This window comes from Bradyrhizobium sp. BRP22 (genome assembly GCF_020194175.1).
In the GTDB taxonomy this organism is placed as follows: Bacteria; Pseudomonadota; Alphaproteobacteria; order Rhizobiales; family Xanthobacteraceae; genus Bradyrhizobium.
The window spans coordinates 1-112,665 of the sequence record NZ_JADYVX010000004.1; the positions used below are offsets into that span (position 1 = coordinate 1).

108 protein-coding genes, 2 tRNA genes and 1 pseudogene (1 of these 111 only partly in view) are annotated in these 112,665 nt (G+C 63.2%); 72 read left to right on the forward strand and 39 right to left on the reverse strand.

The window, feature by feature from the left end:
- Positions 1–40: 40 nt before the first annotated feature.
- Together I6F35_RS06695 and pdeM are read left to right on the forward strand one after the other, a co-directional pair.
- Positions 41–2,425, forward strand: coding sequence for a ligase-associated DNA damage response DEXH box helicase (locus I6F35_RS06695; protein WP_225117182.1), 2,385 nt, complete (start codon positions 41–43; stop codon positions 2,423–2,425).
- Positions 2,426–2,442: 17 nt separating this feature from the next.
- Entirely contained in the window at positions 2,443–3,147 is a 705-nt protein-coding gene (gene pdeM / locus I6F35_RS06700) for a ligase-associated DNA damage response endonuclease PdeM (RefSeq protein WP_225116873.1), read from the forward strand.
- Positions 3,148–4,262: 1,115 nt separating this feature from the next.
- Here pdeM and I6F35_RS06705 read toward each other — a convergent pair.
- Complete coding sequence (locus I6F35_RS06705) at positions 4,263–5,126, reverse strand: LysR substrate-binding domain-containing protein (protein WP_225117183.1); 864 nt, start codon at positions 5,124–5,126, stop codon at positions 4,263–4,265.
- A 97-nt stretch (positions 5,127–5,223) separates the two neighbouring features.
- On the opposite strand from I6F35_RS06705, the gene I6F35_RS06710 reads away from it, so the two are divergent.
- Together I6F35_RS06710 and I6F35_RS06715 are read left to right on the forward strand one after the other, a co-directional pair.
- Positions 5,224–6,144, forward strand: a complete 921-nt coding sequence (locus tag I6F35_RS06710; RefSeq protein ID WP_225116874.1) for a DMT family transporter — start codon at positions 5,224–5,226, stop codon at positions 6,142–6,144.
- 92 nt (positions 6,145–6,236) lie between these two features.
- A complete protein-coding gene (locus I6F35_RS06715) occupies positions 6,237–7,583 on the forward strand; it encodes a divalent metal cation transporter (protein WP_225116875.1) in 1,347 nt (448 codons plus the stop codon).
- Here the strand turns inward: I6F35_RS06715 and I6F35_RS06720 are convergent.
- The 3 genes from I6F35_RS06720 to I6F35_RS06730 form a co-directional block, all read right to left on the reverse strand.
- Positions 7,580–8,419, reverse strand: coding sequence for a sterol desaturase family protein (locus tag I6F35_RS06720; protein WP_225116876.1), 840 nt, complete (start codon positions 8,417–8,419; stop codon positions 7,580–7,582). The two genes, I6F35_RS06715 and I6F35_RS06720, sit on opposite strands and share 4 nt — an antisense overlap.
- A 12-nt stretch (positions 8,420–8,431) precedes the next feature.
- Positions 8,432–8,734, reverse strand: a complete 303-nt coding sequence (locus I6F35_RS06725) for a cysteine rich repeat-containing protein (protein WP_225116877.1) — start codon at positions 8,732–8,734, stop codon at positions 8,432–8,434.
- Between the two features lie 63 nt (positions 8,735–8,797).
- Positions 8,798–9,022 (reverse strand): hypothetical protein, encoded by a 225-nt coding sequence (locus I6F35_RS06730; RefSeq protein ID WP_225116878.1) that lies wholly within the window; start codon positions 9,020–9,022, stop codon positions 8,798–8,800.
- A gap of 186 nt (positions 9,023–9,208) precedes the next feature.
- Here I6F35_RS06730 and I6F35_RS06735 point away from each other — a divergent pair, with 186 nt between their 5' ends.
- Both I6F35_RS06735 and I6F35_RS06740 read left to right on the forward strand, forming a co-directional pair.
- Positions 9,209–9,931: a response regulator transcription factor gene (locus I6F35_RS06735; RefSeq protein ID WP_225116879.1), complete on the forward strand. Its 723-nt coding sequence runs from the start codon at positions 9,209–9,211 to the stop codon at positions 9,929–9,931.
- Positions 9,928–11,286, forward strand: a complete 1,359-nt coding sequence (locus I6F35_RS06740) for an ATP-binding protein (RefSeq protein ID WP_225116880.1) — start codon at positions 9,928–9,930, stop codon at positions 11,284–11,286. The genes I6F35_RS06735 and I6F35_RS06740 overlap by 4 nt, the downstream gene beginning before the upstream one ends.
- Positions 11,287–11,299: 13 nt before the next feature.
- Here the strand turns inward: I6F35_RS06740 and I6F35_RS06745 are convergent, their stop codons facing one another.
- The 5 genes from I6F35_RS06745 to I6F35_RS06765 all read right to left on the reverse strand — a co-directional run bounded on the left by I6F35_RS06745 (position 11,300) and on the right by I6F35_RS06765 (position 18,299).
- Positions 11,300–12,082, reverse strand: coding sequence for a TIGR02186 family protein (locus I6F35_RS06745; protein WP_225116881.1), 783 nt, complete (start codon positions 12,080–12,082; stop codon positions 11,300–11,302).
- Complete coding sequence (locus tag I6F35_RS06750) at positions 12,079–13,008, reverse strand: sulfite exporter TauE/SafE family protein (RefSeq protein WP_225116882.1); 930 nt, start codon at positions 13,006–13,008, stop codon at positions 12,079–12,081. The genes I6F35_RS06745 and I6F35_RS06750 overlap by 4 nt, the downstream gene beginning before the upstream one ends.
- A gap of 232 nt (positions 13,009–13,240) precedes the next feature.
- Positions 13,241–13,870, reverse strand: a complete 630-nt coding sequence (locus I6F35_RS06755) for a hypothetical protein (RefSeq protein ID WP_346283143.1) — start codon at positions 13,868–13,870, stop codon at positions 13,241–13,243.
- 240 nt (positions 13,871–14,110) lie between these two features.
- Positions 14,111–17,494: a tetratricopeptide repeat protein gene (locus I6F35_RS06760; protein WP_225116884.1), complete on the reverse strand. Its 3,384-nt coding sequence runs from the start codon at positions 17,492–17,494 to the stop codon at positions 14,111–14,113.
- A 217-nt stretch (positions 17,495–17,711) separates the two neighbouring features.
- Entirely contained in the window at positions 17,712–18,299 is a 588-nt protein-coding gene (locus tag I6F35_RS06765) for a PadR family transcriptional regulator (protein ID WP_225117184.1), read from the reverse strand.
- Positions 18,300–18,448: 149 nt separating this feature from the next.
- Here I6F35_RS06765 and I6F35_RS06770 point away from each other — a divergent pair, with 149 nt between their 5' ends.
- From I6F35_RS06770 to I6F35_RS06785, 4 genes are all read left to right on the forward strand, one after another.
- A complete protein-coding gene (locus I6F35_RS06770; protein ID WP_225116885.1) occupies positions 18,449–18,862 on the forward strand; it encodes a nuclear transport factor 2 family protein in 414 nt (137 codons plus the stop codon).
- Between the two features lie 126 nt (positions 18,863–18,988).
- Positions 18,989–20,779, forward strand: a complete 1,791-nt coding sequence (locus I6F35_RS06775) for an acyl-CoA dehydrogenase C-terminal domain-containing protein (RefSeq protein ID WP_225116886.1) — start codon at positions 18,989–18,991, stop codon at positions 20,777–20,779.
- 74 nt (positions 20,780–20,853) lie between these two features.
- Positions 20,854–22,062 (forward strand): acetyl-CoA C-acetyltransferase, encoded by a 1,209-nt coding sequence (locus I6F35_RS06780; protein ID WP_225116887.1) that lies wholly within the window; start codon positions 20,854–20,856, stop codon positions 22,060–22,062.
- Positions 22,063–22,080: 18 nt separating this feature from the next.
- Complete coding sequence (locus I6F35_RS06785; RefSeq protein ID WP_225116888.1) at positions 22,081–24,306, forward strand: FAD-dependent oxidoreductase; 2,226 nt, start codon at positions 22,081–22,083, stop codon at positions 24,304–24,306.
- Between the two features lie 146 nt (positions 24,307–24,452).
- Here the strand turns inward: I6F35_RS06785 and gstA are convergent, their stop codons facing one another.
- On the reverse strand, positions 24,453–25,067 hold the full coding sequence (gene gstA / locus I6F35_RS06790) for a glutathione transferase GstA (RefSeq protein WP_225116889.1): 615 nt from the start codon (positions 25,065–25,067) through the stop codon (positions 24,453–24,455).
- Between the two features lie 161 nt (positions 25,068–25,228).
- On the opposite strand from gstA, the gene I6F35_RS06795 reads away from it, so the two are divergent.
- The 3 genes from I6F35_RS06795 to I6F35_RS06805 all read left to right on the forward strand — a co-directional run bounded on the left by I6F35_RS06795 (position 25,229) and on the right by I6F35_RS06805 (position 28,037).
- Positions 25,229–25,717 (forward strand): MarR family winged helix-turn-helix transcriptional regulator, encoded by a 489-nt coding sequence (locus I6F35_RS06795; RefSeq protein WP_225116890.1) that lies wholly within the window; start codon positions 25,229–25,231, stop codon positions 25,715–25,717.
- A gap of 96 nt (positions 25,718–25,813) precedes the next feature.
- The gene (locus I6F35_RS06800) at positions 25,814–27,184 is read left to right on the forward strand and encodes a glutamate--cysteine ligase (RefSeq protein WP_225116891.1); all 1,371 of its coding nucleotides are present in this window, start codon (positions 25,814–25,816) and stop codon (positions 27,182–27,184) included.
- Positions 27,185–27,482: 298 nt separating this feature from the next.
- Positions 27,483–28,037, forward strand: coding sequence for a PAN domain-containing protein (locus tag I6F35_RS06805; RefSeq protein WP_225117185.1), 555 nt, complete (start codon positions 27,483–27,485; stop codon positions 28,035–28,037).
- 84 nt (positions 28,038–28,121) lie between these two features.
- On the opposite strand, the gene I6F35_RS06810 is transcribed toward I6F35_RS06805, so the two are convergent.
- From I6F35_RS06810 to I6F35_RS06830, 5 genes are all read right to left on the reverse strand, one after another.
- On the reverse strand, positions 28,122–28,715 hold the full coding sequence (locus I6F35_RS06810; protein WP_225116892.1) for a nucleotidyltransferase family protein: 594 nt from the start codon (positions 28,713–28,715) through the stop codon (positions 28,122–28,124).
- Positions 28,702–29,040, reverse strand: a complete 339-nt coding sequence (locus I6F35_RS06815) for an MmcQ/YjbR family DNA-binding protein (RefSeq protein WP_225116893.1) — start codon at positions 29,038–29,040, stop codon at positions 28,702–28,704. Before I6F35_RS06815 ends, I6F35_RS06810 begins: the two co-directional genes overlap by 14 nt.
- Positions 29,041–29,175: 135 nt before the next feature.
- Positions 29,176–29,946 (reverse strand): signal peptidase I, encoded by a 771-nt coding sequence (gene lepB, locus I6F35_RS06820; RefSeq protein ID WP_225116894.1) that lies wholly within the window; start codon positions 29,944–29,946, stop codon positions 29,176–29,178.
- Positions 29,946–31,370: a metalloprotease TldD gene (gene tldD / locus I6F35_RS06825; RefSeq protein WP_225116895.1), complete on the reverse strand. Its 1,425-nt coding sequence runs from the start codon at positions 31,368–31,370 to the stop codon at positions 29,946–29,948. Before tldD ends, lepB begins: the two co-directional genes overlap by 1 nt.
- Before the next feature lie 104 nt (positions 31,371–31,474).
- A complete protein-coding gene (locus I6F35_RS06830) occupies positions 31,475–32,011 on the reverse strand; it encodes an invasion associated locus B family protein (RefSeq protein ID WP_225116896.1) in 537 nt (178 codons plus the stop codon).
- A 498-nt stretch (positions 32,012–32,509) separates the two neighbouring features.
- Between I6F35_RS06830 and coxB the strand changes: the two genes are divergently transcribed.
- The 8 genes from coxB (at position 32,510) to I6F35_RS06870 (ending at position 39,064) form a co-directional block, all read left to right on the forward strand.
- Complete coding sequence (gene coxB / locus I6F35_RS06835; RefSeq protein WP_225116897.1) at positions 32,510–33,349, forward strand: cytochrome c oxidase subunit II; 840 nt, start codon at positions 32,510–32,512, stop codon at positions 33,347–33,349.
- Positions 33,350–33,440: 91 nt separating this feature from the next.
- Positions 33,441–35,051, forward strand: coding sequence for a cytochrome c oxidase subunit I (gene ctaD / locus I6F35_RS06840; protein ID WP_225116898.1), 1,611 nt, complete (start codon positions 33,441–33,443; stop codon positions 35,049–35,051).
- A 71-nt stretch (positions 35,052–35,122) separates the two neighbouring features.
- Complete coding sequence (locus tag I6F35_RS06845; RefSeq protein WP_225116899.1) at positions 35,123–36,058, forward strand: heme o synthase; 936 nt, start codon at positions 35,123–35,125, stop codon at positions 36,056–36,058.
- Positions 36,059–36,076: 18 nt separating this feature from the next.
- A complete protein-coding gene (locus tag I6F35_RS06850; protein ID WP_225116900.1) occupies positions 36,077–36,238 on the forward strand; it encodes a CoxF protein in 162 nt (53 codons plus the stop codon).
- 12 nt (positions 36,239–36,250) lie between these two features.
- Positions 36,251–36,892 carry a cytochrome c oxidase assembly protein gene (locus tag I6F35_RS06855; RefSeq protein WP_225116901.1) on the forward strand — a complete coding sequence of 214 codons (642 nt, stop codon included), beginning with the start codon at positions 36,251–36,253 and terminating at the stop codon, positions 36,890–36,892.
- Between the two features lie 49 nt (positions 36,893–36,941).
- On the forward strand, positions 36,942–37,838 hold the full coding sequence (locus I6F35_RS06860) for a cytochrome c oxidase subunit 3 (RefSeq protein ID WP_225116902.1): 897 nt from the start codon (positions 36,942–36,944) through the stop codon (positions 37,836–37,838).
- A 75-nt stretch (positions 37,839–37,913) separates the two neighbouring features.
- Positions 37,914–38,303: a DUF983 domain-containing protein gene (locus tag I6F35_RS06865; RefSeq protein WP_225116903.1), complete on the forward strand. Its 390-nt coding sequence runs from the start codon at positions 37,914–37,916 to the stop codon at positions 38,301–38,303.
- Entirely contained in the window at positions 38,300–39,064 is a 765-nt protein-coding gene (locus tag I6F35_RS06870) for an SURF1 family cytochrome oxidase biogenesis protein (protein ID WP_225116904.1), read from the forward strand. Before I6F35_RS06865 ends, I6F35_RS06870 begins: the two co-directional genes overlap by 4 nt.
- Position 39,065: 1 nt before the next feature.
- Here the strand turns inward: I6F35_RS06870 and I6F35_RS06875 are convergent, their stop codons facing one another.
- Complete coding sequence (locus I6F35_RS06875) at positions 39,066–40,340, reverse strand: histidine kinase (RefSeq protein ID WP_346283148.1); 1,275 nt, start codon at positions 40,338–40,340, stop codon at positions 39,066–39,068.
- Between the two features lie 133 nt (positions 40,341–40,473).
- On the opposite strand from I6F35_RS06875, the gene I6F35_RS06880 reads away from it, so the two are divergent.
- A complete protein-coding gene (locus tag I6F35_RS06880; protein ID WP_225117186.1) occupies positions 40,474–41,118 on the forward strand; it encodes a response regulator transcription factor in 645 nt (214 codons plus the stop codon).
- A 108-nt stretch (positions 41,119–41,226) separates the two neighbouring features.
- On the opposite strand, the gene I6F35_RS06885 is transcribed toward I6F35_RS06880, so the two are convergent.
- Entirely contained in the window at positions 41,227–41,472 is a 246-nt protein-coding gene (locus I6F35_RS06885; RefSeq protein WP_225116906.1) for a hypothetical protein, read from the reverse strand.
- On the opposite strand from I6F35_RS06885, the gene I6F35_RS06890 reads away from it, so the two are divergent.
- From I6F35_RS06890 to I6F35_RS06910, 5 genes are all read left to right on the forward strand, one after another.
- Entirely contained in the window at positions 41,471–41,779 is a 309-nt protein-coding gene (locus I6F35_RS06890; RefSeq protein ID WP_225116907.1) for a hypothetical protein, read from the forward strand. The genes I6F35_RS06885 and I6F35_RS06890 overlap by 2 nt on opposite strands.
- 24 nt (positions 41,780–41,803) lie before the next feature.
- Positions 41,804–43,222 carry a threonine synthase gene (gene thrC, locus I6F35_RS06895; protein ID WP_225116908.1) on the forward strand — a complete coding sequence of 473 codons (1,419 nt, stop codon included), beginning with the start codon at positions 41,804–41,806 and terminating at the stop codon, positions 43,220–43,222.
- Entirely contained in the window at positions 43,219–44,508 is a 1,290-nt protein-coding gene (locus I6F35_RS06900) for a pitrilysin family protein (protein WP_225116909.1), read from the forward strand. The genes thrC and I6F35_RS06900 overlap by 4 nt, the downstream gene beginning before the upstream one ends.
- Before the next feature lie 96 nt (positions 44,509–44,604).
- Entirely contained in the window at positions 44,605–45,192 is a 588-nt protein-coding gene (locus I6F35_RS06905; RefSeq protein WP_225116910.1) for a GNAT family protein, read from the forward strand.
- A gap of 70 nt (positions 45,193–45,262) precedes the next feature.
- A complete protein-coding gene (locus I6F35_RS06910) occupies positions 45,263–45,907 on the forward strand; it encodes a hypothetical protein (RefSeq protein WP_225116911.1) in 645 nt (214 codons plus the stop codon).
- Positions 45,908–46,110: 203 nt separating this feature from the next.
- Here the strand turns inward: I6F35_RS06910 and I6F35_RS06915 are convergent, their stop codons facing one another.
- From I6F35_RS06915 to I6F35_RS06935, 5 genes are all read right to left on the reverse strand, one after another.
- The gene (locus I6F35_RS06915; protein ID WP_225116912.1) at positions 46,111–46,596 is read right to left on the reverse strand and encodes an ATP F0F1 synthase subunit B; all 486 of its coding nucleotides are present in this window, start codon (positions 46,594–46,596) and stop codon (positions 46,111–46,113) included.
- 5 nt (positions 46,597–46,601) lie between these two features.
- On the reverse strand, positions 46,602–47,165 hold the full coding sequence (locus I6F35_RS06920) for a F0F1 ATP synthase subunit B' (protein ID WP_225116913.1): 564 nt from the start codon (positions 47,163–47,165) through the stop codon (positions 46,602–46,604).
- A gap of 57 nt (positions 47,166–47,222) precedes the next feature.
- Entirely contained in the window at positions 47,223–47,453 is a 231-nt protein-coding gene (locus I6F35_RS06925; RefSeq protein ID WP_027537362.1) for a F0F1 ATP synthase subunit C, read from the reverse strand.
- 52 nt (positions 47,454–47,505) lie between these two features.
- Positions 47,506–48,255 (reverse strand): F0F1 ATP synthase subunit A, encoded by a 750-nt coding sequence (locus tag I6F35_RS06930; RefSeq protein WP_225116914.1) that lies wholly within the window; start codon positions 48,253–48,255, stop codon positions 47,506–47,508.
- Between the two features lie 71 nt (positions 48,256–48,326).
- Complete coding sequence (locus I6F35_RS06935) at positions 48,327–48,698, reverse strand: AtpZ/AtpI family protein (protein ID WP_225116915.1); 372 nt, start codon at positions 48,696–48,698, stop codon at positions 48,327–48,329.
- Positions 48,699–48,970: 272 nt separating this feature from the next.
- On the opposite strand from I6F35_RS06935, the gene I6F35_RS06940 reads away from it, so the two are divergent.
- The 3 genes from I6F35_RS06940 to I6F35_RS06950 all read left to right on the forward strand — a co-directional run bounded on the left by I6F35_RS06940 (position 48,971) and on the right by I6F35_RS06950 (position 50,748).
- The gene (locus I6F35_RS06940) at positions 48,971–49,594 is read left to right on the forward strand and encodes a 2-hydroxychromene-2-carboxylate isomerase (protein ID WP_225116916.1); all 624 of its coding nucleotides are present in this window, start codon (positions 48,971–48,973) and stop codon (positions 49,592–49,594) included.
- A gap of 126 nt (positions 49,595–49,720) precedes the next feature.
- The gene (locus I6F35_RS06945; RefSeq protein ID WP_225116917.1) at positions 49,721–50,245 is read left to right on the forward strand and encodes a hypothetical protein; all 525 of its coding nucleotides are present in this window, start codon (positions 49,721–49,723) and stop codon (positions 50,243–50,245) included.
- 29 nt (positions 50,246–50,274) lie between these two features.
- Positions 50,275–50,748 carry a secondary thiamine-phosphate synthase enzyme YjbQ gene (locus I6F35_RS06950; protein ID WP_225116918.1) on the forward strand — a complete coding sequence of 158 codons (474 nt, stop codon included), beginning with the start codon at positions 50,275–50,277 and terminating at the stop codon, positions 50,746–50,748.
- Between the two features lie 143 nt (positions 50,749–50,891).
- On the opposite strand, the gene I6F35_RS06955 is transcribed toward I6F35_RS06950, so the two are convergent.
- On the reverse strand, positions 50,892–52,517 hold the full coding sequence (locus I6F35_RS06955; protein ID WP_225117187.1) for an MFS transporter: 1,626 nt from the start codon (positions 52,515–52,517) through the stop codon (positions 50,892–50,894).
- Positions 52,518–52,870: 353 nt separating this feature from the next.
- On the opposite strand from I6F35_RS06955, the gene I6F35_RS06960 reads away from it, so the two are divergent.
- Positions 52,871–53,545 carry a response regulator transcription factor gene (locus tag I6F35_RS06960; protein WP_225116919.1) on the forward strand — a complete coding sequence of 225 codons (675 nt, stop codon included), beginning with the start codon at positions 52,871–52,873 and terminating at the stop codon, positions 53,543–53,545.
- 302 nt (positions 53,546–53,847) lie between these two features.
- Here I6F35_RS06960 and I6F35_RS06965 read toward each other — a convergent pair whose 3' ends face one another.
- Together I6F35_RS06965 and hemA are read right to left on the reverse strand one after the other, a co-directional pair.
- Positions 53,848–57,357, reverse strand: coding sequence for a PAS domain-containing hybrid sensor histidine kinase/response regulator (locus I6F35_RS06965; protein ID WP_225116920.1), 3,510 nt, complete (start codon positions 57,355–57,357; stop codon positions 53,848–53,850).
- A gap of 116 nt (positions 57,358–57,473) precedes the next feature.
- Positions 57,474–58,703, reverse strand: a complete 1,230-nt coding sequence (gene hemA, locus I6F35_RS06970; RefSeq protein WP_225116921.1) for a 5-aminolevulinate synthase — start codon at positions 58,701–58,703, stop codon at positions 57,474–57,476.
- A gap of 379 nt (positions 58,704–59,082) precedes the next feature.
- Between hemA and aroQ the strand changes: the two genes are divergently transcribed.
- On the forward strand, positions 59,083–59,514 hold the full coding sequence (gene aroQ / locus I6F35_RS06975; protein ID WP_225116922.1) for a type II 3-dehydroquinate dehydratase: 432 nt from the start codon (positions 59,083–59,085) through the stop codon (positions 59,512–59,514).
- A 21-nt stretch (positions 59,515–59,535) separates the two neighbouring features.
- Here the strand turns inward: aroQ and I6F35_RS06980 are convergent, their stop codons facing one another.
- From I6F35_RS06980 to I6F35_RS06995, 4 genes are all read right to left on the reverse strand, one after another.
- Positions 59,536–60,597 (reverse strand): MBL fold metallo-hydrolase, encoded by a 1,062-nt coding sequence (locus I6F35_RS06980; protein WP_225116923.1) that lies wholly within the window; start codon positions 60,595–60,597, stop codon positions 59,536–59,538.
- A 183-nt stretch (positions 60,598–60,780) separates the two neighbouring features.
- The gene (locus I6F35_RS06985; protein WP_225116924.1) at positions 60,781–62,925 is read right to left on the reverse strand and encodes a HAMP domain-containing methyl-accepting chemotaxis protein; all 2,145 of its coding nucleotides are present in this window, start codon (positions 62,923–62,925) and stop codon (positions 60,781–60,783) included.
- A 263-nt stretch (positions 62,926–63,188) separates the two neighbouring features.
- The gene (locus I6F35_RS06990) at positions 63,189–63,929 is read right to left on the reverse strand and encodes an outer membrane beta-barrel protein (protein WP_225116925.1); all 741 of its coding nucleotides are present in this window, start codon (positions 63,927–63,929) and stop codon (positions 63,189–63,191) included.
- A gap of 208 nt (positions 63,930–64,137) precedes the next feature.
- Complete coding sequence (locus I6F35_RS06995) at positions 64,138–64,458, reverse strand: hypothetical protein (RefSeq protein WP_225116926.1); 321 nt, start codon at positions 64,456–64,458, stop codon at positions 64,138–64,140.
- 69 nt (positions 64,459–64,527) lie between these two features.
- Between I6F35_RS06995 and I6F35_RS07000 the strand changes: the two genes are divergently transcribed.
- Positions 64,528–64,785, forward strand: coding sequence for a hypothetical protein (locus I6F35_RS07000; RefSeq protein ID WP_225116927.1), 258 nt, complete (start codon positions 64,528–64,530; stop codon positions 64,783–64,785).
- A gap of 90 nt (positions 64,786–64,875) precedes the next feature.
- Here the strand turns inward: I6F35_RS07000 and I6F35_RS07005 are convergent, their stop codons facing one another.
- Together I6F35_RS07005 and I6F35_RS07010 are read right to left on the reverse strand one after the other, a co-directional pair.
- Entirely contained in the window at positions 64,876–65,487 is a 612-nt protein-coding gene (locus I6F35_RS07005; RefSeq protein ID WP_225116928.1) for an XRE family transcriptional regulator, read from the reverse strand.
- A 124-nt stretch (positions 65,488–65,611) separates the two neighbouring features.
- Positions 65,612–66,835: an ABC transporter substrate-binding protein gene (locus I6F35_RS07010; RefSeq protein ID WP_225116929.1), complete on the reverse strand. Its 1,224-nt coding sequence runs from the start codon at positions 66,833–66,835 to the stop codon at positions 65,612–65,614.
- Between the two features lie 208 nt (positions 66,836–67,043).
- Here I6F35_RS07010 and I6F35_RS07015 point away from each other — a divergent pair, with 208 nt between their 5' ends.
- From I6F35_RS07015 to I6F35_RS07025, 3 genes are all read left to right on the forward strand, one after another.
- Complete coding sequence (locus I6F35_RS07015; RefSeq protein WP_225116930.1) at positions 67,044–68,144, forward strand: Ldh family oxidoreductase; 1,101 nt, start codon at positions 67,044–67,046, stop codon at positions 68,142–68,144.
- Positions 68,145–68,152: 8 nt separating this feature from the next.
- Positions 68,153–68,809, forward strand: coding sequence for a pyridoxamine 5'-phosphate oxidase family protein (locus I6F35_RS07020; RefSeq protein ID WP_225116931.1), 657 nt, complete (start codon positions 68,153–68,155; stop codon positions 68,807–68,809).
- Between the two features lie 414 nt (positions 68,810–69,223).
- On the forward strand, positions 69,224–70,429 hold the full coding sequence (locus tag I6F35_RS07025; RefSeq protein ID WP_225116932.1) for a dienelactone hydrolase: 1,206 nt from the start codon (positions 69,224–69,226) through the stop codon (positions 70,427–70,429).
- A gap of 220 nt (positions 70,430–70,649) precedes the next feature.
- Here the strand turns inward: I6F35_RS07025 and I6F35_RS07030 are convergent, their stop codons facing one another.
- The gene (locus I6F35_RS07030) at positions 70,650–71,147 is read right to left on the reverse strand and encodes a MarR family transcriptional regulator (RefSeq protein WP_225116933.1); all 498 of its coding nucleotides are present in this window, start codon (positions 71,145–71,147) and stop codon (positions 70,650–70,652) included.
- Between the two features lie 356 nt (positions 71,148–71,503).
- Between I6F35_RS07030 and I6F35_RS07035 the strand changes: the two genes are divergently transcribed.
- Entirely contained in the window at positions 71,504–73,099 is a 1,596-nt protein-coding gene (locus I6F35_RS07035; RefSeq protein ID WP_225116934.1) for a porin, read from the forward strand.
- Positions 73,100–73,535: 436 nt separating this feature from the next.
- On the opposite strand, the gene I6F35_RS07040 is transcribed toward I6F35_RS07035, so the two are convergent.
- Together I6F35_RS07040 and I6F35_RS40130 are read right to left on the reverse strand one after the other, a co-directional pair.
- Positions 73,536–74,012, reverse strand: coding sequence for a hypothetical protein (locus I6F35_RS07040; RefSeq protein WP_225116935.1), 477 nt, complete (start codon positions 74,010–74,012; stop codon positions 73,536–73,538).
- The gene (locus I6F35_RS40130; RefSeq protein ID WP_275945442.1) at positions 73,993–75,624 is read right to left on the reverse strand and encodes an acyltransferase family protein; all 1,632 of its coding nucleotides are present in this window, start codon (positions 75,622–75,624) and stop codon (positions 73,993–73,995) included. Before I6F35_RS40130 ends, I6F35_RS07040 begins: the two co-directional genes overlap by 20 nt.
- 578 nt (positions 75,625–76,202) lie before the next feature.
- Here I6F35_RS40130 and I6F35_RS07055 point away from each other — a divergent pair.
- From I6F35_RS07055 to I6F35_RS07085, 7 genes and pseudogenes are all read left to right on the forward strand, one after another.
- A pseudogene (locus I6F35_RS07055) lies at positions 76,203–77,181 on the forward strand (tripartite tricarboxylate transporter substrate-binding protein).
- Between the two features lie 566 nt (positions 77,182–77,747).
- A complete protein-coding gene (locus I6F35_RS07060) occupies positions 77,748–78,137 on the forward strand; it encodes a copper chaperone PCu(A)C (protein ID WP_225116936.1) in 390 nt (129 codons plus the stop codon).
- 108 nt (positions 78,138–78,245) lie between these two features.
- Entirely contained in the window at positions 78,246–80,033 is a 1,788-nt protein-coding gene (locus I6F35_RS07065) for a PQQ-dependent dehydrogenase, methanol/ethanol family (protein ID WP_225116937.1), read from the forward strand.
- A gap of 134 nt (positions 80,034–80,167) precedes the next feature.
- Positions 80,168–80,656: a c-type cytochrome gene (locus tag I6F35_RS07070; protein ID WP_225117189.1), complete on the forward strand. Its 489-nt coding sequence runs from the start codon at positions 80,168–80,170 to the stop codon at positions 80,654–80,656.
- Complete coding sequence (locus tag I6F35_RS07075) at positions 80,653–81,300, forward strand: hypothetical protein (RefSeq protein ID WP_346283144.1); 648 nt, start codon at positions 80,653–80,655, stop codon at positions 81,298–81,300. Before I6F35_RS07070 ends, I6F35_RS07075 begins: the two co-directional genes overlap by 4 nt.
- Positions 81,301–81,576: 276 nt before the next feature.
- Positions 81,577–82,185 carry a hypothetical protein gene (locus tag I6F35_RS07080; protein WP_225116938.1) on the forward strand — a complete coding sequence of 203 codons (609 nt, stop codon included), beginning with the start codon at positions 81,577–81,579 and terminating at the stop codon, positions 82,183–82,185.
- A gap of 688 nt (positions 82,186–82,873) precedes the next feature.
- Entirely contained in the window at positions 82,874–84,361 is a 1,488-nt protein-coding gene (locus tag I6F35_RS07085; protein WP_249792421.1) for a calcium-binding protein, read from the forward strand.
- Positions 84,362–84,698: 337 nt separating this feature from the next.
- Here I6F35_RS07085 and I6F35_RS07090 read toward each other — a convergent pair.
- Positions 84,699–84,773: transfer RNA gene (locus I6F35_RS07090), tRNA-Thr, on the reverse strand.
- A 302-nt stretch (positions 84,774–85,075) separates the two neighbouring features.
- On the opposite strand from I6F35_RS07090, the gene I6F35_RS07095 reads away from it, so the two are divergent.
- The 5 genes from I6F35_RS07095 (at position 85,076) to I6F35_RS07115 (ending at position 89,156) form a co-directional block, all read left to right on the forward strand.
- The gene (locus I6F35_RS07095) at positions 85,076–85,273 is read left to right on the forward strand and encodes a hypothetical protein (RefSeq protein WP_225116940.1); all 198 of its coding nucleotides are present in this window, start codon (positions 85,076–85,078) and stop codon (positions 85,271–85,273) included.
- Positions 85,274–85,360: 87 nt separating this feature from the next.
- A complete protein-coding gene (locus tag I6F35_RS07100; protein ID WP_225117191.1) occupies positions 85,361–87,061 on the forward strand; it encodes a cyclic nucleotide-binding domain-containing thioredoxin-disulfide reductase in 1,701 nt (566 codons plus the stop codon).
- Positions 87,062–87,204: 143 nt separating this feature from the next.
- Entirely contained in the window at positions 87,205–87,513 is a 309-nt protein-coding gene (locus tag I6F35_RS07105) for a UBP-type zinc finger domain-containing protein (protein ID WP_225116941.1), read from the forward strand.
- Between the two features lie 207 nt (positions 87,514–87,720).
- The gene (locus tag I6F35_RS07110; RefSeq protein WP_225116942.1) at positions 87,721–88,233 is read left to right on the forward strand and encodes a hypothetical protein; all 513 of its coding nucleotides are present in this window, start codon (positions 87,721–87,723) and stop codon (positions 88,231–88,233) included.
- A 98-nt stretch (positions 88,234–88,331) separates the two neighbouring features.
- Complete coding sequence (locus I6F35_RS07115; RefSeq protein WP_225116943.1) at positions 88,332–89,156, forward strand: alpha/beta hydrolase; 825 nt, start codon at positions 88,332–88,334, stop codon at positions 89,154–89,156.
- Between the two features lie 53 nt (positions 89,157–89,209).
- Here the strand turns inward: I6F35_RS07115 and I6F35_RS07120 are convergent, their stop codons facing one another.
- Positions 89,210–89,854, reverse strand: coding sequence for a TetR family transcriptional regulator (locus I6F35_RS07120; RefSeq protein ID WP_225116944.1), 645 nt, complete (start codon positions 89,852–89,854; stop codon positions 89,210–89,212).
- A gap of 88 nt (positions 89,855–89,942) precedes the next feature.
- Between I6F35_RS07120 and I6F35_RS07125 the strand changes: the two genes are divergently transcribed.
- The 9 genes from I6F35_RS07125 (at position 89,943) to I6F35_RS07165 (ending at position 96,536) form a co-directional block, all read left to right on the forward strand.
- A complete protein-coding gene (locus tag I6F35_RS07125; RefSeq protein WP_225116945.1) occupies positions 89,943–90,881 on the forward strand; it encodes an SDR family oxidoreductase in 939 nt (312 codons plus the stop codon).
- Between the two features lie 87 nt (positions 90,882–90,968).
- Positions 90,969–92,258, forward strand: a complete 1,290-nt coding sequence (gene murA, locus I6F35_RS07130; RefSeq protein WP_225116946.1) for a UDP-N-acetylglucosamine 1-carboxyvinyltransferase — start codon at positions 90,969–90,971, stop codon at positions 92,256–92,258.
- Positions 92,259–92,301: 43 nt separating this feature from the next.
- The gene (locus tag I6F35_RS07135) at positions 92,302–92,742 is read left to right on the forward strand and encodes a DUF2948 family protein (RefSeq protein ID WP_225116947.1); all 441 of its coding nucleotides are present in this window, start codon (positions 92,302–92,304) and stop codon (positions 92,740–92,742) included.
- A gap of 210 nt (positions 92,743–92,952) precedes the next feature.
- Entirely contained in the window at positions 92,953–94,248 is a 1,296-nt protein-coding gene (gene hisD, locus I6F35_RS07140) for a histidinol dehydrogenase (protein ID WP_225116948.1), read from the forward strand.
- Positions 94,245–94,748, forward strand: a complete 504-nt coding sequence (locus I6F35_RS07145) for a UPF0262 family protein (protein WP_225116949.1) — start codon at positions 94,245–94,247, stop codon at positions 94,746–94,748. The genes hisD and I6F35_RS07145 overlap by 4 nt, the downstream gene beginning before the upstream one ends.
- Before the next feature lie 35 nt (positions 94,749–94,783).
- Entirely contained in the window at positions 94,784–95,248 is a 465-nt protein-coding gene (locus tag I6F35_RS07150) for a low molecular weight phosphatase family protein (RefSeq protein ID WP_225116950.1), read from the forward strand.
- Positions 95,249–95,458: 210 nt separating this feature from the next.
- Entirely contained in the window at positions 95,459–96,091 is a 633-nt protein-coding gene (locus I6F35_RS07155) for a Maf-like protein (RefSeq protein WP_225117192.1), read from the forward strand.
- Positions 96,092–96,298 carry a DNA gyrase inhibitor YacG gene (yacG, locus tag I6F35_RS07160; protein WP_225116951.1) on the forward strand — a complete coding sequence of 69 codons (207 nt, stop codon included), beginning with the start codon at positions 96,092–96,094 and terminating at the stop codon, positions 96,296–96,298. It begins immediately after the preceding gene.
- 162 nt (positions 96,299–96,460) lie between these two features.
- Positions 96,461–96,536: transfer RNA gene (locus I6F35_RS07165), tRNA-Phe, on the forward strand.
- A 341-nt stretch (positions 96,537–96,877) separates the two neighbouring features.
- Here I6F35_RS07165 and I6F35_RS07170 read toward each other — a convergent pair.
- Positions 96,878–97,720 carry a GntR family transcriptional regulator gene (locus I6F35_RS07170; protein WP_225116952.1) on the reverse strand — a complete coding sequence of 281 codons (843 nt, stop codon included), beginning with the start codon at positions 97,718–97,720 and terminating at the stop codon, positions 96,878–96,880.
- Positions 97,721–98,053: 333 nt separating this feature from the next.
- Here I6F35_RS07170 and I6F35_RS07175 point away from each other — a divergent pair, with 333 nt between their 5' ends.
- From I6F35_RS07175 to I6F35_RS07190, 4 genes are all read left to right on the forward strand, one after another.
- On the forward strand, positions 98,054–98,896 hold the full coding sequence (locus I6F35_RS07175) for an ABC transporter ATP-binding protein (protein ID WP_225116953.1): 843 nt from the start codon (positions 98,054–98,056) through the stop codon (positions 98,894–98,896).
- Positions 98,897–98,899: 3 nt separating this feature from the next.
- Complete coding sequence (locus I6F35_RS07180; protein ID WP_225116954.1) at positions 98,900–99,721, forward strand: ABC transporter permease; 822 nt, start codon at positions 98,900–98,902, stop codon at positions 99,719–99,721.
- Between the two features lie 43 nt (positions 99,722–99,764).
- Complete coding sequence (locus I6F35_RS07185) at positions 99,765–100,817, forward strand: ABC transporter substrate-binding protein (RefSeq protein WP_225116955.1); 1,053 nt, start codon at positions 99,765–99,767, stop codon at positions 100,815–100,817.
- Positions 100,818–100,909: 92 nt separating this feature from the next.
- On the forward strand, positions 100,910–102,259 hold the full coding sequence (locus I6F35_RS07190) for an LLM class flavin-dependent oxidoreductase (RefSeq protein WP_225116956.1): 1,350 nt from the start codon (positions 100,910–100,912) through the stop codon (positions 102,257–102,259).
- Here I6F35_RS07190 and I6F35_RS07195 read toward each other — a convergent pair.
- On the reverse strand, positions 102,256–102,498 hold the full coding sequence (locus I6F35_RS07195; protein ID WP_225116957.1) for a hypothetical protein: 243 nt from the start codon (positions 102,496–102,498) through the stop codon (positions 102,256–102,258). The two genes, I6F35_RS07190 and I6F35_RS07195, sit on opposite strands and share 4 nt — an antisense overlap.
- A gap of 39 nt (positions 102,499–102,537) precedes the next feature.
- Here I6F35_RS07195 and I6F35_RS07200 point away from each other — a divergent pair, with 39 nt between their 5' ends.
- Positions 102,538–102,993, forward strand: a complete 456-nt coding sequence (locus I6F35_RS07200; protein WP_225116958.1) for a type II 3-dehydroquinate dehydratase — start codon at positions 102,538–102,540, stop codon at positions 102,991–102,993.
- Entirely contained in the window at positions 102,990–103,919 is a 930-nt protein-coding gene (locus tag I6F35_RS07205) for a glyoxylate/hydroxypyruvate reductase A (protein WP_225116959.1), read from the forward strand. Before I6F35_RS07200 ends, I6F35_RS07205 begins: the two co-directional genes overlap by 4 nt.
- On the opposite strand, the gene I6F35_RS07210 is transcribed toward I6F35_RS07205, so the two are convergent.
- Entirely contained in the window at positions 103,887–104,834 is a 948-nt protein-coding gene (locus I6F35_RS07210; protein ID WP_225116960.1) for a LysR family transcriptional regulator, read from the reverse strand. The genes I6F35_RS07205 and I6F35_RS07210 overlap by 33 nt on opposite strands.
- 92 nt (positions 104,835–104,926) lie before the next feature.
- Between I6F35_RS07210 and I6F35_RS07215 the strand changes: the two genes are divergently transcribed.
- The 8 genes from I6F35_RS07215 to I6F35_RS07250 all read left to right on the forward strand — a co-directional run.
- Positions 104,927–106,381: a 4-hydroxyphenylacetate 3-hydroxylase family protein gene (locus I6F35_RS07215; RefSeq protein WP_225116961.1), complete on the forward strand. Its 1,455-nt coding sequence runs from the start codon at positions 104,927–104,929 to the stop codon at positions 106,379–106,381.
- Positions 106,378–106,884, forward strand: coding sequence for a flavin reductase family protein (locus I6F35_RS07220; protein ID WP_225116962.1), 507 nt, complete (start codon positions 106,378–106,380; stop codon positions 106,882–106,884). The genes I6F35_RS07215 and I6F35_RS07220 overlap by 4 nt, the downstream gene beginning before the upstream one ends.
- 465 nt (positions 106,885–107,349) lie before the next feature.
- Positions 107,350–108,306 carry an ABC transporter substrate-binding protein gene (locus tag I6F35_RS07225; protein ID WP_225116963.1) on the forward strand — a complete coding sequence of 319 codons (957 nt, stop codon included), beginning with the start codon at positions 107,350–107,352 and terminating at the stop codon, positions 108,304–108,306.
- Positions 108,307–108,365: 59 nt separating this feature from the next.
- Positions 108,366–109,220, forward strand: coding sequence for an ABC transporter permease (locus tag I6F35_RS07230; RefSeq protein ID WP_225116964.1), 855 nt, complete (start codon positions 108,366–108,368; stop codon positions 109,218–109,220).
- A complete protein-coding gene (locus I6F35_RS07235; protein ID WP_225116965.1) occupies positions 109,217–110,032 on the forward strand; it encodes an ABC transporter permease in 816 nt (271 codons plus the stop codon). Before I6F35_RS07230 ends, I6F35_RS07235 begins: the two co-directional genes overlap by 4 nt.
- On the forward strand, positions 110,016–111,164 hold the full coding sequence (locus tag I6F35_RS07240; protein WP_225116966.1) for an ABC transporter ATP-binding protein: 1,149 nt from the start codon (positions 110,016–110,018) through the stop codon (positions 111,162–111,164). Before I6F35_RS07235 ends, I6F35_RS07240 begins: the two co-directional genes overlap by 17 nt.
- Positions 111,165–111,340: 176 nt before the next feature.
- The gene (argE, locus tag I6F35_RS07245; protein ID WP_225116967.1) at positions 111,341–112,540 is read left to right on the forward strand and encodes an acetylornithine deacetylase; all 1,200 of its coding nucleotides are present in this window, start codon (positions 111,341–111,343) and stop codon (positions 112,538–112,540) included.
- An 8-nt stretch (positions 112,541–112,548) separates the two neighbouring features.
- On the forward strand, positions 112,549–112,665 hold the 5' portion of the coding sequence (locus tag I6F35_RS07250; RefSeq protein WP_225117193.1) for an NAD(P)H-quinone oxidoreductase. Its footprint extends 846 nt past the window's final position; the window shows 117 of its 963 coding nt (coding positions 1–117); it begins with the start codon at positions 112,549–112,551; its stop codon lies beyond the right edge, outside the window.

Here is a 112,665-nt window from a genome sequence, read left to right on the forward strand (position 1 = left end):
CCCCAACCCTCCCCCTTACAGGGGGAGGGAGCATGACCAGATCGCAAGCGGAGCGAGGGCTACGTCGCGTGCGGCTCGTTCCGACCTCCCGCGCGCCAATCTGATCTCCACCGGCCGTAGCGTGAAGCGCGCCGGCGGACTGCACACCCTCTACATCTCCCCGCTGAAAGCGCTCGCCGTCGACATCGCGCGCAATCTGGAGACGCCCGTCGCCGAGATGGGGCTGCCGATCAAGATCGAGACCCGCACCGGCGATACGCCGGTGTCGCGGCGTCAGCGGCAGCGACGCTATCCGCCCGATATCCTGCTCACCACGCCCGAGCAGCTCGCGCTGCTGCTGTCATCCGACGACGCGCCGTTCCTGTTCTCCTCGCTGAAGCGCATCGTGCTCGACGAATTGCACGCGCTGGTGACCTCCAAGCGCGGCGACCTGTTGTCGCTCGGCCTGGCGCGGCTGTGGCGGCTCGCGCCCGAGCTGCGCGCAATCGGCCTGTCGGCGACCGTTGCCGAGCCGGAGCAGCTCGCACGCTTCCTGGTGCCGCAACATCCCGGCAAACAAGATGCCGCCGATGTCGTCATAGCCGGCGGCGCCGCGCCGCCGATCGTCGAGATGCTCGACACCCGCGAGCGCTTGCCCTGGGCCGGCCACACCGCGCGCCATGCGCTCGGCGAGATCTATGAACTGATCCGGCAGAACAAGACCACGCTGGTCTTCGTCAACACGCGCAGCCAGGCCGAGATGCTGTTCCAGGATCTCTGGCGCATGAACGACGATGGGCTCGCGATCGCTTTGCATCACGGCTCGCTCGACGTCGCGCAGCGCCGCAAGGTCGAGGATGCGATGGCGGCCGGCAGGCTGCGCGGCGTGGTCTGCACCTCCTCGCTCGATCTTGGCGTCGACTGGGGCGATGTCGACCTCGTCATCAATATCGGGGCGCCCAAGGGTTCGTCGCGCTTGATGCAGCGCATCGGCCGCGCCAACCACCGTTTCGACGAAGCATCGCGCGCCGTGCTGGTGCCGGCGAATCGTTTCGAAGTACTGGAGTGCCGCGTCGCGATCGATGCCATCGCCGAGAACGCCCAGGACACGCCGCCGCTGCGATCAGGCGCGCTCGACGTGCTGGCACAGCATGTGCTCGGCTGCGCCTGCGGTGAGCCGTTCCTTGCCGACGAGCTGTATGAGGAGGTGCTGACATCGGCGCCTTACGCCGCGCTGACGCGGGCCGATTTCGACGACATCGTCGATTTCGTCGCGACCGGCGGCTATGCGCTGAAGACCTATGAGCGCTTCGCGCGCATCAAGCAGGACAAGCAGGGCCGCTGGCGCGTCGCCAATCCCCGCGTGCGGCAGAGCTATCGACTGAATGTCGGCACCATCGTCGAGGAAACCATGCTGAAGGTGCGGCTGGTGCGCTCGCGCGCCGGTGGCACCGGCTCGACCGGTGCGCTCGGCCGTGGCGGCCGCGTGCTGGGAGAGATCGAGGAAGTCTTCATCGAAGGCCTCGTGGTTGGCGATACCTTCGTGTTCGGCGGCGAGGTGGTGCGCTACGAGGCGCTGGTCGAGGACCAGGTCTATGTCTCCCGCGCCAACGACAAGGACGCCAAGGTGCCGTCCTATATGGGCGGCAAATTCCCGCTCTCGACCTATCTCGCCGAGCGCGTGCGCAAACTGCTCGATGATCGGCGCGCCTGGAATGCGCTGCCGGATCAGGTCCACGAATGGCTGTCGCTGCAGAAGGATTTCTCCCGGGTGCCGGCGGTGCGCGAGCTCCTGGTCGAAACCTTTCCACGCGGCAACAAGCATTACCTGGTGTGCTATCCCTTCGAGGGACGGCTCGCGCACCAGACGCTCGGCATGCTCCTGACACGGCGGATGGAGCGCGCCCGCACCCGGCCGCTCGGCTTCATCGCCAATGAATATGCGCTCGCGATCTGGGGGCTCGGCGATCTCTCCTTTCTGATCAGGCATGGCCAGTTCGATCTCGACGCGCTGTTCAATCCCGATATGCTCGGCGACGATCTTGAAGCATGGCTCGCCGAATCAGCGTTGATGAAACGCACCTTCCGCAATTGCGCCATCATCTCAGGGCTAATCGCGCGTCGCCATACCGGCGAAGAGAAATCGCGGCGCCAGGTGCTGTTCTCGACCGACCTTGTCTACGACGTCCTGCGCAAGCATCAGGCCGATCATGTCCTGTTGCGCGCGGCGCGTGCCGATGCCGCGACCGGCCTGCTCGATCTGCGCCGGATTGGCGACATGCTGACGCGCATCCAGGGCCGAATCACCCACCGGGAACTGGAGCATGTCTCGCCGCTCGCAGTCCCCGTGATGCTGGAAATCGGCCGCGAGTCAGTTTATGGCGAAGCATCCGACGAGCTCTTGGCGGAAGCCGCCGACGAACTCGTGAAAGAGGCGATGTCGTAAGGCATCGTAGCAAGGGAATGAGTCCGCGGGGCGCTTCTTTTTCTGTCGTCGATACGCAAAGCGCCTTCGAGGTCGCCGGAGTGACAATGCTGGCCGGTCTCTCCGGCGCGCTGTTCTGGGAAGAGCAGCGCCTGCTGGTCGTCTCCGACCTGCACCTGGAGAAGGGATCGAGCTTCGCCACCCGCGGCGTGCTGCTGCCGCCTTACGACACTGCCGCGACCCTGGGCCGGCTCGCCGCGGTCGTCGCACGGCATGACCCTCGCATGGTGATCGCGCTCGGCGACAGTTTTCATGACCGGCGCGCGCATGAGCGGCTCAGCGCGCAGGACCGCGATGCCATCACGGCGCTGCAGGCACGCCGCGACTGGATCTGGATCTCGGGCAATCACGATCCGGCGCTGCCGTCCGATCTCGGCGGCATGGTCGCCACTGAAGTCGCGATCGGCCGGATCAGATTCCGCCATGAGCCGACCGGTGCCATCGGCGAGATCGCGGGCCATCTGCATCCCAAGGCCCGGGTCTCGACCCGCGGCCGCGCGGTCGAACGCCGCTGCTTCGCCAGCGACGGCGAGCGCGCCGTGATGCCTGCCTTCGGCGCCTACGCCGGTGGCCTGAGCATCCGCGACGCCGCCTTCGCAAAACTGTTCGGCACCGCCGCCTTCACCGCCCACCTCCTCGGCGACACCAAGCTTTACACCATCGCCGCCTCGCGCTGTTATTGATCTTCGCTGCAACCGCCGTCCTCATCCCGAGGAGCCGCGCAAGCGGTGTCTCGAAGAATGGGCCGCGGCCGAAGATAGGGCCTCATGGGTTCGAGACGCGCCTTCGGCGCTCCTCACCATGAGGGCTGATAGCGCATGCGCGGCGAGACGAATTAAGCGAGCAATTCCAACGTGATTTGCCCCGTCCAGCCTCGCAGCAAAAAATATTCCGCTTCCGTCGTCGGGCAAATCAGCATTATGACTCCGCGCGTCTCATCCAAATGAGGGGCGGCTCGCGATCGTCACGAACGTTGCGGTGAGATGCGGTGGACGTGATAGGTGTGACTGACGAGCACAGGCATCACGGACGGCGAAGTCGTGTGGTTCTGGCGCCCCGACGCTGGCGCTAAGTTCTATTCGTTGAATAGGGCGACGGTGGCAAGAAAGCCCGGTCACCGAGAAGAGCACGAAGTAAGCCGTAAAACCACTGCGCAGGGAAAGCCGGAGTTGCTTCGGTTGACCTGTGGTCCTACCCCCGTGCTTTTTGTTGCACGGGGCCCACGGGTGCAACCGGCACCCGGCTTTCCCTGCGCCCTCTGTTCGATGAGAGGGTGAAACGAGGCGCAAGACTCGGGTAATCCATGCCGCGAGAACGCGACCTCACATCCACTCCACCGTCATGCCCCGCGCAGGCGGGGCATCCAGTACTCCGCGGCTCCTCGGCATAAGCACAACCGCCTGTGGTTACTGGATCGTCCGGTCAAGCCGGACGATGACAGCGGAGACGCCGTTTGACATTTGAATCAGAACTCTTCCCTGTCATTGCGAGGAGCGAAGCGACGAGCAATCCATGCCTCAGCAAGCGGCGATATGGATTGCTTCGCTCCGCTCGCAATGACGATAGCGGTGACAGCGTGCGACGCGAGTTTACCGGTGCCGGTTGATGGGCCCTGGCCCCTTGTGGGAGCGGGCTACTCCGGCGCCGGCAACGAACTCAATTGGGTGAGGGGTCTCTCTCCACAAGCACCGTTGCCCGCGCAGACAACCCCTCATCCATCGCGCATTTCATGCGCGCCACCTTCTCCCACAAGTCAGAAGGGAAGGACAGCGCTCGCCTCCGCGCACCGATCGCGAAATTACGCCGCCTTCGCCTGCACGTTGTCGCAGAACTCCGCGAGGCGGTCCGCAAGCCGCAGCGTGGCGGGGCTGGCGGCGGGGGAGGCGAGCAGGGCGACTTCGGTCTTGTCGATCGGCGCAAAGCCCTCTTTCGCTGTCAGCACGCGGTGATCGGCCTGGATTGCTATCTCCGACAGGATGCTCAGGCCCATGCCGGCGGCGACCGCGGCCTGGATACCGGACAGGCTCGAGGACGTGTAGGCCATATGCCAGGAGCGCCCCGCGCTCTCCAGCGCATGGATCGCGCCGGCGCGGTAAAGACAGCCGGCGGGAAATCCGATCAGCGGCACCGAACCAATGCGCGTGTCGCGCGGATGTGTCTTGCTGGTGACCCAGTGCACCCGCTCCGGCCAAGCCGCAATCGCGCCCTTCTCGCCGGCGGTGCGCTTGAGCAAAGCCAGATCGAGCTCGCCGCGATTGAGATCGCGCTGCAGGTTCATGCTCTGGTCGGCGCGGACATCGAGCCGGAGCGTTGGATGCGAACGCGAAAAGGCGCCGAGCAATTTGGCGAGCCGATAGGCCGCGAAGTCCTCGGGGATGCCGAGCCGGATCGCGCCCTGATAGGTCGGCCGCGTCACCACATCGCGCGCTTCTTCGGCGAGCGCCAGCAGCCGGCGCGCGTAGGACAGCAGCCGCTCGCCGGCTTCGGTCGGCGTGACGTCCTTGCCGTTGCGGACCAGAAGCGGCTGGCCGACATCCTCTTCCAGGCGCTTGATCTGCTGGCTGACGGTGGATTGCGTGCGGTGGACGCGCTCGCCGGCCCGGGTGAAGCCACCGGCATCGACCACCGAGACGAAACTGCGCAGCAGTTCCAAATCGAACATGGCGGCACCCATTCAAAAATCCACTGGCTGCCAGTCTATCATTTAATTTCCAAATGGGAAGGCCAGGGCCTAGATGGAAGGGGCAAGGAGAATCCCCATGTCGCTCGCGCCCTCCGTCGCGGTTTCCCGTCCCGGCTTCAATCCGCTGCCGTTCCTGATCGCGCTGTTCTGCCTGCTCTGGAGCTATGCCTTCATCGCCGGCAAGATCGGGGTCACCGATTGTCCGCCGCTGATCCTGCTTACCGCGCGGTTTTTACTCGCGGGCATCCTGATCCTTGGGTTTTTGGCCCTGCGCAGCGAGGCATGGCAGCTCTCCTGGCGCGATGTCGCGGTCTATTCGGTGCTCGGCGTTGCCAACAATTCGCTGTATCTCGGGCTTGGCTATACCGGGCTGAAGACGGTCTCGGCCGGCATCGGCGGGCTGATCGTCTCCGCCAATCCGGTGTTCACCGCGGTGCTGGCGGCGCTGTTCCTCGGGGAGGTGCTGACCTGGCGCAAGGTCGCGGGCCTGGTGCTCGGCGTCGTTGGCGTCGCCTTCATCGTCTGGCATCGGATATCCGTCGGCACGGAGCATGTGGAAGGCATTGTGTTCACGCTGGCCTCGCTCGCTTCCATCGTCACCGGCACCATCCTGTTCAAGCTGCTCGCCCCCAAGGGCAGCCTGTGGATCGGCAATGGCATCCAGAATCTCGCCGGCGGGCTCGCGCTCTTGCCGTTCGCCTACAGCCTCTCGAGCGTGTCGGAGATCGTGCCGAGTGCGCGGCTGCTCGGCGCATTCGTCTTCCTGGTGTTCGGCGGATCGATCCTGGCCTACGCGCTGTGGTTTCACCTGCTCAAGGTGTGCGGCGCCACCGCCGCGAGCGCCTACCACTTCGTGATGCCGCCGCTCAGCATGGTGTTCGCGTTCCTCGTGCTCGGCGAGCATGTCGAATCCCGCGACCTGCTCGGCATCATCCCGGTTGCGCTTGGCATCTATCTCGTGACCCGTCCCACCGCCGCGCCCGCATCGCGCGCCTGACGGCCCGTCACGCTTGCGACACAACGACCAGCCAGGTACAGCGCCGGGAACCGAACCACATCAGGTTCGTTGTCGCGGCGATCGGACCGGGTATGGCGCAACACAAGGCATCGACTGGCAATCACACCAAGACCGGCAATAAGCCGGCGGCCGAGGCCAAACCTCAGCAGCCCTTCAGTCTCAAGCGCTTCCTGCAATCGCTCGGGCCGGGCCTGATCACCGGCGCCTCCGACGATGACCCGTCCGGGATCGGCACCTACAGCCAGGCCGGCGCGCAGCTCGGCTACGGCATCGGCTGGACCATGCTGTTCACCTTTCCGCTGATGGTGGCGATCCAGGAGATTTCGGCCCGCGTCGGCCGCGTCACCGGCCATGGCATTTCCGGCAATGTGTGCCGGCATTATCCGCTGTGGCTGCTCAACATCGTGGTCGCACTGTTGTTCATCGCCAACACGATCAACATCGGAGCGGATCTCGGCGCCATGGCGGATGCCACCACGCTCCTGGTCGGCGGGCATCCCATCCTCTACGTGCTGTTGTTCGGCGTGGCCTCGGTGGCGGCCCAGATCATCCTCGATTACAAGCGCTACGTCGCGGTGCTGAAATGGCTGACGCTCAGCCTGTTCGCCTATGTCGCGGCCCTCGCCTTCGCCCGCATCTCCTGGGGCGAGGCGCTCGCCGGCATATTCATTCCAAGGCTTGCCTGGAGCGAGAACTATTACACGACCATCGTCGCGATCTTCGGCACCACGATTTCGCCCTATCTGTTCTTCTGGCAGGCCTCGCAGGAAGCCGAAGACCAGCGCGTCGACAGCAGGAAGCATCCTCTGATCGAGAAGCATTATGGCGCGCAAAAGGAGTTTTCCCGCATCCGCGCCGATACGATTATCGGCATGGCATTCTCCAACCTGATCGCGCTCTCGATCATCGTCACGGTGGCCGCGACTTTGCATGTGGCGGGGAAGACCGACATCCAGAGCTCAGCGCAGGCGGCGGAGGCGCTGCGTCCGATCGCCGGCCCGTTCGCCGAAGCGATCTTCGCGCTCGGCATTGTCGGCACCGGATTGCTCGCCGTTCCCGTGCTCGCGGGCTCGGCCGCCTATGCGGTCGGCGAGGGACGCAAGTGGCCGGTCGGGCTGGCGCGCAAGCCGAAGGAAGCAGCCGCGTTCTACGGCGTGCTGGCGCTGTCGGCCGGCTTCGGCATCGCGCTCAATTTCACCTCGATCAACCCGATCTCGGCGCTGTACTGGAGCGCGGTCATCAATGGCGTGCTCGCCGTTCCCGTGATGGTGCTGCTGATGGTGATGGCGCGCCGCCACGACGTGATGGGCCGCTATGTCATCACCGGCCCGCTCTATTGGCTCGGATGGCTGTCGACTGCGGCGATGCTGCTGAGCGTGCTCGCGATGGGAGTGGGATGGCTCCTCGATGCAGTCTAGGTGCGGGGCGGTCCGAACAAGGCGTGCAGCCTGGCGCCACCGCCCTTCGCGTTGCGCGCGTCGCGCAGCATCGCACTCCACTCGCCGAAGGCGATGCGAAGCGGGTTGTACGATGGTGTGCCGCCGACCAGCCCGTAGCGAAGCGGCTCATGTTCGGGCGCTGCGGCAAAGGTGCCGAACAGGCGATCGAAGATGATCAGCATGCCGCCGAAATTGTTGTCGAGGCACGCCTCGTTCGACGCATGATGAACGCGGTGATGCATCGGCGTGTTCATGAACAGCTCGAGCGGCCCAAGCCGTGGCGCAAGCTCGGTGTGGATCAGGAGCTGGTAGAACAGGTTGACGGCAAGCATCGCCAGGATCGCGAACGGATGGAAGCCGATCCAGGCCAGCGGCAGGAAGAACAGGAAGTTGCCGGAGATGTTGCCGGTCCAGCCCAACCGGATCGCTGCGGTGAGATTGAGCCGGGTCGGCGAATGATGCACGCGGTGGGTCGCCCACATCCAGCGGATCCGGTGTGAGGCTCGGTGTTGCCAGTAATAGAAGAACTCGCTGCCGACGAAGAGCCCGAGCAAGGCCGGTGCGCTGGTCCCGGAAAAATCCATCAGGCGATGCTGGTACGCGAAGGCGAAGGGGATCGCGACGATTCCGGCTTCCAGTCCGCGGATAAGATTCTGGCCGAGCGCAACGCCAAACGACGCGGCGCTCTCGCGCCAGTCGTGAGTCTGCCGATGCGTCAGGCGGCCGAGCGCATATTCCAGCGCCATGAAGCCCAGCGCGGTGGCCAGCATCACCAGCCGAAACTGGCGATTGAGGAAGAACGCGGAGAACTCCATGGCGCGCTCCATCTATTTCGCGGTCGAGCCGGCATCCTTGGATGCCTGCGTGCGGGTGACGGCCTGGGCGCAGCTGGAACTGAGCTCAGTCGCATGGCTCTGCAGGCAGGCGATGATGCGGCCGCCTCCAGGCGACACATTGCTGCAGAAGCGACTGTAATCGCCGCGGCAGGCCTGCATCTGCGACCTCGTCTCGCTGCGCAATTGCGTGGGGACCAGGGTTTCGGCCCTCGCCGTTCTGGCGGTTACTGTTGCAGCAAGCGCCAGCGCGGACAGAATGCGAAGCGGCGCGAAGACGGTGGAAGAAACGGACATGCTGTTCTCCTGATGTCGGGATGTCGTGGAACGACCGTCCGAGGGACCGGGCGGTCGCCGCGCTTACCAGCGCGAGACCGTGGTCTGGCGGACGTAGGTGTTTCCATACGGGCCAGTGCGCACCGCGGTGCGCGAGCAATAGCGATAGCCGCAGCCGCCGCTCACATGCACGGTCGACACCCCGCGCGGGCCATAGTAGGTGCCGTAGCGGGTCCAGGCGCTGGCCTCGGCAATGGTGGCCAACGAGAGCAGGCCGGCGAGCGTGGACATGGCGAGAAGCTTCTTCATGGTCGCGGTCTCCTTGATGGATGGTAGCTGCCGTTGCGGCAGCCATGAGTGGAGAGTGGATGCGGCGTGTCAGCGCGATATTGCTGCCCTGCAACGGCCGGTATCGCTTTGTCGATGCCGTGTAACAGTATGTAACAACGCAGCCCGCAGCCTTGCGCCGTGCACAACCTTGTTCAAAATGCGGCCATGACAGCGCCTCAAGCCTCGCTTCTGATCGTGGAGGACGATCCCGAGATCAGTCGATTGGTTGCCGACTTCCTGCGGCGGGAAGGATTCGAGGTCGAGTGTGCCGATAGCGGCAAGGCGATGGACGCGGTGCTGCAGCGGATGCGTCCGGACCTCGTTGTGCTGGACCTGATGCTGCCGGGAGAGGATGGGCTGTCGATCTGCCGCAGGCTGCGCGCCGACGCCGACATCCCGATCCTGATGCTCACTGCCAAGAGCGACGAGATCGACCGCGTCGTCGGTCTCGAGATGGGCGCCGATGACTACCTGTCGAAGCCGTTTGCGCCGCGCGAATTGCTGGCACGGGTGCGCGCCATTCTTCGCCGCGTCAAGGCGACACCGGCGAAGCTTCCCGCCCGTCGCTACGCATTCGACAGGTTCGTGATCGACCTCGATTCGCGCAGCATTCAGTTCGGCGAGGCGGCCGAAACTTCGCTCTCGCTCACCAGCGCGGAGTTCGATCTGTTGAGCTGCTTCGTGCAACGGCCGCGCCGGGTCCTCACGCGCGACCAGATCCTCGATTGGACCCGCGGCAGGTCCGCCGAACCGTTCGACCGCACCGTCGACATGCTGATCTCGCGGCTGCGCAAGAAGCTCGATACCACAAGCCCCGGCTCGAACCTGATCACCACCGTACGCAACGGCGGTTATTTGTTCACCGCGACCGTCAAGCAGGTGTCATGATGCTGCGCGTGACGCTCGCAACGCGCCTGGCCCTGATCGCGGTCGTCGCGCTCTTCGCCATCAGCCTCTTGATTGCTACCGTCTTCTATCTCACCTCGGTGCGGGAAGGCGAATTTGCGCGGCCGTCTCCGAGCCGGCTCTCCGCGATCGCGGAGCTGATTGAACGATCCGCACCGGATATGCGCCGGCTGATCCTGGACGCTGTCTCGTCACCGCAGTTTGCCGTACGCCTCGATGCCGTCGGGGTGACGCCGGAGCCGCGGCCTGTCTCGCAGGAGATGCACGCGCGGCTGCGCGAGCTCTATGCCGACGCGCTGCCCGGGCGCGAGGTCAGCGTCACGCCGGCGCCGGCTGCGAGCGATGGCCGGCGGTTTCCACGGTTGAGCAGGGCGGTATCAAATGCCGTCGAGCTGAGGATTGCGCTGCATACTGGAGAAACGCTGGTGGTCGATGCCGCGACCCGGCTGCCAGTCACGCGACTGGGCCTGCCGGTCGGGCTCGGAGCGGGGCTGATCGGGACCATCATCGGATTGATCGCCTTGCTGGTCATGCAGCGCGAGACCCGGCCATTGGCACGCCTTGCTGCCGCCGTCGATCGGGTCGACCTCTCCGCCGATCCGCCGCCGCTTCCGGAAGCACGTCGCAGCGCGCCGGAAATCCGCGCGGTGATCGCAGCGTTCAATCGTCTGCAGGCGCGCCTGGGCGAGATGATGCGCGCGCGCATGACGCTGGTCGGCGGCATCGCGCACGATGTCAGGACGTTTGCGACACGGCTCCGCCTGCGCGTCGACAAGATTCCTGATCCCGTCGAGCAGCAGCGCGCGATCGCCGATATCGACGACATGATCCGGCTGCTCGACGACGCGCTATTGTCGAGCCGCGTCGGCGCCGGGCAGCTCTCCCAGGAGATGGTCGAATTCGCTGCCGTCGTCATCGCCGAAGCTGACGACCGACGCGCGCAAGGCGGTCACGTTGATGTTGCGATCGACGAGGCGGCCAGAGGTGCGATCGTGCTTGGGGACCGGCTCGCGCTCCGGCGTATTGTGGCTAACATCGTCGATAACGCGGTGAAATACGGCCACGCCGCGCATGTGCGGATGAAGCTCGAACGAGCCTCCGTCATTCTCACCGTCGATGATGATGGACCGGGCATTCCCTCCGACCGGCGTCAGGCCATGCTCGAGCCGTTCAATCGGCTCGAAGCCTCACGCAACCGCACCACCGGAGGCGCGGGGCTGGGGCTTGCGGTGGTGCGCAGTCTGGTGGAAGCCCATGATGGCACGATCGAGATGAGCGACGCCCCGGGCGGCGGCGTGCGCGTGCGGATCGCTCTCCCGCTGTTCCGGCCGACCTGATCGCCTCGTGACGTCAATCGCGCCGGAACACGATCGAGGCCATCCAGCCGGTCATCAGTGCCATGGCGGCGGTGACGAGGCCATAGGCGAGGCCGTTCTGCCGCGCGGTAGTGGCGACGAACTGCTCGAAACCGACCTTGACGATCTCGAAGGCGGTGTCGGCCTTGGTCACCAGTGCGCCGTCGGTGAACAATTTGATCTCGACATTGTAGGTGCCGATCGGCACCTCGGCCGGCAGCGGAATGGTGGTGCGGAACAGGGTCGGAGTCAGGAACGTCACCGCCGAGGTCGCCTCGCGATAGAGCCCGCGCTCGGAGCGCAGTCGCACGAAAGCGCTGCGGAAGGCATCGTCGGGCACGACGTCGGCATAGTCGGGACCGACGCGCTGCATCAGCAGCACGTTGTTGAGCCCGAGCTGCTGGCGCCGCTGCACCTCGGGCGAAGCGATCTGGTCGAACGGGCGGTTGGAGAACAGCGCGAGATAGGTCGGCACCTGAAGGAACTGGCGGTAGTCGCTGTTGATCCAGATGCCGAATCTGCGCTCCTTGCGCCGCGTCACCATGTCGGCGCGCGGGCCGACCACCGTCACCACGAGGTCGTAATTGTTGCGGCCGGGAGGCGTATCGGCATCCCTTTCGACCGAGCCGAACAGCACCAGTTCCTCGCCGGAATAGTTCGGCGTCACCGTGACGCGGTGGTTCGAGACCGAGACGATCAGCCGCTCGGCGCAGGCCGGGCGTGCGGCGAGGATCGCACCCAGCAGGCCGGCGACAACGAGGAGTGCGCGGGCGGTCATGGCTGCCCCCCGCCGGTTTCGCGGATCGTGAAGAGATCGGTGGGGCGGATCACGAGCTCGACCGCAAAGCGGATGCCGACCGCGAGCACCAGCAGTCCGAGCAACAGCCGCAGATGCTCGCCGCGGATCTTCTGCCCTGCGCGCGCGCCGAACTGCGCCCCGGTGACGCCGCCGACCATCAGGATCAGAGCCAGCACGGCATCGACCAGGTGATTGGTCACCGCGTGCAGCATGGTCGCGAAGATCATCGTCACCAGCGTCAGCACCATCGAAGTGCCGATCACGGTCGAAGTTGGCACCCGCAGCAGATAGATCATCAGCGGCACCAGGATGAAGCCGCCGCCGATGCCCATGACGGCGCCGATGAAGCCGATCACGAGACCGACGAAGATGACGGGAATGATGGAGAGATAGATCTTGGAGCGCTTGAAGCGCATCTTCAGCGGCAGCCCGTGGATCCAGATGTGGTCGCCGGGACGGCGCAACGTAACGGCGCCGCCGCCGCGGACCCGCAGCATCGCGCGCAGGCCCTCATAGGCCATCGCCGCGCCGACGGAGGTAAGCAGCACGACATAGGACAGCCCGATCATGAGGTCGAGCTGGCCGAGCGAGCGCAGATAGGTGAAGGTCCACACTCCGAGCGCGGTGCCGATGGTGCCGCCGCTTAACAGGATTAGCGCCAGTGTCGGATCGATGGCGCGGCGCCGCCAATAGGAGATCGCGCCGGAGAAGGAGGACGCCGCGATGTGGCTCGCGACCGAGGCAACCGCGACAGCCGGCGCGATGCCGATGAAGATCAGGAGCGGCGTCATCAGGAAGCCGCCGCCGATGCCGAACATGCCGGAAACGAAACCGACCGCCGCGCCCATCGCCAGCACGAGGAAGATATTGACGGGAATATCGGCGATCGGAAGGTACAGCTGCACGCGCGGTCGCTTCTTATAATGCCGCGAGGCTGGCGCACGGCCATTCCACGGCGCGGTTTTCTGATCGGGCTTGCGGACAGCGGAATCCGACGCGGAAGCAGGCGCGGATCGGTTGCCGCGTCCTTGCATAACCGAAATCGCCGCGACGAGGGACTATTGAATCCGCCAAGGCGGACTTTTTTGTCGCACCTGCGCCGGCCGTCGCCTCACAGCCGGCCGATGGGATCGGTGATCAGGTTTCCCTGCTGCCCAGCCAACGGATGTCCCTGGTTTGTGACATCGCCTCGATCACGCTGGAGGATACGCCCATCTTGGTCATGTAGTGCAGGACGGCGCCGGTGATGCGCTGGGTGTCGGCGACGGGGTCGGCAACCGGCGCAGTGGTGACGAACCGGTGCACCCCCAGCATCGAGCCCTCGATGCCGTAGCGGGTCGTGCCGCCGGCATAGGCGAGGACGCAGGCGCTGGCGCAATAGGCCGGCCGGACCCGGCCCGAGGCATCGGCGACGCCGACGGCGGTCGTCAGCCCGCGGGACCTGATGATTTCGCCCATGATGAGCGCCTGATTGAGGTCGCCGCCCGGAGACGACAGAAGCACGAGATCGCCGGGCGCGAGATGAGCCTCGTCCAGCCTGTCGCGGAACCAGTTCGCGGCGGCCGGCCCGATCCGTCCACTGATGGCCAAAGCGGGCCGCGAGCCGGCCGGCCCGCCGAGATCGACCTTGGTGATGAGCCGCGAACTCAGGCTCGGCGAAAGATACTGGTCTTTCCAATACGCCCAGGCTGCGGGCTCCGACAGGTCCCGATAGGCGCGGATGCCGACGCTCGAGATCAGGAGGACGAATATGACAATCGACCACATCGACCACCTCCAGGCTGGCCGGTGTGGCGGCCGCGCTTTCCGCTGATCGATCGGCTGGCGTGGTGGTGCCACGCGGGGCCCGGTCGGCGAGCTTCGGTAGCGACCTTCCTGGTCCTGGACTGACAAATCGGTTCTCTCGGCGCTGGCAGCACCCCGCGCGGGCGCGGCCTTTCTACACAGCTTCAGCGCAGAGATACATATGGCGACGCCGTGCCACGGCGTCGTCACCCTGTCATAATTTTAATGCGCGATCGACGCGGTCCGCTTCGCCGTCGCCGCCGCTTTGGCAGCGGGCTTGGCCGCGTTGGGCTGCACGGTCGCCGAGTCCCAGCCGCCCGGCGGGGTCGCGGCGTTGACGGCGTCGTCGGGCTGCGGCTCGGCAGTGAAGGTCTGGATCGCGAGCTTGGCCGCCGCTAGCGATTGCGCGTCGAGGCGTTTGGCCACGTCGTCACGCTTGTGGCCGGCGTCGGCGTCGCCCTGGGCTGCGGCGAGGCTGAACCATTTGAAGGACTCGGCCAGGTTCTGTTCGACACCAATTCCGCGGGCGTAGAGAATACCGAGATTGAACTGGCTGTCGGCGACACCGCGGTCCGCGGCCTTGCGGAACCACAGCGCCGCACTGTTGTAGTTGGCCCCCTTGCCGCCGCCATCGGCGTCGAGCACCGCGAGATTGTGCATGGCCTTGGCGTTGCCGCGCTCGGCGGCCTGCACGTAGTAGCGCCGCGCGGTGTCGACATCCTTCTTCACGCTGAGTCCCTTCTCATAGAAGGTCCCGAGCCGGAAGATCGCGGGCACCACGCCGGCCTGCGCGGCGCGGTCGTACCACTTGGCGGCCTCGTCGTAATTGGTCGGAACGCCCTTGCCTTCAGCGAAGCGCACGCCGACCTCATAGGCCGCGGCAGGATCGCCCCGCAGCGCTGCAGCGCGCAGCACCGGGCCGCCGATGGCGTCAGGCAGCCGCTCGCTGGGCGGCACCTGCACCATCGTGAGCCTGCCCCCTGTTGGAGCCGCCGATGGCGTGGGGATCGTGCCGGTGACGTCGTTGTTCGCAACGGGAGATGGGGACGGCGCGGGCGCCGGTGGGATCGCCACCTGCGAGCCGTCGAGCATGTTCGGCGCGGTGCTGTTGTTGGATTGCCGGCCAAGCGGGGTCGGCGAGGTCATCGATGGCGCCGCCGGAGCCGGAGCCGGCGCGGGCGCCGGTGCGACGGCGGCATTGTCGGCCGGTTGTGCCGCGGCGGGGGCATCGCTCGACCTCTCCATCGGAGGCATCTGTGACGCGGTGTCGCCATCGAGCAGGATCATCGCCATCTTGAAGGCGCCGAGCACGATGACCACGACGCTGGCGCCGACCAGCAGCGAGCGGATCTTCGACGTGATGCTTGAGGGCTCCTTGCCCTCCGACTGGCCCTGCGCCTTGGTCTTGTCGACCGGCTTGGCCTTGGCCGCAGCCTTGGCTCCGCCGCGTCCGCCCTTCTCGTTGGCAGCCTGGGCGGCCGCAGCCTGGGCGGCGCGGCGGGCGGCGGCGATGAAGCTCGATGTGGAGACCGGCTCTTTCTTGCCTGTCGAAATCTCGCTGATCGCGCTCTCCGACGCGGCGATCCGCTCGGTGGGCGACACCCGTCCGGTCGGGCGCGTGCCCGGCTCGAGCGGATGATCCGGCGGCAGGTCCGGCTCGAGCGCGGCGCGGACCGCGGCGTGCGGCTCCAGGATCTCGCTGATCGCGCGCGGCGGCAGCGGCGGTGGCATCGGTGCAGTGTCGGTCGGCGTGGCCGCGTGGAAGTCGCGCGGCGCCGCGGCGAAGTGTTCCTCCGCCGTGAAGCGCTGCTGCGCCGCCGGATTCGGCAGTTCGGGCTGCGCCTGCGGCACGATGGTCTGCGGCATGGCGGCGCGCGGCGGTTCGGGCGGCGCCGGCGCAGCAGGCACGGAGCGCACCCCGCGCAGATCGTTCTCGATCATCGCGAGGCGATCGACCACATGGCCGAGCGTGTTGTGCACCGTCTCGAGCGAATCCTGGGTGCGGCGGTCGGTCTCCGACTGGCTGTAGCGGATATCGGACAATTCGCGCTTGACCATGTCGACGAGGCCGGGGTCGAGCGGCTGCGGTGCCGGCGGGCCGACGCTGCGGTTTGCCTCGGCCAGCGACACCAGATTGGCGTGCTGGCGTTCGAGATGGCGCAGGATATCCTGCAGCCCTTCCTCGACACGGCCGAAATTGCCGGACTGAGGATTGGAAGAGGCTTCCAGGCGCTCGAGCAGATAGGAGACCCGCTGCTCGAGATGAGCGAATGCTGAGGCGCTGTCGTTACCAACCTGCATGCGGTCGATGCGCTCCGATAGCGCACGCACGGCATCCTCGAGATGTTGCGAATGCTCGGTTGGCGCCGGGCGGTCGCGGCTTTCCAGGGTCGAGGCCAGGGCCGCGATCCGCTGTTCGAGGATCGCGAAGGAATCGCTCTGGCTGTTGGCGTGCGAGAGCTGGTCGACCTTGGACGACAGCGTCTGCACGTCCTCGGTAAGCCGCGCCAGTGCGTCGTTGGATGCGATGTTGGAGACGATTGCCCGCAGCGCGGCGATCGCGCTCTCGAGCTGGTTCACCGTCGAGGGATCGTCGTTGGCGCGCAGGATCAGATCGAGTTTGGCGCCGAGATTGCGGATCGCCTCGTCATAGCCCGCGAGCTGCTCGGCGGGGGTGAGCGAGCGCAGCACCTCGCGGATCTCCGACAGCGCGCGCTCGATGCCGGCGAGCGCCTGGCTGTCGGCCCCGTTCTGCCGGTTGTCGTCGATGCGGCGCGCCAGCGAGCGGATATCGCTTTCGAGCGATTCGATCGCGCGGCGCGGCATCGCCTCGGTGATCGCGGCGCGGATTTCGGCAAGCTCGCTGCGGAACGCGGCGATCGATTGCTCGATATGATCGGGCCGTTGCAGCGCTTCGATCTGGCTCGTGATCTTGATCAGATAACGCTCCAGCGAGGAGAAATCCGGGCCCGCCGGTGCCGGCGCGGGAGATGCCTGTGCAATGGGCGGCGCATGCGCGGCCATCGGCGGAGCGCTTGGGCCCATTGGCTCGGCATAGCGCGGCGGCATCTGCCGTGGCGGCGGACCGTCGAGTTCGTTCTGGCGTGCGGCGATCTCCGCGATTGCGGAATCGAAGGAGGCGGGACTTAGCGGCGGCGACGGACGGTAGACCTTCGCGGCGGCACGCTCCACGGCTTCCGCCTGGCGTTGCCGGTCCGGCATCTGGGGCTGGCGCGCCGCGGCCGGATTTGAGATCTGCGACAGCCGCGCATCGAGCCGCGAGATCGCGTCGTTGAGCTGGCGCGCAACGTTGGATTGACCGCGCGCGGTGTTGCTGCGCGGTGCGTCATTGCGCGGCGCGGGCTGCGAGAGCCGATCAATCTGCTGGGTGATGGCGTCGAGCCGCTGATGAATGTCTGCGACGCTTGCCTGGCTCGACATCGCCGGCCGCGATGGAGCCGTGCGGACATCCGCCGGCGCCGGCTCGCCGATGGTGGAATTGAGCCAGTCGTTCAGCGACATGCCCGCGCGGCGGGCCGCAGCCTCGGCCCTTTCGCGGACGGATGGATCGATGCCGTCAACACTCCACGATACGCGTGAATTCATGATTCCGTCCGGTCCCGACTAAGGCGTCCACACCCACGCCTGCAGCCTCCCCGTACGTCCCGATTGAACAGACAATCGAATTCCGCGCGGGGCGTCTGCCTCAGACGTCGACTTTTTCGCGTTAGGGTAAAGAACGGGTTAAGGAATGGCGCCGCCGGGCTCTAAAGTTACCTTTGCGCGGAACCCGCATCGGACGACGCGGAGTTGAGGTGGTTCCTTATGCTTTGTCGTCGCCTTGGCTCGCCTTGAGCGGCTGAACGCCCGCCCGGTTGGACAGAGCGGAGAGCGCCTCGATCGCCTCTTCGCACCATTCCGCCACGACGCGTTCATGGCGAAGGCCGATGCGAAGGCCGAGCAACTTGCCCATATCGGCGGGCGAGGCCACACCTTGCGGGAAGCGCTTGTTGAGCAGGCGCTCGTAGCGCTCGTAGCGGTCGCGGTGGTGTTCCAATCGCGCCATCAGGTCGGTGCGCAGCGGTTCGATATCGACGCTGTCGAGCGCGTAGAGTCGTACCAGGAGATCGTCCTTGATCGACGCCGGCACGCTTGGCCGCGCCGCCCAGTGCCGCAGCGCGGCCTTGCCTTCAGGGGTCAGCGTGTAGACCAGCTTGTTGGGCTTGCCCGACTGGACGACCTCGCGGGCCTGGACATGGCCACGGTCGCGCAGCTTGGAAAGCTCGCGATAGATCTGCTGATGGTCGGCCTTCCAGAAGAAGCCGATGGAGGCGTCAAACGTCTTGGCGAGCTCGTAGCCCGTCATCGGACGTTCGGTCAGACATGCGAGGATCGCATCACCCAGCGCCACCGGTCGCCACTCCTCTTTTACCTCCTCGACCATCCTTGACTTTATGCACATAGGCGCATATGCGTCAATGTGCATATAGCGGTCAGGACTTAACGGGCCCGCCAAGATCGGGCCATTGCACGTTCCGCCAAGAGGAGACGTCTTTGACAATGACCGGCCTCGACAAGTGGTACGCTTATATGAAGTACCATGATCGCGCAGCGCTCTGGGATCTGCTTCACCCCGACGCCGTGTTCGAAAGCCCGGTCGTGCATACGCCGCAGCGCGGGCGCGACATCACCTTCAAATATCTGTCGAGCGCGGAAAAGGTGCTGGGTGGCGCCGGCTTCGTTTATCGCGGGGAATGGCGCAGCGACAACGGCGTGGTGCTCGAATTCGAGAACGAAATCGACGGCATCAAGATCAACGGTGTCGACATCATCACCTTCGATGCGGAGGGGCGGATCACCCATTTCAAGGTGATGGTGCGCCCGCTGAAGGCGGTCAACCTGCTGCATCAGCTGATGGGAGAAGAGCTGCTGCGGCAGCAGGGCGAAGCCAGCGCCGCCAAGTCGCAGTCCTAATCCCGATAATCGCTTTCCCGGAACACCGAAAGGTCTAAGGTCTGCTTCGGGAACCTTTAGTGGTCGCAGCGCCGCAAGGATTTTGCCTGCGGCGCCAAATTCAAAAACTGTCTGCCGGAGTACAGCATGCCGATCTACAAAGCCCCAGTCGAAGACGTGAGTTTCCTGCTCAACGACGTCTTCCAGATCGACCGCTACGACAATCTGCCCGGTTTCACCGACGCCTCGGCCGACGTGCGCGAAGCGATTTTGGGCGAGGCGGCGAAGCTTTCCGAAGAAGTGCTGCAGCCGCTCAACCGGGTCGGCGACCTCGAAGGCTGCAAACGCCACGATGACGGCTCGGTGACGACGCCGAAGGGTTTCAAGGAAGCCTTCAAGCAGGTGGCCGAAGGCGGCTGGCTCGGACTCTCGGCGCCGACGGAATATGGTGGGCAGGGCCTGCCGGTGACGCTGAGCCAGGCGGTCAACGAATTCCAGATCTCGGCCAACATGGCGTTCTCCATGTATGGCGGGCTCACCATGGGGGCGACCGCGGCGCTATTGGTGCACGGCACGGACGAGCAGAAGAAGACCTACGTGCCGAAAATGGTGGCGGGCGAATGGACCGGCACCATGAACCTCACCGAGCCGCATTGCGGCACCGATCTAGGCCTGTTGCGGACCAAGGCAGTGAGGCAGACCGACGGCAGCTTCAAGATCACGGGCACCAAGATCTTCATCTCCGCCGGCGAGCACGACCTCACTGAGAACATCATCCATCTCGTGCTTGCGCGCATCGAAGGCGCGCCGGCCGGCATCAAGGGCGTCTCGCTCTTCGTGGTGCCGAAATTCCTGGTCAATGCCGACGGTTCGCTGGGTGAGCGCAACGGCGTCGTCTGCGGCTCGATCGAGCACAAGATGGGCATTCACGGCAATTCCACCTGCGTGATGAATTACGACAATGCCACCGGCTGGCTGATCGGCCAGGAGAACAAGGGCATGCAGGGCATGTTCGTGATGATGAATGAGGCCCGGCTTGGCGTCGCCGTGCAGGGCCTTGCGCAGTCCGAGGTCGCCTACCAGAACGCGGTGGCCTATGCGCGCGAGCGCCTGCAGGGTCGTGCGCTGACCGGCGCGAAGGAGGCGGACAAGCCGGCCGACCCGATCATCGTGCATCCCGACGTCCGCCGCACGCTCTTGACCATCCGCGCCTTCAACGAGGCCGCGCGCGCCATGGTGATCTGGACCGCGCTGAAGAGCGACGTCGCCCATCGTTCCAACGATCCCAAGGACCGGCAGGAAGCCGACGACCATATGGGCCTGATGACGCCCGTGCTGAAAGGCGTGCTCACCGATACCGGCTTCGCCAACACCGTGCTGGCGCAGCAGATGTATGGCGGCCATGGCTATATCGCCGAGCAGGGCATGGAGCAGTTCGTGCGCGACGCCCGCATCTCCATGATCTATGAGGGCGCCAACGGCATCCAGGCTCTCGATCTCGTCGGCCGCAAGCTGCCGCGCGACGGCGGCCGCGCAGTGATGGGGTTCTTCGGCGAAGTCGGCGCCTACGCCAAGGAGCATGGCGCGGACGAGGCCATGAAGCCGTTCATTACGCCGCTGTCCGCCGCACTCGGCCATCTGCAGCAGGCGACCGGCTGGCTGATGCAGAACGCCATGACGAAACCTGATAATGCCGGCGCCGCTGCCACCGATTACATGAAATTGTTCGGCTTGGTCGCGCTCGGCTACATGTGGGCGCGGATGGCGAAGGTGACGCAGGACAAGATCGCCGCCGGCGGCGCAACGCCTTACCTCTCGACCAAGCTCGTGACCGGCCGCTTCTTCATGGAGAAGCTCTTGCCGGAGACGGCGGTGCACCTTGCGCGTATCCAGAGCGGCAGCGCGACTACCATGGAATTGGCAGCGGAAGCGTTTTGAACAAACTTCCGTGGCCTCTTCGCGACTTCGGCCGGCTCGGCTATATATTATGATCCTCATATAAGGAGGGCTTCATGCCTGAGGCATATATCTACGATCACGTTCGCACCCCGCGCGGCCGCGGCAAGCCCGACGGCGCGTTGCACGAAGTCACTGCGCTGGCGCTCGCCACCGCGCCCTTGAAGGCGCTGAAGGAGCGCAACAACATTGCCGAAGACGTCGTCGACGACGTCGTACTCGGCATTGTCGATCCCGTCGGCGAAGCCGGCTCCGACATGGCCCGCTTCGCGGCGCTGAAGGCCGGCCTCGGCGAGAAGGTGCCGGGCGTGCAGATCAGCCGCTTCTGCGCTTCCGGCCTCGATGCCGTGAACTTTGCCGCCGCCCAGATCATGAGCGGGCAGCATGACCTGGTGATCGGCGGCGGCGCCGAGTCGATGAGCCGGGTCGGCATCGGCGCTTCCGGCGGCGCCTGGCCGATGGATCCCTCGATGGCGGTGCCCGCCTATTTCATGCCGCAGGGCGTCTCGGCCGACCTGATCGCGACCAAATACGGCTTCTCCCGTGACGATGTCGACGCCTATGCCGTGCAGAGCCAGCAGCGTGCGGCCAGAGCCTGGGACGAAGGCCGCTTCGACAAATCGGTCGTGCCGGTGAAGGACATCAACGGCCTCACCATCCTCGCCAAAGACGAGCATATGCGGCCCACCACCACGATGCAGTCGCTGGCGCAACTGCAACCGTCCTTTGCGGCGATGGCCGCGATGGCAGGCTTCGATGCGGTGGCGGTGCAGTCGCATCCGGAGATCGAGAAGGTCAATTACGTGCACCACGCCGGCAATTCCTCCGGCATCGTCGACGGCGCCGGCGCGGTGCTGCTTGGCAGCAAGGAGGCGGGCGCCAAGCACGGCTTGAAGCCGCGGGCGAAAATCCGCGCGTTTGCCAATATCGGCTCGGAGCCGGCGATGATGCTGACCGGGCCGGTCGACGTCACCGAGAAGCTGTTCGCCCGCTCCGGCATGAAGAAGTCGGACATCGATCTGTTCGAGCTGAACGAAGCCTTCGCCTCGGTGGTGCTGCGCTACATCCAGGCCTTCGACATCGACAACGCCAAGATCAACGTCAATGGCGGCGCGATCGCGCTCGGACATCCGCTTGGCGCGACCGGCGCGATGATCCTGGGGACCGTGCTCGACGAGCTCGAGCGCACCGACAAGTCGACCGCGCTGGTGACCTTGTGCATCGGCGGCGGCATGGGCACCGCGACGATCATCGAGCGGGTTTAAGGCTGAGGAGCGATCAACATGGCCTTCAAGAATTTCAAATTCGAAACCGACGCCGACGGCATTGCGGTCGTCACCTGGGACATTCCGGGACGTTCGATGAACGTGCTGGACGAAACCTCGGTCCTCGAGCTCGAGGAGATCGTCAGGCAGACCACGGCGGATGCCGCCATCAAGGGCGTCGTCATCACCTCGAGCAAGGACGCCTTCTGCGCCGGCGCCGACCTCTCGATGCTCGAGGGCATGAGCCGCACCTATGCGCAACTCTTGCAGGAGAAGGGCGAGGTCGCGGCCAACCAGGTGCTGTTCGACCAGAGCCGCCGTTTCTCGCAGGTGTTCCGCTCGATCGAAACTTCAGGCAAGCCGTGGGTCGCCGCGATCAATGGGCTCGCGCTCGGCGGCGGCTTCGAGATCACGCTGTCCTGCCACTATCGCGTCGCGGCCGAGAATCCGAAGACCCGGCTCGGGCTGCCGGAGATCAAGGTCGGCCTGTTCCCCGGCGCCGGCGGCACCCAGCGCGTGCCGCGCATCGTGCCGCCGCAGGACGCGATGCAGCTTTTGTTGAAGGGCGAAGCGGTCAACCTCGCAAGGGCCAAGCAGCTCAACCTGATCCACGCCATCGTGCCGCCAGGCGAACTGATCAAGGCCGCGAAGGACTGGATCAAGGGCGGCGGCAAGGCGGTCGCGCCATGGGACGAGAAGGGCTTCAAGCTGCCCGGCGGTCCCGTCTTCTCGAAAATGGGCATGCAGATGTTCCCGGCGGGCAATGCGATCTACCGCCGCGAGACCTACGACAATTATCCGGCCGCGCGCGCCATCATGAGCTGCGTCTACGAAGGCCTGCAGTTGCCGATCGACGCCGCGCTCCGCGTCGAGTCCCGCTATTTCACGCAGATCCTGCGCTCCAAGGAAGCGGCGGCGATGATCCGCTCGCTGTTCCTGTCGATGCAGGAATTGAACAAGGGCGCGCGCCGTCCGGCAGGCGTGCCGCCGACCAAGATCAAGAAGCTCGCCGTGATCGGCGCCGGCTTCATGGGCGCCAGCGTCGGCTACGTCTCGGCCAAGGCCGGCATCGATGTGGTTCTGATCGACCGCGACCAGGAAAGCGCCGACAAGGGCAAGGCGCACGCCAAGGGCGTGATCGATGGCCTGATCGCGAAGGGCCGGGCGAAGGAGGCCGAGCGCGATACGCTGCTCTCGCGCATCACCGCGACCGCCGACTACAACGCGTTGAAGGATTGCGACCTCATCATCGAGGCGGTGTTCGAGGACCGCAAGGTCAAGGCCGACACGTATGCCAAGGCGCAGCCATTACTGAAGGCCGACGCGATCTTCGCCTCCAACACCTCGACGCTGCCGATCAATTCGCTGGCCGAGGAGTTCAAGGACCAGGGCAAGTTCATCGGCATCCACTTCTTCTCGCCGGTTGAGAAGATGATGCTGGTCGAGATCATCCTCGGCAAGAACACCGGCGACATCGCCCTTGCCACGGCCCTGGATTACGTCCGCGCCATCGGCAAGACGCCGATCGTCGTCAATGATTCCCGCGGCTTCTTCGCCAACCGCTGCGTGATGCGCTACATTGCGGAAGGCAACGAGATGTTCCTCGAAGGCGTGCCGCCGGCGATGATCGAGAACGCCGCCAAGATGGCCGGCATGCCGGTCGGGCCGCTGTCGCTGTCGGACGAGGTCGCGCTCGACCTCGGCCTGAAGATCATGAAGGCGACGGAAGCCGATCTCGGACCCAACGCCATCAACCAGGACCACAAGAAGCTGATGGTGGAGCTGGTCGAGAAGCAGGGCCGCTTCGGCCGCAAGAACGGCAAGGGCTTCTATGACTATCCGGAGAAGGGCAAGGGCCAGAAGAGCCTGTGGCCTGGGCTCGCTGAGTTGCAGCCGAAGCACCTCGATCCGGATACGCTTGATGTCGAGGAGTTGAAGCAGCGCTTCCTGGTGGTGCAGGCGGTCGAAGCCGCGCGCACGGTGGAGGATCACGTCATCACCGACGTCCGCGAGGCCGACGTCGGCTCGATCCTGGGGTTCGGCTTCGCGCCGTTCACCGGCGGCACGCTGTCCTATATCGACTTCATGGGTACCAAGAAGTTCGTCGAGCTGTGCCACAAATTCGAGGCCAAATACGGCTCCCGCTTCACTCCGCCGAAGCTGCTGGTCGAAATGGCAGCCAAGGGCGAGACCTTCTACGGCCGCTTCCCGCCCAAGAAGCCGGTCGCCGAGGCGGCGGAGTGAAGTCGCTCTTCACTCCCCCTTGAAAAAGGGGGCGGTTTGCGCGTTTCGCGCAACCCGGGTGGGGATCAGTCTCTCCATCAACGCCAGCGCCCGTGGCTTGACCCCCCATCCCGACCTTCCCCCTTCAGGTGGAAGGAGAAGCGGGTTCACGCCGCCTTCAGCAGCCCTTCCTTGGTCAGCGCTTCCTGCACTTTCGGCCGGGCACCGACGCGGGCCTTGTAGGCGGTGAGGTTGGGCAGCCCCGACAGGTCGAACTTCATCCGGTCGGCCCAGGCCAGCATCGTGAACAGGTAGCCGTCGGCGACGGTGAACTGGTTGCCGAGGAGGTAGTCGCGCCCGGCAAGCTGGCTGTCGATATATTTGAACTTGCCCGTCAGTCGATCCCTGAAGAAGGCCTTGGTGTCGTCGGACAGCACCGGCGCGAACAGCGGGCTGAAATTCTTGTGCAGCTCGCTGGTGATGAAATTGAGCCACTCGAGCAGCTTGTAGCGCTCGGCGCTGCCGTGGGCCGGCGCCAGGTTCTTGCCTGCGGCGTGGTCGGCGATCATCTGGACGATCACGGGACCCTCGGTGACCAGTTCGCCGGAATCGAGCGCCAGGGCCGGCACCTGGCCCTTGGGGTTCACTTTCAGGAAATCGTCGCCATTTTCCAGCTTCTTGGCGCGCACATCGACCCTGACCAGCTCGTAGGGCAGGCCGGCCTCCAGCAGCGCGATGTGGGGTGAAAGCGAGCAGGCGCCGGGCGAATAGTACAGTTTCATCAGAGCTCTCCTGTCGAATTATTGTTGGCCATTTTATTGTCGGCCTTTTTTACTGTTGGTCTCGGGCGTCGGACCGACTAAATGCACTTGCATGAATAGTCAAGATTGATGCAGCTGCATTCAGTACGGTACACTTCGTGCCGACGAAGACGGACTGGGCCATGAAACGCAAACCATCGACCGAGGCGACCGCCGCCTGGATCCGCCTGATGCGGGTGCAGAGCCGGGTGCTCGACGCCGTGGAGCAGGATCTGAAGAAGGCGGGCTTTCCGCCGCTCGCCTGGTACGATGCCCTGCTCGAGCTGTCGCGGGCGCCTTCGGGCGAGCTGCGGCCGGTGGAGTTGGAACGGCAGATGCTGCTGCCGCAATATTCGACGTCGCGGCTGATCGACCGCCTGGTGGACGAGGGGCTGGCGGCCCGGCGCGAGTGCAAGGTCGACAAGCGCGGCCAGTTCGTCGAGATTACCGAGGCGGGACGCGAATTGCAGAAGCGGATGTGGGGCGCCTATTCCGCGGCGATCGAGAAGCATGTCGGCTCGAAGCTGTCGGATGCCGACGCCGTCAAGCTCTGCGCGCTCCTGGATCGGTTGGGATGTTCCTGCGGCGACGCCAGATCGCCTGCGATAAGAGACGGCGTGACTGCCCGATGATATCATTGTTGCCACCAGCATCCGCGGGCCGCCCGGTTCGCGGATGCCCCTGCCACCGCGCGCATTCGATCGAAGCGCTTCAGTATCGGAATTCGTATGGCGCGTGACCAGATCGATATGACGCCACTCCAATCGCGCGACGAACTGGTCGCGTGGCTCGAGTCGGGCGTGAAGGATCCTGCCGATTTCCGGATCGGGACCGAGCACGAGAAGACGCCGTTCACGCTGCAGGGCCATCAGCCCGTGCCGTATGAAGGCGCGCGCGGCATCGGCGCGCTGCTCGAAGGCATGAAGCTGCTGCTCGGCTGGGAGCCGATCATGGAGCGCGGCAACATCATCGGCCTCTATGACGTCACCGGCGGCGGCGCGATCTCGCTCGAGCCGGGCGGCCAGTTCGAATTGTCGGGCGCCCCGGTCGAGACCGTGCATCAGACCCAGAGCGAACTGATGGCGCATCTTGCGCAGGTGCGCGAGATCGCCACCCCGCTCGGTATCGGCTTCCTCGGCCTCGGCATGACGCCGTCCTGGTCACGGGCGCAGATTCCGGTGATGCCCAAGGGCCGCTACAAGATCATGACCGGCTACATGCCGAAGGTCGGCAAATACGGCCTCGACATGATGTACCGTACCTGCACGGTGCAGACCAATCTCGACTTCTCCTCGGAAGCCGACATGGTGAAAAAGCTGCGGGTGTCGATCGCCTTGCAGCCGGTCGCGACCGCGATGTTCGCCAACTCGCCGTTCACGGAAGGCAGGCCCAACGGTTTCCTGTCGTTCCGATCCGAGATCTGGCGCGACACCGACAATGCGCGCTCCGGCATGCTGCCATGGGCGTTCGAGGACGGCATGGGATTCGAGCGCTGGGTCGATTATGCCCTCGACGTGCCGATGTATTTCATCAAGCGCGGCGAGGAGTATGTCGACGTTTCCGGCACCTCGTTCCGCGATTTCTTCGCGGGCAAGAATCCTGCGCTGCCCGGCGAGCGCCCGACTCTGTCGGACTGGGCCAATCACCTCTCGACGATCTTTCCGGAAGTGCGGCTCAAACGTTATCTGGAAATGCGCGGTGCCGATGGCGCGCCATGGGGCCGGCTGCCGGCCTTGCCGGCATTCTGGGTCGGGCTGCTCTACGACAACGATACGCTCGATGCCGCCTGGGATCTGGTGCGGAACTGGACCGCGCAGGAGCGGCAGGCGCTGCGCGACGACGTGCCACGGTTCGGCTTCAAGGCGCGGGTCAAGGATCGCTATCTCTTCGAGATCGCCAAAGAGTGTCTCAAACTGTCGCATGCCGGGTTGCGGCGGCGTAACCGTATCGACCATATCGGCCGCGACGAGAGCCGCTATCTCGAGCCGCTGGAGCGGATCATCGACTGTGGCCGGACGCCGGCGGAAGAACTGCTGGACAAGTTCAACGGCGCCTGGAACGGCTCGGTCGAGGCGGCCTATAGCGAATGCGCGTTCTAGAGCATTTTCGGTTCTGATTGAATCAGAACCGAAGCTCTAGATTCTTGTTTTGACGCGTTTTCTTCACGCGAACCGGTATCCACTTCGCTCGAAAACGCTCTAGCGCCATCGTGGCCTATCCGCTTGTTTTGATGCATCTTCTTTGCGGGCATGGCGTTTACGCTGATCGCGGCCCGGCGGTCTCCACAACTGGTGTGCCAGCTTGCCGCATTTTTGAGCCGTTCATCCGGCGTACAGGTTGGCGGCGCTCAAATGCCCGCCCGCGGTAAGCGCGGGGGGACAGTCGAAAGCGTTGGATATGAGAATTGGCCGCCTCGTCTGGGCGTGTGTGGTGACGTTCGCCTTGTTGGCGGGCGTGGCGACGTCGCGGCCAGCGCTGGCGCAGGTCAACTTCGATCGCCCCGGCGGAGATTACCTGAGTTCGCCGGTAGCCTCGGGCGACCCCGCCGATTGCGCGCTGGTGTGCGAGCGCGATCGCCGCTGCCGCGCCTGGAGCTTCAACTATCCGACCGACATCACGGCGGGCGCGATCTGTTGGCTCAAGAACAGCGTGCCGCCGCGCGCGCAGAATAATTGTTGCGTTTCAGGCGTGCGCGGTGCCGGCGTCGTCGAGCCGCGCAACGGCACGGTCGAAACCTCGATCGATCGCTTCGGCGGCGATTACAGGAATTTCGACTTGAAGCCGGGCGAGGGCGACGAAGTCTGCAAGGCCGCGTGTGCCGCCGACAACAAATGCCGTGCCTGGACCTTTGCGCGCCCCGGCTATGCTGGGCGCGAACCGCATTGCTTCCTAAAGAAGGAGATCAAGCCGCCGCGGCGGAAGGCGGGATTCTCCTCGGGCGTGGTGCGGTAACAGGCGAGTGCGCCCGCTGCCGTCATTGCGAGCGAAGCCAAGCAATCCATGTCTCCACGTGCTGAGGCATGGATTGCTTGGTCGCTATCGCTCCTTGCAACGACGGGAGGCATCATCAGCCCGCAATACCTTAATCTCCGGCCACAGCGCTTTCCACCTCGCCGCCTTCTTCTCGTAATTCGCTGCGGAAAAATTCGGTCCCGGATTTGGCCGTACGATCATGTCGGCGACGTCATCGAATCCGTCGGGCGCGTAGACGTCATAGCCTTCGACCGTTCGGCGGATTCCGATCTGGGTGTTCTTCGTGAGAAAGCGGTCGATGCCATCGGCCGAGCGCGTCAACGGCGGATAGGGCAGGCCGTGCTTTTCGGGATACCAGAGGTGGACGCGCGCCTGGTTGCGCACTTCGATGGCAACGCCGAGATGGCCAACCGCATCATGCACACGTTTGATGATCCGGTCTTCGGCCTCCCAGGAAGTATCGGGATCGAAGTAGAAAATGTCGTAATCGCTGATGCCGTGATCGACCGCACGATGGGTCTTCACGTTCCAGACCGTCTGCGACAGGCAGCCCGCCACGAGCCACGCGTCGGGCAGTGCCAGCCGCAGCAACTCGTTGGCGATGGTGGTATTGGCGGGATTGCGCAGCACTGCTGCGAGGAATTCATCCCTGGTCATATGCTTTCACCGCAGCCTTCGACGCCAGCGTGCGCCAGTGGCGGCGCAACAGCGGCTCGACGATGCTGCGGCTCGCCTTCGACAGGCGGATCAGGATGATCGGATAGTCGCGATAATGATCGGTGAAGTAGAACAGCTTCGGCCGGCTCTCGACCAGCATCTCGCGTTCGTCCTGCGGAACGCCGGGCATAACCAGACTGTCGCCGTCTTCCTTCAGGCGCGCGAGCATCTTCTTGCGCACTTTCAATGCCGGTGTGCCGTAGGAGGTGCCGTCCTCGACCTCCGGCCACGCCAGCGCGATTTTCCTGACGTCGTCGAAGGTCACTTCGTGAGCCTCACACTCGATTCCTCATCCTGAGGAGCCGCGAAGCGGCGTCTCGAAGGATGGGCCGCGGGCGAGATCAGGGCCTCATGGTTCAAGACGCGCGAAGACGTGCTCCTCACCATGAGGGTCGACAGATCAGTGCACCGACGTAAAGAACCGCGCGAACCGGAATCCCGACGGCCAGGTCCAGACCGGCTGGCTGCGCATGCCCATGTCCCAGGACCCGACCACGGCGTCGGCGCGGCCGATCAGATTGTCGATCGGCAACAGGCCGACGCCGCCGTCGCGCACCGAGACGCGGCTGTCGGCGGAATTGTCCCTGTTGTCGCCGAGCACGAACAGTTCTCCCGACGGCACGGTGACCTCAGGCGTGTTGTCGAGACGGCCATTGTCGCGCATCTTGAAGATCGCGTGGCTGACGCCGTTCGGCAGCGTCTCGATGTAGCGATAGGCGGTTTCGCTGTTGCCGCGGTCGTCCTCGGCTTCACCGATGCCGTCGGGCTTCAACGTCGCGGGATGGTCGTTGATGAAGAGCTGCCCCTGCCGCATCTGGATGCGATCGCCGGGCAGGCCGACCACGCGTTTGACCCAAGCCTGCGAACGGTCGCCCGGCCAGCGGAACACCACGACGTCGCCGCGCTTCGGCGGCTCTCCGAACAGCCGACCGCTCGTCTCCGGCAGCGTGATCTGGATCGGTAGCGAGGCCGTGCCGTAACCGTAAGGATATTTCGACGCGACCAGCGCATCGCCGATCAAGAGCGTCGGCTCCATCGAGCCCGACGGCACGTAGAACGGCTCGGCGATCGCGCCCTTGGCGAGGAACACGACAGCGACGATCGCCGCGAGTTGGGCTGCTTGCGAACGCCAGCTTGTCGGCTTGCTGACCGCCACTTCGTTGTTGCTCACTAGCCGGTTCCTCCCACGGTGATCCGCTCCATGCGCAGCGTCGGCTGACCCACTCCGACGGGCACGCCTTGGCCGTTCTTGCCGCAGGTGCCGATGCCGGTGTCGAGCGCGAGATCGTTGCCGATCATGGTGATGCGGTTGAGGTCGGTCGGCCCGTTGCCGATCAGCATTGCGCCCTTCAGCGGGGCGCCCAGCTTGCCGTTCTCGATCTTGTAGGCCTCGGTGCACTGGAACACATATTTGCCCGAGGTGATGTCGACTTGGCCGCCGCCGAAATTCGCGGCGTAAATGCCGTTCTTCACCGAGGCAAGGATCTCGGCGGGATCGCTGTTGCCCGCCAGCATATAGGTGTTGGTCATGCGTGGCATCGGCACATGGGCGTAGCTCTGCCGCCGGCCATTGCCGGTCGGCTTCATGTTCATGAGCCGCGCGTTCTGGCGGTCCTGCATATAGCCGACCAGGATGCCATCCTCGATCAGCACGGTGCGGTTGGTCGGCGTGCCCTCGTCGTCGATCGAGAGCGAGCCGCGGCGCGAGGCCATGGTGCCGTCATCGACCACGGTAACGCCTTTGGCGGCGACCTGCTGGCCCATCAGGCCTGCGAAGGCCGAGGTCTTCTTGCGGTTGAAATCGCCCTCGAGCCCGTGACCGACGGCTTCATGCAGCATCACGCCGGGCCAGCCAGCGCCCAGCACCACGTCCATCTCGCCGGCCGGCGCCGGTACCGATTCCAGGTTGACCAGCGCCTCGCGCAGCGCGCCGTCGGCTGCGTCGCGCCAGGCCTTGGTCTCGATGAAACGGGCGTAGCCTTCGCGGCCGCCATAGCCCTTGCTGCCGCTCTCCTGCCGGTCGCCCTGGCCCGCGACCACGGAGATGTTGACCCGCACCAGCGGCCGGATGTCGCGATAGCTCTCGCCGTCCGGCCGGACGATCTCAACCACCTGCCAGGTCGCAGTCAGGCTCGCGGAGACCTGACGCACCCGCGGATCCTTGTCGCGGACATAGGCATCGATCTCGCCGAGCAGCTTGACCTTGGCCTCGAAGCCCGGCGCATCCAGCGGGTTCTCGTCGCCATAGAGCTTCACATTGGTGTGCGCGGGCGCCGCGGCAAAGCTGCCGGAATAGCCGCCGCGCACCGCAGCGACCGCGTCGGCGGCGCGAATCAGCGCCGGCAGCGACACGTCGGAGGAATGCGCGTAGCCGACCGCATCGTCCTTCACGGCGCGCAGGCCGAACCCCTGGCTGGTGTCGTAGGTCGCCTGCTTCAGCCGCCCATTGTCGAACACCAGGGCTTCGGTCTGCCCGAATTCCAGGAACAATTCGCCGTCATCCGCCCCGGCAAGCCCCCGCGCCACCTCGCGGCGGACAGCATCGCGATCGAGCTTGGCACGGTCGAGCAGGGAGGTTGTGGCGGGACTGGTCATGACGACTCCGAATTCAACGCAATTAAATCCCGTTCATGTTTTGGCCTGGCCGGGACAGCATGGATCAAGATAGGCGCTGTTGCAGCAATTCGGGAGAGGTTGCCTCACGGCAACTTGTCATACCCCTCGCCGAGCCCGTTCAGGCTGAGCGGAAAGCCGATACCCTCTTCGGGCGTCTCGAAGATGATGAACGTCGCGGTCTTGGCGGTCCTGAGCTGACCGAGCAGCTTGTCGTCCATCACGACCTCGGCGACGCAGCCGTTGGGCAGGCAGCGGACGAAACCGGCGCGGCCGACGTCCTGATTGTCGAGCTTGAGGCCGAGGCCGGAGGGAAGCAGGACGCCGAGCGGAGCAACCACCCGCATCAGGCGGCTCTTCTGGTCGGCGGTCTTCAGCACGATCACGGTCAGGCCGGCATTGGAACGGTCCTCGGCGACCACGCTCTGGATCAGGGCGCATTGCTCGTTCTGGGCGCCCGGCGGGGTGTCGCAGCGGATCTGCCAGTCGCCGTGGACCGAGCGCACCGCACCCTGGGCGTGGGCCGCCTGGGCCAGGCTCAACGTGAACGCGAGCGCCAGCAGGCCGCCCAGCCAGTTGCCGGCACTCCAGCTACGTCCGCTGTGATGTTTCGAAGCGCCCATCCGGGTCGATCCTTTGATGTCCGGCCATGCCGGGCTGGTTTCGCCGGCCAAGGGCCGGTGCATTGTCCGGCTGCCGGCGGCACGCAAAGCGACTGATACCGCAATGACGGCGCCTTGAAGGCGATCCTCAAGCAAATCTCGCGCCGTGGTGGGGGCTCTTCGAGCGAATCAGGTTCCTGTGGAGCGCCCAGCCTGTGGGTACATCCGGCATTCGCCCTGTCAAGCGGCGTGGCCTGCAGAAGCGGCGCTATTGCCTGATTTATCGAGAAAATGTCACATCACGGGAATAGCCGAGCGCGCATGGCTTGGGGCCCTACTACTGCATTGCGAGCGCCTGCGAATTATGGTTTGAGAGGCTGGATTTCGACGCGTTCTAACGATTTGGCCCCCGTGCTTTACGAAGGTACGTCCGGCAGGCCGTTTGTCAGGGCGGATCGTGCTGCATCTTCGCCATCTGGTGGGGATGTTTGGGGATAAATCATAGGGAGCGCGAACGGCATGAGGATGTCGATGGGCCTGATTGGCCGGCGGTTGCTGGGAGGTGCGGTGGCGGGCATGGCGCTCGCGACCGGCGGGACGGCATTCGCCGAATTGGGGCAGCCGGCGCCGTGGGAGACCACGCTGCAGCAGGCGGGCTCCCCGGTGATGGAGAACATCGTCTGGTTTCACAACTTCCTGCTCGTGATCATCACGCTGATCACGCTGTTCGTGCTGGCGCTGCTGGTCATCGTGGTGATGAAGTTCAACGCGCGCGCCAATCCGGTCCCCTCAAGGACCACACACAACACGCTGATCGAGGTCGCCTGGACGCTGGTTCCGGTGCTGATCCTGGTCTGCATCGCGGTGCCCTCGTTCCGCCTCCTGTTCCTGCAGCTCGACGTGCCGAAGGCGGATCTGACCGTGAAGGTTACGGGCAAGCAGTGGTACTGGTCTTACGCCTATCCCGATAACGGCAAGTTCGAATTCGACTCGCTGCTTGCCCAGGACAAGCAGCCGCGACTGCTCGGTGTCGACAACGAGATGGTGGTGCCGGTCAACAAGGTGATCCGGATCCAGACCACTGGTGCAGACGTTATCCATTCGTTTGCGGTGCCGGCCTTCGGCATCAAGATCGACTCGATCCCGGGCCGTCTGAACGAGACCTGGTTCAAGGCCACCAAGACCGGCATGTATTACGGCCAGTGCTCCGAACTGTGCGGCAAGGATCATGCGTTCATGCCGATTGCGGTGCGCGTTGTGGACGATCAGGAGTTCGCAAGCTGGGTGGACGCCGCAAAGAAGAAATTTGCCAGCAACCCGGCGGGTACATACGCCTCGGTTGGTCAGGCGGCGCAGTAGCTGCAAGCCCCGAGGGGCGGGCTTCGCGCATCGGAATAAGGGCGATAGGACCGCAAAGGTCCAAAAGGGACTTGGCTTAAGGATCTAGGACATGGCAACAGGCGCAGCGACACACGATCACGCCCATGATGATCACGGCCATCCGACCGGATGGCGCCGCTATCTCTACTCGACGAACCATAAGGACATCGGCACGATGTACCTTATCTTCGCGGTCATTGCGGGCATCATCGGCGCTGCGATGTCGATCGCGATCCGCGCCGAGCTGATGTATCCGGGCGTGCAGATCTTCCACGAGTCCCACACGTACAATGTGTTCGTGACCTCGCACGGCCTGATCATGATCTTCTTCATGGTCATGCCGGCGATGATCGGCGGGTTCGGCAACTGGTTCGTGCCGCTGATGATCGGCGCGCCCGACATGGCGTTCCCGCGCATGAACAACATCTCGTTCTGGCTGCTGCCGGCCTCTTTTGCGCTGCTGCTCATCTCGACTTTCGTCGAGGGCGAGCCCGGCGCCAACGGCGTCGGCGCCGGCTGGACCATCTACGCGCCGCTGTCGACCTCGGGCCATCCCGGACCGGCGGTCGATTTCGCGATCCTGTCGCTCCATTTGGCCGGCGCCTCCTCGATCCTCGGCGCCATCAACTTCATCACCACAATCTTCAACATGCGTGCGCCGGGCATGACGCTGCACAAGATGCCGCTGTTCGTGTGGTCGATCCTGGTGACGGTGTTCCTGCTCCTGCTGTCGCTGCCGGTGCTCGCCGGCGCCATCACCATGCTGCTCACCGATCGCAACTTCGGCACCGCCTTCTTCGCCCCCGACGCAGGCGGCGATCCGGTGCTGTTCCAGCACCTGTTCTGGTTCTTCGGTCATCCGGAAGTGTACATCCTGATCCTGCCGGGCTTCGGCATGATCAGCCAGATCGTGTCGACCTTCTCGCGCAAGCCGGTATTCGGCTATCTGGGCATGGCCTATGCGATGGTCGCGATCGGCGGCATCGGCTTCGTGGTGTGGGCGCACCACATGTACACGGTCGGCATGTCGAGCGCGACGCAGGCCTATTTCGTCGCCGCCACCATGGTGATCGCGGTGCCAACCGGCGTGAAGATCTTCTCCTGGATCGCCACGATGTGGGGCGGTTCGATCGAGTTCAAGGTGCCGATGATCTGGGCGATCGGCTTCATCTTCCTGTTCACGGTCGGCGGCGTCACCGGCGTCGTGCTGGCGAATGCCGGCGTCGACCGCGTGCTGCAGGACACCTACTACGTGGTGGCCCACTTCCATTACGTGCTGTCGCTCGGCGCCGTGTTCGCGATCTTCGCGGGCTGGTACTACTGGTTCCCGAAGATGTTCGGCTACATGTACAACGAGACCATCGGCAAGCTGCACTTCTGGTTCACCTTTATCGGCGTGAACCTGGTGTTCTTCCCGCAGCACTTCCTTGGTCTCTCCGGCATGCCGCGGCGCTATGTCGACTATCCGGACGCGTTCGCCGGCTGGAACCTGGTCTCCTCGGTCGGCTCCTACATCTCGGGCTTCGGCGTCTTGATCTTCATCTACGGCGTGATCGATGCCTTCGTCCGCAAGGAGCAGGCGGCTGCCAACCCGTGGGGTGCCGGCGCCACCACGCTGGAATGGACGCTGTCGTCGCCGCCGCCCTTCCACCAGTTCGAAGTGCTGCCGCGGGTGCAGTAGTCAAGAAACAGCGACGCGCCCTTCATGGGCGCGTCGCGCTCTCTGGTTTGCTTTAGGGAAACGAGACCATCGTGTCGGTTGTCGATCACAACGCCATCGAACTGCCGCGGATCTCCGAGGCCGAGGTCGGCGACTACATCGCGCTTTTGAAGCCGCGGGTGATGTCGCTGGTGATCTTCACCGCGCTGGTCGGCCTGATGATGGCGCCGGGGCACGTCCATCCGGTGCTGGCCTTCACCTCGATCCTCTGCATCGCGGTTGGCGCCGGCGCCTCCGGCGCGCTGAACATGGCCTATGAAGGCGATATCGACGCGCTGATGACGCGCACCGCCAATCGGCCGATCCCGCGCGGCCGCATCACAAGTGGAGAAGCCACCGCCTTCGGCCTGACGCTGGCGTTCTTCTCGGTGATGACGCTCGGCATCCTCGTCAACTGGCTTGCGGGCGCGCTGCTGGCATTCACGATCTTTTTCTACGTGGTGATCTACACGATGTGGCTGAAGCGCTGGACCGCGCAGAACATCGTGATCGGCGGCGCCGCCGGCGCCTTGCCGCCCGTGGTGGCCTGGGCGGCGGCGACCGGCTCGTTGTCGGTCGAGCCGGTGCTGTTGTTCCTGATCATCTTCTTCTGGACCCCGCCGCATTTCTGGGCGCTCGCGCTGTTCCGCAGCGACGACTACGCCCGCGCCGGTGTGCCGATGCTGCCGGTGGTTGCCGGTCCGGACGCCACGCGGCTGCAGATCCTGCTTTACACGATCGTGCTCGTTGCGATCGCGGTGGCGCCGTGGCCGCTCGGTTATTTCGATGCGGTCTATGGTGTGGCTTCGCTCCTGCTTGGGGCGGGAATGCTGTGGCTCGCGGTTGACGTCTATCGCCGCCGCGAGCGCGCGGAAGCCAATCGCGCCTGCCGCAGATTGTTTGCTTTCTCCATCCTCTATCTGTTCGCGCTGTTCGCGACCTTGCTGATCGAGGTTGCCTTCCGCACCGTTGCATCATGGGTCGGGTAGGGAGCGCATGCGCAGGCAATGGATGACAAACGCGAGCAAGGAATTGTCCTTACCGAGGCGCAGCTCAGGAGCCGCCGCCACCGCTCGATTGCCATTGCGCTCGCGCTCGGCGTGCTGGTCCTGCTGTTCTTCGCGGTCACCCTGGTCAAAGGCCCGGCCGTTCTGGTGCGGCCGATCTGAGGTGTGATCGAGATGGCGCAAGAGACCACCACGCCCAACCAGTCCGGCACGCACCAAAAGGCGTCGCACCGTAGGCTGACGCGTGACGCGGTGATTGCCTCGATCTGTGGCTTCGTCGTCGTGCTGATGGTCGGCGCGTCCTATGCGGCCGTGCCCTTCTACAACTGGTTCTGCCGCGCCACCGGCTTCAACGGCACCACCCAGGTCGCGACCTCGGCGCCGACGGATGGTCCGCTCGCGCGCAAGATCGAGGTTCGCTTCGATGCCAATGTCGCGCCGGGCCTGCCCTGGAAGTTCGAGCCTGAGCAGAACGAGATCGAGGTCAAGATCGGTGAAGTCGTCACTGTCTTCTACACCGTCACCAACCAGTCGGCGCGGACCACGACGGCCCAGGCGGCCTATAACGTGGCGCCGCTGACGGTCGGGGCCTATTTCCAGAAGATCAATTGCTTCTGCTTCACCGAACAGACCATGGCGCCGGGCGAGAAGCGCGAGATGCCGGTGGTGTTCTATGTCGATCCGGCGCTGGCCGCCGACCGCGAGAACGACAGCCTGAAATCGATCACCCTGTCCTACACCTTCTATTCCGTGCGCGATCCGGTTCCGAAGCCCGTGGCTTCCGGCGAATCGGACAGGCGCAAGGGCAATCTTTGAATTTGTGAAACGAATACGTGCCTGACGGCACGCGAACGGAGAGACTGTAATGGCTGAGGCGCACGTCAAGCACCACGATTACCACCTCGTCGATCCGAGCCCGTGGCCGGTGGTCGGCTCGATCTCGGCCTTCATCATGTGTTTCGGCGCCATCGGCTGGATGCACCACATGTTCACGGGCGCGCCGATCGTGTTCGGCATCGGCGTGATCGGCGTGCTCTACACCATGGCGAGCTGGTGGGGCGATGTGATCCGCGAGGCCCAGTACAAGGGTGACCACACCCGCGTCGTGCAGTTGCATCACCGCTACGGCATGATCCTGTTCATCGCCTCCGAGGTGATGTTCTTCGTCGCCTGGTTCTGGGCGTTCTTCAACGCCGCGCTGTTCCCGGCCGATCCGGTCCATGCCGCCCGCGACGCGATCTTCGGTTGCGGCCCGGGCACCCAGATGGGCGCCTGCGCGGTGCCTGGCACCTGGCCGCCGAAGGGCATCGAGACCTTCGATCCCTGGCACCTGCCGCTGCTCAACACGCTGCTGCTGCTCACGTCGGGCACCACGGTGACCTGGGCCCACCATGCGCTGCTCGAGAACGATCGTCAGGGCCTCAAATACGGCCTGATCCTCACCGTGCTGCTCGGCGCGGCCTTCACCTGTGTGCAGGCCTACGAATACGCCCATGCAACCTTCTCGTTCGGCGGCAACGTCTACGGCTCCGTGTTCTTCATGGCGACCGGCTTCCACGGCGCCCATGTGATCATCGGCACCATCTTCCTCCTGGTCTGCCTGTTCCGCGCCTATGCCGGCCACTTCACGCCGAAGCAGCACCTCGGCTTCGAGTTCGCCGCCTGGTACTGGCACTTCGTCGACGTGGTTTGGCTGTTCCTGTTCATCTGCATCTACGTGTGGGGCCGCGGCGCCGAAACCATGGCGCATGCCGCGCACTAGCCTGCCGCGACGTGCTACAAGGGGCGGCCCGATCGGCCGCCCCTTTGCTTTGTGGAAGTGAAGACCAAACCGCCCATGCCAGCCGACACTCCCCCGACGGTCACCGAGAGCGCGCTCCGCGGCATCGCCTGCCGCTGTCCGCGCTGCGGCAAGGGCAAGCTCTATGCGGGCTTCCTCACGCTCGCCCCGCGCTGCGAGAGTTGCGGGCTGGATTATGCCTTCATCGATTCCGGTGACGGGCCGGCGATCTTCATCATCATGCTGGCCGGCGCGATCGTTGTGGCCTGCGCCCTGATCGTGGAGGTCAAGTACCAGCCGCCGTTCTGGGTGCATGCGGCGCTCTGGCTGCCCTTGATCGTCGTCACCACTTTGCTGCCGCTGCGTTCGATGAAATCGCTTCTGATCGCACTCCAGTTCCACCACAAGGCGGCGGAGGGCCGGCTGATCAAGCGCGAGAAGAAATGACTGAACCATCTTCGCGCCGGCGCGGCGCCGCCGGCTTCGGCATTTTCACGTTGATCCTCGTAGTCGTGTTCACGGGCCTCGGGATCTGGCAATTGCAGCGCCGGGCCGAGAAGCATGCGCTGATCGCGGCTCTCAACGAGCGCCTGGCGGCTGCCCCCGAAGCGCTGCCGGAGCCGTCGCAATGGGCCGCGCTCCGCCCGGTGAGCGCCGAATTCCGCCGCGTCACTTTTACGGCGACTTATGCGAAGCTGCCGGATGCGATGGTGTTCAGCTCCGGCTCGGGCGTCCGCGACGACATTTCCGGTCCCGGCACCTGGGCGTTTCTGCCGGCCCGCCTGCCGAGCGGTGAGACCGTCGTGGTCAATGCCGGCTTTGTGCAGAACACGATGCAGGATCGTGCGCAAGAGGGTCGCGCGATCGCGCCGCTGATCACGGGCGAACCGGTCAAGCTCTCCGGCTATCTCCGCTTTCCCGAGAACGCCGGCTCGCTGACGCCGAAGGAAAATCCGGCAAAACGCCTGTGGTTCGTCCGCAACCATCTCGCGATGGCAACCGCGCTCGGCTGGGGCGAGGGCAAGTCCATCGCGCCGTTCTACATCGACCTGGAGTCGCCCGTACCCGACAGCGGCATTCCGAGGCCCGGTCCGCTGAAGGTCAATCTCAAGGACGACCACATGCAATACGCCATCACCTGGTTCACGCTCGCCCTGGCGGTGTTGATCGCGTTTGCATTGTGGATGCGCGGCCAACGTCGCACGTAGTCTAACCGTCTCCGAGCGGCAGGCGGCAACGAACGATGGTCCATCCGTCTTCGCGCACCAGCTCAAGGGTGCCGCTCAGCGCACGCGCCCGTTCCTGCATCCCGGTCAGGCCGCGGCCGAAGACGCAATGCTCGGGAAAGCCGATACCATCATCCGATACCTCCACGATCAGCTCCTCGCCGTTCATCGAAGCCTCCACACTGGCCGAACCGGCGCGGGCATGGCGCAGCACGTTGGTGAGGCTCTCCTGGATCACGCGATAGACGGTCTGCGAGAGCAGACCCTCTATCGTATTCAGCCGGCCGTCGATCTGCGAGACGAGCTCGAGTCCGGGCGCCTGCGCGCGGGCATACTGCAACAAGGTCTCGACGCTCCTCTTTAGCCCCAACTCCTGGATGTAGAGCGGCCGCAGCCGGTCGAGGATGCGGCGGTTCGCCTGTTGCAGCGCTTCGACCGATTGCAGGATGCCCTCGGCGGAGGCGGCAAGCTGCGCGTTGCCGTGCGGGATCGCTTCGATCAGCGCAACCGTATTGGCGCGAATACCGAACAATAGCGGCCCGAGCTCGTCGTGCAGTTCGCGTGCCATGTCGCCCCGCTCGTCGTCCTGCAGCGAGACGATCCGGCGCAGCAGACCTCGATTGTCCTGGCTCAGCCGGCTCAGCGTACGGGCAAGTTCGTTGGCTTCCTCGGCGCTTTGGCGGATTTCCGGCGGCCCCGACGGTGAGATGAGCTGCTCATAGTCGCCGCCGCGCATGCGGCTAAGGCCTTGGCCGAGATCCTGCAGCGGGCGCAGCACGGCGCCGGCGGTGAAAGATGCGATAAGGCCGGTGAGCAGCGTCAGCACGACCGCGGAGGAGGCGATCGCAACAAACCCGATCCATTTCTCGAAGATATCCGCCGACAGGTCAGGCTCAAAAATGAGCTCGCCGACCTCCTTGCCTTCCATCCGGATAGGAAATGATGCGCCCACCTCCGGTATTCGGATCAGGTCCATGAACCATCGCGGCACCCGCCCGATCGGGGTTTGCACCTCAACCGGCGGATGGGACGGCTGGCTCGTACCGCTAGGCTGGAAGCGAATGGTTCCGGATGTGCCGATCGCCTGAGCGAAGGCATCCAGCGTCGCTTGCGGATTGGCCGACGTTCGAAGCGCGCCGTTAAGTGCATCGGCGACTGCCTTGGCTGAACGCTCGGACGGCGCGCTCTCGTCCGACAGTTGCGTCGGCGTGAACAGTTGCAGCGAGATCGCTCCAATCAGGAGCGCGGCCACGAACATGATACCGAGCGGAAGGAAAAACCGCGTTCGAAGCGAAAATCTTTTCCACATTTAATTAATTCTAATTCGCTCCGGCGGTTTTCCCTTTTCACGGGTTCCCCGGGACCTATGTTCTCGATACAGAATGCAAGTGATGCAAGATACGCCGAAACCGGCCACAAGGATATTGATTGTCGACGACCACCCGGTGGTGTTGTCCGGGTGCCGGTCACTATTCGCTTCCGACACCTCGGTGAAAATCGAGGAAGCCACTGACGCCAAGTCGGGTCACCGGGCCTATGTCAGCAAGAAGCCCGATGTTACTGTGATCGACATCAACCTCCCGGATGTTTCCGGCTTTGAACTGATGCGCCGGATTCGCAAGGACGATCCGGAGGCCAAGATTATCATGTTCAGCATGAATGACGATCCGGCCTTCGTGGTCCGCGCGGTGGAAGCGGGCGCGCAGGGCTATGTCTCGAAGACCGACGATCCCAGGGTGTTTGTGAAGGCCGTACGCAAGGTCGCGGCCGGCGACAATTTCATATCGCCGCATTTGGCCGAGGCCGTGACGTTCTCAGGCGCCGCCATCAAGGCCAATCCGGCCTCGCTGATGTCGCCACGCGAACTGGAAATCCTGCGATTGCTCGGGCGGGGCGACAAGATCGGCGAGGTCGCCGCCGCGCTCAACATCTCCTACAAGACGGTCGCCAATACCACCTCGCTTCTGAAGCAGAAGCTCGGCGCCAAGAATCATTCCGACCTGATTCGGATCGCCGTCGAAATGGCGTTGGGCTGACCCTTTGCGGAACTGGTCGCGCCCGAAGGCGCGACCGTTCCCATCGCTTGCATCGCTTCTGCCGGGGCAATTCGGAAACAGCAGGGCGGTGCGGGCGATTCCTGGTCGCTAGTAGTAGCGACGATGGCGCCAGCCGTAGTGATGCCCGCGCCCGCGATACCAGCCGTAATGATGTCCACGGCCACCTCTATGGCCCCATCCGTGTCCGTGTCCGTGTCCGCGCCCGCCCTTGACCTGGATCAGCGCATCGTTCGCCGTCACCATCGGCGCAATGCCGAGCCGTGCGGAAGCCGATGCCGTCAGGCCCAGCAGTGACACCACAAGCGCGGCGCCGATCAACAAAATCCGTTTCATGATCTTCCTTTTCTCCAATCTACCGAAGCATCGGTCACGCCGCGTGTTGCGTGGCGCCCACCCACCACCGATCGACGGGCATCATTCTGATCGCTGCTCCCCCGGCCTCGATGGCGGACATAAACAGGAAAAAGCGGCAATGGTTCCGCTGCACGATGGATTGGCAGTCACCGCCGTTTCGGCTGCGCCTTGCGGCAGCGCCGCACAAGAAGCGGTTTCCCCTTGGCACGAAAACCCTTTATGGTGGCCCCGCGAGTCCGCGCAGCGCGAATTCGATAAGCTTCATCATATCAAAGGTTTAAGATAAAGGCTTGAGCCTTTGGAGGGCGGTTTGACGCGATATGTTTCGACCCGGGGAGAGGCCCCGGCTCTCGGTTTCTGTGACGTGATGCTGACCGGGCTCGCTCGCGACGGCGGCCTCTACGTGCCCGAAAATTGGCCGGTGCTGTCAGGCGAAACCATCGCCGGCTTCTTCGGACGGCCCTATTGGGAAGTCGCGGTCGACGTCATCAGACCGTTCGCGGGCGGCGAGATTTCTGATCCCGATCTTGGCCGCATGGCGAACGAAGCCTACGCGACGTTCCGCCATCCCGCAGTGGTGCCGCTCGACCAGATCGGCCCGAATCAATTTCTGCTGGAGCTGTTCCACGGCCCGACGCTGGCGTTCAAGGACGTCGCGATGCAGTTGATCTCGCGGCTGATGGATCACGTGCTGGCGAAGCGTTCACAGCGCACCACGATCGTGGTCGCGACGTCGGGCGATACCGGCGGCGCCGCGGTCGAGGCCTTTGCCAATCTCGAAAATGTCGATCTCGTCGTGCTGTTCCCGCAGGGGCGCATTTCCGACGTGCAGCGGCGGATGATGACGACGACCGGCGCGCCCAACATCCATGCGCTGGCGATCGAAGGCACCTTCGACGATTGCCAGGCGATCGTGAAGGGACTCTTCAACCATCACGATTTCCGCGACACCGTCTCGCTGTCGGGCGTGAACTCGATCAATTGGGCGCGCATCGTGGCGCAGGTGGTCTACTATTTCACCTCGGCAGTCGCGCTCGGCGCGCCGGCCCGGACGGTGGATTTCACGGTGCCGACCGGCAATTTCGGCGACATCTTCGCAGGCTATGTCGCCAAGCGCATGGGATTGCCGATCCGGTCCTTGCGTATCGCGGCCAACGTCAACGATATCCTGCCGCGCACGCTGAAGATGGGCATCTACGAGGTGCGCGAGGTTCACGCCACGACCTCGCCGTCGATGGACATCCAGGTCTCCTCGAATTTCGAGCGATTGCTGTTCGAGGCGAGCCGGCGCGATGCCGACAGCGTGCGGCGGCTGATGGAGCAGCTGAAGCAGTCCGGCCGCTTCGTGCTGCCGGCTGCGATGCTGGCTGCGATCCGCGAGGAGTTCGACGCCGGCAAGGCGGACGAGACCGAGACTGCGGCGGCGATCCGCGCCGCCTGGCGCGAGGCCGGGGATCTCGTCGATCCCCACACCGCGGTCGCGCTGGCGGTCGCCGACCGCGACAGCGCCGATTCGCGGATTCCCAATATCGTGCTGTCGACCGCGCATGCGGCCAAGTTCCCCGATGCGGTCGAGGCCGCCTGCGGGGTACGGCCGCAATTGCCGGCCTGGCTCGACGGATTGATGACCAAACCCGAACACCTCAAGGTGATGAAAAACGATCAGGCGGACGTCGAAAAGTTCGTATTGTCGGTGAGCCGCGCCGCCAAGCAGGGAGTAACCGGATGAGCGTTGAGGTCACCAAGCTGCCGTCCGGATTGACCGTCGTCACCGACACCATGCCGCATCTGGAGACGGCCGCGCTCGGCGTGTGGGCCGGCGTCGGCGGACGCGACGAGAAGCCGAACGAGCACGGGATTTCGCACCTGCTCGAACACATGGCGTTCAAGGGCACGACGCGCCGCTCCTCGCGCGAGATCGTTGAGGAGATCGAGGCCGTGGGCGGCGATCTCAACGCCGGCACCTCGACGGAGACCACGGCCTATTACGCGCGCGTGATGAAGGCGGACGTGCCGCTGGCGCTCGACGTGCTCGCCGACATCCTCGCCAATCCCTCCTTCGTGCCTGATGAACTCGAGCGCGAGAAGAGCGTCATCGTGCAGGAGATCGGCGCGGCCCAGGACACGCCCGACGACGTCGTGTTCGAGCACCTGAACGAGCTCTGCTATCCCGATCAGCCGATGGGCCGCTCCCTGCTTGGCACCGCCAAGACGCTGAAGGGGTTCAACCGCGACATGCTGCGCGGCTATCTCACCACCCATTACCGCGGGCCAGACATGGTGATCGCAGCCGCCGGCGCGGTGGACCACAAGCGGATCGTGGAAGAGGCCGCGCAAAAGTTCGCAAGCTTCGATGCGGCGCCGGCACCAAAGCCGCTGGCGGCGATGTTCGGCAAAGGCGGTTCCCGCGTCGTGCACCGCGACCTTGAACAGGCACATCTGACGCTGGCGCTGGAGGGCGTGCCCCAGACCGACCTGTCGCTGTTTTCGCTGCAGGTGTTCACCAACACGCTCGGCGGCGGGATGTCCTCGCGGCTGTTCCAGGAGGTGCGGGAGAAGCGAGGGCTGTGCTACTCGATCTACACCTTCCACGCCCCCTACAGCGATACCGGTTTTTTCGGCCTCTACACGGGCACCGATCCGTCGGATGCGCCGGAAATGATGGAAGTGATCGTCGACGTGATCAATGAAGCCGTGGAGACGCTGACGGAGGCCGAGGTCGCCCGCGCCAAGGCGCAGATGAAGGCGGGGCTGCTGATGGCGCTGGAGAGCTGCTCCTCCCGCGCCGAGCAGTTGGCACGGCATGTGCTAGCCTATGGCAGGCCGCTGACGGTCGACGAACTGGTCAGCCGGATCGATTCGGTGAGCGTCGAATCGACCCGCAATGCCGCCCGCGCGCTGCTTTCGCGCAGCCGACCGGCGGTGGTGGCGCTCGGCAGCGGCAGAGGTCTGGACACGGCAGTATCTTTTGCGGAAGGATTGACTCGGTCGAAGGCAAAGACGCTCCTGCACTAGGGCATGATCCGGAACAGTGGTTTCCGGGTTTTCCGGCAAGATCATGCCCACGCAGACAGACCGGCGGCCCCGACGCGGGCAGGGGAGTTGACGGGCATGGCCCTGTTTCGTTTGCCAACCAGCGGACCGGCTGCATTGATGCCGCGTGGTCATGGCCTGCTGCTACGCGCGCCGCAGATGTCCGACTTTCCGCAATGGGCCCAGCTCCGCGAATCGAGCCGCGCCTATCTCACGCCCTGGGAGCCGATCTGGCCGTCCGATGATTTGACCCGGGCGGGCTTCCGCCGCCGGCTGCGCCGCTACGCCGAGGACATCGCCGCCGATCGCTCCTATCCCTTCATCATCTTCCGCGAGGCGGACGGTGTGATGATCGGCGGCATCACGCTTGCCAATGTCCGCCGTGGTATTGTGCAGGCCGGCACCATCGGCTACTGGGTCGGCGAGCCTCATGCGCATCGCGGCTACATGACCACGGCGTTGCGGGTGCTGTTGCCCTCATTGTTCGGCGAGCTCAACCTGCATCGTATCGAGGCCGCCTGCATCCCGTCCAACGCGCCCTCGATCCGCGTCCTAGAGAAATGCGGGTTCACCCGCGAGGGCCTGGCGCGGCGCTATCTCTGCATCAATGGCATCTGGCAGGATCACCTGCTGTTCGGCCTGTTGCATGAGGATTTCCGGGGCTAGCTAGCGCCTTGGGTTCGCCGCCATTGCGCTGCTATAACGCCGCCCGGGAAATGGGATGGCAGGGATTCGCATGGCAAGACATCGTGTGATCAGGGCCGCACTCGCCTCTGTGGTGGCGGCCGCGCTCGGTTGCGGCACCTTGGCCGGGCCAGCGGCGGCACAGTCATTGACCGACCGCTTCAAGAGCCTGTTCGGCGGCGGCAAGTCCGAGGAGCCGGCTGAAAAGCCGGCGCCCGGTGAGGGCCAGAGCCGCGAATCGGACGTTCTCTGTCCGCCGGTGGCGATCCGCTCCGGTGCCTCGACTTACGCGGTGGGAGCGCCCGGCAAGGAGCCGGTCGGCAGTGATCTCAGGTTCCAGGCAACGATCACCCGCACCGCGCGCGAATGCGCGATCAACGGCGGCGAGATCACGGCGCGGATCGGCATCCAGGGCCGGATCATTGTCGGTCCCGCCGGGGCGCCGCCGACCGTTCAGGTGCCGCTGCGCGTCGCCGTGGTGCAGGGCGGTGTCTCGGAAAAGACGATCGCGACCAAGGCCTATCAGACCACGGTGACGATGAGCGAATCTGGCAGCGAACCCTTTACGCTGGTGGCCGAGGATATGACCTTCCCGGCGCCGTCGGCCGATGTTGCCGAGAATTACATCTTCTACATCGGCTTCGATCCGCAGGCGCTGAAGCCGGAGCCGAAACCGAAGGCGGTGCGAAAGAAGTAGCCGAGGGCTGCGCGGCCAGCGTGCCGAGCTCGTCATGCCCACGCCAAGGCGCGGTATCCAGTAAGCGGGGGTCCTCGGCTCAATCACAGGCGCCAGTGGTTACTGGATCGCCCGCCTTCGCGGGCGATGACAAGGGAAGTGGAAAACAAACAAGCCGGCGCGATTGTCTCGCGCCGGCTTTTTGTTGTTTGCGTTGAAGCCGCTCAGTTCAGCTTCGAGCGGACCTCGGCGATTCCCTTGGCCAGGAGATCGTCGGCGACGGAGCCCTTGACCGACTGCGACAGGATGGTGGACGCGGCCGTCACGGCAGCATCCGCCGCAGCGGCACGGACATCCGCCAAAGCCTGGGCTTCGGCGAGCGCGATCTTGTTCTCGGCGGTCTTGGTCCGCCGCGCGACAAAATCTTCCATCTTCGTCTTGGCCTCGGCCGCGATGCGCTCGGCATCGGCCTTGGCGCTGGCGACGATCTCCTCCGCCTCGCGCTCGGCGGTCGCGCGCTTGGCCTTGTATTCGGCGAGCAGCTTTGCAGCTTCTTCCTTCAGGCGGCGGGCGTCGTCGAGTTCGGCCTTGATGCGTTCGCTGCGATGGTCCAGCGCCTTCAGCAAGGTGCGGTGGATGCCGAGATAGGCAAACACCACCATCAGGATGACGAAGGCGATCGCAACCCAGGTTTCCGGTTCGGTGAACATCGCGCTTATCCCTTCAGCGAGGCATCGACGGCGCTGTTCACCGCAGCACCGTCAGGTGCGACGCCGGTCAGCCGCTGCACGATCGCGGTCGCCGCATCCGCCGCAATGCCGCGGACATTGCTCATCGCCGCAGTCCGCGTCGCCGCGATGGTTTTCTCGGCGTCGTGGAGCTTGGTTGTGAGCTTGTCCTCCAGCGCCTTGCGTTCGGCTTCGGAGGCCGCGTTCAGCTTCTCGCGGGTCTCGTTGCTGATGGCCTGGGCGCGGGAGCGCGCGGCCGCCAGGTCGCTCTCATAGGCCTTCAGCGCAGCGGCGGACTCATCCTTGAGCTTCTGCGCTTCCGCCAGGTCGCCTTCGATCATGTTCTGGCGCGCTTCGATCACGCCGCCGACGCGCGGCAGCGCGAAGCGCGACACGACGATGTAGAGCACGACAAAGGCGATGGCCAGCGACACCAACTGCGAGGCGAAGGTGGACGAATCGAACGGAGGAAAACCTCCGCCGTGGCCGCCATCGGCTTCGGTGTGGGCGCCGGCCTTCTGGCCTGATACTTCGCCATGACTCTCAGCCATGGAGTTCTCCTGTAGCTGTCATGGCGCCGCCCCGAGGGCGGCGCGAAACTGTACCGCTCAGAGCGGAACGAACAGCAAGAGCAGCGCGATCAGCAGCGAAAAGATGCCGAGCGCTTCGGTCACGGCGAAGCCGAAGATCAGGTTGCCGAACTGGCCCTGGGCGGCGGACGGATTGCGCACGGCTGCGGCAAGGTAGTTGCCGAAGATGACGCCCACGCCGACGCCCGCACCGCCCATGCCGATGCACGCGATGCCCGCGCCGATAAGTTTAGCTGCTGCCGGTTCCATAGTTTGCTCCTTGGAGAGAAAGACAGATGTGGGTGGAAATTCCCCGGACCGCTCAGTGTCCCGGATGAATGGCGTCGTTGAGGTAGATGCAGGTCAGGATCGCAAACACATAGGCTTGCAGGAATGCGACCAGCAGTTCGAGGGCAGTCAACGCGACCGTGAGCGCCAGCGGCATCACGCCGCCGAGCCAGCCGATGGCGCCCAGCGAGACGCCGAGCATTCCAACGAAACCCGCGAACACCTTCAGCGCGATATGGCCGGCCAGCATGTTGGCGAACAGACGCACGCTGTGCGAGACCGGCCGCAGGAAGAACGACAGGATCTCGATGAACATCACCAGCGGCAGGATGTAGATCGGAACGCCGGACGGCACGAAAATCTTGAAGAACTTCAGCCCGTTCTTGTAGAGGCCGTAGATCAGGACGGTGAAGAACACGAGCAGCGCGAGCGCTGCGGTGACGATGAGGTGGCTCGAAACCGTGAACGTGTAGGGGATGATGCCCACGAGGTTCGACACGCAGATGAACATGAACAGCGAGAAGATCAGCGGGAAGAACTTCATGCCCTCCGAGCCGGCGGTGCTGCGGATGGTGCTGGCAACGAATTCGTAGGAGATTTCGGCGACCGACTGCAGGCGCCCCGGAACCAGTTGCCGACCGCTCGCCAGCATCAGCACCGAGATCACCGCCACCGCCACGAACATGTAGAGCGTCGAGTTGGTGAAGGCGATCGTGTGATTGCCGATATGGCCGATCGTGAAGAGGGGTTCGATGTTGAACTGGTGGATCGGATCGATTTTCATCCGCGCGGCTCTTGGTCCCCCGGCTCATCCGCCGGCAATCGAATTACAGATGTTGTGACTTCCGCCAGTGCTCAGCGCTTGCCTGAGGCCACGCGCGCAGATCTCACCACGTTGACCACGCCGGCAGTGAAGCCGAGCAGCAAGAACACGATGAGACCGAACGGCGATGTCGACAGCAGACGGTCGAATCCCCAGCCAATCACCGCCCCGACGACAACGCCCGCGACCAATTCCGACGAAAGACGGAAACCGAGCGCCATCGCGGAAGCTCTGGCGGCACCGTCTCCGCTTTCAGTACCGGATTGATCAGTCCTGATTTTGCGGCTGTCGCGTATTTCGGACAACCGATGATCCAGACTTCCGAGCCTTGCGGAAAGCGCAGCTTCGTCGGACGACGACTGGTCGCGATTTCCACTTGCGTTGTCGTTTTTGTTTTCCGCCATGCGGCAGACACTAAACGATGCTGCGGTTGATGGAAATTGCGCCGCCACCCTCAAAAGCCGCGCGGACCATACTTACCGTGTCCGATCAAGTCAAGATTGCGTAACAACCAGTTAGTGCATTGATTCGACTGCACTTATCTGGAGATATTCCAGATGTCTGCGACCTGTCATCGCAGCGCAACAGCCGCCGTTCGGGCCGCGGCGCTCTTGCACCGGTCCGGGTGCTCTGTTGGGATACCGGCACCGTCGCACAAATCCCGTTCGGAGCCTCCATGTCGCGCCAGGTCGACTACTACTTCTCGTTTCAATCTCCCTGGGCCTATATCGGCCACCAGCCGTTCCGCGATCTCGTCACGGGCTTTGATCTGAAGGTGAACTACAAGCCCGTGGTGCTGGTCGACCTGTTCTCGGAGACCGGGGGACTGCCGCTTCTGAAGCGCCATCCGGTGCGGCAACGTTATCGGATGGTGGAATTGCAGCGCTGGCGCGACCGGCGCGGATTGCAGTTTCATCTCAAGCCCGCGCATTGGCCGTTCAACGCCCGCCTTGCCGACGGCGTGGTCATCGCCGCGATCGAGGCCGGGCTCGATCCCGATCCTTTGCTGAAGCGCGGTTTTATCGCGGTCTGGGAAGACCAGCTCGATCTCGCCGATGCCGCGACCGTGGCGCGGCTCGCCGACGAATCGGGTCTGCCCGGCGCCAGGCTGGTGGAACGTTCCGCCTCGGAGGCGATCAGTGCGGCCTATGAGCAGAACCGTCAGGATGCGATAACGGCCGACGTGTTCGGCTCTCCGGCCTATGTGCTCGATGGCGAGGTGTTCTGGGGCCAGGACCGGCTGGATTTGCTGGCCGATGCATTGAAGTCCGGCAGGCCGCCATATACGTCAGACATTTAGAGCTTGATCCGGAAAAGTGGGAACCTGTTTTCCGGGAAGATCATGCTCAAAGAGAAAACGAGACCATGGTCCGATCAATCGGATCACGGGCTCGGAGCCAACCTTTCCTGAGGCGGGAGCAAGCCGATGTGCCACGCGACGTCGTCCTCGAAAGTGTCCACTGCCATCATGGTTGTGGCGTTGAGCTTGAGCCTGGGCGGGGCGTCCCTTGCCCAATCCCGGCCGGATACCGAGAACGGCCGCTATGCACTGTCGACCACCGCTGACGGCGTGCTGCGGCTCGACACCAGGACCGGCGCCGTTTCGACCTGCAACAACAATTCGGGTGCAGGCTGGGCCTGCTATGCCATACCCGACGAACGCGCCGCGATGGACGCGGAAATCGGCCGACTGCAGGCCGAGAACGAAAAGCTCAGGGCCGAGCTTGCCCAGCGCGATCCAGCCACCACCGGCAAGACCGACGAGGCGCTGCCGAAATCGGATTCGCTGAAGCAGCCTGACCCAAAGGCCGCCGAGGGCGGACGCAGGATCGAAATCCCGTTGCCGAGCGATCAGGACATGGACCGCGTGATGTCGTTCCTCGAACGCGCCTGGCGCCGGCTGATCGAGATGGCCAACCGTGTCCAGCGCGACATGTCGGGGAAGATTTGATTGGTCCAACCATCCTACGATGAGATTTCATGACCTCGACCCGATCACTCTCGCGCAGCGTCCCGTCAGCCGTTAGTGCCACCACCATCGTGTCGTCGCTGCTGACGGTTCACACGACGGGTGCCGGTTTCACCAATCTCACATCGGAGGTCGCAAAATTCCTGCGCGAGGCGCGCGGGGCGGAGGGGCAGGTGACGGCGTTCATCCGCCACACCTCGGCGTCGCTGACCATCCAGGAGAATGCCGATCCGACCGTGCTGGAGGATCTCCTGACCGTGCTGCGCCGCCTGGCGCCCGAGAATGGCGGATGGCGCCATGACACCGAAGGTCCCGATGATATGCCGGCGCATATCAGAACCATGCTGACATCGACCTCGCTCCAGATTCCGGTGCTGGATGGCGAACTCGCGCTCGGCACCTGGCAGGCCATCTACCTGATCGAGCATCGGGCCAGGCCGCACCGGCGCGAGATCGTGCTGCAGTTCATCGGCAGCACAAAATGACGCAGATCGTCTCTCGCCACGCGAAGCTTCGTAGCCCGGGTGGAGCGCCAGCGTAACCTGGGACCGCTGGTAGATGTCGACAAGCAAATCGGCCGCGGATCGCTCCGCGGCCGATCGAGCAAGCGCTGGACGAGCTCTTCGGCTCAGGTCTTGCTGATATCGACGTCCTTGGTTTCCGGCAGGAAGAAGAAGCCGACCACTGCGGTGATCGCCGCGAAGATGATCGGGTACCAGAGGCCGGCATAGATGTCGCCGGTGGAGGCGACGATCGCGAACGCCGTCGCCGGTAGCAAGCCGCCGAACCAGCCGTTGCCGATGTGATAGGGCAGCGACATCGAGGTGTAGCGGATGCGGGTCGGGAACAGTTCGACCAGCATGGCGGCGATCGGGCCGTAGACCATGGTGACGAAGATCACCAGGATGAACAACAGCCCGATCACGGCCGCAACCTGCGGACGGAAGATGTCGAAGGGATGCGCCATCTTCACGATGCCGGCGTCACCCGCCTTCGGATAGCCCGCCGCCTGGATCGCCGCCAGCACCGCCGGGTTGGAGGTTTTGGCGTCGGTGTACGGCACGTCCTTGCCATTGACGACGACCTTCACGCCGGAACCCGCCGCGCCGTAGGTCGTCGAGTACTTCACCGACGACTGGGCGAGATAGGCGCGCGCGGTGTCGCAAGGCGCGGTGAACACGCGGGTGCCGACCGGGTTGAACAGGTCGCCGCAGCCCGCGCGATCGGCCACCACCTCGACCTTGGCCGCCTCGATCGCCTTTTCCAGCGCCGGGTTGGCGTTGGTGGTAATCATCTTGAAGATCGGGATGAAGGTCAGCGCCGCGATCGCGCAGCCCGCGAGGATGATCGGCTTGCGGCCGATCTTGTCGGACAGCGCGCCGAACACGATGAAGAAGCCGGTGCCGAACACCAGCGACCAGGCGATCAGGAGGTTGGCGGTATAGCCGTCGACCTTCAGGATCGATTGCAGGAAGAACAGCGCGTAGAACTGGCCGGTGTACCAGACCACGCCCTGGCCCATGGTGCCGCCGATCAAGGCGAGCAGCACGATCTTGGCGTTGCCCCAGTTGGCGAAGGCTTCCGTCAGCGGCGCCTTGGAACTCTTGCCCTCGTCCTTCATGCGCTGGAATACCGGCGATTCATTCAGCCGCAGCCGGATCCACACGGAGATGCCGAGCAGCAGCACCGACACCAGGAACGGAATGCGCCAGCCCCATTCGGCAAAGGCCTGCTCGCCGGTCATTGTGCGGGTGAACAGGATCACGATCAGTGAGAGGAACAGGCCAAGCGTCGCGGTGGTCTGGATGAAGGAGGTGTAGTACCCGCGCCTGCCTTGCGGGGAGTGCTCCGCGACATAGGTTGCTGCACCGCCATATTCGCCGCCGAGCGCAAGGCCCTGCAGCAGGCGCAGCGCGATCAGGATGATCGGCGCGGCGATGCCGATGGTGGCGGCGTTGGGCAACAGGCCGACGATGAACGTCGACAGGCCCATGATCAGGATGGTTACAAGGAACGTGTATTTGCGGCCGACGATGTCACCGACGCGGCCGAACACGATGGCGCCGAACGGACGCACCAGGAAGCCGGCGGCGAAGGCAAGCAGGGCGAAGATGTCGCGGGTCGCCGGCGGATAGGCGGAGAAGAACTGCGCGCCGATGATGCTGGCCAGCGATCCGTAGAGGTAGAAGTCGTACCACTCGAAGACAGTACCGAGCGAGGAGGCAAGGATGACGAAGCGTTCGTCCTTCGTCATGCCGGCCGGGCGCGCCGAAGTTGCAGTCACTGTGGTCATATGGATCATTCCCCCCAAATTATTGCTGCTGAACTCGCCTGCCGAGTTCGGCCGGATGAGCTTACGGGCTTGGCAAGAGCGTAACATCGCGGCAAAAGCCGCCCCAATAAGACTTTCGGCCCTGTTCACGACCTTCCGCACCGCGAGGAACCCGTCGGTCGTGCGCGCTTCGATCGGGACTTCGGTCGCGTGTTGCGGCGCACAAGCGACGGCATTAACTGCTTCGAGACACGGTAAAATTACGTCCTTGCACGCAGCCGCCGCTCGGAGGACAAAGGACAAGAAGGGGGCGGCGACCCGCTCACGAGATACCGATGACTGCTGCAGTCCAGACCCATCTTGTCATCGCCGATGACCATCCGCTGTTCCGCGATGCGCTGCGGCAGGCGGTCGCAAGCGTTGTGAGTTCGGCCGTCATCACGGAGGCCGGTTCGTTCGAAGAGCTCACCGCCTTGCTCGAGAAGGACGCCGACGTCGACCTGATCCTGCTCGACCTGACCATGCCGGGGATCAGCGGCTTCTCCGGCCTGATCTATCTGCGCGCGCAGTATCCGGCGATCCCGGTGGTGATCGTGTCTGCCAGCGACGATGCCGGCACGATCCGCCGCTCGCTCGACTTCGGCGCGTCCGGTTTCATCCCGAAGCGCTTCGGCGTCGACACGCTTCGCGATGCCATCATGAAGGTAATGGACGGCGACGTCTGGGTTCCCGCTGACACCGACCTGTCGTCGGCCGGCGATCCCGAGATGGCGCGGCTGCGCGACCGGCTGGTGACGCTGACGCCGCAGCAGGTTCGCGTCCTGATGATGCTGTCGGAAGGTTTGCTGAACAAGCAGATCGCCTACGAGCTCGGCGTCTCCGAAGCCACCATCAAGGCGCATGTGTCCGCGATCCTGCAAAAGCTCGGTGTCGAAAGCCGCACGCAAGCCGTGATCGCCGCGGCCAAGATCGCCGGCGGCCAATGGCGGCAGGGCACGCCGCAGGGGTAATCGGCAGGGCCGGAAAGACGCTCTTCACGCCGACCACATCATCGGAAGTGTCGACCCTCATGGTGACGAGCGCGTAGCGCGTCTCGAACCATCAGGCCCGGTCAGTGGCCTCGCCCTTCGAGACGGTCGCTAGAGCGTTTTCGAGCGAAGTGGACACCGGTTCGCGTGAAGAAAACGCGTCAAAACAAGAATCTAGAGCTTCGGTTCTGATTCAATCAGAACCGAAAATGCTCTAAGCGACCTCCTCAGGGTGAGGAGATAGGTTGGAGCGTGCGGCTCGTTCCAGTCAGCGCATCGCGCGTCTACTCCGCCGCCACCATCTGCTGGGTCCGCCACTGTCCGAGCAGCGCGCGGAGTGAGGCGGGCTTCACCGGCTTGTTGAGCACTGCGATGTTTTCCTCGCGCGCGGCGGCGCGGACATGGGGGCTGCGGTCGGCGGTGATGAGAATCGCGGGCAGCCCCTCGCCGAAGCGACGGCGGATATCCCGGATCGCGGCGACGCCGTTGCCGCGGTCGAGATGATAGTCGACCAGCAGGCCGGTGATGGGCCTGCCTGCCGCCTCGATCGCGCCGATCGCGCTTTCGGGATCGGCGACCGCGATCACCTCGGCGTCCCAGGCGGTCAAGAGCGTCTTCATGCCATCGAGGATCGCCGGGTCGTTCTCGATGCAGACGATCAGCGCACCGCTAATCGGAGTCTTGACCAGCGGCGTCGCGCTGGTCACGGGACCGGTGTGGTTGATCGCCTGCGCCACCGGAACACTCACGGAGAATACCGAGCCGCCGCCGGCATTGGCATCGAGCGCAATGCCATGATTGAGCACGCGCGCCAGCCGTTCGACGATCGACAGCCCCAGTCCCAGGCCGCGTGCGATCCGCGCGCCTTGTTCGAGGCGGTGGAACTCCTTGAAGATCTCGCGGCGCTTGAGCACGGGAATGCCGACGCCGGTGTCGTAGACGCAGATCTGAAGCGACCGGCCGCGACGCCGGCAGCCGACCAGCACGCGCCCGCGCGGCGTATATTTGATCGCGTTGGAAACGAAGTTCTGCAACAGTCGCCTGAGAAGCGAGCGGTCGGACTCCACCGCCAGCGAGGAGGGTACGAAGGTCAACTCGAGCCCCTTGGCGCGCGCGATCGGGGCGAACTCGATTTCGAGCGAGCGCATGAGATCGCCGATCTTGAAGCGGCTGATCGACGGCGTCATCGCGCCGGCATCGAGCCGCGAGATGTCCAGCAGCGCGCCGAGAATCTCCTCGATCGCTTCCAGGGAGTCGTCGATGTTCTCGACCAGGCGCGCATCCTCGCCGCCCTGCTGGCGCTCGACCATGCTCGTGACGTAAAGCCGCGCCGCATTTAGCGGCTGCAGGATGTCATGGCTGGCGGCCGCGAGAAATCGCGTCTTGGAAATGTTGGCGTCCTCGGCCGCGCTCTTGGCCAGCGCCAGTTCGGAATTGAGGCGGGTGAGTTCCTCGGTGCGGTCGCGCACGCGCTTTTCCAGCGTCGCATTGGCGCGCTCCAGCGCCTCGGCCGCCTCGAAGCTCGGCGTCACGTCGGAGAAGGTGATGACGAAGCCGCCGCCGGGCATCCGGTTGGTGCGGACCTCGATCACCATGTGGCGGTCGGGTAGCCGCTCCAGGTAGGGCTCGCCCTCGGTGGTGTAGGCGGCGAGCCGCTTCTCCAGCATGAGCTGCGCGTCGCCCGAGCCCTGCGGATTCACCGCGCCCATGAACTCCAGGATCTCCGGCAAGGGGATGCCGAGTTGAACCAGGTGCGCCGGCAGCGCCAGGATCTCGGCGAATTGCCGGTTCGAGCAGATCAGTTGCAGATTGACGTCGAACACCGCGATGCCCTGACGCACATGGTTGAGCGCGGTCTGCAGGATCTCGCGGTTGAAATGCATCGCCGCGTGGGAATCGTCGAGCAGCTTCAGCGCGGCCTTTGCCGAAACCGTGCGCTTGCGCAGCAGCAGCGACATCACGAGCCGCGAGGAGGCGGCGCCGATGGAGGAGGCGATCAGCCGCTCGGCATGCTGCAGCAATTCGAGGCCGGCGGGCGCTGCTGGGTCGAGCCTGCCGCCACGTTCGGTTGCAAACGCCTCGAAGGCGTGGTCGGCGCGCTCGGGCCCGAGATATTGTGCCACCGTGCTCTGGATGTCCTGCACCGTCACCGTGGTGCGCCAGCGCCGGAAGCTCGGCGCGATCGGCGTGAAGGTGTGAGGCACGAACAGGTCGGCCTGCAGGCGCTCGATCGAGGTCGGCTCGCGTGCCAGCGAGAACACGAGGTAGGTGAAGATGTTCAGCGACAGGCTCCACAGCACGCCGTGCAACAGCGGCGGCAGGTCGGTGCCGAGCAGCGCCTGCGGCCGCAGCGCCTCGATGCCGAACGGGCCGTGCTGCAGCAGCATCAGCCCCGTGGTGCTGCTTTCCAGGAAGCTCGGCAGGAACAGCGTGTAGATCCACACCGCGACGCCGACCACCATGCCGGCGATAGCGCCCCGCGCGGTCGCCTGCCGCCACAACAGTCCACCGAAAAAGGCGGGCGCAAGCTGCGCGATCGCCGCGAACGACAACAGCCCGATCGCGGCGAGCTGGGTGTTGCCGAGCGCGCGATAATAGAAATAGGCCATCAGCATGATGCCGAAGATCGCGAAGCGGCGCACGCTCAGCAGGAAGTCGCTGAAATCCTTCTGTCCGGCGAGCGTTTCTCGGCTGCGCTGCAGCACCGTCGGCAGCACGATGTCGTTGGAGACCATGATCGACAGTGCCACGCATTCCACGATCACCATCGCGGTGCCCGCCGACAGCCCGCCGATGAAGACGGCGACGCTGAGCAGCGAGGCGTTGGCCTCCATCGGCAGCGCCAGCACGTACATGTCGCTGTCGACGGCGCCGAACGGAAACGTCACGAGTCCTGCGATCGCGATCGGGATCACGAACAGGTTGATCGCGACGAGGTAGAGCGGAAACAGCCAGCGCGCGCGACCGACCTCGTCCTGGCCCGAATTCTCGACCACGCTGACATGGAACTGACGCGGCAAGAGCATGATCGCGCAGAACGACAACAGCGTCATGGTCAGGAAATTGCCGACCGACGGCACATATTCGATCGCGCGCACCGCCTCCGGCGTCTTCATCGCGCGCTCGATCAGTTCGGTCGGCGAGAACATCCAGAAGGTGACGAAGATGCCGGCGGCGAGGAACGCCACCAGCTTGACGATGGATTCGGTTGCGACCGCCAGCATCAGGCCATGCTGGTGTTCGGTGGCGTCGGTCTGCCGGGTGCCGAACAGGACAGCGAACACAGCCATCGCCAGCGTGACGACCAGCGCGATGTCGCCGAGGATCGGCACCGAGGAGAATGCCCTGTCCTCGGTCAGGATCGTTTCCAGCGAAGACGCGATCGCCTTGAGCTGGAGCGCGATATAGGGCACCGAGCCGATGATCGCGATCAGCGCCACGGTGGCGGCTACCGCCTGGCTCTTGCCGTAGCGCGCGGCGATGAAGTCGGCGATCGAGGTGATGTTCTGCGACTTGGCAAGGCCGATCACGCGGCGGAGCAGCGGGGTGCACAGCCCGATCATCAGGACCGGGCCGACATAGATCGCGAGGAAGTCGACGCTGGTGCGGGTCGCAAATCCGACCGAGCCGAAGAAGGTCCAGGAGGTGCAATAGATCGCGAGCGATAGCGGGTAGATCACCATGCCTGCGCGGCCGCGCTGTTCCGGCGGCAGCCGGTCGCCACGGCTGGCGACAAAGAACAGGAACCCGATATAGGCGAACGCGGCGGCGATGACGCCCCAGTCGTGCAGCATCGCTGCTGATCTCCCTTCCCGGCCTCAGAACGGGCCGTGGCGGGAGAGTATAGCGGGATCGGGCGGCTGGCGCATCGTGCGCTGCCGTTCCAATCGCCGATGTCGCGTCGTTAGGGTTATTCCGCCGCCATCGGCTGCTTGCGCAGCGGCAGGCCCAGCCGTTCCCAGACCTGCAGCAGGGCCTCCGCGAGGCCGTCCATCAGGCCGTCATCGTGGTAGGGCGACGGGGTGATCCGCAACCGCTCGGTGCCCTTGGGGACGGTCGGGTAGTTGATCGGCTGGATATAGATGCCGTGCTCCTCCAGCAGGATGTCGGTCGCGCGCTTGCACTTTTCGGGGTCGCCGACGAACAGCGGCACGATATGGGTGTCACTCGACATCACGGGCAGGCCGGCCGCGTTCAGGATCGCCTTGAGGCGGGCGGCGCGCTCCTGGTGGCGCTCGCGCTCCCAGTTCGAGGCCTTGAGATGGCGGATCGCGGCGGTCGCGGCCGAGCAGATCGCCGGCGGCAGCGCGGTCGTGAAGATGAAGCCCGGCGCGTAGGAACGCACGGCATCGATGATCTCGGCCTTGGCGGCGATATAGCCGCCGAGGCAGCCGAACGCCTTTGCCAGGGTGCCTTCGAGCACGTCGATACGGTGCATCACGCCGTCGCGTTCGGCGATGCCGCCGCCGCGCGGTCCGTACATGCCGACCGCATGGACCTCATCGACATAGGTCATGGCGCCATAGCGCTCGGCCAGATCGCAGATCTGCTCGAGCGGGGCGACGTCGCCGTCCATCGAATAGAGGCTTTCGCAGGCGATCAGCTTGGGCCGCTCGGGACCGGCCTCGCGCAACAGTTCTTCCAGATGTGCGAGGTCGCTGTGGCGGAAGATCTTCCGCTCGCAGCCGCCCTGGCGGATGCCTTCGATCATCGAATTGTGGTTCAGCGCGTCCGACAGGATCAGGCAGTTCGGAATCAGCTTTGCGATCGTCGCGATGCCGGTCTGGTTCGAGACATAGCCGGAAGTGAAGAGCAGCGAGGCTTCCTTGCCATGGAGGTCGGCGAGTTCTGCCTCCAACTGCACCAGCGGATGGTGCGTGCCGGCGATGTTGCGAGTGCCGCCCGCGCCGGTGCCGACGCGGGTCGCGGTCTCGACCATGGCGCCGACGACCTTGGGATGCTGGCCCATGCCGAGATAGTCGTTCGAGCACCAGATCACGACATTGCGCTGGCCCTTCGGCGAGTGCCAGATCGCGTGCGGGAAGCGGCCCGCGATGCGCTCGAGGTCGGCAAATACGCGATAACGCCGCTCGTCATGGAGGCGGTTGAGGGCGGCGCTGAAAAACTGGCTGTAATCCATGGGCAAGACCTAGGGCAAACCTGGAGCGGAACCCGGCCGGAGCGGCCGCCTCTTTCTTAGAGCTTTTCAATCTCTAATGTCTATGCGCTATCCCACGTTTGAGCATGCGCAAGACATTGGACAGATTGTCCATGGAAGCGGAGCAAATGTTGATGTGGATCAAAGAGCTAGGCGCCATTTGAACGCCGGGCCGGGTCGCACAGGCTGCGCCTCCGTTTCGACTTCGCACGACGTCGCAGCCGGCGCGCAAGTCCCTCGAAGACAACTTGACCACGTGACCTGTCGGCGTGGCCCTGATCTCCAATTTGGTGCACGGTGCCGGCCAGGGAACCTCGCTGGGCCATGCTCTGCCGAAGATTTTCGAGGAGGAGGACGCACCATGAAACGAGTCATGATTCTGAACGGTCCCAATCTCAATCTGCTCGGCGTGCGGGAGCCACATATCTACGGCACAACGACGCTCGCGCAGATCGAGGAAAGCTGCGGGCAGGCGGCCGCGAGGCTGGATCTGAAGATCGCCTTCCACCAGTCCAACCATGAAGGGGTGATCGTCGACCTGATTCAGTCGGCCCGGCAGGAGGCGGACGCCATCATCATCAACCCGGCCGGCTTCTCGTTCACTTCCGTCGCCATCATGGATGCGATCAAGACGTTCGAGGGGCCGGTGCTGGAGGTGCACATCTCCAATATCCACGCCCGCGACGAATATCACCGCCACTCCAGGATTTCCTTCGTGGCGACCGGCGTGATCTGTGGCCTGGGGCCATACGGCTACATCGCGGCGATGCAGGCGATTGCCCAGATGAAATGAGCTGGACGCGACCGGCCGGCGTCAGGTGGTGCGGAAGCGCAGCACGCCGTCGGCCTCCTCGGCCGTCAGGCGGCCCTCGACGAGCATGTAGTTGACGTGGGCGATCAGTTCGCCGGCGGCAAATCCCATCTGGTGCGCATCCAGCACGTGCTTGTGGAATACGACCGGTACCAACTCCTTCGAGGTTTTCGCGGTCTCCCGGCAGGCCTCGGCGATCAGCCGGCAGCGTTCCTCGTGATGGTCGGCAAGCTGCTTGATCCGCGTCTTCATGCCGTAGAACGGCACGCCATGGCCGGGCAGCACCAGCACGTCGTAAGGCAGCGTCGTCGTGAGGCTCGCCAGCGACGCCAGGTATTCGCCGAGCGAATTCTGTTCCGGCTCCACTGCCCAGACACTGACATTGGGCGAGATCTTGCTCAGTACCTGGTCGGCTGACAGGAACAGCTTGTCGGCGGCGCAATAGAGCATCACCTGGTCGAGCGCATGTCCGCCGCCGGTGACCACCTTGAAGCGCCGCGTGCCGATCACGACCTCGTCGCCATGGGTGAGGCGGCGATAGGACGGCGGCAACACCGATACCCGCTTCAGGTACTCCTGGCCGCGGCCCAGCAGCTTGTCGGTGAGGTCCTCGTCCATGCCGTGGCGACGGAAGAACAGCCGCTGCGCCTTCAGTCGCTCCTCGGTGCCGCGGTTCTGGTGATAGACCGACTGCAGATATTCGACCTGCGACATGTGAAGCGCGCAGCCGAACCGCTCGACGATCCATCCCGCCAGACCAACGTGATCAGGATGCGAATGAGTCACGATCAGGCGGGTGATGTTCACGCCCTTGAGCGGGCCTTCGAACAGCGTGGTCCAGGCTCCGATCGATTCCTCATTGCCGAAACCCGAATCGATCATGGTCCAGCCGTCGCCATCGGCGAGCAGATAGATGTTCACATGGTTGAGACGGAACGGCAGCTTCAGCCGTACCCAGAGCACGCCGGGCATCACCTCCACGACCTGGTCCGGGCCGGGGTGATTTTCGAAGGGGTATCGCAGTGCCTCGGCCGAGGACTGCACGCTGTCCGTTTTCGAATGCATCGCTTATCGGCTTAGCGGTACCTGTCGCCCGGCGCTAGCTCAAAAAAGCAGACCCCGGTCCGGATAATGGGCAGGGATATCCCGTGGCCCGGATGAAGCGAGAAGCGCAATCCGGGGCCATCCCGCCCCGGACTGCCAATCCCGGACTACGCTGCGCTCCACCCGGGCTACGGCGGTTCCCGCTTACGCCGCGCGGATGTTCGACAGGAACGCGTCGATTTCGGCGCGCAGCACCTCGGCCTCGCGGCGCAATTCGCTGGAGGCGTTCAGCACGTCGCCGGCGGCGGTGCCGGCTTCAGCCGAGGCGCTGCTGACGCCGACGATGTTGCTGGAGACCTCGCTGGTGCCGCCGGCCGCGTGCTGGATGTTGCGGGCGATCTCGCGCGTAGCTGCGCCCTGTTCCTCGACCGCCGCGGCGATCGCGGTGGTGACGTCGTTGATCTCGCCGATCGTATTGCTGATGTTGCGGATCGCGGACACGGCCGTCGTCGTCACGTCCTGCATGCTGACGATCTGCTGGCGGATCTCGTCGGTTGCTTTCGCGGTCTGGTTGGCGAGGCTCTTCACCTCGGAGGCGACGACGGCAAAGCCGCGGCCGGCTTCGCCGGCGCGCGCCGCCTCGATGGTGGCGTTGAGCGCGAGCAGATTGGTCTGCGAGGCGATGGTCTGGATCAGGTCGACCACCACGCTGATGCGGGTGGCGTTCTCGGCGAGGCCCTGCATGGTGACGTCGGTCTGGCCGGCTTCTTCCACCGCCTTGCGCGCGATCTCCGCCGAGGTCACGACCTGGCGCCCGATCTCGGCGATCGAGGAAGAGAGCTCCTCGGTGCCCGCGGACACCGTCTGCACGTTGACCGAGGTCTCCTCCGCGGCGGAGGCGACCGTGTTCGCCAGTGCGCTCGACTGGTCGGCGGTCGCCGACATGCTCTGTGCCGTCGACTGCATCGAATTGGCCGCATTCTGCAGGCTGTCGAGCGCGCTGCGGACGGTGGATTCGAATTCGACGATACGGGCTTCCATGCGCGAGGCGCGCTCCGCCTTGGCGGTGCGGTCCTTGTCCTGTTCGGCCGAGAGCGCGCGGCCCTCGATCATGCTTTCGCGGAACACCGTCAGCGCCTTGGCCATCGCGGCGATCTCGTCATCCTGGCGGCTCTGATAGATCTCGGTCTCGAGATCGCCGGCCGACAGCCGCTGCATCGAGTCCTGCAGGCCCTTGAGCCGCTTGAGAATGCTGCGGCCGACATAGAGCCAGACGAACAGGATCGAGCCGATCAGGGTTGCGACGCCGAGCGCGAGCATCACCATGGTCGCAAACGAAATCTCCTGGCGTGCCTGGCTGGTGGACGTGTCGGTCGCCTTCCGCACGCCGTCAACGAGCTGTTGCACGCTGATGCCGAGGCCGACGTTGAGCTTGCGCGTCTCTTCCAGGATGGTCTCGCCGAAATCGGTGGCGTCCAATTCCTTCTGGCGGACCTTGAACACGCCGGTCTTGCCCTGGCCGAGCGCCTGCAGCTTTGCGGCGGCTTCGGCGAGCGTCTTGGCGCTCAGGCTCTTGGGCAGTACTTCGAGGTTGGATTTTACCTGTGCGAGTACCTGCTTGAAATCCTTCTCGATCGCTTCCAGCGTGTCGCTGCTGGTCGCCGACAGCGCGGCGGCCATGTTGGAGGCCATCAGATTGCCGCTCGCGATCACGTTGCCGAGCTGTTCGACGGTGCGTGCCGCATTGCTCGCATCATCGGACGATGGATCGGCGGAGCCGAGGATCGCGTGAAGCTGCATCTGCGAATCCACCATTGCCGGTGCGGAGGCCGCGACGAACTCGGCCTGTGCCTTGCGCAGCGCCTCATACTGTTTCTCGTGCAGCGCCGCCGTCTCCAGCCGCTCGCGCGCGGCCGAGCCAAGGCTCTGGATCACGTCGTCGATGTTCTTGACGGTTTCGGTGAGCGCGTTGCCGATCGCCTTGTCGGCGCCGAGCTTGATGATCTCGTCGAGCTTCTGCAGCGCGTGCGTCTGGGTTTCCTTCATCTTGCGCGAACGCTCGTTCAAGGACTCTTCGGTGCGCGCAGCGAGCAGCGCCGGTCCCTGGCTCGCCAGGCTCGCACTCTGCGCCGACAATTGCAGGCTCGCGGCAAGCCGCGGGATGTCGCGGCCGGAGAGGTCGCCCATGGTCTTGCCGAGCTGTTCGAACACCATCGCAGCGCCTGCGCTGATCACGATCGCCATGGCGGCGATGACGGCGAACGCCGCGAACAGGCTGCCCCGGACGCCCCATCGCGGACGTCGGATGCCCTTAAGTTTCAATTTACCGAAGCGGAATCGTAACGCCATCTGCCTGCCCCCGCAGTCACTGCCCTTGAGCTTGAATCCTCGCGCGGCAGTATCGCGATGGCGGGTTAACAAAATCGGGAACTTGAACGCCCGGCGCTGCAATTTTTGCCGCGCATGGCTGCGTTGAAGTAGCTTTGTACCGCACGTCGGAATTGATCGCGCGATGCTTGCAGAATTGTCGCATCCACAACCTCTCGAGAATCAAAAAAGGCCGGCGAGATGCCAGCCTTTCTCGATCTCTTGCTCGATCTCTTGGATTGGGATCAGTAGCCCGTGGCCACCGGCCCGCCGAAATTGCCGAGATTGAAGCGATAGTTGATGCCGGCCTTCACGGTGTGCTCGTCATTATGGAAGCTGCCGAATGGCACCAGCGGGGCTGGCGCGATGAAGCGGCTGTCGCCGAAATCGTAATATTGATATTCGGCCTTGGCCGACCAGTTGGGCGCGAACATGTATTCGATGCCGCCGCCGACGGTGAAGCCGTTGCGATGGCTGTCACTGAGCGCGAACCCGACCGGGACACCAACGAATGTCAGCATTTCGTTGTTGTCGGAATAGGCGTAGCCGCCCTTCGCGTAGACCAGGCCCGGGCCCCAGGTCCAGCCGATGCGGCCGGTGATCGAGCCGATCCCGCGCTGGTCGTTGCTGTAGACGAAGCCGCCGGGGAACGCCGCGTTGACCTGGTCGCCGCCGAGCCACGAGTACTGGCCTTCGACGCCGATCAGGAAGTTCGGATGGAATTGCCAGTCGCCGCCGACCTGGACGCCGCCGAGGAAGCGAGTGTTATCGTCGCCGAGCGCGAAGCCGCCAAAGCTGTCGCTGCCGCTGAAGGCGCCGCCGAGATGGCCGCCGATATAGAAGCCGGTCCAGTTGTAGATCGGTGCGGCGTAAGCTGGCGCCGGCGCTTTGCTGTAATAAGGACGGGCGCCGAGATCGGCGCCGAATACCGGCGCGGCGGCGGCGAGCGCCACGAGGGCAACGGTTGCGAGCAGGATCTTCTTCATTTCATTCCCCGGAGATTCAAAACGAGACGCTGCGCGCAGCGCCCCCGTGGCGCGAGTAAAGACCGCATTTGAATAAAATCATGTCAGCGCGGGGCGATTGCGGCTGATTGTCCAACCTGTTGGTCGGTAATTGTTTTTTGTGCTTAACGGCGGCTTAAGGAACCGTGAATGAAGGCTTAATTGCCCTTTGCTCCCAGGCAAGGTTCGCTTAACCAAGCCTGCGCCGGATGTCCTCGCGCATCTGCTCGCGGAATTGAGCCCTGCGCCCCGGCCGCTCCTTCTCCGGGACGTCATGGCGGTCGAACACGTTGAACTTCTCGAGGATCGGATAGTGTTCGCTGGCCATCGCCAGCACGCGCAGGAGATCGGCGGCTTGCGCGCTCGGTCCCGTCACCTCCCAGCGGCGAATGGTGTTGGCGCCGTCGGGCGCCTTCAGCCCGCATAGCCTGGCCATGTCGGCCACCGTGAGCGGCTGGCGGATGGCCTCGCCGAGGTGCTCGCGAAGCCTTTTCAGTTCTGGTCCAGTCACGGGATACCCCCTTCAGATCATTGCCAGATCACTGGCGCGCACCATTCGGTGAATTGTGAACTGGCTCACATGGCGCACCGTGCAAGCAAGTTATACCGCTCCCCGATTCCTGATGAGGAGGAAATCATGCGCAGCCTGATTGAAAGCCTCACGCCCGATGCGCGCCGAATCGACTGGAAATGGATCGGCGCCGTGTTCGCGTTTTATGTGGTGGTGATGGTGATCGCAGCCAGCCTGCTGATGACCCATCGATCCACGAAAGGCTCGGCCTACGAGATGTCGCTGGCTGCGGTCGCCTGCGTATCCTGCGCGCTTGCCGCCGATTGATCGACCGCGTCACGTTGCCAGCGGACGAAATCGGATCATGATCTCATTTTCTATTCGAGCGAGATATTCTTGAAAAACCACTTCTCCGGATCACGGCTGAACTTCCGAATGATGTTCGATCACGTCCGGCGGCGTCACCACCATCAATAATCGCGCCGGTCCAAGTCCGGCATTGCGGCCCATATGCGGCCGATCGCCGAACAGATGGACGCAATCGCCCTGGTCGAGCACGAAGCGTTCCTCGCCGATCTGAAATTCGATCCTGCCCTCGAGCACGTAGAGGATCTCCTCGCCCTCGTGGGAGAGCAGCTTGATGTCGAGGTCGGAGGTAACCGGAAAATCAAGCACGAAGGCGCTGAGCTTGGGGTCCGTGAGGTCGCCCGAGAGCCAGTGATAGTCGTAGCCGTTGGCGGAGTGCGGAGGGGAGGTCTCGCGCTGGCGGCGGCGCGAGATGGTGTAGTATTTGGGCGCCTGGACGTCGGCGGAATCCTCGAACAGGTCGCGCAGCGGAATGTTCAGCCGGGTCGCGATCAGGATCACGTTGGCGATCGACATCGCCGCTTCGCCGCGCTCCACCCGCGAGAGATAGGCCGCCGAGAGGCCGGTGTCGTTGCCGAGCGCCTGCAGCGTGAGCTTTCGATCCGTGCGCGCTTTGCGGATTCGCGCGCCAAGTTGCCGGGCGATCAGCCGCGCCTGATCCATGGCTCCTCCCGAAAGCTACTGTGATTGCTTACCGGGACTTGCTCTAGAGGTGATTTGCATCGGGCGCAAGATCAGCGGTAAAAACGGCGCAAGCTTCGGCTTGCGCCGTGTCATAATGTGCAAGTCACTTCTTGATGAGCGGACACGCGCTCGCTTCCAGTGGCGGAAACACCTTGTCGGCCGGCAAGGTGGCCAGCACCTTGTAATAGTCCCATGGCTCCCTGGACTCCTGCGGCTGCTTCACCTGCATCAGGTACATGTCGTGCATCAGCAGCCCGTCCTCGCGGACCCTGCCGTTGCGGGTGAAGATGTCGTCCACCGGCAGCTCCTTCATCTTCGCCATCACGGCGCCGGCTTCATCGGTCCGGGCCGCTTCGATCGCGCGAAGATAATGGCGCACCGCCGAATAGACGCCGGCTTGCGTCATCGTCGGCATGGCTTTGTGCAGCTTGAAGAACTTCTCCGACCAGGCGCGCGTCTCCGGGGTGCGGTCCCAGTAGAAGGCGGAGATGAAGCGAAGGCCCTGGGTGCTGGCGAGGCCCATCGCATGGATGTCGGTGATGAAGACGATCGGCGCCACGAAGGTCTTGCTCTTGTTGATGCCGAATTCTGCCGCCTGCTTGATCGCATTGGCCATGTCGGCGCCGGCGCTCGCCAGCGCCACCACCTTGGCCTTCGAGGATTGGGCCTGCAGCAGATAGGAACTGAGGTCGGCGGTGTTGAGCGGGTGGCGCACTTCGCCCTCGACGGCGCCGCCGCCTTCGGTCACCGCCTTGCGGATATCGTTGGCGAAGGCATGCCCGAATGCGTAATCGACCGTCAGCAGAAACCAGCTCTTGTCGCCGCCATCGGTCATGGTCCTGGCGAGGCTGTAGCCATTGGAATAGCTGGTATAGACCCATTGCGCCGAGGTCGCGGTGCACGCCTTGCCGGTGAAATCGGACGAGGCCGCCATGATGATGGCGATCCTGTTCTTGTCCTTTGCCAGGGCCTGCACCGCAAAGCCGACCGACGAGTTCGAGAAATCGGCGACCATGTCGACACCGTCCCGGTCGAACCATTCGCGCGCCTTCGCCGCACCGATGTCGGCCTTGTTCTGATGATCGGCGGAGACGAGCTCGATCCTCTTGCCGAGGACGGTGCTGCCGAACTCCTCGATCGCCATTTTTGCGGCGACCACCGAGCCGGGACCGGCCAGATCCGCATAGAGCCCGGACTGGTCGTTCATGATGCCGATCTTGACGAAGCCGTCCGAGATGACCGGTTCGGCGGCCCGGCCCTGCGGTGTGGCCAGGACCAGGCCGATCGGCACGGCTGCGAGGGCGAGGAATTTCGTCAGTGACGGCATCTTGCTTCTCCTTTGGATTTCGCTCCGCGGCGACATTTGTTGGGAACCCACCTAATTTTGCATATCATGCACTTTTGTGCAGGACCAAATTATCGGCATTGCTGATAATGAAATAGTCTGGACGATATTTGCATAATATGCAAAAATTCCTCATTCGAAGCTCACCGGCCGCTCGCGCCGGAAAAGTCAAAGAAAACGGGAGTAGGGAATGTCGGATGCGGTCCGGATGTCGCTGGCTGACGTGCACAGGTCGGCCAAAGCCGCGCTGCTTGCGCAACGATTTGGTGCATCACATGCAAATGCGATTGCAAATACCGTGACCATGGCCGAGCGGGACGAGTGCCGGCATCACGGCTTGTTCCGGCTGCCTTTCTACATGAACGGGCTGCACTCGGGTCAGGCGTCGCCGGACGCCGAGCCCGAACTGTCAGTGCTGGCGCCTGCTGTGATCAAGGTCGATGCGAAATACGGTTTCTCGCCGCTGGCGCTGGAGCGCGGCGCGGAGCCGCTGGCTGCGCTCGCCAAGAAGATGGGGATCGCGGCGATGGCGGTGAACAACGCGCTCAACGTCGCAGCCCTTTGGCCGGAAGTCGAGCGGCTGGCGGAGCACGGCCTGGTCGGCTTCGCCTTTGTCGCCGCCAGCCCCTATGTCGCGCCGGCCGGCGGCACCAAGCCGCTGTTCGGCACCAATCCGATGGCGTTCGCCTGGCCGCGAAACGGCAAGCCTCCGGTCGTGTTTGATCAGGCCTCGAGCGCCAGCGCCCGCGGTGAAATCCAGCTCCGCCTTCGCGACGGCAGGACCCTGCCCGACGGCTGGGCCATCGGACCGGACGGCAGGGCAACCAACGATCCGGCCCAGGCGCTGGCCGGCGCGCAGCTTCCGTTCGGCGGCTTCAAGGGCTCCAACATCGCCATGATGGTGGAATTGCTGGCCGGGCCGCTGCTCGGCGATGTCCTCAGCTTCGAAGCCGGCGAGCGCGACAAGGCGAACACGGGTGCACCTTGCGGCGGAGAACTCGTGATCGCGATCGATCCGGTCCGCTGCATGGCGAATGGGGACCGCGCCAGACAGCTCGACCACGCCGAATTGCTGTTCGACAAGATGCTGGCGCAGGATGGTGTGCGGCTGCCATCCGACCGCCGCTACGAGGCCCGCAAGCGCACCGAAGCCGAAGGTGTGCTGGTGCCGAAATCGCTCCACGATTCGATCGAACTCTACATCGCTGGCAAGCGAGTGGCCGAGCGGAATGCCTATGAGGGCGATCACCTGACGCATCGCAAGGATGCCGGTCAGGCGGTGGCGATATGAGGGCTGCCATGACAGGCTCGACATTGACGCCAACCGAACGGACCCGCGTCCGGCTTCATCCGGAGCGCGCCGTTTATGATTGCGAGGTGATGTACCGCATTCTCGACGAGGCGCTGGTTTGTCACGTCGGTGTCGTGGTTGATGGCGCACCGCGCGTGCTGCCGACCGCGATCGTCAGGATCGACGACTTCGCCTACATCCATGGCAGTCCCGCCAATCAATCGCTCGCGGCGCTGGCGGCCGGCGCTCCGGCCTGCATCACCGTCACTCTGATCGACTCGATCGTTGCAGGACGATCGGGGTTCGGCATGAGCATGGACTACCGCTCCGTGATGATTTTTGCGATGGCAGAAAAGATCGTCGATCCCAGGGAGAAGGAGCGCCTGGTTGCGGCGTTCATCGAGGATATCTGCCCGGGCCACCAGGTCCGTCCGCCGAAACCGAAGGAGATCGCCGCCACGCTCTTCCTGCGGTTTCCGCTGACCGAAGCCTCGGTCAAGATCAGGAATCAGGGCGTGGTGGATCCCGAGGAGGATTATCGGCTCGACGCCTGGTCGGGTGTGATACCGCTGCAGCTCACCGCCGGCGAGCCCCGTAATTGTCCGGCCTTGAAGCCCGGCATCGCCGTTCCCGATTATGCGAAGGACTATCGCCGCGGCACGTGAGGCCATGGTTCGAGCTGTGTATCGTCAGTGCGCCGATGACGACCGGCGCTCTGACGTTGGTCAGGTCGCTGCGAACCAGGGAGCGCACATCAAATCTGTCTGCCAAGGTGCACTGTGCATTGTTTGCCATGGTGCATTCGCAACTTCTCAGTTCGCCACGCCCATCGCAGTGATGAATTGGTGAGCACAATCGGCCGCAATCATCATCTCGCAATGTTTCTGCTCCCGCCTGCTGCGCAACCCCGCCATGCATCATTCGTTTTGACAGCGATGTGATTTGCGCCGAAAGAAGGCGCGCTTCTTGTATGTGCGTCGTTGGGGAAGGACGTCTCAGAACGAAGCGCGCATGAACGTTTCGTAATGCGGTCGTTGGTCTGTTGATGTTCGCTGAACATTTTATTGGGGGCGCGCCAGTTGCTGTTGCCGGTCATCGATCGTGGAGATCGCAGTCTTCGCGATCATCTTTCGCAGGTGGGGGCGGCTGCGACCGTGAACTCTGATCTGCACTACCAAAGGTGGATCTGGTGGCCTGAACGTGAGGATCTCTCGCTCGAGTTCACGCGGTTGCTGGCTTCCGCCCAGGAAGGCGGCGCGACCTTTTCGGAATGCTGGCTCACCGCCAGCCGCATCGATTTCACCGGCGACGATGGTGACGATTCCTGGCACCGGGAATGGACAGCCACCGCGGAGGTTAATCGCGGGCGGGCTTTATCTGCAGCAGCGCAAGGCCATCCAGCGACGGCCAGGAGTAACTGGCTTCGCGCCATCAACTATTATCTTACCGCCGCCTATGCGTTTGATCTCTCGCCGGACAAGCGGCGGTCCGCGCTCGCCTCGATGCGCGAATGTGCCGCGAACTATCTCAACTGCCGTGAGCCTCGTGGCGAAGTCGTCTCGATCCCATGGCTGAGCGAGTTCGCCTTGCAAGGGTACTATCTGCCTGCGCCCGCAAGCGGCGATGCTGCGCCGGTAGTGATCTGTATCGGCGAACCCGGGCATCACAAAGAAGAGTTTCTATTCAAGCTCGCACGCCACGCCTCCGAGCGCGGGATGGCGCTGCTTGCAGTGGACATCCTGGGTGATGACACCGGCCTGACGTTCGAAGAGGTGTCGCTTCGCCACAAGCCTGAGCACGCGATTGCGCCCATCATGGATTATCTCATCGGCAGGGACGACGTCGATGAGCGACGGATCGCGATCCTCGCCTACGGCTGGAGTTCATCCTTTGTCGCGCGCGGCATCGCCTTCGACCATCGGTTTGCCGCGGCCGTTTGCGACGGCGGCATTTGGGATCTGCATTTGGGATCATTTCTGGATCCGCAGAACAGACCGTTCGACGTCGAGCCTTGTCCGGAGCTGCAAGCTGACCGCATCCTGATGAGCATCAAGTGTCCGTTGTTGGTCGCTGCAAGCGCGCGCGGCGGGCTCAAGGCGGATCGGATCGCCGAATTGACGGATCGGTTGCGCGCGGGGCGAGGCGACCGGGATGTCACGGTCGAAATATCCGAGGGCACGGAGACCGCCGCGGGGCAGGGTCGCTCCGACAATCCAATCCTCGCCAACGAGTTCATCTTCGATTGGATCGCGTCCCGCATCGGGGCGCAGTCTTTAATAATATGATGGCGCACAGGCCCTGCTGACGCAGTCCCCTACCGGTTTCCCTAGAGCATTTTCGGTTCTGATTGAATCAGAACCGAAGCTCTAGATTCTTGTTTTGACGCGTTTTCTTCACGCGAACCGGTATCCACTTCGCTCGAAAACGCTCTAAAGCATGATCTCCGCGCAAGCGCTTCGCGCTTATCGGGAGAGAAAGCCGGTGTTCAATTTTCCGGATCATGATCTAGAAATCAGCAGCGACTTTCAGGCGGGCCTTTTCCAACCGCCTCTTGAGGACAGCGAGCTTGTTGGTCAGATCATCCAGCTCGCGCGGGCTGAACTCGGCGAAAATGAACTCGTTCAGGCTTTCCTGCTGCGAGGTCAGGCTCGCGAGTTGCTTGTAGGTCTTGTCGGTGAGCGACATCTTCACGATGCGCGCGTCTTCCTTCGCCGGCCTGCGGCGGACGAAACCCTTCTTCTCCAAAAGCTTCGATTGGGTTGTGACGAACGACGGATCGACATGCAGCATTTTTGAGACGGCATTGACGGGCACGCCGTCGCCCTTATCGAGGTCCGCAAGCGCCACGATCATCATCCATTGCGGCCCGCTGATTCCGAGCTTCTTGGCCCAGAAGTAGCGAATTTCCTCAAGATGAACGCTGATCGCGGCGATTTCCCAGGCGAATCGCCGAATGACATCCTGATTCTTGCTGGCGGACTCATCCATGGGCACCGTGCTCATCCCTTGCCCGATTCCATACCGGATGTCGGGCGGAAACGACACGGTATTCCGTTAAGTGCGTCAATATGCACGGAAAATTGACGGCAGCCGCGTCTTTGCACGCTGGCCGCGCATCAGTTGCCGAAAAGACACATCGGAATGGCAATCAATATATGAGTGAGTAAACTAATTTGATTATCTAAATTGCACATGCATAACTTTCATTCCGACGGAGGGGGGCTCCCGACCGTCTCGTCTCAGGTGGCTCTCGTAAGTCCACCGGCTTGAGAGATGCGTTGATCCTCAACGTTTTTTCGATGGCAGTCTTATCCGCTTTGCACGGGGGTTCGTGCACAGCACTTACTTGGAGGTTAACAATGAAGGTGGCTAAGAGCCTTATCCTCGGCTCAGCGGCGGCTCTGCTCGCCATGGGCGGGGCACAGGCAGCCGATCTTCCCGTCAAGGCCAAAGCGGTCGAGTACGTGAAGGTCTGTTCGCTCTACGGTGCCGGTTTCTGGTACATCCCGGGCACCGATACCTGCATGAAGATCGGTGGTTATCTGCGTGTCGACACCACGTTCAACGGCGGCATCTACGGTTCGCAGGCCTGGAGCGGTGATGCTGGTCAAGGCAACCGCTATCAAGACTACTTCTCCGCCCGCTCCCGTATGGCGCTGACGGTCGATACACGCACCGCGACCGAATATGGCGTCGTCCGCACCTTCGCTCAGGGCGACTTCCAGTTCGATACGCTCGGCAACAACACCTACAGCCCGAACTCGGTCAACGGTTCGCTTCCGGTCGCCGGTGCCAACCTGCTGCACACCCCCGGCGGCGGCTATGTCGCGGTCGAATTCGTGTTCATCCAGTTCGCGGGCTTCACCTTCGGTAAATCGTCTTCGGCCTTCGCGACGCCGTGGCACGGTTATCCGGGCAACATCTCGTCGAACCTGCTCGGCGGTCATGACACCGTCACCGGCGTGAACAACATCCAGTACACCGCGCAGTTCGGCAACGGCATCTCGGGCACCATCGGTCTCGATGATCCGACCGTTTTCAACCGCACCTCGGTCTACAATCTCTCCACCGCGATCGGCGCGGCCGGCACCACCGGCAACGCCTATGCCGGCGTGCATTCGCCCGACATCGTCGGCAACATCCGCATCGATCAGGCCTGGGGTCTGTTCCAGATTTCCGCCGCAGCGCATGAAGTCAGCGGCTCCTACAACGTGCTGAACACGACAGGGGCCCCTCCCGGTGGCGTCGGTCTGCCGGGTGCGGCGCCGGTCGCTGGCTCGGAGCTGTCCGGTCACCCCGACACCAAGTGGGGCGGCGCGGTGATGGCTGCGTTGCAGATCAAGAACATCCCGACCGGTCCCGGCGACGACATCAAGTTGGATGCGACCTATGCCGTCGGCGACACCAAGCAGGTGATCTCGACGTCGTCGGCTTCGCCGAACTTCGCGATCTTCGGCGGCAGCAACGCCGGCTATCAGAGCATCGGCCTCGGTGTGACGACTGACGCCGTCTGGTTGCCAGGCTTCGCGGGCGGCGACGGATCGCTGAAGCTCACCAAGGCGTGGGGTATCCGTGGTGCGTTCAACCACAACTGGGATCCCTACTGGTCGACCAGCTTGTTCGGCAGCTACTCCTCGGTCCGTTACGACGGCACCGTGGGTGACCTGTCGACTGCCAAGGGTGCGTATTGCGCCGCCTTCGCTGCGAGCCATCCGGGCCTTGGTGTGAGCTACACCTGCGATCCGAGCTTCAACGTCTCGCAGCTCGGCCTCGTCACCCGCTGGACTCCGGTCAAGAACCTGACGTTCTCGGCTGAAGCGATCTGGCTCCACCTCGACCAGAAGTATCAGGGCACGTCGACCTTTGGCGCCGGTGCTCCGAAGCCGGTCGCGACCTACGAGTTCAAGGACCAGGATACGGTCAGCTTGCAGATCCGCGCTCAGCGCAACTTCTGATCTGTTCGATCTGACTCAAGTCTGGAGAATCCCCGGCAGGAAACTGCCGGGGATTTTTCTTATTGCGAATGGTGAGTGGCGAATCGCGAGTGTCGTGGGAGTGCGCGAGGTCCAGTCGCATCTCCTGTTCGCCACGCGCTATTCGCCGTTCGCTACCCCCGCAGCTTCGGCATAGTGCATGACCGAAAAAACATGATTTACTCAGGTAATTTTCTAAGGTAGTAAGGAGTCAAGTCGGTGCAGCATGGCCGGCCCGTTAGGTCTCGCTGAGATATGACCTCTTAATGCTAAACCTCCGAAACCTCCGGCAATGCCCTGCCGGAGGTTTTTCATGTCCGGCGACCGCGGCGGAAGCCGCGTGCTCCGCCTCGCCTGATTCGAGCAGCGCGGCTGGTCGAAGCTCGCGACGGTCGCGATGTGGAAAGCCGTCGCCCGATCAATCCCGTTCTTGCATCATCGCGACGCCGGACCCGCTGCCACAGTGCTCAGGCGGCTTCTCGCCCCTGGCGGCACAGAAGCGGGAAAAGGAACGATCGTTGAGATACAGCGTGCCCGAATAGCTGTTCCCAACCACGACGCCGTCGAAGACAAAGGGATATCCCTCCTGCCTCAGAATCATCCGCGCTCCGTCGAGACTCCAACGTCCCGACAGCGTGGCCTGGATCGGCCTGCCGCTTGCGGCATCGCGTCCGTCCTCGCGGTAGCTCCCGTCCAGGCTCATTCGCCACGTGTAGACATATCGCGGGAAAGCATCGGGAATGATCGCCGTCCAGACGGTGCCCTCCACACCCGCGGCGGCATCGCGCGAAAGAACTGCATTAAGCTGCAGGCACCAGAGGAGCGCGCACCAGCCTGCGAGTGAGAAAAACCGGCCGACATCGTTTGCTATTAGTCTAGGGCGCGGATCGCGCAAGCAATCTGCCGAACGGCTCCTTGGCCCTTTCGACCATGTAGCGCGAGCCAGCCAAGCTGAAATGAGTCCGGTCCCAATAGAGCCAATAACCTTCCGCCACGACCGGGCATTCGGCACCACAGAAATAATCGACCGGTCGAAGGAGCTCAATCCGATCAGGCCATTTGGCCTGAACCCGTGAGAGCATTGCGTTGATCTTGCTGCCCGATCGCTCGACATCTTCCTTCCTCGAAGGTGGGCACGGCGGCAAAGGAGCATGCAATAAAGGGCCCTGCAACAACCTAGGCCGATTGATCTCGCAGCTGGCGTCAACCTGCGCGCCGATGAGCAGGATCTGACGCCCTTCGACAACTGATACCAAAGTCTGCGTCAGCGCATGTTCCAGCTTTGAGTAGGAATTCCTTTCGTCCGTCCAATTCCTCCCTTGGGTGCTGTCGTGGTAGTCGACCGCCGCATCGTCGTAAATGTCCCAACGCTGGACAAAGATCACGGGCAGGCGCGTTTCTCTCATCCGTGCAAGTGCTTGGTCGCGAGCCTGAATGCAACCTTCCCTGTTCCGAGATCTCAATGTGATGTCTTGAAGCATCGGGCAGCCGGCACTGCCCAGCACTTCCATCCTGATGCTCATGCGCTTCATCAGCGGCTCGATGCCTCTGCCGTACTGATGAGCGTGGGAATCGCCGACCAGCTGAAACCCGACCGATCCGTTGAACGGCTCGATATCCTCGATCAGGGATGGTCCATTCAGCCGCGCATGTTCAAGACGGCTCTCGGGCAGCCTCCAGGCGAAGCCTTTCGATAGGAAGGTGAGATGCGTGATGGTAACCAGCGGAATGATGATGGCACCGAACTGGAACGCATTCTTCCATGCGTCCGCAGGGCCAAGTCCCGAGCGCTGAATGAAGCGACGCTCGATGAAGCGGTACATCAAAGTCGCGACGATGATCATGACAGGCAGCATCGTCAGGGTGCCGGTCCAGCCATCGGCGCTCTCTCCGAAAATGAAGCGGCCGAAGAAAATGATGGGCCAATGGCATAAATAGAGAGAGTAGGAAATCGTACCAATGCCTGCGACGATCGGATGCGAAAGACTCCGCGAGGTTACCGTATTCTCGCCTGCCAGAATGGTGGCTGCGGCGCCGAGGCACGGAATGAGGACCATCACTTCCAGGTTCGCCGTTGTAGGCCTCAGAAATACCGCCCCTGCTGCGATGAAGAGCATGCCGAAGGCGGCAAGGGATTCTCTCGCGATCCGGCTCAACCGATGCTCGTCAACAAACAGCATCAGGGCGCCGCAGCCGAACTCAAAGATTCGAAACGGCATCAGGAAGAATGCCGCTGACGGATCGATCCTCCCCACAAGGAATGCTCCAAGCAGAGAGCTGGTCGTCACCAGCAGAATGATTTCGCGCAGCCGGCCGCTTCGATACGCCAGTACAATGAGGGCCGGCCAGACGAGATAGAACTGCTCCTCCAGCGAGAGAGACCAGAAGTGCAGCAGGGCCAGTTCATCGGAGGTCCGGGCAAAGTATTGGTACGATTCGCGCCAATACTGGATATTGGCGATCGACAGCAGCGCGTGGGTGCATTCCTTTGCAAGATCAAGAAACATCGCCGGCGCACACCAAAGCGCCCCGCCAGGTACGTCGCGATGATCGTGATGATTAGCGCCGGATAAATGCGTCTGGTTCTGCGCACATAAAACCGGCCAAACGAAAAATCACCGAGCGACAAATCCGTCAGAATACTACGCGTGATGAGGTACCCGGAAATCACGAAGAACACGTCGACGCCGACGAAGCCTCCCTCGAACCCCGGCACCCTCAGATGAAACAGAACGACGCAGATGACGGCGACCGCCCTGAGTTGAACGATCTCGGTGCGAAGGGAACTCTTCATACGGACACGGCTTCAGCGAGCGCTGGTTGGTCAAATGATGAATTCCCCTCTAAGTTGCACAATGAATGGCTCGGGAGCAAGTTGATCTGTTATCGGCCTTCCGCCTGAAGTCGCGCTCTCTCGATTACCGCGACAAGCGCAAGCAAGGCGATCTGTGCATTATTTGCGGAGCCGTAGATGGAAGGGCCCACCTATAAGGAAGTGCTCTGACGGCCGGCCCATGCACCGGCGGCCTTGTCGAAGACAACAAGGTACGCAATGCGGACGCGCAACAACGAAAGGCAGGCATTCATGGACGTCACACGCCGAACTCTGCTGGGCAGCGTCGCGGCCTGCTTCGCGGCAGGCGGCGGCGCCCCGGCGTTCGCACAGGGTGCCTGGCCCACGCGTATCGTGCGGTTCGTCTCACCGTATGGCGCAGGCGGTGCCAACGACATCTCGCTGCGGATCCTGACCGAGCAGCTCGAGCGTCAGCTTGGCCAGCAATGCATGGTCGAGAACCGGCCGGGCGCGGGCACGCGCCTCGCCAACGAAGCGGTCGCGCGCGCCGCGCCTGATGGCTACACGTTCCTGTACGCTGCAGCACCCTATGCGACCGCTGAAGCCCTGTTCGGAAAGCTTGGCTATGACCGCAAGGACCTGCAGCCGGTGGCGATGGCGGTTATTGCGCCGCTCTTCCTGATCATCAGCGCCGAGGCACCGTTCAAGAACCTGCAGGAGCTGATCGCCCACGGCAAGGCGCAGCCCAACGGGCTCACCTTCGCCTCTCCGGGCGCCGGCTCGCAACCTCATCTGGCGGCCGAGTTGTTGTTCAGGGATGCAGGCGTGAAGGGTCTCAACGTTCCGTTCCGTGGCGATGCGATGTCGTACACGGAATTGCTGGCAGGCCGCGTCGACGCCACGTTGACCGCGATCAGCACGGCCTTGTCTTATATCCAAAGCGGCAAGTTCCGGGTGCTCGGCGTGGCTTCGGCCGACCGCAGTTCGATCTATCCGGAAGCGCTCACCTTGCGAGAACAAGGCTTGTCCAGCGTGATCGCCGCTGGCTGGTATGGTTTCATGGCGCCGGCTGCGACGCCGCCTTCCATCATCCATCGCCTGCAGGACAAGATCGTCCGCATCCTTGCCGATGCCGACGTCAAGCAGAAGCTGTTCGCTCAGAGGGCTGGAAGCTCGCGGCAGCACGGCCGCGGAGTTCGGCGCGTTCATCGACGCCGAGACGCGTAAATGGGGTCAGGTGATCCGCGACGCCGGCCTCAAAGGGGAATGAACATTCGTCCTCGCGTTGACCGCGCGATTTCGCGTTTATCGCGAGCATCGATCTAGATGCACGTTTTCGGATCGCGGCGCTGCACTGCAACTGTCCTGCTTGGAATCCAATGTACCAGCGCGCTCGCGCCGCGCTGGCTGACCGCTCGCGAACGCCTCGCTCTCGCTCAGCAGCGATCACACTCAGTCGCTGCGCGCATCGTTGGAATGAAATGCGTTAAGCACATCATTCATTGGAATCCTTTTCCAGGCATGGTCCTTTCATCGCCATATTTTGGGATGATTTGTGTTTGCAAGGAGCGTAACGTCGCACGCTAAGAAACAAAAAATGATCTTGGGAGGAACGCGCCGATGAGTCGGACGAAGCATTTCGTTTGGGCATCCATCACCTGTCGCTTTCGGCCGACCGGGTACTCGCAGGATCACGTTCCCGCCGGGACGTAGCCGATGATTGCCATAGCGACATCGGGACGTGATGGCGCGGGTCTTGATCGCGGCAGCCGGATCGCGCTGTCCCGCGGATCGGGACTCCTTGCGATTGGCTTGGTTGCCGTCGGAACCTGGCTGATGTCCGGGTCCGCCGCCGCCAATACAGCGCTGCAGGTGACGAACGCCCGCGTGCCACCATCCGAAGAGATCGGGATCAACCTCCCGCTTTTGATGACGATCAGGAACGATGCGGCGGAAGCCGACGCGATATTACGCGTCCGCTGTCCGTTCGCGAACTTCTCCGAGAAGCATACCGTCGATCGCGGCGAAGGCGCGCCGGCGATGCGCGAGATCAAGTCGATTCCGATTCCGGAAAGCAAGACCACCGAGCTCAAGCGCGACGGATATCACGTGATGCTGCTGCAGACCCGGCAGAAGCTTGTCGACGGCGAGAAGTTCACTTGCGCCATCGTCTTCCAGAAGGCCGGAACCAAAGAAACGGAGGTGGAGGTTTCCCGAACGCCCTGATCGCGGCAGCGGGCCGGGTGAGCCCGCTGAATGAGGCTTCTCGACTGAGCGGCTCGGATGTGCCGGACGCTCGATCCAACATGAACTAGCCAAAGGAGGGCATTACTCATGGAGCGATTTTCAGGTCATGCGACAATCACCAGGCGAGCGCGCCTGCTGGCGATAGCCGCCGCCACAGGAGGGATGCTGGCTGCACTGCCGGCGTTCGCTGCGGACGACGTCAACCAGGAGCGGCTGCTCAACGTCGACAAGGAGCCGGGCAACTGGCTGCATCATCACCAGAACTACTCCGGGCACCGGTTCTCCACCCTCAAGGAGATCAACCGCGATAACGTGAAGAACCTGAAGGTCGCCTGGACCATGCATCTCGGCGGTATCGAGCCGGGCGGCATCTGGAGCCATGGCGGCCTGGAAGGCACACCTATTGCCGAGAACGGCTTCCTCTATGTCACCGACGGATGGGGTTCGGTCTACAAGATCGATGCGCATGGCGGCCGCGGCCAGCTGGTCTGGAAGATGGATCCCAAGACCGACCGCGACTGGGCCGGTGCCGTGGCCTGCTGCGGTGTCGACAATCGCGGCGTCGCGCTATGGGGCAATCTCGTCATTTCCCACACGCTGGACGGCCGGCTGATCGCGACCAACAAGGAGACCGGCCAGGTCGCCTGGCAGCGCACGGTTGCCGATCCCGACAAGGGCGAGGTCATCACCGGGGCGCCGCTGATCGTCAAGGACATGGCGATCACTGGTGTGGCCGGCGCGGAATACGGCATCCGTGGCTGGATCGCTGCGACCGACCTCAAGACCCAGAAAGAACTCTGGCGCACCCATACGATTCCGGCCAAGGGCGAGCCAGGCAGCGATACCTGGAAGGACAGCAACAACGCGGCGGCCGCAGGCGGCGGCTCGACCTGGGTGACCGGCACTTACGATCCGGCGACCGACACCATCATCTGGGGCGTCGGCAATCCCGGACCGGACTGGGACAACGAGTATCGTCCGGGCGACAACCTCTACACCGACAGCTCGCTCGCCCTCGATGCCACGACCGGCAAGATCAAGTGGCACTATCAGCACACGCCGAACGACCCCTACGACTATGACAGCGTGGCGGAGAACGTGCTGGTCGACATCCCCGGACCCAGTGGGCCGCGCAAGCTCGCGCTCGAGGCCGACCGCAACGGCTTCGCCTATGCGATCGATCGCACCACCGGCAAGTTCATTTGGGGCCTTCCGTTCGTCAAGAAGGTCACATGGACCAAGGGGCTCGACCCGGAGAGCGGCAAGCCGATCGAGTATGACCCGAACAAGGCGGTGCAGACTTACATCGCCTCGGTGACGCCTAGCCGCACCAACATGGAAACCGACATCTGCCCCGGCAACATGGGCGGTAAGAACTGGCCGCCGACCGCCTACAATCCGGACCTGAAGCTCTGGTACATCCCTGTCATCGAGAGCTGCAACCGGATCAAGGTCGAGGTGGCTACTCCCGACAAGCTGAAGCCGCGGGAGTTCTGGACCGGTGGCGGCCCGAGCCAGCCGTTCAGGATCACCGGCAGCGTCACTGCGATCGATGTCACCAGCGGGAAGATCGCCGGCAAGTTGGAAACGCCGTTCCCCAATCTGGGCGGCATGCTCGCGACCCCCGATCTCGTCTTCACCGGTCAGCCGTCCGGCGAAGTGATGGCGCTTGATGCCAAGTCGCTGCAGAAGCTCTGGGAGTTCAACACCGGAGGCGGCGTCAACGCACCGCCGATGACCTTCACGGTCGATGGCAAGCAGTATCTCGCCATCCTCGTCGGTCTCGGTGGCGCCTGGGACAAGTGGTTCATCGATTCAACGCCCGAGCTGAAGAAGATCCAGCCCGGATCGATGCTCTACGTGTTCGCGCTCTGACCTTTAAACCATGGAGGGCCCGGGCAATGCCGGGCCCTCCCGCTGCTTCAACAAGAGACGTCATGATGATCTTCAATGCATCCCCGGCGGCGAAACGTGTGCTGCTTATGAGTGTCGTCGCCCTGAATCTTTCGATGCCGGCCATTGCATTCGCTCAGTCGGCGCAGGCGACGGCTTCGGATCCGACCAATGCCGGCAAGGCGGTGTTCAGCAAGGCCAATTGCATGGGTTGTCACAAGTGGCACGGCAATGGCGGCGGTGGTTACGGCGGCGATGCGCTGTCGCTGCGCAAGACGCAGCTCACGCGCGAGCAGATCATCGAAACCGTCAGTTGCGGGCGGCCCGCCACCGGCATGCCGTTCTTCGTGCGCGGCGCCTATGATGAGGTGAAGTGCTACGGCATGAACCGCGAGGAGGCGGGCAGCCACATCCCGCCGGAGGCCGGGACGTTCCTGCGGCAGAAGGATATCGAGGCGGTCGCCGATTATGTGCTTGCGCATATCAAGGGCGCCGGTGAGCCGAGTTATGCGGAATGCGTCACCTTCTTCTCGAGCACCTCGCGGGTCTGCGACATCTACAAGAAGCAGGACGATGCGACCGCCAGCACGGGGAAGAGCCAGTGACGATCAGGCTGCGACTTTGTGGGATCCTTGCCGGCCTGCTCGCCTGGCAGGCGGTCGCGCTCGCCAATTCTCCGGCCCGGACGGAGGAATTCGGCGGCAATGACCTGCGCGACATCCGCCTCGGCATGGCCGTGACCGAATTGCCGGACTCCGGTTATGTCGACTTCTACTGTGCGACGGACCCGAGGCACACGTTGACCGGCTGGAAAGACTGGCGCGACTGTCCGCCCGGCACGAGCGGGGCGCGGGCGATCCGGTTTGGCTATGATCCCATGACCAGCAAGGACGGCACGATGGTGGCGGGCCATCCGGCGCTCCTGACCTTGCTGGTCGACGATGGCGGGCGTGTTGCCGGCTTGCTGATCGAGACCGATCCGAAGGCGCGCCTCTATATCCGGAAGAAGGCGTTCCTGCTCGGGCTGCAGGCCAAGTCGCGCTACGGCGCCGAAGGCTGGGCCTGCACCGAAGGCCAGCCGGACGCGGGAGATCAGCCGGTCGGCGGCGTCTATCTCAAGGAGCGTTGCACCAAAACCGTCGGCGGCCGTGCGCTCGTCGTCGAACGCAACCTGTTCCGCCGGCCCGATCAGGACACCAAGAGCTTCGTCGACGAAACGCGGATCAGCATCCTGCGCGCCAAGGATTAGCGGGCTGCGACGGAACCCGCGCTCCCTCTTGAACGGAGCGAGCCGCTGGCCGCCGAACGCGGTAGCCGAAGCTTTGTCTTCTCTTAACAATAGCCGCCGAAGCAGGCCCATAACTCCCTGCATGCGCGAGAGCCGAAGTTGACCCCGGCTGGTCTCGCCGATATCCAAATATCGTATTCCGGATTCGCTCCCGGTGTCCGGCGGCTGAAGGATGACGGCGCAGACCATTCCCGTCGACGGCGGCTTCATCCTGAAATGAGGTGTCGTGCAATTCCCATGGATGGCCACAATGACGCGTATCAGGCCCACGAGATATTCGTCCACATCCGCATCATCGTCGGAATGATCCTGGGCATCAGCATTGCCCGGCTCGTCAGCGGCGTGACGCGGTTCATTCAGCATCCCGGCAAGGAGAGGATCACTCTCCTCCATATCGGATGGGCTGTTTTCGTATTCCTCGCCATCATCCATTTCTGGTGGTTCGAATTCGCTCTGTCCAGGATCGAGCGGTGGACGTTCGAGAGCTATTTTCTGGTGATCTGCTACGCCGTCGTGTTCGTCATGCTGGCCGCAATGATCTTTCCAGACAACATCGGGGAGCATGAGGGGCTGAAGGAGTATTTCTGGGATCGCAGGAACGTATTCTACGTTCTCATTTTGATTCTGTTTTCAGTCGATGTTTTCGATACGCTCCTGAAGGGAGCGAACTACTACAAGCAGTTCTATGGCTGGTATTATCCGGTGAGGCAGTGCCTCCTGATCGGCGGGACGATAGGTGCGCTGCTGTCGGCTTCCGAACGATACCACGTTGCGTTCGTCGCCTTTGCGCTGGCGTTCCAGATCATCTGGGTTGTGAGTTTGTTCGACGTGATCGGTCCGGCCTGAAGCAGCCGCAACATCCAGCGATTGAGATCAGGCGGATGCCGAATAGGGCGTCTGCGCGATTTGGAGAAAAGTCATCAGGCTCCGGAGACGTTTACGAAACAGGCCCGCGCGTCGAAGGAGGGGGTTCCCTCTTCTCTTGGCGCGGTCCTGCCCGCGCCAATCACCATTATTGCGCACCGGCTGCCCTCGCGGTTCCATATTAAATGTGATTGGACATTATACAACTTTTGATTTAATTTTGTTGTTGGCTGGATTTAAATAGGTCCGTTCTTTTTATATCTGCAAGGAAGAGATTTCGGATGCTCAACTCAGAAGAGCCAGACGCAACGGTCGAAGCCCAAGCCGCTTCCGATCGTCGGAATTTCCTGGCCCGCGCGCAGAGAGCTGCAACCGCAAGAGCGATGTAGGCCGGTAATCGACAGGCCGCTTGTGCACTGAATGCGCGGCCCAAATCCGCGCGGGCAGTGCGTAAATATCATGATTTAATTCTTATTTATTCCGCGTGTTGCGGGATTGCATTCCGTCGCCCGGTTTTGATCGACGTCGTTATCCAGGCGCCACAGGAGGAAGATATGGCGAGTACCAACCAAACCAAGAACCTGGCCGCTCTCCAATTGATGGGAACCGGGGGGTCTTCTACAGATTCCCACGCCCTGGATTGGCTTTCCCTGATAGATCCATCAACAATTTGATCATTGGCACCAGACACGATGACGTCCTCAGCGCACGGGCTGACGGCGACATTGTCCTGGGCCTTGCCGGCGATGATCGCTTGAGCAGCGCGTTCAACCGGACAGCATTGATCGGTGATCGCGGCGATGACACTTTGACAACCAATGTTGTCGTCCCGCAGGGCGATTTGCACGGACTTGCCATCCAGTTCGGCGGAACAGGCAACGACCACCTCGATGGGACCGTGACCGTTCAGGGTGAGAGCACGCCTCAGAGCAACGAGAAGACCGCAGATGTGCTCCTCGATGGTGGCAGCGGAAACGACGTTATCAACGCCACAGCAAATGTGGCGCCTTGGGTCTTCGAAACTGTAACCGTCAGCACGCACGTGTTCAGCGGAAGCGGCGATGATACTATTGATGCCCTTGCGGATGGCCGCAACGCCATCGGAAACAGCAACGCCATGAACACCGTCGACGGCGGTTCCGGCGATGACCACATCACGGCTCATGCCGAAACAGAATTCTCTGCGTACAACGGCAGCGCCAGCAACGTACTCTTCGGTGGTGATGGCAACGACGCGCTGGACGCGGCCGCTATAGGACGATCCAATTCCACCGACCTGGTAACAAACGAGCTTCACGGTGGCCGGGGCGATGACATATTGCACGCCTTCAACTTGACAGACTCCAACAGCAGCACGCCGGTCGGGATCAATCAGCTTTGGGGCGATGACGGCAACGACACCCTGGAGGCGACCCATTCCACCGATGGGGAGAACGCCGTTACTGATCTCACGAATTACCTGGATGGCGGGAGAGGCAATGACAACCTGATTGCGAACTCCACCGCGCTCGGCGGATTTGTCCGCGCACTCAATCAGCTCGAGGGAGGCAGTGGCAACGACAGCCTCACGGCACATCTCGACGCTGCGGCGCATGGTGGAATTGGTCCCGGGGGCGATCTCTACAATGTCGCGAACGTCCTGAGTGGCGGCGCAGGAGACGACCAGCTCACTGCGTTTCTTTCGGCAACCCCCAATCCCGCAGTCACGGACAACTCCATTGCCGAGAATCGTCTGGATGGCGGCGCTGGAAACGATGTCATGGCGGCAACCGTTGCGCCGGGTTCGCTCGGATCGAGCTTCCTCAGCGGCGGTGCAGGCAATGACCAACTCACCGTCTTCGGTGGATCAGGGAATGTCCTCGATGGCGGCGATGGCAAGGACGTGCTCACCGGCGGCATCGGGAACGACGATATGTTCGGCGGACGCGGCACCGATACATTCGTCTTTGCCGCCGACAGCGGGCATGACACGGCCGACTTCCAAGCGGGACGAGACAAGATCGACCTCACGGCGCTGGCCGCAAACAACATCCACGACTTTGGCGACTTGAACATCGAGGTGACCGGTGGCAACACCATCATTCACTTTGATGCAAATAATGACCTCACCGTCGCGGGTGTTCAAAATCTCAGCGCAAATGATTTTTGGTTCTCGTAGCGCAGCAGGCTGGACGAACCCCGACCTGTCGGCCGACATTCATTGTCGCGGCCATCGCCACGATTGCAGATGGAGCGCAGTCAACGTCGGCGCCGCCTGAGTTGCCTCGACGAACACCTCCACGCGCGTAACGCTTGAGCCGAGCGCCAAAGCGACTACGGCATGGCATCCTCGTGATAAGCGGTGCCGCGATAATCCTCGCTCACGTCGCATATTTTGGCGGTGTGCTCCGAGCACGACCGGGCAGGGCCTTTTCGCTTCGTCCAGCGGGTATACAGATCGCCAGCGTTGGCCGACGCTATTCGAATTCGTAAGTGACTGATCGCTCTACGATTTCTGGTGCTGCCGGACAGGATTGAACTGTCGACCTCTCCCTTACCAAGGGAGTGCTCTACCACTGAGCTACGGCAGCATGCCCGGGAATGAAGAATCGGCCGAATTGGCCCCAGCGGGCGCGGCGGTTCTTGCCACAAGCCCCCCTCCGGCGCAAGCGCGGGGACGGGCGGCGGCCCGCAAAAACGCCTCGTCTGGTCGAAATTCGGCCAATCCGGGGCGCTTCGGTTCCATGGGCTGCTCGGGAATGCGATTTTGGCTGCTTTGCCCCAGCGCGCACTGACTCTGGGGAGTCCACCTCCCCGATAGACCCGGTGCATTGCCCTGGGCGCCTGGTCTATTGTCATGCACCCATGGCAGGTTCGCGAACACGGGTCCAGCATGCAGGACGAGAAAGACAAGCAGGAGCGGCAGGCCGCGATCGCGTCGAACGAAAAGAGACAGCATCGCCTCAAGCTCGCGCTGCGCGAAAACCTCAAGCGGCGGAAATCACAGGCGCGCGGGCGCAGCGGTGTTGCATCTTCCGAACCGGGGGAAGGCCGACTAGATGACGCAGGCGATAGCGAGCCGGGTCGCTAGCCGATCCGGACTTTGCTTGGCATGGTGGCCGCTCTGTTTTGGTTGAGGACGAGGCTGTGTTTTGGTTAAGGAGAGTGAGTGACTGAGATGGCTGCAGAGACGATAACGAATCCGATCAGCGCGAGATCGCTCGCGTTTCCGCGGCACGAACAGACCTTCCCGACCCTGACCGAGCACGAGATCGAGCGCATGCGCCGGTTCGGCGATGTCAGGCGCTATAGCGACGGCGAAGCGCTGTTCGAGACCGGCAAGCCGGGACCTGGCATGTTCGTGGTGCTTTCGGGCACGGTCGCGATTACCCAGCGCGATGGCCTTGGCCATGTCTCGCCCGTGATCGATCAGGGGCCGGGACAATTCCTGGCCGAAATTGCCCAGCTCTCCGGCCGTCCCGCGCTGGTTGACGGTCATGCCGAAGGCGAAGTCGAGGCACTGTTGATCCCGCCGGACAGGTTGCGAGCGCTGTTGGTGGCCGAGGCCGAACTCGGCGAGCGCATCATGCGCGCGCTGATCCTGCGCCGCGTCAACCTGATCCAGGGCGGCATCAGCGGCCCGGTGCTGATCGGCTCGCCCTCGCTCGGAAGGATCGCGCAGTTGCAGAACTTCCTGGCGCGCAACGGCCAGCCCCATCACGTGGTCGATCCCGCAACCGACAAGGACGCCGCCGACCTGGTGGCGCGCTATTCGCCGACGCGCGCCGAACTGCCGCTGGTGGTCTGCCCCAACGGCAACGTGCTGCGCAACCCATCCGAGACCGCGCTTGCGATGGCGATGGGCATGATCGGCGACCACGCTCATGACAGGCTTTATGACGTTGCCGTCGTCGGCAGCGGGCCGGCCGGGCTCGCCACGGCCGTCTATGCGGCGTCCGAAGGCCTCTCGGTCGCGGTGCTCGATTCGCGCGCCTTCGGCGGCCAGGCCGGCGCCAGCGCCCGCATCGAAAACTATCTGGGCTTTCCCACCGGCATTTCCGGCCAGGCGCTCGCCGGCCGCGCCTTCAACCAGGCGCAGAAATTCGGCGCGGATATCCTGATCCCGGTCTCGGTCAGGTCGCTCGATTGCTCCAAACGGGACGGCCTGTTCTCTCTCGCGACCGAATGCGGGCACATCTTGCGCGCAAGATCGATCGTGGTGGCAAGCGGAGCGCGCTATCGCCGGCCGGGAATCGAGAGTCTCGAGGCTTTCGAGGGCCGTGGCGTCTGGTACTGGGCCTCGCCGATCGAGGCCAAGCTGTGTGCGGGGCAGGACGTGGTGCTGGTCGGCGGCGGCAATTCCGCAGGCCAGGCCGCGGTGTTCCTGTCTGGCCATGTGCGCAAGGTCTACATGATGATCCGTGGCGGCGGCCTGGGGGCCAGCATGTCGCGCTATCTCATCGAGCGCATCGAGGCGACGCCGAACATCGAACTGATGTTCAACACCGAGATCACGGCGCTCGAAGGCGGCGAGGATTCCACGCTGCAGCGCGTGCGCTGGAAGAGCCGCCTGGCGCCGGAGCAGCACACGCTCGACGTCAACAACGTCTTCCTGTTCGTCGGCGCCGATCCCGCGACCGGGTGGCTGGAAGGTTGCGGCGTCAAGGTCGACCGCGGAGGCTTTGTGATCACCGGCCAGAACGGGCACGATGGCCCGCGACAGGGACAATCGCTAGAAACCACGGTGCCCGGCGTGTTCGCGGTCGGGGACGTCCGCTCCGGATCGGTCAAGCGCGTCGGCGGCGCCATCGGCGAGGGCGCCCAGGTCGTCGCGGCGTTGCACGGCTTCCTCGCCGACAACGCCAATTCGACGGCCTGATTCTTTGGGCCGAAATCATAAATGTGGTCTGGTCGGATCAGGTTATCCGCATACTCGTCCGCCTCCCCTGCTTGCGGGGGAGGTCGGCGCCTAGGGCCGGGTGAGTGGCTCGATCTACTTCATCATGCATTAGGAAGCACCGCATGTCCAAAGGCTGCACCCATATTGCCGATATCCAGACCGTCACGCCGAGCGCGCTCGGCTGTGAGGAATGTCTGAAGAGCGGCAGCCGGTGGCTGCATTTGCGCATCTGTCGCACCTGCGGCCATGTCGGCTGCTGCGACGATTCCCCCAACAAGCATGCGACGGCGCATTTCCACGCCACCGGCCATCCGATCATCGAGGGTTACGATCCGCCGGAAGGCTGGGGCTGGTGTTATGTCGATCGCGTGCTGTTCGATCTCACCGAGCGCAAGACGCCGCACAACGGCCCGATCCCGCGCTACTACTAATTCCAATGCCTGGTGATTGCTGTCGGTGTGCCGTCATTTATGACAAGCGTGCAAACAGCTTCGGCAATCCGATACTTTGGTTTATCCGCATCATATCTATTCATCTTATCCGCATCATATAGATCGGCCTTCCGGTCCGCGAGCCATGTAGCAATCCCGCTTGTCGCATCGTAGTGTTCCCCGCGGTCTCATTGGGGAGTACTTCACATGATCCTGGGTATGAGCTTGGCCACGCTGACGCTTGTTCACGTGGTGATCAGTCTGATTGCGATTGTCGCCGGCCTTGTCGTGATGTTCGGGCTGCTCGGCTCAAGGCAGATGCCGGGACTCACCGCGATCTTCCTCTTGTTCACGATTCTCACCAGCGTCACCGGCTTCCTGTTTCCGTTCAAGGAGCTGTTGCCGTCGCACATATTCGGTGTCATCTCGCTGGTGCTGCTCGCACTCGCCTGCATCGCGCTCTATGTCATGAAGCTCGCCGGCGCCTGGCGGCCGATCTATATCGTGACGGCGATGACGTCGCTCTATCTCAACGTCTTCGTGCTGGTGGTCCAGTCCTTCCTCAAGATACCCGCCCTGCAGGCGCTTGCGCCGAGCGTGCCGCCGGCTCCGCCGTCCGGCCCCGTCTTCGCCGCTGTGCAGGGCATCGTGCTGGTGTTGTTCGTGGTGGCGATCATTGGTATCTGGCGGCGCTTCAGGCCGATGGCTTCGTTCGCTTGACCGACACCGTGATTTGATATCGCAGGGCGATTTTGAAATCCGGAGCATGCCGGCGTCCGGTATGTTCGGACGCTCCCACTCGCACGAAAGGCTGCGCGATGCCCACCATCACCACCAAAGACGGCACCATGATTTTTTACAAGGACTGGGGAAATGGCCAGCCCATCGTCTTCAGTCACGGTTGGCCGCTGTCATCGGATGACTGGGACACCCAGATGCTGTTCTTCCTCAATCACGGTTTTCGCGTCATCGCGCATGACCGCCGCGGCCACGGCCGGTCGAGCCAGGTGAGCGACGGCCATGACATGGATCACTATGCCGACGATCTCGCCGCGGTGACCGAGCATCTCGATTTGAAGAATGCCGTCCACGTCGGTCATTCCACCGGGGGTGGCGAGGTGGTCCACTATATCGCGCGGCACGGCGAGAGCCGGGTGGCGAAGGCGGCGATCATCAGCGCGGTGCCGCCCTTGATGGTGCAGACTCCGGCCAATCCGGGCGGCTTGCCCAAGGATGTCTTCGACGGCTTGCAGGCGCAGCTCGCCGCCAATCGCTCGCAATTCTATCGCGAGCTCGCGTCGGGCCCGTTCTACGGTTACAACCGGCCGGGCGCCAAATCTTCGGAAGCCGTCATCCAGAATTGGTGGCGCCAGGGCATGATGGGCGGCGCCAAGGCGCATTACGACGGGATCGTCGCCTTCTCGCAGACCGACTTCACGGAGGATCTGAAGAAGATCAACGTGCCCGTTCTCGTCATGCATGGTGACGACGACCAGATCGTGCCCTATGCGGACGCCGGGCCGTTGTCAGCCAAGCTGCTCAAGAACAGCACGCTGAAGACCTACAAGGGCTTTCCGCACGGCATGCCCACCACGGAAGCCGCCACCATCAACGCCGACCTGCTCGCGTTCATCAAGGGCTAAGCGCCGCTTCTTTCACCTTTCCCCGCAAAGGGCGGGAGAGGGAGAAAAGACGCTCACGCGAAGATCGCCCGGATCGCCGCGAACATCCGCTTGGCGAGAAGCTCCGGCTTCTCGCGGGCGCCCTCGGCAGCCCAGAGCTCGGCGCCGATGCGCATCGCGCCGGCGGTGATCATCGCGACCAGCCGCGCCTGCATCCTGTCAGCCTTGTTGCCGGCGCGTTTGAGCAGCGCATCGGCCAGCGCGCGCTCCAGCTTCTCATACTTGACCTGATCGCGTGCCTGCAGCGCTGGATTGTCCCGCTTCAGCCGCGCCATTGCCACCGCCTCGCCGGGATCGAGCTGCCCGGCCATCGCGATGATGGCGTTCTCCGCCGCGGCGAGCATGGATTCCTCGGCGGGCCGCGCCGCGACCGCCGCGATCAGCGCCGCCGTGCTTTCCTCCTGCCAGGCAAACACGACGTCCTCTTTGGACGCGAAATAGTGAAAGAAGGTGCGGCGGGAGATGTCGGCGGCGGCGACGATGTCGTCGAGCGTGGTCGCTTCGAAGCCGCGCTCCAGGAACAGCGCCATCGCCGCCCGCGTCAGTCTTTCGCGCGTCTCCTGGCGCTTGCGCGCGCGCAGGCCCGCCGCCGCGGGTGCGGATTTCTCCTTTGATAACCTGCCGTTAGCCGGTCCGCGCAAGGTCGCCGGTCGCTTCAAATTCTTCACCACTTGCATAATTGCACTTAGTGCACATTTAGCAGGGGCACGGCTTGGAACCACACCCGATTCGACAGGAGATATAAGCATGAGCGGCTGGAGCACTGCAGACATTCCATCCCAGATCGGCAGGACCGCCGTGATCACCGGCGCCACCGGCGGGCTCGGTTATGAGACCGCACTGGCGCTGGCGGGCGCCGGCGCAACCGTGGTGCTGACCGGCCGCAACGACGCCAAGGGCAAGGACGCGCTCGCGCGCATCCGCGCACAATATCCCAACGCCGACGTCAGCTACGAGACGCTCGATCTGGCAAGCCTCGCCTCGGTCGCCGACTTCGCCGGCCGCTTCGCCATCAGCCGCCCCTCGCTCGATCTCCTCATCAACAATGCCGGCGTGATGGCGCTGCCGAAGCGGCGGACGACGCAGGGCGGCTTCGAGATGCAGCTCGGCATCAATTATCTCAGCCATTACGCGCTCACGGCGCGGCTGCTGCCGCAGCTTCGCCGCGGCCGGAAGCCCCGCGTCGTCAATCTCTCGAGCCTGGCGCACCGCTCCGGCGCGATCGATTTCAAAGACCTGCAGTCGCAGCAGTCCTATCGCCCATGGCGCGCCTACTGCCAGTCGAAGCTGGCGATGCTGATCTTCGCGCTCGAATTGCAGCGCCGCAGCGACGCCGCCGGCTGGGGCTTGATGAGCAATGCCGCCCATCCCGGCTATGCGCGCACCGAGCTGATCCCGAATGGTCCGGGTACGGCAAGCCTGTCCTGGCGTCTCGGCCGTTTGCTGCAGCCCTTTGTCAGCCACTCTGCCGCGGCCGGCGCATTGCCGACATTGTTTGCCGCGACCTCGCCGGACGCCAAGCCCGGCGGCTATTATGGTCCGAACCGGTTCTACGAGATGAAGGGCCCACCGGTGGAGGCGAAGATCATGCCGCAGGCGAAGGATGCCGCGGTCGCGGCGATGCTGTGGGAGATCTCGGCGACGCTGACCGGCGTCTCCTTCGACCAGTTCGCGGCGGCTGCCTGAAAGGCCCACGAAATCGCCCTAAATTTCAACACTTTTGCGGTAGCCTCGGCCCTCCTGTAAGTTCCCCGGATCAGGCGAAGAGGCAGCATGGATCGCATCCGTATCGTCGGCGGCAACAAGCTCAACGGTACCATTTCGATATCGGGCGCGAAAAATGCCGCGCTGCCGCTGATGATCGCAGCACTGCTCACGGAGGAGACGCTGATCCTCGACAACGTGCCGCGGCTTGCCGATGTCGCGCAGCTGCAGCGCATCCTCGGCAATCACGGCGTCGACATCATGTCCGCGGGCAAGCGGCCCGGCGATGGCGAGTACCAGGGCCAGACCCTGCACATTTCGGCCGCCGACATCATCGACACCACCGCGCCGTACGAACTGGTGTCGCGGATGCGCGCCAGCTTCTGGGTGATCGCGCCGCTGCTTGCGCGCATGCATGAGGCGAGGGTGTCGCTACCCGGCGGCTGCGCCATCGGCACCCGGCCGGTCGATCTGTTGATCATGGCGCTGCAGAAGCTCGGCGCCGAGATCTCGATCGACGGCGGTTATGTCGTCGCGAAAGCGCCGGGCGGCCTGCGCGGCGCCGACATCGCCTTCCCCAAGGTGACGGTGAGCGGCACCCACGTCGCGCTGATGGGGGCGACGCTGGCCAAAGGGACCAGCGTCATTACCAACGCCGCCTGCGAGCCTGAAATCGCCGATGTCGCCGCCTGCCTGAACAAGATGGGCGGGCGCATCACCGGCGCCGGCACGCCCTGCATCATCGTCGAGGGCGTCACAAGGCTCCATGGCGCGCGCCACACCGTGCTGCCGGATCGCATCGAGGCCGGCACCTATGCGATGGCGGTCGCCATGACCGGCGGCGAGGTGCAGCTTTCCGGCGCCCGACCTGAGCTGCTGCAATCGGCGCTCGATGTGCTCAGCGACGCCGGCGCCACCGTCAGCGTCAACAATGACGGCATCCGGATCGGCCGCAACGGCGCCGGCCTTCGCCCGGTGAAGGTCGCAACCGCGCCGTTTCCCGGCTTCCCGACCGATCTGCAGGCGCAGTTGATGGCGCTGATGACCTGCGCCGACGGCGCGTCCGTCATCACCGAGACCATCTTCGAGAACCGCTTCATGCATGTGCAGGAGCTGGCGCGGTTCGGCGCCAGGATCTCGCTCGACGGCGAGACCGCCACCATCTGCGGCACCGATAGGTTGCGCGGCGCGCCGGTGATGGCGACGGACCTGCGCGCATCCGTCTCGCTGGTCATCGCGGGCCTTGCCGCGGAGGGCGAGACCATGGTCAACCGCGTCTATCATCTCGACCGCGGCTTCGAGCGGCTGGAGGAGAAGCTGTCGGCCTGCGGGGCGTCGATCCAGCGTATCAGGGATTGATATCAAGGTGGGAACCGGTTCTCGTCCAGAAGCTTCTTTCACCATGACGCCGCCCGCGCCGCTCAAGTTGATCGCGCTCGATCCCGACGATCTCGCCGTGATCTCTGCGCATGTGCAGGATGCCCGCGTGCAGGCCTCCGACATCGTCTGGCGCCAGGGCGAGAAGCGGCTCGTGGTCGGCATGTCCAGGTTGGACTGGGAGCAGACGCTGTCGGGCGAAACCGCCTCGCGCCGCCTGATCGCGGCGCTCCGCTTCGACCGCGTGCTGGCCTGCAAGTCGCGCAAGATCAACCTGGAGGCGCCGGACACCACCCTGGAACTGCTCTGCATCGAGTTTCACCAGGGCGAAGCGCCCGGCGGCAGCGCGCTGCTTTTGTTCAGCCAGGGCGCCACACTCCGGCTCGATGTCGAATGCCTGGAATGCGAATTGACCGACCTCGGCCCTGACGACCTCGGCACCGCCCCGGCGGATCGGGGCGGATAATTCCCCGTCGTCCCCGCGAAAGCGGGGACCCATAACCACCGATGCAAATTGTGGTCGGAATTCGCCCACCCATCCGCGTACAACCGCTTGCGCTGGTGGTTATGGGTCCCGGGTCAAGCCCGGGACGACGAGGCGGCGCCATCGAGGGTTGACGGCCCCCTATCGCCGCGCCATTGAGCAGGGGCCCCGAAATCAACCCAAGACAGCCCCATGCCCCTCCGCCTGGACCGAAGCAGCGCCGATTTCGAGCAGCGCTTTGCCGCCTTCCTTACCGCCAAGCGCGAGGTTTCGGCCGATGTCGAGCGCGCGACGCGCGCGATCGTCGACGACGTGGTGGCGCGGGGCGACGCCGCGCTGATCGAGGCGACCCGCAAGTTCGACCGGCTCGACCTCGATGCGTCCCGCCTGCGCGTCACCGCGGCCGAGATCGATGCCGCCGTGAACGCCTGCGATGCCGCCACGGTCGACGCGCTCAAGTTCGCCCGCGACCGCATCGAGACCTTCCATCAGCGCCAAATGCCAAAGGACGAGCGCTTTATCGATCCGCTCGGCGTCGAGCTCGGCTGGCGCTGGAGCGCGGTAGAGGCTGTCGGCCTCTATGTCCCCGGCGGCACCGCGGCGTATCCGTCTTCGGTTCTGATGAACGCGGTGCCGGCCAAGGTCGCCGGCGTGCCGCGCGTGGTGATGGTGGTGCCGGCGCCTGACGGCAAGCTGAACCCGCTGGTGCTGGCGGCCGCCCATCTCGGCGGCGTTGCCGAAATCTATCGCGTCGGCGGCGCGCAGGCGGTGGCCGCGCTTGCCTATGGCACCGCCACGATCGCGCCGGTCGCAAAGATCGTCGGCCCCGGCAACGCCTATGTCGCCGCCGCCAAGCGGCTGGTGTTCGGCAAGGTCGGCATCGACATGATCGCGGGCCCTTCCGAAGTGCTCGTGATCGCCGACGACACCGGCAATGCCGACTGGATCGCCGCGGATCTGTTGGCGCAGGCCGAGCATGATGCGAGCGCGCAATCGATCCTGATCACCGATAGCGCGCGGCTCGCCGCCGATGTCGAGCGTGCGGTCGAAGCGCAGCTTGCGACCTTGCCGCGCGCGGAAATCGCGCGCGCCTCCTGGAATGATTTCGGTGCGATCATCCAGGTCGAAAAGCTCGACGATGCGGTGCCGCTCGCCAATGCGATCGCGGCCGAACATCTGGAGGTCATGACCGCGGATTCTGAAGCGTTCGCGGCCAAGGTCCGCAACGCCGGTGCGATCTTCTTGGGCGCGCATACGCCGGAAGCGATCGGCGATTATGTCGGCGGCTCGAACCATGTGCTGCCGACCGCGCGCTCGGCGCGGTTCTCCTCGGGCCTCGGCGTGCTCGACTTCATGAAGCGGACTTCGATCCTGAAATGCGGCCCCGACCAGTTGCGCGCGCTGGGGCCGGCCGCGATGACGCTCGGCAAGGCCGAAGGGCTGGATGCCCATTCCCGTTCCGTCGGATTGCGCCTCAATCTCTCATGAACAAGCCGCCCACGGACGAGGATTCCAACAATCGCATCGTCGCGGTGACGCTCGATGAGGAATCGATCGGGCGTTCGGGGCCGGATATCGAGCATGAGCGCGCGATCGCGATCTACGATTTGATCGAGCAGAACCTGTTCGCACCACAAGGCGCCGAGGGCGGTCCGTTCACGCTGCATCTCGCGATCACCGGCAACCGGCTGATGTTCGATATCAGGCGGGAAGACGGCACGCCCGTGGTGGCGCATCTGCTCTCGCTGACGCCGTTCCGGCGGATCGTGAAGGACTATTTCATGATCTGCGACAGCTACTACCAGGCGATCCGCACCGCGACGCCGGACAAGATCGAGGCCATCGACATGGGCCGCCGCGGCATCCATGACGAGGGTTCGCGCACGCTGCAGGAGCGGCTGAAGGGCAAGGTACGGGTGGATTTCGAGACCGCGCGGCGCCTGTTCACGCTGATCTGCGTCCTCCACTGGAAGGGACAGGACGCATGAGGCGCGCGCGGCCGCAATCAGACGAAGCATAGCGCATGGCGGTGCCGCCCGCGCGCAATCCGCAGGCCGTGCTGTTCGCATGCGGCCTGAACAGCGTGCGCTCGCCGATGGCGGCGAGCCTGTTGCAGCAGATGTTCCCGCAAGGCCTCTATGTGCGTTCGGCCGGCGTCAAGAAGGGCGAACTCGATCCGTTCGCTGTCGCCGTGATGGCCGAGCTCGGCCAGGATATCTCCGCCCACAAGCCGGTCACCTTCGAGGAGCTCGAGGATTGGGAAGGGCTCAATTTCGACCTGATCATCACGCTGTCGCCGGAAGCACACCACAAGGCGCTGGAATTGACCCGCACGCTCGCTGCCGACGTCGAATATTGGCCGACCCACGACCCGACCGGCACCGAAGGCAACCGCGAGCAGAAATTGCAGGCCTATCGCGAAGTCTGCGACGGCCTGTTGATGCGCATCCGCAAGCGTTTTGCAAAGACCAGCGCCGCAAGCGAGTAGGGATGTGCGTGCCGAGGGTCAGGCCTCTCAAGGGACCCCCGCTAGCAGACGCGCCCCCTTGTCGCTTCCCTGACAAAGAGCTGTGCTTATGGGGCCTTACGTCCTCCTGATGGAAATGATTCGCGAGCCGGTTCCACGGTTGTGAAAGAAGGCCCCTTCCGATAGGTTCCGCGCGCCTTTAGCCCCTTAAGTCCGCTCTCCATGAACCTGATGCTTGGCCGTCCCAAACTCGTTCTTGCTTCCGGCTCGCCGCGGCGGCTGGCACTGCTCAACCAGGCCGGTATCGAGCCCGACGCGCTGCGTCCGGCCGATGTCGACGAGACCCCGCGGCGGGGCGAGCTGCCGCGCGCCTGCGCCAACCGCCTGGCGCGGGCCAAGGCCGAAGCGGCGCTCAAATCCGTGCAGCTCGACGACGACATCCGCGGCTCCTTCATCCTGGCCGCCGACACCGTGGTCGCGGTCGGCCGCCGCATCCTGCCCAAGGCAGACCTGGTCGACGAGGCCGCGCAGTGCCTGCGCCTGCTGTCCGGCCGCAACCACCGTGTCTACACCGCGATCTGCCTGGTGACCCCGCGCGAGGCGTTCCGCCAGCGCCTGGTCGAAACCCGCGTGCGTTTCAAGCGTTTGAGCGAGGATGATATCCAGGCCTATATCGGTTCGGGCGAATGGCGCAGCAAAGCCGGCGGCTATGCCGTGCAGGGCATTGCCGGCTCCTTCGTGGTCAAGATGGTCGGTTCCTACAGCAATGTGGTGGGACTGCCGCTCTATGAAACGGTCACGCTGCTCGGCGGCGAGGGTTTTCCGATCCGATACGGCTGGTTGAACACCGCTACGGTTGGTTGAATGCGGCAAGAGCGAAGACAGGCGGGCGCTGCGGAGGCGCCTGAGAAGGCGAACAAGCCGTCCAGGCCGTGCCCGATCTGCGGCAAGCCGGCCGAGCGCGCCTTCCGCCCCTTCTGTTCCCCCCGCTGCCGCGACGTCGACCTCAACCGCTGGCTCTCCGGCACCTACATCGTCCGCGGCCGCGACGACGAGGTCGAGGAGGAATAGGCTAGATTTTCCAATAAGTTGTGGATAAGGCCGCCTGTTCGCGCGGGCTATGCGAAGCGGGCCGCGCCCGGCGTAGCCGAAGGCGAAGCCGGGTAGACAGCAGCCCTCCACCCCACTATAACCCGCCCGCTCGCTCGGCCGTTTCCGGCCCTCCCGCGACCTGCCCAGGTAGCTCAGTTGGTAGAGCATGCGACTGAAAATCGCAGTGTCGGTGGTTCGATTCCGCCCCTGGGCACCAAAACTACGCTTTTGTGCATGGCATTGCGTGAGCCGCTGGGCTGCGGATCCATAACGTCGCGCGTTGCCGTTTCCGCGCCAGACCGGTGGATGTCAGCTATGGTCGCCGACAACGGGCACTGATCGCTTCAATTGCCTGATTACACCTGGCGAGCTGCTCAAGCGCGATATGTTCGTTCGTCTTGTGTGCGACATCAACCGTACCTGGACCGCAAACGACGGTCGGGAATCCCGCTTGAAGCTGTTTGCAGCAAGCTGGACTGCCGGCTCGGGTATCAAAGCAACCGCTCAGACCGAAGCTTCGAGCGGCTCCGGCGATCGTTCTTGCTACGAACCTGCGGCCTACTTGGTCGGGGCGGCGACCCGGCCATTTTTCGGCGTCTTCGCGTTAGCTCCCTTGTGCTTGGGGGGCGACTGCGTTCGCTGGTTGGACTGGCGTATCATGTTTTCGATGTGGGTGTGCATCGCGGCTGCGGCGGCCTTTTCGTCGCGTGCCTCGAGCGCATCCAGGACGTCGCGAATCTCGCCTAAAGCGTCGCTCATTCGCGTTGTTGAGCCCTTCCTCATCAAACGGATCCACCGAGACTTGTCGGTGAGGTTCAACAGAACATCAGCCAGGGGCTTGTTGGATGCGGCCTTGTAGATCGCCAAATGGAATTGCAGGTCGAGCTCCAGGAATTCGTCCATTCGATCGGCGGGCACGCGCTTCCCGTAGGCCGCGAGCGCGCGACGAAAGCGCCGCATTTCCAGCTCGTTCATGCGCTTGGCGGCGCGCCCGGCGAGATAGGCTTCGAGGAGCAATCTCGCTTCGAATATCTCGTCTATTTCCGCCTGCGAAAGACCGCGCACAAACGTGCCGCTTTGCGGAGATATCTCGATCCATCCCTCATTCTGAAGACGTGAAAATGCGGTCCGAACCGGCGACCGTCCGCATCCGAGCTCCTCGGCAATCCGGCTTTCGGATATTTTTTCGCCCGGCTTATAAACCAGCTCGGTGATGCGCCGCTTGATCTCGCGATAGATCACGCCAGCACGACCACTCTCTTGGTTCAGATCGGCTATCATTCTCTTGCTCGGCAGCTCGTCAAAAGGCTCACCCTTGAATAGCCCTTCGTTTCGCGGCTGTGCAACTGCAACACGCATCGATTGGTACAGTTCGGCACACTGATCTACAGGTGAGCGCATTCGGCCCGGTCCCCAACACCTTAGAGTCTTTCGCAGCCAGCTTAATACGGCGGGACCAAGGTGACGACCCAAACTAGTCAACAAGTTGTCTAGCAGACTAGTTTGCCATGATTTTAGTCTCCTGATGCCGGTTTTGTCGTCATCCCCCGCGCGCTGAATGAGCCTGCTCAGCACATCAAGCGGGAGTTCCAGCGAGATACGTGTCGAACTCGACGAAAACGACGGTCGAAGCCTCATGTTGGCTACGGAGCGCATCTGGCACGAGAGTTGCTGACTGAAAGCGAAGCATGCTGCGCATCGCCGTCGATGTGCTCGGGCAGGGAGCGTACAACAATGAGCCTCGTGGCGAGTTACCCACGACGTGCAGGGCAGCCCTATGTTCCAGATAGGCCCTTTCAAGAAGCGGTTCGCCTGCGTGCAGTCTCGAAAATATACGAAACGGAATCCGGGGAGACCGTTCACGCGCTGTCGAACATCAATCTCGATGTGCGATCAGGTGAATTCCTTTCCGTAATCGGCGCATCCGGATGCGGAAAAACCACGCTCTTGCGCATAATCGCCGGCCTTGAGGGCGGCTATGACGGAGAGCTCTCGCTGCGCGGAGACAGTGCAAGCCAGGTGCGCCGCAATGTCGGCATCGTGTTCCAGGATTCGAACCTCCTCCCCTGGAGGAACATTCTGCAGAACGTGCTGCTGCCAGCTCAAGTGCTGCGCCTCGATAGACGCGCTTCAATCGAACGCGCGCACGAGCTCATCGAGCTCGTGGGTTTGAAGGGATTCGAGCACAAATATCCCTACGAGCTATCCGGCGGAATGCGACAGCGCATCTCGATTGCGAGAGCCCTCGTTCATGACCCCGCAGTTCTGCTGATGGATGAGCCGTTTGGTGCGCTCGACGCGCTTACGCGTGAAGTGATGAACGTTGAGGTGCTCAAGATCTGGGAGGCAACAAACAAGACCGTCTTCATGATCACCCACTCGATTTCCGAGGCCGTGTTCATGGGCGATCGGGTCGTCGTGATGTCGCCGAGGCCAGGTCGAGTAGTGGCTGAGGTCGATATTGCGTTGCCTCGGCCAAGAAATATCGAAACGCTGAGTGGAGAAGCCTTTGCCGCCTACACGGGGCAGCTTCGGCGGTTGCTCGATATAGGCTCGTCTCGGAAGGAGGGAGCGTAGTCGATGCAAATTGAACAAGCGCAGAGTGCAACAATCGCCGCTCCGACCCGGTCTCGAAAAAACCGGCCGATACGCCCTTTTGTTTCGGATACGGCGATATCGGTCCTCGGCTTTCTTGCACTCGTGAGCATTTGGGAAGGCGCAGTCTCGGCTTTTCAGGTGCCGGACTTCGTGTTGCCCGCGCCTTCCGCGATAGTCACCTCGCTTTTCCAGGGATTGGCGTCCGGCGTCTTTGTTCGGAATTTCCTCGTTACGGGCTTTCAGACGGTGGCCGGGTTCCTGGTTGCCGCGCTTGTTGGTACCGCGCTGGGCGCCCTTGTAGCGCAGTTCGCAATCGTCGAGCGCGTTGTGTATCCGTGGCTCGTTGCCTTGCAGACGCTGCCCAAGATTGCGATCGCGCCCTTGATCATCATCTGGGCGGGTTATGGCATCGGATCCAAGGTGATCATCGTTGCTCTGGTGGCGATCTTCCCGGTCCTCGTCAACACAATCATGGGCCTTAAGTCGTGCGACCGTGGAAAGCTGGATCTCATGCGCTCGCTTGGAGCCGGACGTTGGGAAACCTTCCGAGTCGTTCAGTTGCCCAATGCCCTTCCATTCATCTTCGCAGGTTTAAACGTGGCGATCGTAATGGCCATTCTCGGTTCGATCGTTGGCGAGTTTGTCGGGTCGAAATCGGGGCTCGGCAACCTTATTCTGGAAGCGAACTTCCAGTTCGACGTCGCGAGGATCTTCGCGGTCCTGGTGCTTCTCGGCCTCTTCGGCGTGCTGCTCAGCCAAATCATGGGCTTCGTTCAGCGACGGCTTCTCTTCTGGAACAAGTGACGTTCTCTCATCCCGTGCCCTTCGGGGCTCCCTGGAGGCATCAATGTTACGATCTGGATTGTATCTCGCGTTGGCCGCGCTGTGTCTTTTCGGCAGGCAGGCGCAAGCCGCGGAAAAAGTGACATATGCCGTAACGACGTCGAATATTTCAGTCGGACATGCTGCCCAATCATCGATCCCATTGACGGAGGGCTACTGGAAGTCCCAAGGCCTCGACGTCGAAGTGATCGGTCTTTCGGGTGCAACCGCTGGGATTCAGCAAGTCGCGAGCGGCCAGGTCGATTTTGCGACCGTCGGACCCGACGCGCTTCTCGTGGCGCGAGCAAAGGGCATAAAGGTCAAGGCCGTATACACCTACGCGCGCCGATCCATCTATAGAATCGTCGTGCCGGAAGGCGATGGCGTGAAATCCTTGGCAGATATGAAGGGCAAGACGCTCGGCGTTCCGGACATGTCCGCGGGGTCTGTTCCCTACGCTCGTGCTGCCCTGTCAGCGGCAGGCGTCGATCCTCGCGATGGCGTCAAATGGCTGTCCGTTGGCATTGGCGGGCAGGCGGCGAATGCTCTTCGCCAAAGGCAAGTCGATGGCTGGGCGGCGTGGGATACCGTGATCGCGTCGCTCGAGAACAACGGCTTCAAGTTTCGCTATATCGACCCGCCGTGGGTGGATGAAATTCCCGGCAATGTCATGATCGCGCGGGAAGATACGATCGAGAAGCGGCCAGATCTCGTCGTCAAGGTGGCTCGTGGAATCGCCGAATCATCAGTCTTCGGACTGGCCAATCCGGACGGCGCCCTGCGCAATCACTGGCGAATGTATCCGGATACGAAGCCGGCCACGCAGAACGATGAAAGCTTTCGCCAGGCGCGTCACATCTTCGACTCGCGGTTCAAGCTCACCCAAATCGAACCTGGCGTAAGATGGGGCGAGAACATCCCCGCGCAGTGGAAGCGGATGGCCGACATCAGCATCGAGGAAGGCCTGATCCCTAAGAACTTCGATGTCGGCGCGGCATACACCAACCAGTTTATTCCAGAGATCAACGCCTTCGATCAGGGAAAGATCGAGGCGGCAGCGAAATCCTCCAATTGGTAGCGTCTGGAGCGGCGTAACGTCCGCCCCGCTTCAGGCGGCAGCACGAGTATGAGCATTGGCTCTGCGTGGCAGAGCGCTGGGGAGACCGAGATATGCGACGCAAAGACAAAATGCGATTGGGAGCGTTCTTCCATCCGACAGGCCACCACGTCGCCGCATGGCTTCATTCTGGATCTCAGATCGACGCAGGGACCAACTTCAAGCACTATGCCCAACTGGCTCAAACCGCCGAGAAGGGAAAGTTTGACCTCGTTTTCCTTGCCGATGCGATTGCAACGCGGGACGGAAATCTCCAAGCGCTGCGGCGTTGGCCACAATACATGGCCTATTTTGATCCGATTACCTTGCTGGCGGGCCTCGCGGCGGTAACGACACATATCGGACTGGTGTCGACCGCGACGACGAGCTTCAACGAGCCATACAATCTCGCGCGGAGACTGGCCTCCCTCGATCATATAAGCTGCGGCCGTGCCGGTTGGAACGTAGTGACATCCTCCAATGCATCCGAGGCGTTCAACTTCGGTCGCGATGCGCACTTCGGTCATTCCGAACGATACGAGCGCGCTGAAGAGTTCGTGCGGATCGTGAAGGGCCTATGGGACAGCTGGGAGGACGACGCGTTCGTTCGTGATCGACAGACCTCGCTCTACTTTGATCCCGACAAGCTCCACTTCTTGAATCACAAGGGAAAGCACTTCTCGGTCAGGGGCCCCCTGAATGTCGCGCGTCCGCCACAGGGATATCCCGTGATGTTTCAGGCGAGCGCATCGGACACCGGAAAGGAGCTCGCGGCACAAATTGCAGAAGTTCTGTTTACTCCGCTGCACGAGCTCGAACAGGCGCAAAGGCTCTACAAGGAGCTGAAGAGCCACGCCGCACGATACGGCCGCGGAAGTGATGACGTGCTCATCATGCCCGGCCTGAACGTTATCGTCGCCGAAAGCGAGAAGGACGCTGATGAGAAGCTCCGTCATCTTCAAAGCCTGGTTCATCCCGACGTAGGCAAGGAGTTACTCTCGACCGCGCTGGGTGGGCTGGATCTGACGCCTTATGATGTTGATGAGCCGCTTCCGGACCACATCATCGAGAGAGAGCTCAACAACAAGAACTCCCGAGTTGCTTATCTGCTGAAGGGCAAGCCGACGATACGACAGATGTACGATAGCTTTGCCACGGGCCGCGGGCAGCGTACGGTCAAAGGCAGGCCGTCCTCCATCGTGGACCAGATGGAAGCCTGGTTTCAGAACTACGGCGTTGACGGATATCTCATCCAGCCACCCGTGCTTCCGGCCGGCCTCGACGAATTCGTGGATCAAGTTATTCCCGAACTCCAGAACCGTGGCCTCTTCCGCGACGAATATGCCGGGCGAACTCTCAGGGAGAATCTCGGCCTTAAACGCCCGGCCGGCAGGCATTCTTCTCCCATCGCGGCGTCCGCCTAGGGATGATCGTGAACGTCGTCCGCGACGCAGGCGTCATCTTTGACGGCTCTCTTTCGAGAAAACCAAAGCACGCTCGGCGGTGCCTCGGTCAATTCGCCGCGGGCGTGGTCGGATCGTCCGATCAGCGTCGGGAACGTATTCGTCGATGTCTTGGTGCGCGTAAGAATACTTAATAAGCTCGTGTAATCAAGACTGGCGATCAACGCGCGAAGCGCCGTAACATTGACGGGTTGGCGCACGCGACGCAATCCTAACGACGCAGGAGCAGGAATTCCCCGATGAAGAGTCCCAACGTCTACTTTCTCAATGGTCCCAACGCCAATTTATACGGGCTCGACAAGAATGGCACGTATGGCCGTGAAAGTTTTGCATCCATAAAGACGCGGTGCGAAGAGCATGCCGCGTCTCTCGGGTTGGCGCTCGAATTTCGCCAATCCAATCACGAGGGAGTTCTCGTCGATTGGCTTCAGGAAGCCAGGGAGAAGGCCAGCGGGGTGATCATCAATGCGACTGGTCTGACCTATACATCCGTATCGATCCTCGATGCGCTGTTGGCCTTTGAGGGGCCTATCATCGAAGCTCATATGAGCAACATCTGGAAGCGCGAGCCATTTCGCCATCATTCATACGTTTCACGAGCGGCAACCGGTGTCGTCGCTGGCCTTGGTGCGCTTGGCTATGAGCTGGCGCTGACCGCGATCGCGCGCCTGATCGCCGAGCGGGGAGAGTCATGACGGCCGAAATTATGGCGTTTCACAGTGCGTACGATGATTTTGAGACGTGGAGCACTGCTCTCGCGCGTGAAGGCGTCGATCTTCGTCGAGCCGAATCGATCGACGAGCCCGATCGCGTTCGGCATGCGCTCGTCTGGAAGCCGCCGCACGGCTTCTTCTCACGCTTCCCAAACCTTGGGCTTGTCGTGAATCTCGGGGCGGGGGTTGATGCTCTGGTCGGCCGCGATGACTTGCCGGAAGTTCCAATCACGCGATTGTCTGATCCAAAGATGTCGCGAATGATGGCTGGCTACGTTCTCTTCGCTGTGATGCGCCATGCAAGAGACATCCCAAAGTTTGAACGCGCGCAGCGCAACAAGCAATGGCAGTACCTTCACCCACGAGATCCGGAGACGATCACGGTTGGCGTGCTTGGTCTTGGCGAACTGGGAATGGCTGCGGCGCTGGAATGCGCGAGGCAGGGTTACCGCGTCCTTGGCTGGTCAAGCACGCTGAAGTCAGTCGAGGGTGTTACGACATCTGCCGGGCTTCCAGCTCTCGAAGATATTCTCGGCGAGAGCGACATCGTCGTTTGCATGCTGCCGCACACGCCACAGACCCGCGCGCTTCTCGATGCGGAACGCTTTGCGCAGATGAAGCAGGGGGCGGCCTTCATTAACGCTTCCCGGGGTACCATCGTTGACGAGTCCGCTCTGATTGAAGCCCTGCGATCGGGTCATATCGGCGAGGCGACCCTCGACGTGTTCGCGACCGAGCCGTTGCCGGCCGATAACCCGTTGTGGACCATGGACAACGTCCTGGTGACCCCACATCTTGCTTCGGTCCCGCTTCCCGGATCTGCCGCGCGGCAGATAGGGGAGAATGTAAGGCGGCTCCGCGACGGGCGCGAACTCCTAAGCCGCGTCGACCCGGGTAGGGGCTATTGAGCCAGGCTCAAACTGTCCGCCGAGTGAGAATGCCTCGCGTGCGAACTCGGCGAACGCCTGAACAGCCGGCCGCAACGCGTGGCGCTTCAATCGAAGGGCCGTGACATAGGTCGGTGGCAGTTTCTCCATGATTGGAACGACGGCGATGCGGCTGCCGTCGTAGCCGATGTTCGTGCGAGGCACCGCGTTGTGGATGGAATATCCCTGTCCGTGTCCAACCAACCCGCGGATCAACTCGAACGATCCGCTTCGAAAAGCAACGCGTGGTTCGACGCCTGCCGCGGCGAAGAGCCCAAAGAAGTAGTCTCTGGAGTGCGGCAGATCCAGCAGGATGAAAGGCTCATCACGCAGCTCGCTGAGACTGATGAAGGCCCGAGAGGCAAGCGGGTGAGCTTCGGACAGCAGGATATAGGGAGGAAGCTCGCACAATTTTTCGCCGATGATTTCTTCCGGGAGGGCAAAGGAATAGGAGAGAGCCAGCTCCGTACGACCAGCGACGAGCGCGTCGATGATCTCCTGCTGGTTCCCCTCCTCCAGGGTGACCGAAATGCCAGGCTGGGATTTGCGGAAGCTCGACAGCAGCCCGGGCATGAAGCGAGTTGCGAGAGTGAGAAAGCTGCCGACGACAATTTCCCCGTGAAGCGTGCTTCCGAGGGATTGCGCTCCCTGCGCGAAATCATGCGCGTGCTTCAGCAACAAGCGTGCGTCGTTGATCAGACGCCGACCGGCCGGCGACAGCGTCACGCCTTTTGCAAGATGTCGCACGAAAATCTGGATGCCCAGCTCGGCTTCCATCTGGCTTAAGGCAGCCGAGATGGAAGGTTGAGATACATTTAGACGCTTGGCCGCCTCTGTCACGCTGCCCGCGTCGGCTGTCTCGACCAGATAGCGAAGCGCGCGGAGTGAGAACTTCATCGCTTTTTCCTATGCATCTCCAAAGATAAAAATATTTTCTTTATGCTATGGCCTCCGGCACCGTGTCGTCCAGCAGGACGAGGAGCCGATGGATGATCCGCACGGGTGAACAGTACAAAGAGGGCATTCGCGACGGACGCGAGGTCTGGATTGACGGGGAACGCGTCAAGGACGTGACCGCCCATCCCGCGCTGCAGCCGATCATCGACGTCAAGGCGCGCATGTATGACATGGCGCATGAAGAGCGCTACAGCAGCGACCTGAGCTATGTCGAAGGCAATGAGAAGCATTCGATCTTCTACCGGCCACCGACAGAGCAGAAGGACTGGCACGACAAAGTCAAGGCCGTCGATCACGTCATGAAGGACATTGGCGGCGTGGTCACCCGTGTCGGCGACGAGACCATTGGCGAGATGTGGTCGCTTACCGACGGGCGCGACGTGCTGGCCGAGATCGATCCGCGCTTCGCTGGCAATATCGACCGGCACATCCGCGCCGTGGTCGAGAAAGACATCTTCCACGTCTCGGCCAACACCGACCCTAAGGGCGACCGCTCGCTGCCGCCGCAGCAGCAGGACCCGGACCTGATGGTCCATGTCACGCGCGAGACCGATGCCGGCATCATCATTCGCGGCGCGAAGTATGAAACCGCAGCGGCCTATGCCGATCAGGCCTATCTGAAACCGACGGTCGGCGCCTGGGCCAATGAAAAGCTGTCCGATTATGCGGTCGGCTGCATCGTCAAGATGGGCGCTCCGGGCGTGAAGCATATTTGCCGCGGCGGCTTTGCCAATCGTGGCAGCGCCGAGGACTACCCGCTCGCCCACCGGTTCGACGAAGTCGAGGCGCTGGTGGTGTTCGACGACGTGCTCATCCCCTGGGAAGACGTCTTCTTCTATCGCCACACGCGCGCGGCACAGTTCGTCCGCTCGACGCTGCACCGATATTCGGCATTCCCCTATGTGCTGCGTCTGCTCTACACCGCCGACATGATGATCGGCGCGGCGATGTGGAATGCCAAGCAGACCGGTCTCGACAAGCTGCAGTCGGTGCGCGAGAAGCTCGCCGATCTCGTCTGCTACCGTGAAGGTATCAATGCGCATCTGACGGCTTCGATCGCCATGGCGGAGAAGAGCCCGGGCGGCCTCTTGATGCCGCAGCAGTCGATGCTTTATGCCGGTCGCGTGTTTGCGTGCTCGCATCTTCCGGCAATGATGCATATTGCGCGCGAACTGTGCGGCGGTCAGATTTGCATCACGCCGAATGCCGACGCCTTTGAGGCGGAGGGCAGCGGCAAGTGGCTGAACAAGTTCTATACGCTGAACGATCAATGGCATGCATCGGATCGGCGTAAATTGCTCGCTTTCGCGCGCGATCTGCTCAACTCCGACTATGCCGGCCATCGTCTGACATTCGTGCAGTTTGCGCAGGCGCCGCACTTCAACCATCTGGCGGCGGTCTACAACAGCTTCGATTTCGCCGGACCGCTCGACTTCGTCAAGAAATCTGCCGGCCTGTCGGATCGGATCTATGGAGAGCGGACGTGAGTCACGCATCGCACGCGCTTGTTGCGATCGATGAATTCCGAGAGGCAATGCGGACGACCGCATCCGGTGTGGCGATTGTGGCAACGGACGGTCCTGGCGGCCGCGCCGGCGTTACGGTTTCCTCTCTTTGCTCGCTGTCGATGGAGCCTCCCTCGGTGGTGTTCAGCCTGCACCGGGATAATCGTTACTTGGCCAAATTCCTGGAAAACGGCGTCTTTGTTGCGAACGTTCTCTGTGATGCCCAGGAGCGCGTCGCCAATAGCTTCGCAGGTCTAATCCCGGAGCTGCGAGACGATCGTTTCCGGGCTGGCGACTGGTCCACAATGCTTACGGGCGCTCCGGCGTTGGACGGATCGCTTTGTAACTTCGACTGTCGCATTGCCAGCCTGTTCGACTTTGGATCTCACCGAATAGTCGCAGGTGAGGTGCTTCAAATCCGAACGCGAAGCGCGCCTCCCTTGATCTATTCCGATCGCGGATTTCGCCGGCTCGCCGTCGCATGAACGTTGGCAGCTAATACTCACAATCGCCTTCGTGCCTCGATTGAATGACGGACTTGGGAAAGCTGCTGCGGTTTGCGTCAGCGTGCTGATCGAAGATGCAGACGATGGAGTGATTTGGTTCATGGAATTCCGATCCAGCGGCCGCTCTGGCGGATAGCCAGAGCTGAAAGTCGAGATATCTCGGTGATCCGCACATCGCCCAGCGTCAGTTTCGCTGGATGTTTGCCAAACCGAGCAAGTATTAGATCCGATCTCTCAGCAGAAAGATCGATGATGAAGCGCGTCTGCTAAGCGCTTGAATGCCATAGAGATTTTCCAATCGATGGCATGATGCTTGCTTGATGTTTTAAGCCGTAACTCTTGTGAGGGTCCAAGATGAAGTGCGCATTTAAGCTGAGTGCATTGATGTCGTTGTTGACGCTTGCAGCTATGAGCTGCACGTCGGCAGCGTTAGCTCAAGAGAAGTTGGTCGTTAGTACGTGGGGTGGCAGCTTCCGCGATCTGATCAATGAGGCGATCGCGACGAAGTTCACTGCGGAGACCGGCGTCAAGGTCGAATACATCACCGGCGGCACCATCGACCGTCTGAATCAGGCAAAGCTCGCGGCTGCCAAGCCGGAGAGCGACGTCACCTTTACCACGGCGCATGTCGGCTGGCTCTATGCCAACGACAATCTGTTCGAGAAGCTCGATCTCGCCAAGATCCCCAACGCCAGTCATCTGGTCGAGCAGGCCAAGATCAGCCCGTATCACATCGGCGTCTGGGCTTACGTGTACACCATCGGCTATCTGCCGGACCGGTTGCCGAAGGGCGTCAGCTTCGAGAGCTGGGAAGGTCTCTGGAACCCCGCTCTCAAGGGCTTGATCTCGTCGCCCGACTTCGATCCGAGCCACGTGATGGTCGTCGCAGCGAAACTGTCGGGTGGCGATGCGGCCAATTGGGAGGTCGGTGAAGCCAAGATGAAGGCGCTGAAGCCGAACTATAAGGCGTTCTACACCAACGACGCCAACAGCCAGCAGCTGTTTGCCACGGGAGAGACGCCTGTGCAGGTCGTACTGTCGATGAATGCCTACTACATGCAGAACCAGGGTGTACCGATCAAGCTGGCGATCCCGAAGGAGGGCGCGGTCCTCGGCGTCGACACCATGGCGATCACCAAGGGCTCGGCCAAGGCGGAGCTGGCCTACAAGTTCATCAACACCGCGCTCGATCCGGAAGTGCAGGCGAAGATCGCCGAACTGAAGAAGGGCAGCCCGGTGGTGGACAATGCCAAAATCAAGCCCGAGATTGCGGCGCTGCCGGGCGTATTCACCACGCCGGAGCAGTGGACGAAGCAGGCCCTGGTGATCGATGCCAAGCTGCGTGCCGAAAAGACTGCTGCGTGGCGCAAGTGGTTCGCCGAAAACATCATGGCTCCCTGACGTCTGCATTGCGATCCGGCTGAGTAAGCCGGATCGCATTCGATTGCGATGAGTAACCTATGAACAAGCGTCCATTCCTGGGATGGTTCGTCTCGCCGGCGGGCCTCGTCGCCGTGGGCTTGATCGCGGCGCTGCTCGCCGTCTTCCAGTACAGTGTTCGGGCCTATGTGCCCGGCTCGCTGGACGTCGGCGACTTCACGCTGCAGAATTTCGCTGCGATGCTGCGGCCGCTCTATGCGTTCGCGTTCGGCAACACGGTATTGCTGTGCTTCGAGACGGCAGTATTCACGCTGCTCCTGGCTTATCCGCTGGCCTACGCACTGGTGCGAACCAACAGCTCTGCGCTGCGCTCCTTCATCCTGATCGTTTCCGTCACGCCGCTATTCCTTGGCGAGGTCGTGCGCACCTATTCGTGGATGATCGTCCTCGGGAATAACGGCTTTCTAAATACGTTGCTGATCAAGCTTGGCCTGCTCGAGCGTCCGGTGCAGATGATGTTCACCGCGGGTGGGGTGGTTGCCGCGCTGGTGCATGTCACGATGCCGATCATGGTCATCATGCTGGCGGCGGCGCTGTCGCATATCGACCGCAATTATGAGAAGGCCGCCGAAAGCCTCGGCGCGGGTCCGGTTCGCATCTTCTTCACCATCACCCTGCCGCTGTCGATGCCCGGCATCGTCGCCGGCTTCTCGACCGCCTTTGCCTGGACATTCAGCGCGTTTGCGACCCCGCAACTGATCGGCGGCGGCCGCGTCAGCACGGTCTCGACGCTGATCTATCAGCTCGGCTTCTCGTCATTCAATTTTCCCTTCGCGGCCAGCCTGTCGCTGATCGGTCTCGCGCTGTCGCTCGCGGTGATTGCGCTGCTCAAGAAGGCCGCAAGTCCGCTCGAACGGATGGCGGGATCGACATGAAGCGTTCACCTGCCGCCACGACGCTGCGATGGCTGGGGCGGGTTCTCGTCGCCCTCATTCTTCTGTTCGTCTTGTTGCCGGGCGTCGTCGTCGCCATTTCGGCCTTCAATGATCGTGCGATCCTCGCCTTTCCGCCACAGGCCTGGTCGCTACGCTGGTTCTGGCGCGCCTTTTCGTATACCGATTTTGGCAAAGGCTTCTGGAACGGTCTGACGGTTACGGTCTGGGCGTCCAGCATCGCGCTGATGGTCGGCTCTGCCTTCGCCTATGCCATCCACCGCTACAAATTCGCGCTCAGGGATCTGCTCGAAGGCATCCTGCTGTCGCCGCTGATCATTCCGCACTACACGATCGGGCTCGGTGTTCTCATACTCGCGTCGCAGACCAACACGGCGCGCGGCTTTCCGCTTGTTATCTTCGCCCATGTGGTGATGGTGCTGCCCTTCGTGATGCGCAGCGCTTATATCTCGCTACAGAATCTCGACACCCGGCTTGAACTCGCAGCGTCCAGCCTTGGCGCGACCCCGCTGCGCATCCTGTTCACCGTGACGATTCCGCTGTTGCTACCCGGTCTGCTCAGCGGCTGGCTGTTTGCGGCGATTCTGTCGTTCAACGAGTTCACCGCGACGTTGTTTGTCAGCAGTCAAGCCACGCAGACGCTGCCTGTTGCCATGTACAACTACGTACGCGAATTCGCCGATCCGACGCTCGCTGCGCTGTCGGTCATCTACATCGTCGTGACGGCGGCGCTGCTCACGATCGCCAATTCCGTCCTGGGCCTCGGGAAAATCCTGAATGTTGATGCGCACTGATCGGACGACCGCAAACAGGTTTGCCGCGGGAAGCGACAAGGTCCGCCCCGCGGTGCAGCTCGACGGGGTCACAAAGCGCTTCGGCGGCTCTGTCGCGCTGCACGAGGCCTGGCTGAAGATCCAGCCGAGCGAGTTCATGACATTGCTTGGGCCGTCTGGTTGTGGAAAGACGACGCTGCTCAATCTGGTTGCCGGTTTCCTTGAAGCCGACAATGGCGAAATCTTCATCGAAGGCGCTTTGGTCACCGAGACGCCCGCGCATATGCGCGAGATCGGCATTGTGTTCCAGAACTACGCGCTGTTTCCGCATATGAGCGTTGCCAACAACATCGCCTATGGCCTGAAAACGCGCGGTATCGATAAAAGGGAGATCGGGCGCCGCGTCGAGGAAGCGCTGGCGCTGGTCAAGCTCAGCGGGTTCGCCGACCGCAAGCCACGGCAATTGTCGGGCGGTCAGCAGCAACGCGTCGCCCTGGCGCGCGCGCTCGTGATCAAGCCGAAGGTCTTGTTGCTCGACGAGCCGTTCTCGGCGCTCGACAAGAATTTGCGTGGGTCGATGCAGGTCGAGCTCAAGCAAATTCAGCGCGAGCTTGGCGTCACAACGATCTTCGTGACCCACGATCAGGGAGAGGCACTGTCGATGTCGGACCGCATCGCGGTGATGTCGGCCGGACGCATCCGCCAGATCGCGGCGCCCGATGATATCTATCGCCGGCCGGCGGATCGCTTCGTTGCGTCGTTTGTCGGCGATGCCAACATTCTCAGCGGCCGGATCGTCGAACGCCAAGGCGACAGCGCGATCGTTGCGATCGGCGACGTGCGCGTCAATCTCGCCGCCGCTCCGATTGCGGCATTGTCGATCGGCGATGCGGTGGATGTCTTCGTGCGGCCGGAGCACCTCACCGTTACGGCGCAAGGAGCGTCCAATGCGCTGCGCGGCACGGTCGCTACGCAAGTGTTCCAAGGCGACCATGTCGACCTCTACATCGATGCGCCGGGCATCGCTGCCGAGCGCATCCTGCTGCGCGCGCCGGGGATCGCGATGCTGTCATCCTGTCCTGCAGGAGTCGAGGTCGGGCTGAAAATCGACTCCGATGACATCGTGGCGTTTCCGCCTGGCGCGGCGCCGTGACATATGCCGGTGAAGATGAGTGGCGCGATTCGGCATCATCGAGCGCTCGAAAGCCCCGTGTAATCAAGCAGACGGACCCTCATTCCTGATCCAGCATGATGATGAGCGTCGACCGGCGGAAAAGTCGAACTGGCGCCAAGCAGGCCGTGAGCGGCGAAGAACAATCGAGTGCATGAATGGTGGAAAGAGTTGCCGAAATACTGAGCGAACTGATCCGGATCGAAAGCATAAGTGCGAACTCCAATCTCGATCTTGTCGCGTATATCGAACGAATTCTTGCCTCGTCCGGCGTATCTGCGCGACGTGTACCGGCACCTGATGGGCATAAGGCATCCCTGCTCGCGACCATCGGTCCCTCGGACCGCTCGGGCGTGGTGCTTTCTGCACATACGGATGTGGTGCCGGTGGACGGACAAGCGTGGACAGTACCACCTTTCGGGGGTGTGACCCGCGACGGCCGCATTTATGGTCGTGGGGCGACCGATATGAAGGGCTTCCTGGCGGTCGTGCTCGCCGCTGTTCCGCAATTTGTCGAGACGGCGCAGGCTGCGCCGGTGCATCTGGCGTTTTCGTATGATGAGGAAGTGGGATGTCGGGGCGCACCTGATCTCGTGCAAGCGCTGATGCCGTCCGTTGCGCCGCCTGCACTTGCGATCGTCGGAGAGCCGACTTGCATGCGCGTTGTCCGGGCGCACAAGGGCAAAGTGGCGCGGCGGCTGATCGTCACCGGGCGTACCGGTCATTCCGCAATGCCGCACCGGGCAGCTAATGCGGTCGATGCCGCGGTCGCCATCGGTCATGCTCTGCGAGCCTTGGCGGATGAAGAGATTGCTCGGGGCGGCGACACTGCTTTCGATCCACCTTTCACCACCATCCATGTCGGCTCTCTGCATGGCGGCAGCGCCGTCAATCTCGTTCCAGAACGTGCCGTGCTGGAATACGAGATCCGCACCATCCCTGGCCGCGATGCGGGCGAGATTCTTGCACGGATCGATGCGTTGGTCGCGTGCGTGCGTGATCGATTGCGCGCCTGCGCAGCGGAAGCTGATATCGTGTCCGAGGAGATGTCGGCTTATCCCGGCCTCGACACCAGCCTTGACGATGCTGCGACACGTCTCGTCGCTCGGCTCGCCAACGATAAGCAGCCGGCAACGACCGTCGCCTTCGGCACCGAGGCTGGGCTTTTCGACCAGGCAGGTATTCCCACACTTGTTTGCGGTCCCGGCGACATGGCGCGCGGCCACAAAGCCGATGAGTGGATCGGCTTCGACGAGCTTGCCGCCGCAAGCGCGATGATGAACAGGTTGGCCGATCTGCTGCATGAGCCAAGCGAGGTCTGGATGCAGGAACCGGAAAAGATGGAGAACAGCGCGTGACTTCTACGATGCAGGCGATCGTCGCGCCACAGGCGGGCGGTCCGGACGTTTTGATGTCGATCGAGCGGCCCGTGCCAATTCCTGGTCCCGGTGAAGTGCTGATCGAGGTTGCGGGAGCCGGCGTC

Excerpts from the sequence above, each read along its gene's own strand:
- pdeM (WP_225116873.1), top strand. The coding sequence starts at position 2,443 with ATGAGTCCGCGGGGCGCTTCTTTTTCTGTCGTCGATACGCAAAGCGCC.
- I6F35_RS06705 (WP_225117183.1), bottom strand. The coding sequence starts at position 5,126 with ATGTTCGATTTGGAACTGCTGCGCAGTTTCGTCTCGGTGGTCGATGCC.
- I6F35_RS06710 (WP_225116874.1), top strand. The coding sequence starts at position 5,224 with ATGTCGCTCGCGCCCTCCGTCGCGGTTTCCCGTCCCGGCTTCAATCCG.
- I6F35_RS06715 (WP_225116875.1), top strand. The coding sequence starts at position 6,237 with ATGGCGCAACACAAGGCATCGACTGGCAATCACACCAAGACCGGCAAT.
- I6F35_RS06720 (WP_225116876.1), bottom strand. The coding sequence starts at position 8,419 with ATGGAGTTCTCCGCGTTCTTCCTCAATCGCCAGTTTCGGCTGGTGATG.
- I6F35_RS06725 (WP_225116877.1), bottom strand. The coding sequence starts at position 8,734 with ATGTCCGTTTCTTCCACCGTCTTCGCGCCGCTTCGCATTCTGTCCGCG.
- I6F35_RS06730 (WP_225116878.1), bottom strand. The coding sequence starts at position 9,022 with ATGAAGAAGCTTCTCGCCATGTCCACGCTCGCCGGCCTGCTCTCGTTG.
- I6F35_RS06735 (WP_225116879.1), top strand. The coding sequence starts at position 9,209 with ATGACAGCGCCTCAAGCCTCGCTTCTGATCGTGGAGGACGATCCCGAG.
- I6F35_RS06740 (WP_225116880.1), top strand. The coding sequence starts at position 9,928 with ATGATGCTGCGCGTGACGCTCGCAACGCGCCTGGCCCTGATCGCGGTC.
- I6F35_RS06745 (WP_225116881.1), bottom strand. The coding sequence starts at position 12,082 with ATGACCGCCCGCGCACTCCTCGTTGTCGCCGGCCTGCTGGGTGCGATC.
- I6F35_RS06755 (WP_346283143.1), bottom strand. The coding sequence starts at position 13,870 with ATGTGGTCGATTGTCATATTCGTCCTCCTGATCTCGAGCGTCGGCATC.
- I6F35_RS06760 (WP_225116884.1), bottom strand. The coding sequence starts at position 17,494 with ATGAATTCACGCGTATCGTGGAGTGTTGACGGCATCGATCCATCCGTC.
- I6F35_RS06770 (WP_225116885.1), top strand. The coding sequence starts at position 18,449 with ATGACCGGCCTCGACAAGTGGTACGCTTATATGAAGTACCATGATCGC.
- I6F35_RS06775 (WP_225116886.1), top strand. The coding sequence starts at position 18,989 with ATGCCGATCTACAAAGCCCCAGTCGAAGACGTGAGTTTCCTGCTCAAC.
- I6F35_RS06780 (WP_225116887.1), top strand. The coding sequence starts at position 20,854 with ATGCCTGAGGCATATATCTACGATCACGTTCGCACCCCGCGCGGCCGC.
- I6F35_RS06785 (WP_225116888.1), top strand. The coding sequence starts at position 22,081 with ATGGCCTTCAAGAATTTCAAATTCGAAACCGACGCCGACGGCATTGCG.
- gstA (WP_225116889.1), bottom strand. The coding sequence starts at position 25,067 with ATGAAACTGTACTATTCGCCCGGCGCCTGCTCGCTTTCACCCCACATC.
- I6F35_RS06795 (WP_225116890.1), top strand. The coding sequence starts at position 25,229 with ATGAAACGCAAACCATCGACCGAGGCGACCGCCGCCTGGATCCGCCTG.
- I6F35_RS06800 (WP_225116891.1), top strand. The coding sequence starts at position 25,814 with ATGGCGCGTGACCAGATCGATATGACGCCACTCCAATCGCGCGACGAA.
- I6F35_RS06805 (WP_225117185.1), top strand. The coding sequence starts at position 27,483 with ATGAGAATTGGCCGCCTCGTCTGGGCGTGTGTGGTGACGTTCGCCTTG.
- I6F35_RS06810 (WP_225116892.1), bottom strand. The coding sequence starts at position 28,715 with ATGACCAGGGATGAATTCCTCGCAGCAGTGCTGCGCAATCCCGCCAAT.
- tldD (WP_225116895.1), bottom strand. The coding sequence starts at position 31,370 with ATGACCAGTCCCGCCACAACCTCCCTGCTCGACCGTGCCAAGCTCGAT.
- I6F35_RS06830 (WP_225116896.1), bottom strand. The coding sequence starts at position 32,011 with ATGGGCGCTTCGAAACATCACAGCGGACGTAGCTGGAGTGCCGGCAAC.
- coxB (WP_225116897.1), top strand. The coding sequence starts at position 32,510 with ATGAGGATGTCGATGGGCCTGATTGGCCGGCGGTTGCTGGGAGGTGCG.
- ctaD (WP_225116898.1), top strand. The coding sequence starts at position 33,441 with ATGGCAACAGGCGCAGCGACACACGATCACGCCCATGATGATCACGGC.
- I6F35_RS06850 (WP_225116900.1), top strand. The coding sequence starts at position 36,077 with ATGGATGACAAACGCGAGCAAGGAATTGTCCTTACCGAGGCGCAGCTC.
- I6F35_RS06855 (WP_225116901.1), top strand. The coding sequence starts at position 36,251 with ATGGCGCAAGAGACCACCACGCCCAACCAGTCCGGCACGCACCAAAAG.
- I6F35_RS06860 (WP_225116902.1), top strand. The coding sequence starts at position 36,942 with ATGGCTGAGGCGCACGTCAAGCACCACGATTACCACCTCGTCGATCCG.
- I6F35_RS06865 (WP_225116903.1), top strand. The coding sequence starts at position 37,914 with ATGCCAGCCGACACTCCCCCGACGGTCACCGAGAGCGCGCTCCGCGGC.
- I6F35_RS06870 (WP_225116904.1), top strand. The coding sequence starts at position 38,300 with ATGACTGAACCATCTTCGCGCCGGCGCGGCGCCGCCGGCTTCGGCATT.
- I6F35_RS06875 (WP_346283148.1), bottom strand. The coding sequence starts at position 40,340 with ATGTTCGTGGCCGCGCTCCTGATTGGAGCGATCTCGCTGCAACTGTTC.
- I6F35_RS06880 (WP_225117186.1), top strand. The coding sequence starts at position 40,474 with ATGCAAGATACGCCGAAACCGGCCACAAGGATATTGATTGTCGACGAC.
- I6F35_RS06890 (WP_225116907.1), top strand. The coding sequence starts at position 41,471 with ATGATCTTCCTTTTCTCCAATCTACCGAAGCATCGGTCACGCCGCGTG.
- I6F35_RS06885 (WP_225116906.1), bottom strand. The coding sequence starts at position 41,472 with ATGAAACGGATTTTGTTGATCGGCGCCGCGCTTGTGGTGTCACTGCTG.
- I6F35_RS06900 (WP_225116909.1), top strand. The coding sequence starts at position 43,219 with ATGAGCGTTGAGGTCACCAAGCTGCCGTCCGGATTGACCGTCGTCACC.
- I6F35_RS06905 (WP_225116910.1), top strand. The coding sequence starts at position 44,605 with ATGGCCCTGTTTCGTTTGCCAACCAGCGGACCGGCTGCATTGATGCCG.
- I6F35_RS06910 (WP_225116911.1), top strand. The coding sequence starts at position 45,263 with ATGGCAAGACATCGTGTGATCAGGGCCGCACTCGCCTCTGTGGTGGCG.
- I6F35_RS06915 (WP_225116912.1), bottom strand. The coding sequence starts at position 46,596 with ATGTTCACCGAACCGGAAACCTGGGTTGCGATCGCCTTCGTCATCCTG.
- I6F35_RS06920 (WP_225116913.1), bottom strand. The coding sequence starts at position 47,165 with ATGGCTGAGAGTCATGGCGAAGTATCAGGCCAGAAGGCCGGCGCCCAC.
- I6F35_RS06925 (WP_027537362.1), bottom strand. The coding sequence starts at position 47,453 with ATGGAACCGGCAGCAGCTAAACTTATCGGCGCGGGCATCGCGTGCATC.
- I6F35_RS06930 (WP_225116914.1), bottom strand. The coding sequence starts at position 48,255 with ATGAAAATCGATCCGATCCACCAGTTCAACATCGAACCCCTCTTCACG.
- I6F35_RS06935 (WP_225116915.1), bottom strand. The coding sequence starts at position 48,698 with ATGGCGGAAAACAAAAACGACAACGCAAGTGGAAATCGCGACCAGTCG.
- I6F35_RS06940 (WP_225116916.1), top strand. The coding sequence starts at position 48,971 with ATGTCGCGCCAGGTCGACTACTACTTCTCGTTTCAATCTCCCTGGGCC.
- I6F35_RS06945 (WP_225116917.1), top strand. The coding sequence starts at position 49,721 with ATGTGCCACGCGACGTCGTCCTCGAAAGTGTCCACTGCCATCATGGTT.
- I6F35_RS06950 (WP_225116918.1), top strand. The coding sequence starts at position 50,275 with ATGACCTCGACCCGATCACTCTCGCGCAGCGTCCCGTCAGCCGTTAGT.
- I6F35_RS06955 (WP_225117187.1), bottom strand. The coding sequence starts at position 52,517 with ATGACGAAGGACGAACGCTTCGTCATCCTTGCCTCCTCGCTCGGTACT.
- I6F35_RS06960 (WP_225116919.1), top strand. The coding sequence starts at position 52,871 with ATGACTGCTGCAGTCCAGACCCATCTTGTCATCGCCGATGACCATCCG.
- I6F35_RS06965 (WP_225116920.1), bottom strand. The coding sequence starts at position 57,357 with ATGCTGCACGACTGGGGCGTCATCGCCGCCGCGTTCGCCTATATCGGG.
- hemA (WP_225116921.1), bottom strand. The coding sequence starts at position 58,703 with ATGGATTACAGCCAGTTTTTCAGCGCCGCCCTCAACCGCCTCCATGAC.
- aroQ (WP_225116922.1), top strand. The coding sequence starts at position 59,083 with ATGAAACGAGTCATGATTCTGAACGGTCCCAATCTCAATCTGCTCGGC.
- I6F35_RS06980 (WP_225116923.1), bottom strand. The coding sequence starts at position 60,597 with ATGCATTCGAAAACGGACAGCGTGCAGTCCTCGGCCGAGGCACTGCGA.
- I6F35_RS06985 (WP_225116924.1), bottom strand. The coding sequence starts at position 62,925 with ATGGCGTTACGATTCCGCTTCGGTAAATTGAAACTTAAGGGCATCCGA.
- I6F35_RS06990 (WP_225116925.1), bottom strand. The coding sequence starts at position 63,929 with ATGAAGAAGATCCTGCTCGCAACCGTTGCCCTCGTGGCGCTCGCCGCC.
- I6F35_RS07000 (WP_225116927.1), top strand. The coding sequence starts at position 64,528 with ATGGCGCACCGTGCAAGCAAGTTATACCGCTCCCCGATTCCTGATGAG.
- I6F35_RS07005 (WP_225116928.1), bottom strand. The coding sequence starts at position 65,487 with ATGGATCAGGCGCGGCTGATCGCCCGGCAACTTGGCGCGCGAATCCGC.
- I6F35_RS07010 (WP_225116929.1), bottom strand. The coding sequence starts at position 66,835 with ATGCCGTCACTGACGAAATTCCTCGCCCTCGCAGCCGTGCCGATCGGC.
- I6F35_RS07015 (WP_225116930.1), top strand. The coding sequence starts at position 67,044 with ATGTCGGATGCGGTCCGGATGTCGCTGGCTGACGTGCACAGGTCGGCC.
- I6F35_RS07020 (WP_225116931.1), top strand. The coding sequence starts at position 68,153 with ATGACAGGCTCGACATTGACGCCAACCGAACGGACCCGCGTCCGGCTT.
- I6F35_RS07030 (WP_225116933.1), bottom strand. The coding sequence starts at position 71,147 with ATGAGCACGGTGCCCATGGATGAGTCCGCCAGCAAGAATCAGGATGTC.
- I6F35_RS07035 (WP_225116934.1), top strand. The coding sequence starts at position 71,504 with ATGAAGGTGGCTAAGAGCCTTATCCTCGGCTCAGCGGCGGCTCTGCTC.
- I6F35_RS40130 (WP_275945442.1), bottom strand. The coding sequence starts at position 75,624 with ATGTTTCTTGATCTTGCAAAGGAATGCACCCACGCGCTGCTGTCGATC.
- I6F35_RS07060 (WP_225116936.1), top strand. The coding sequence starts at position 77,748 with ATGTCCGGGTCCGCCGCCGCCAATACAGCGCTGCAGGTGACGAACGCC.
- I6F35_RS07065 (WP_225116937.1), top strand. The coding sequence starts at position 78,246 with ATGGAGCGATTTTCAGGTCATGCGACAATCACCAGGCGAGCGCGCCTG.
- I6F35_RS07070 (WP_225117189.1), top strand. The coding sequence starts at position 80,168 with ATGCCGGCCATTGCATTCGCTCAGTCGGCGCAGGCGACGGCTTCGGAT.
- I6F35_RS07080 (WP_225116938.1), top strand. The coding sequence starts at position 81,577 with ATGGATGGCCACAATGACGCGTATCAGGCCCACGAGATATTCGTCCAC.
- I6F35_RS07095 (WP_225116940.1), top strand. The coding sequence starts at position 85,076 with ATGCAGGACGAGAAAGACAAGCAGGAGCGGCAGGCCGCGATCGCGTCG.
- I6F35_RS07100 (WP_225117191.1), top strand. The coding sequence starts at position 85,361 with ATGGCTGCAGAGACGATAACGAATCCGATCAGCGCGAGATCGCTCGCG.
- I6F35_RS07105 (WP_225116941.1), top strand. The coding sequence starts at position 87,205 with ATGTCCAAAGGCTGCACCCATATTGCCGATATCCAGACCGTCACGCCG.
- I6F35_RS07110 (WP_225116942.1), top strand. The coding sequence starts at position 87,721 with ATGATCCTGGGTATGAGCTTGGCCACGCTGACGCTTGTTCACGTGGTG.
- I6F35_RS07115 (WP_225116943.1), top strand. The coding sequence starts at position 88,332 with ATGCCCACCATCACCACCAAAGACGGCACCATGATTTTTTACAAGGAC.
- I6F35_RS07125 (WP_225116945.1), top strand. The coding sequence starts at position 89,943 with ATGAGCGGCTGGAGCACTGCAGACATTCCATCCCAGATCGGCAGGACC.
- murA (WP_225116946.1), top strand. The coding sequence starts at position 90,969 with ATGGATCGCATCCGTATCGTCGGCGGCAACAAGCTCAACGGTACCATT.
- I6F35_RS07135 (WP_225116947.1), top strand. The coding sequence starts at position 92,302 with ATGACGCCGCCCGCGCCGCTCAAGTTGATCGCGCTCGATCCCGACGAT.
- hisD (WP_225116948.1), top strand. The coding sequence starts at position 92,953 with ATGCCCCTCCGCCTGGACCGAAGCAGCGCCGATTTCGAGCAGCGCTTT.
- I6F35_RS07145 (WP_225116949.1), top strand. The coding sequence starts at position 94,245 with ATGAACAAGCCGCCCACGGACGAGGATTCCAACAATCGCATCGTCGCG.
- I6F35_RS07150 (WP_225116950.1), top strand. The coding sequence starts at position 94,784 with ATGGCGGTGCCGCCCGCGCGCAATCCGCAGGCCGTGCTGTTCGCATGC.
- I6F35_RS07155 (WP_225117192.1), top strand. The coding sequence starts at position 95,459 with ATGCTTGGCCGTCCCAAACTCGTTCTTGCTTCCGGCTCGCCGCGGCGG.
- yacG (WP_225116951.1), top strand. The coding sequence starts at position 96,092 with ATGCGGCAAGAGCGAAGACAGGCGGGCGCTGCGGAGGCGCCTGAGAAG.
- I6F35_RS07170 (WP_225116952.1), bottom strand. The coding sequence starts at position 97,720 with ATGCGCTCACCTGTAGATCAGTGTGCCGAACTGTACCAATCGATGCGT.
- I6F35_RS07175 (WP_225116953.1), top strand. The coding sequence starts at position 98,054 with ATGAGCCTCGTGGCGAGTTACCCACGACGTGCAGGGCAGCCCTATGTT.
- I6F35_RS07180 (WP_225116954.1), top strand. The coding sequence starts at position 98,900 with ATGCAAATTGAACAAGCGCAGAGTGCAACAATCGCCGCTCCGACCCGG.
- I6F35_RS07185 (WP_225116955.1), top strand. The coding sequence starts at position 99,765 with ATGTTACGATCTGGATTGTATCTCGCGTTGGCCGCGCTGTGTCTTTTC.
- I6F35_RS07190 (WP_225116956.1), top strand. The coding sequence starts at position 100,910 with ATGCGACGCAAAGACAAAATGCGATTGGGAGCGTTCTTCCATCCGACA.
- I6F35_RS07200 (WP_225116958.1), top strand. The coding sequence starts at position 102,538 with ATGAAGAGTCCCAACGTCTACTTTCTCAATGGTCCCAACGCCAATTTA.
- I6F35_RS07205 (WP_225116959.1), top strand. The coding sequence starts at position 102,990 with ATGACGGCCGAAATTATGGCGTTTCACAGTGCGTACGATGATTTTGAG.
- I6F35_RS07210 (WP_225116960.1), bottom strand. The coding sequence starts at position 104,834 with ATGAAGTTCTCACTCCGCGCGCTTCGCTATCTGGTCGAGACAGCCGAC.
- I6F35_RS07215 (WP_225116961.1), top strand. The coding sequence starts at position 104,927 with ATGATCCGCACGGGTGAACAGTACAAAGAGGGCATTCGCGACGGACGC.
- I6F35_RS07230 (WP_225116964.1), top strand. The coding sequence starts at position 108,366 with ATGAACAAGCGTCCATTCCTGGGATGGTTCGTCTCGCCGGCGGGCCTC.
- I6F35_RS07235 (WP_225116965.1), top strand. The coding sequence starts at position 109,217 with ATGAAGCGTTCACCTGCCGCCACGACGCTGCGATGGCTGGGGCGGGTT.
- I6F35_RS07240 (WP_225116966.1), top strand. The coding sequence starts at position 110,016 with ATGTTGATGCGCACTGATCGGACGACCGCAAACAGGTTTGCCGCGGGA.
- argE (WP_225116967.1), top strand. The coding sequence starts at position 111,341 with ATGGTGGAAAGAGTTGCCGAAATACTGAGCGAACTGATCCGGATCGAA.